Origin of the sequence: Neorhizobium lilium (genome assembly GCF_004053875.1) — a bacterium.
Lineage (GTDB): Bacteria > Pseudomonadota > Alphaproteobacteria > Rhizobiales > Rhizobiaceae > Neorhizobium > Neorhizobium lilii.
Genome location: NZ_SBIP01000002.1, coordinates 1019029 through 1131575, shown reverse-complemented (window position 1 = coordinate 1131575; position 112547 = coordinate 1019029). Strand labels below are relative to the sequence as shown.

At 61.3% G+C, this 112547-nt stretch carries 114 protein-coding genes (2 of these 114 only partly in view); 67 read left to right on the top strand and 47 right to left on the bottom strand.

The features are described 5' to 3' along the window. Positions 1-1000: the 5' portion of a peptide ABC transporter substrate-binding protein gene (locus tag EPK99_RS11650; protein WP_128443186.1), read on the bottom strand. 710 nt of this gene lie to the left of the window's left edge; only the first 1000 of its 1710 coding nucleotides appear in the window; the start codon lies at positions 998-1000; the stop codon falls past the left edge of the window. 333 nt (positions 1001-1333) lie between these two features. Here EPK99_RS11650 and EPK99_RS11645 point away from each other — a divergent pair, with 333 nt between their 5' ends. From EPK99_RS11645 to EPK99_RS11590, 12 genes are all read left to right on the top strand, one after another. After that, a complete protein-coding gene (locus EPK99_RS11645) occupies positions 1334-2497 on the top strand; it encodes a M20 aminoacylase family protein (protein ID WP_128443185.1) in 1164 nt (387 codons plus the stop codon). Positions 2498-2550: 53 nt separating this feature from the next. Further along, positions 2551-4398 (top strand): ABC transporter ATP-binding protein, encoded by a 1848-nt coding sequence (locus EPK99_RS11640; protein ID WP_128443184.1) that lies wholly within the window; start codon positions 2551-2553, stop codon positions 4396-4398. Between the two features lie 115 nt (positions 4399-4513). Further along, positions 4514-4708 (top strand): hypothetical protein, encoded by a 195-nt coding sequence (locus tag EPK99_RS11635; RefSeq protein ID WP_128443183.1) that lies wholly within the window; start codon positions 4514-4516, stop codon positions 4706-4708. Positions 4709-4755: 47 nt separating this feature from the next. Next, positions 4756-5274: a Fic/DOC family protein gene (locus tag EPK99_RS11630; protein ID WP_245582391.1), complete on the top strand. Its 519-nt coding sequence runs from the start codon at positions 4756-4758 to the stop codon at positions 5272-5274. A gap of 86 nt (positions 5275-5360) precedes the next feature. Beyond that, complete coding sequence (locus tag EPK99_RS11625) at positions 5361-6314, top strand: sugar-binding transcriptional regulator (RefSeq protein WP_128443181.1); 954 nt, start codon at positions 5361-5363, stop codon at positions 6312-6314. A gap of 144 nt (positions 6315-6458) precedes the next feature. Beyond that, positions 6459-7772, top strand: a complete 1314-nt coding sequence (locus EPK99_RS11620) for an ABC transporter substrate-binding protein (protein ID WP_128443180.1) — start codon at positions 6459-6461, stop codon at positions 7770-7772. Positions 7773-7907: 135 nt separating this feature from the next. Next, complete coding sequence (locus EPK99_RS11615) at positions 7908-8780, top strand: carbohydrate ABC transporter permease (RefSeq protein ID WP_128443179.1); 873 nt, start codon at positions 7908-7910, stop codon at positions 8778-8780. Positions 8781-8791: 11 nt separating this feature from the next. Continuing rightward, positions 8792-9616: a carbohydrate ABC transporter permease gene (locus EPK99_RS11610; protein WP_128443178.1), complete on the top strand. Its 825-nt coding sequence runs from the start codon at positions 8792-8794 to the stop codon at positions 9614-9616. 12 nt (positions 9617-9628) lie between these two features. Beyond that, the gene (locus tag EPK99_RS11605) at positions 9629-10648 is read left to right on the top strand and encodes an ABC transporter ATP-binding protein (protein WP_128443177.1); all 1020 of its coding nucleotides are present in this window, start codon (positions 9629-9631) and stop codon (positions 10646-10648) included. 20 nt (positions 10649-10668) lie between these two features. Beyond that, the gene (locus tag EPK99_RS11600) at positions 10669-12150 is read left to right on the top strand and encodes a mannitol dehydrogenase family protein (protein WP_128443176.1); all 1482 of its coding nucleotides are present in this window, start codon (positions 10669-10671) and stop codon (positions 12148-12150) included. A gap of 12 nt (positions 12151-12162) precedes the next feature. After that, the gene (locus tag EPK99_RS11595; RefSeq protein ID WP_425374186.1) at positions 12163-12879 is read left to right on the top strand and encodes an HAD family hydrolase; all 717 of its coding nucleotides are present in this window, start codon (positions 12163-12165) and stop codon (positions 12877-12879) included. A 44-nt stretch (positions 12880-12923) separates the two neighbouring features. Continuing rightward, positions 12924-14495 (top strand): FGGY-family carbohydrate kinase, encoded by a 1572-nt coding sequence (locus EPK99_RS11590; RefSeq protein ID WP_128443174.1) that lies wholly within the window; start codon positions 12924-12926, stop codon positions 14493-14495. A gap of 16 nt (positions 14496-14511) precedes the next feature. Here the strand turns inward: EPK99_RS11590 and EPK99_RS11585 are convergent, their stop codons facing one another. Continuing rightward, positions 14512-15585, bottom strand: a complete 1074-nt coding sequence (locus EPK99_RS11585) for an NAD(P)/FAD-dependent oxidoreductase (protein WP_164901754.1) — start codon at positions 15583-15585, stop codon at positions 14512-14514. 74 nt (positions 15586-15659) lie between these two features. Here EPK99_RS11585 and EPK99_RS25305 point away from each other — a divergent pair, with 74 nt between their 5' ends. The 3 genes from EPK99_RS25305 (at position 15660) to EPK99_RS11575 (ending at position 17553) form a co-directional block, all read left to right on the top strand. Then, on the top strand, positions 15660-15800 hold the full coding sequence (locus EPK99_RS25305) for a hypothetical protein (RefSeq protein ID WP_164901753.1): 141 nt from the start codon (positions 15660-15662) through the stop codon (positions 15798-15800). A gap of 173 nt (positions 15801-15973) precedes the next feature. Continuing rightward, positions 15974-16693, top strand: a complete 720-nt coding sequence (locus tag EPK99_RS11580; RefSeq protein WP_128443172.1) for a hypothetical protein — start codon at positions 15974-15976, stop codon at positions 16691-16693. Between the two features lie 128 nt (positions 16694-16821). Continuing rightward, positions 16822-17553: a sulfate transporter family protein gene (locus EPK99_RS11575; protein ID WP_128443171.1), complete on the top strand. Its 732-nt coding sequence runs from the start codon at positions 16822-16824 to the stop codon at positions 17551-17553. Positions 17554-17563: 10 nt separating this feature from the next. On the opposite strand, the gene nth is transcribed toward EPK99_RS11575, so the two are convergent. Beyond that, positions 17564-18349: an endonuclease III gene (gene nth / locus EPK99_RS11570; protein ID WP_128443170.1), complete on the bottom strand. Its 786-nt coding sequence runs from the start codon at positions 18347-18349 to the stop codon at positions 17564-17566. A gap of 21 nt (positions 18350-18370) precedes the next feature. On the opposite strand from nth, the gene EPK99_RS11565 reads away from it, so the two are divergent. The 3 genes from EPK99_RS11565 (at position 18371) to EPK99_RS11555 (ending at position 20282) form a co-directional block, all read left to right on the top strand. Then, positions 18371-18868: a DUF2244 domain-containing protein gene (locus EPK99_RS11565; RefSeq protein WP_128443169.1), complete on the top strand. Its 498-nt coding sequence runs from the start codon at positions 18371-18373 to the stop codon at positions 18866-18868. Between the two features lie 75 nt (positions 18869-18943). Next, positions 18944-19843 (top strand): methylated-DNA--[protein]-cysteine S-methyltransferase, encoded by a 900-nt coding sequence (locus tag EPK99_RS11560; RefSeq protein WP_128443168.1) that lies wholly within the window; start codon positions 18944-18946, stop codon positions 19841-19843. Positions 19844-20030: 187 nt separating this feature from the next. Beyond that, the gene (locus tag EPK99_RS11555) at positions 20031-20282 is read left to right on the top strand and encodes a PilZ domain-containing protein (RefSeq protein ID WP_128443167.1); all 252 of its coding nucleotides are present in this window, start codon (positions 20031-20033) and stop codon (positions 20280-20282) included. A gap of 8 nt (positions 20283-20290) precedes the next feature. On the opposite strand, the gene EPK99_RS11550 is transcribed toward EPK99_RS11555, so the two are convergent. Then, a complete protein-coding gene (locus EPK99_RS11550; RefSeq protein WP_128443166.1) occupies positions 20291-21289 on the bottom strand; it encodes a sugar-binding transcriptional regulator in 999 nt (332 codons plus the stop codon). A 195-nt stretch (positions 21290-21484) separates the two neighbouring features. Between EPK99_RS11550 and tal the strand changes: the two genes are divergently transcribed. Further along, a complete protein-coding gene (gene tal / locus EPK99_RS11545; RefSeq protein WP_128443165.1) occupies positions 21485-22450 on the top strand; it encodes a transaldolase in 966 nt (321 codons plus the stop codon). 110 nt (positions 22451-22560) lie between these two features. Here the strand turns inward: tal and EPK99_RS11540 are convergent, their stop codons facing one another. Both EPK99_RS11540 and EPK99_RS11535 read right to left on the bottom strand, forming a co-directional pair. Further along, on the bottom strand, positions 22561-23856 hold the full coding sequence (locus EPK99_RS11540) for an MFS transporter (protein ID WP_128443164.1): 1296 nt from the start codon (positions 23854-23856) through the stop codon (positions 22561-22563). A gap of 73 nt (positions 23857-23929) precedes the next feature. After that, positions 23930-24331 carry a MarR family winged helix-turn-helix transcriptional regulator gene (locus EPK99_RS11535; RefSeq protein WP_128443163.1) on the bottom strand — a complete coding sequence of 134 codons (402 nt, stop codon included), beginning with the start codon at positions 24329-24331 and terminating at the stop codon, positions 23930-23932. A 205-nt stretch (positions 24332-24536) separates the two neighbouring features. Between EPK99_RS11535 and EPK99_RS11530 the strand changes: the two genes are divergently transcribed. The 4 genes from EPK99_RS11530 (at position 24537) to EPK99_RS11515 (ending at position 27469) form a co-directional block, all read left to right on the top strand. Next, positions 24537-25913 carry a hypothetical protein gene (locus tag EPK99_RS11530; protein WP_128443162.1) on the top strand — a complete coding sequence of 459 codons (1377 nt, stop codon included), beginning with the start codon at positions 24537-24539 and terminating at the stop codon, positions 25911-25913. Beyond that, a complete protein-coding gene (locus EPK99_RS11525; protein WP_245582390.1) occupies positions 25891-26580 on the top strand; it encodes a hypothetical protein in 690 nt (229 codons plus the stop codon). The genes EPK99_RS11530 and EPK99_RS11525 overlap by 23 nt, the downstream gene beginning before the upstream one ends. A gap of 155 nt (positions 26581-26735) precedes the next feature. Then, positions 26736-27098, top strand: a complete 363-nt coding sequence (locus EPK99_RS11520; RefSeq protein WP_128443161.1) for a type II toxin-antitoxin system RelE/ParE family toxin — start codon at positions 26736-26738, stop codon at positions 27096-27098. A 2-nt stretch (positions 27099-27100) separates the two neighbouring features. Further along, the gene (locus tag EPK99_RS11515) at positions 27101-27469 is read left to right on the top strand and encodes a helix-turn-helix domain-containing protein (protein ID WP_128443160.1); all 369 of its coding nucleotides are present in this window, start codon (positions 27101-27103) and stop codon (positions 27467-27469) included. Between the two features lie 176 nt (positions 27470-27645). On the opposite strand, the gene lysS is transcribed toward EPK99_RS11515, so the two are convergent. The 4 genes from lysS to EPK99_RS11495 form a co-directional block, all read right to left on the bottom strand. After that, positions 27646-29145 (bottom strand): lysine--tRNA ligase, encoded by a 1500-nt coding sequence (gene lysS / locus EPK99_RS11510; RefSeq protein WP_128443159.1) that lies wholly within the window; start codon positions 29143-29145, stop codon positions 27646-27648. A gap of 202 nt (positions 29146-29347) precedes the next feature. Further along, positions 29348-30805, bottom strand: a complete 1458-nt coding sequence (gene gltX, locus EPK99_RS11505; RefSeq protein WP_128443158.1) for a glutamate--tRNA ligase — start codon at positions 30803-30805, stop codon at positions 29348-29350. A gap of 231 nt (positions 30806-31036) precedes the next feature. Then, positions 31037-31798, bottom strand: a complete 762-nt coding sequence (locus tag EPK99_RS11500) for a TerC family protein (protein WP_128443157.1) — start codon at positions 31796-31798, stop codon at positions 31037-31039. 105 nt (positions 31799-31903) lie between these two features. Then, positions 31904-32599 carry a TetR/AcrR family transcriptional regulator gene (locus EPK99_RS11495; protein WP_128443156.1) on the bottom strand — a complete coding sequence of 232 codons (696 nt, stop codon included), beginning with the start codon at positions 32597-32599 and terminating at the stop codon, positions 31904-31906. 128 nt (positions 32600-32727) lie between these two features. Here EPK99_RS11495 and EPK99_RS11490 point away from each other — a divergent pair, with 128 nt between their 5' ends. From EPK99_RS11490 to xylA, 5 genes are all read left to right on the top strand, one after another. Beyond that, entirely contained in the window at positions 32728-33909 is a 1182-nt protein-coding gene (locus tag EPK99_RS11490; protein WP_128443155.1) for an HlyD family secretion protein, read from the top strand. Positions 33910-33933: 24 nt separating this feature from the next. Further along, the gene (locus EPK99_RS11485; protein ID WP_128443154.1) at positions 33934-35535 is read left to right on the top strand and encodes a DHA2 family efflux MFS transporter permease subunit; all 1602 of its coding nucleotides are present in this window, start codon (positions 33934-33936) and stop codon (positions 35533-35535) included. 171 nt (positions 35536-35706) lie between these two features. Then, the gene (locus EPK99_RS11480) at positions 35707-36732 is read left to right on the top strand and encodes a LacI family DNA-binding transcriptional regulator (RefSeq protein ID WP_128443153.1); all 1026 of its coding nucleotides are present in this window, start codon (positions 35707-35709) and stop codon (positions 36730-36732) included. Positions 36733-36810: 78 nt separating this feature from the next. After that, a complete protein-coding gene (xylB, locus tag EPK99_RS11475) occupies positions 36811-38265 on the top strand; it encodes a xylulokinase (protein ID WP_128443403.1) in 1455 nt (484 codons plus the stop codon). 319 nt (positions 38266-38584) lie between these two features. Further along, positions 38585-39895 (top strand): xylose isomerase, encoded by a 1311-nt coding sequence (gene xylA / locus EPK99_RS11465; protein ID WP_128443152.1) that lies wholly within the window; start codon positions 38585-38587, stop codon positions 39893-39895. Positions 39896-39940: 45 nt separating this feature from the next. Here xylA and EPK99_RS11460 read toward each other — a convergent pair whose 3' ends face one another. From EPK99_RS11460 to EPK99_RS11450, 3 genes are all read right to left on the bottom strand, one after another. Continuing rightward, positions 39941-40525, bottom strand: a complete 585-nt coding sequence (locus tag EPK99_RS11460) for a hypothetical protein (protein WP_128443151.1) — start codon at positions 40523-40525, stop codon at positions 39941-39943. Positions 40526-40539: 14 nt separating this feature from the next. After that, entirely contained in the window at positions 40540-41715 is a 1176-nt protein-coding gene (locus EPK99_RS11455) for a zinc-dependent alcohol dehydrogenase (protein WP_128443150.1), read from the bottom strand. A gap of 177 nt (positions 41716-41892) precedes the next feature. After that, positions 41893-42759 (bottom strand): aldo/keto reductase family oxidoreductase, encoded by an 867-nt coding sequence (locus EPK99_RS11450; RefSeq protein ID WP_128443149.1) that lies wholly within the window; start codon positions 42757-42759, stop codon positions 41893-41895. A gap of 110 nt (positions 42760-42869) precedes the next feature. Here EPK99_RS11450 and EPK99_RS11445 point away from each other — a divergent pair, with 110 nt between their 5' ends. Then, on the top strand, positions 42870-43766 hold the full coding sequence (locus EPK99_RS11445; RefSeq protein ID WP_128443148.1) for a LysR family transcriptional regulator: 897 nt from the start codon (positions 42870-42872) through the stop codon (positions 43764-43766). A 26-nt stretch (positions 43767-43792) separates the two neighbouring features. On the opposite strand, the gene EPK99_RS11440 is transcribed toward EPK99_RS11445, so the two are convergent. Then, positions 43793-44128 (bottom strand): EthD domain-containing protein, encoded by a 336-nt coding sequence (locus tag EPK99_RS11440; RefSeq protein WP_128443147.1) that lies wholly within the window; start codon positions 44126-44128, stop codon positions 43793-43795. Positions 44129-44242: 114 nt separating this feature from the next. On the opposite strand from EPK99_RS11440, the gene EPK99_RS11435 reads away from it, so the two are divergent. The 11 genes from EPK99_RS11435 to EPK99_RS11385 all read left to right on the top strand — a co-directional run bounded on the left by EPK99_RS11435 (position 44243) and on the right by EPK99_RS11385 (position 57714). Further along, positions 44243-45208 (top strand): AraC family transcriptional regulator, encoded by a 966-nt coding sequence (locus EPK99_RS11435; RefSeq protein WP_128443146.1) that lies wholly within the window; start codon positions 44243-44245, stop codon positions 45206-45208. Positions 45209-45382: 174 nt separating this feature from the next. Beyond that, positions 45383-46915: a sugar ABC transporter ATP-binding protein gene (locus EPK99_RS11430; protein ID WP_128443145.1), complete on the top strand. Its 1533-nt coding sequence runs from the start codon at positions 45383-45385 to the stop codon at positions 46913-46915. Between the two features lie 178 nt (positions 46916-47093). Next, on the top strand, positions 47094-48095 hold the full coding sequence (locus tag EPK99_RS11425) for an ABC transporter permease (protein WP_128443144.1): 1002 nt from the start codon (positions 47094-47096) through the stop codon (positions 48093-48095). An 83-nt stretch (positions 48096-48178) separates the two neighbouring features. After that, positions 48179-49144: a substrate-binding domain-containing protein gene (locus tag EPK99_RS11420; RefSeq protein ID WP_128443143.1), complete on the top strand. Its 966-nt coding sequence runs from the start codon at positions 48179-48181 to the stop codon at positions 49142-49144. A gap of 141 nt (positions 49145-49285) precedes the next feature. Further along, the gene (locus EPK99_RS11415; RefSeq protein ID WP_128443142.1) at positions 49286-50341 is read left to right on the top strand and encodes a sugar phosphate isomerase/epimerase family protein; all 1056 of its coding nucleotides are present in this window, start codon (positions 49286-49288) and stop codon (positions 50339-50341) included. Positions 50342-50500: 159 nt separating this feature from the next. Then, a complete protein-coding gene (locus EPK99_RS11410; protein WP_128443141.1) occupies positions 50501-51688 on the top strand; it encodes a Gfo/Idh/MocA family protein in 1188 nt (395 codons plus the stop codon). 113 nt (positions 51689-51801) lie between these two features. Then, positions 51802-52554: an EAL domain-containing protein gene (locus EPK99_RS11405; protein ID WP_128443140.1), complete on the top strand. Its 753-nt coding sequence runs from the start codon at positions 51802-51804 to the stop codon at positions 52552-52554. A 329-nt stretch (positions 52555-52883) separates the two neighbouring features. Continuing rightward, complete coding sequence (locus EPK99_RS11400) at positions 52884-53924, top strand: methionine ABC transporter ATP-binding protein (RefSeq protein WP_128443139.1); 1041 nt, start codon at positions 52884-52886, stop codon at positions 53922-53924. Continuing rightward, a complete protein-coding gene (locus EPK99_RS11395; RefSeq protein WP_128443138.1) occupies positions 53914-54582 on the top strand; it encodes a methionine ABC transporter permease in 669 nt (222 codons plus the stop codon). The genes EPK99_RS11400 and EPK99_RS11395 overlap by 11 nt, the downstream gene beginning before the upstream one ends. Before the next feature lie 56 nt (positions 54583-54638). Beyond that, positions 54639-55415: a MetQ/NlpA family ABC transporter substrate-binding protein gene (locus tag EPK99_RS11390; protein ID WP_128443137.1), complete on the top strand. Its 777-nt coding sequence runs from the start codon at positions 54639-54641 to the stop codon at positions 55413-55415. Positions 55416-55521: 106 nt separating this feature from the next. Continuing rightward, positions 55522-57714, top strand: a complete 2193-nt coding sequence (locus tag EPK99_RS11385; RefSeq protein ID WP_128443136.1) for a bifunctional diguanylate cyclase/phosphodiesterase — start codon at positions 55522-55524, stop codon at positions 57712-57714. Between the two features lie 47 nt (positions 57715-57761). Here EPK99_RS11385 and EPK99_RS11380 read toward each other — a convergent pair whose 3' ends face one another. The 9 genes from EPK99_RS11380 to EPK99_RS11340 all read right to left on the bottom strand — a co-directional run bounded on the left by EPK99_RS11380 (position 57762) and on the right by EPK99_RS11340 (position 62742). Beyond that, positions 57762-58226 (bottom strand): hypothetical protein, encoded by a 465-nt coding sequence (locus tag EPK99_RS11380; protein WP_128443135.1) that lies wholly within the window; start codon positions 58224-58226, stop codon positions 57762-57764. 220 nt (positions 58227-58446) lie between these two features. Further along, positions 58447-58704: a hypothetical protein gene (locus tag EPK99_RS11375; RefSeq protein WP_128443134.1), complete on the bottom strand. Its 258-nt coding sequence runs from the start codon at positions 58702-58704 to the stop codon at positions 58447-58449. 99 nt (positions 58705-58803) lie between these two features. After that, positions 58804-59064: a hypothetical protein gene (locus EPK99_RS11370; protein ID WP_128443133.1), complete on the bottom strand. Its 261-nt coding sequence runs from the start codon at positions 59062-59064 to the stop codon at positions 58804-58806. 41 nt (positions 59065-59105) lie between these two features. Continuing rightward, entirely contained in the window at positions 59106-59312 is a 207-nt protein-coding gene (locus EPK99_RS11365) for a hypothetical protein (RefSeq protein WP_128443132.1), read from the bottom strand. A gap of 215 nt (positions 59313-59527) precedes the next feature. Further along, a complete protein-coding gene (locus tag EPK99_RS11360) occupies positions 59528-59884 on the bottom strand; it encodes a VanZ family protein (RefSeq protein WP_342633739.1) in 357 nt (118 codons plus the stop codon). An 89-nt stretch (positions 59885-59973) separates the two neighbouring features. After that, positions 59974-60213 carry a hypothetical protein gene (locus EPK99_RS11355; RefSeq protein ID WP_128443130.1) on the bottom strand — a complete coding sequence of 80 codons (240 nt, stop codon included), beginning with the start codon at positions 60211-60213 and terminating at the stop codon, positions 59974-59976. A gap of 28 nt (positions 60214-60241) precedes the next feature. Next, positions 60242-61186, bottom strand: a complete 945-nt coding sequence (gene trhO, locus EPK99_RS11350) for an oxygen-dependent tRNA uridine(34) hydroxylase TrhO (protein ID WP_128443129.1) — start codon at positions 61184-61186, stop codon at positions 60242-60244. A gap of 76 nt (positions 61187-61262) precedes the next feature. After that, positions 61263-62270 carry a CHAD domain-containing protein gene (locus EPK99_RS11345; RefSeq protein WP_128443128.1) on the bottom strand — a complete coding sequence of 336 codons (1008 nt, stop codon included), beginning with the start codon at positions 62268-62270 and terminating at the stop codon, positions 61263-61265. After that, positions 62245-62742: a CYTH domain-containing protein gene (locus EPK99_RS11340; protein WP_128443127.1), complete on the bottom strand. Its 498-nt coding sequence runs from the start codon at positions 62740-62742 to the stop codon at positions 62245-62247. The genes EPK99_RS11345 and EPK99_RS11340 overlap by 26 nt, the downstream gene beginning before the upstream one ends. Positions 62743-62894: 152 nt before the next feature. On the opposite strand from EPK99_RS11340, the gene EPK99_RS11335 reads away from it, so the two are divergent. From EPK99_RS11335 to EPK99_RS11305, 7 genes are all read left to right on the top strand, one after another. After that, on the top strand, positions 62895-63533 hold the full coding sequence (locus tag EPK99_RS11335) for a 2-dehydro-3-deoxy-phosphogluconate aldolase (protein WP_128443126.1): 639 nt from the start codon (positions 62895-62897) through the stop codon (positions 63531-63533). Positions 63534-63685: 152 nt separating this feature from the next. Further along, positions 63686-64399, top strand: a complete 714-nt coding sequence (locus EPK99_RS11330) for a tellurite resistance TerB family protein (protein WP_128443125.1) — start codon at positions 63686-63688, stop codon at positions 64397-64399. Positions 64400-64552: 153 nt separating this feature from the next. Next, positions 64553-65578, top strand: coding sequence for an ABC transporter substrate-binding protein (locus tag EPK99_RS11325; RefSeq protein ID WP_128443124.1), 1026 nt, complete (start codon positions 64553-64555; stop codon positions 65576-65578). Positions 65579-65592: 14 nt separating this feature from the next. Continuing rightward, positions 65593-66615: a FecCD family ABC transporter permease gene (locus tag EPK99_RS11320; RefSeq protein WP_425374185.1), complete on the top strand. Its 1023-nt coding sequence runs from the start codon at positions 65593-65595 to the stop codon at positions 66613-66615. Beyond that, a complete protein-coding gene (locus tag EPK99_RS11315) occupies positions 66612-67373 on the top strand; it encodes an ABC transporter ATP-binding protein (RefSeq protein ID WP_128443122.1) in 762 nt (253 codons plus the stop codon). Before EPK99_RS11320 ends, EPK99_RS11315 begins: the two co-directional genes overlap by 4 nt. Positions 67374-67465: 92 nt before the next feature. After that, positions 67466-68161, top strand: coding sequence for a GNAT family N-acetyltransferase (locus EPK99_RS11310; protein ID WP_128443121.1), 696 nt, complete (start codon positions 67466-67468; stop codon positions 68159-68161). Next, positions 68158-68364 (top strand): hypothetical protein, encoded by a 207-nt coding sequence (locus EPK99_RS11305; RefSeq protein WP_128443120.1) that lies wholly within the window; start codon positions 68158-68160, stop codon positions 68362-68364. Before EPK99_RS11310 ends, EPK99_RS11305 begins: the two co-directional genes overlap by 4 nt. Positions 68365-68373: 9 nt before the next feature. On the opposite strand, the gene EPK99_RS11300 is transcribed toward EPK99_RS11305, so the two are convergent. From EPK99_RS11300 to EPK99_RS11280, 5 genes are all read right to left on the bottom strand, one after another. Further along, complete coding sequence (locus tag EPK99_RS11300; RefSeq protein WP_128443119.1) at positions 68374-69405, bottom strand: nickel/cobalt transporter; 1032 nt, start codon at positions 69403-69405, stop codon at positions 68374-68376. After that, positions 69399-70043 (bottom strand): DUF1007 family protein, encoded by a 645-nt coding sequence (locus tag EPK99_RS11295; protein ID WP_128443118.1) that lies wholly within the window; start codon positions 70041-70043, stop codon positions 69399-69401. Before EPK99_RS11295 ends, EPK99_RS11300 begins: the two co-directional genes overlap by 7 nt. Before the next feature lie 85 nt (positions 70044-70128). Next, positions 70129-71040 (bottom strand): LysR family transcriptional regulator, encoded by a 912-nt coding sequence (locus tag EPK99_RS11290; RefSeq protein ID WP_128443117.1) that lies wholly within the window; start codon positions 71038-71040, stop codon positions 70129-70131. 28 nt (positions 71041-71068) lie between these two features. Further along, positions 71069-71392 (bottom strand): type II toxin-antitoxin system PemK/MazF family toxin, encoded by a 324-nt coding sequence (locus EPK99_RS11285; RefSeq protein ID WP_128443116.1) that lies wholly within the window; start codon positions 71390-71392, stop codon positions 71069-71071. Then, positions 71389-71607 carry an antitoxin MazE-like protein gene (locus EPK99_RS11280; RefSeq protein WP_128443115.1) on the bottom strand — a complete coding sequence of 73 codons (219 nt, stop codon included), beginning with the start codon at positions 71605-71607 and terminating at the stop codon, positions 71389-71391. The genes EPK99_RS11285 and EPK99_RS11280 overlap by 4 nt, the downstream gene beginning before the upstream one ends. Before the next feature lie 554 nt (positions 71608-72161). Between EPK99_RS11280 and odc2 the strand changes: the two genes are divergently transcribed. The 3 genes from odc2 to EPK99_RS11265 all read left to right on the top strand — a co-directional run bounded on the left by odc2 (position 72162) and on the right by EPK99_RS11265 (position 74904). After that, entirely contained in the window at positions 72162-73295 is a 1134-nt protein-coding gene (odc2, locus tag EPK99_RS11275) for an ornithine/lysine decarboxylase (protein ID WP_128443114.1), read from the top strand. 103 nt (positions 73296-73398) lie between these two features. Then, on the top strand, positions 73399-73968 hold the full coding sequence (locus EPK99_RS11270; protein ID WP_128443113.1) for a GNAT family N-acetyltransferase: 570 nt from the start codon (positions 73399-73401) through the stop codon (positions 73966-73968). A 243-nt stretch (positions 73969-74211) separates the two neighbouring features. After that, entirely contained in the window at positions 74212-74904 is a 693-nt protein-coding gene (locus EPK99_RS11265) for an OmpW/AlkL family protein (RefSeq protein WP_128443112.1), read from the top strand. 334 nt (positions 74905-75238) lie between these two features. Here EPK99_RS11265 and EPK99_RS11260 read toward each other — a convergent pair whose 3' ends face one another. Both EPK99_RS11260 and EPK99_RS11255 read right to left on the bottom strand, forming a co-directional pair. After that, entirely contained in the window at positions 75239-75889 is a 651-nt protein-coding gene (locus EPK99_RS11260; protein ID WP_205909094.1) for a glutathione S-transferase family protein, read from the bottom strand. Positions 75890-75978: 89 nt separating this feature from the next. Beyond that, entirely contained in the window at positions 75979-76962 is a 984-nt protein-coding gene (locus tag EPK99_RS11255; protein WP_128443110.1) for an AraC family transcriptional regulator, read from the bottom strand. Positions 76963-77102: 140 nt separating this feature from the next. On the opposite strand from EPK99_RS11255, the gene EPK99_RS11250 reads away from it, so the two are divergent. From EPK99_RS11250 to EPK99_RS11240, 3 genes are all read left to right on the top strand, one after another. Further along, positions 77103-77996: an SDR family oxidoreductase gene (locus tag EPK99_RS11250; protein WP_128443109.1), complete on the top strand. Its 894-nt coding sequence runs from the start codon at positions 77103-77105 to the stop codon at positions 77994-77996. Positions 77997-78093: 97 nt separating this feature from the next. Beyond that, a complete protein-coding gene (locus EPK99_RS11245; RefSeq protein WP_128443108.1) occupies positions 78094-79344 on the top strand; it encodes a sensor domain-containing diguanylate cyclase in 1251 nt (416 codons plus the stop codon). 99 nt (positions 79345-79443) lie between these two features. Beyond that, on the top strand, positions 79444-79977 hold the full coding sequence (locus tag EPK99_RS11240) for a DUF4142 domain-containing protein (protein ID WP_128443107.1): 534 nt from the start codon (positions 79444-79446) through the stop codon (positions 79975-79977). 801 nt (positions 79978-80778) lie between these two features. On the opposite strand, the gene EPK99_RS11235 is transcribed toward EPK99_RS11240, so the two are convergent. From EPK99_RS11235 to EPK99_RS11215, 5 genes are all read right to left on the bottom strand, one after another. Beyond that, positions 80779-81765 carry a WD40 repeat domain-containing protein gene (locus tag EPK99_RS11235; RefSeq protein ID WP_128443106.1) on the bottom strand — a complete coding sequence of 329 codons (987 nt, stop codon included), beginning with the start codon at positions 81763-81765 and terminating at the stop codon, positions 80779-80781. 180 nt (positions 81766-81945) lie between these two features. Next, positions 81946-83076, bottom strand: a complete 1131-nt coding sequence (locus tag EPK99_RS11230) for a CobW family GTP-binding protein (RefSeq protein ID WP_128443105.1) — start codon at positions 83074-83076, stop codon at positions 81946-81948. A 106-nt stretch (positions 83077-83182) separates the two neighbouring features. After that, complete coding sequence (locus EPK99_RS11225) at positions 83183-83581, bottom strand: type II toxin-antitoxin system VapC family toxin (protein WP_128443104.1); 399 nt, start codon at positions 83579-83581, stop codon at positions 83183-83185. Continuing rightward, positions 83578-83841 carry a type II toxin-antitoxin system Phd/YefM family antitoxin gene (locus tag EPK99_RS11220; protein WP_128443103.1) on the bottom strand — a complete coding sequence of 88 codons (264 nt, stop codon included), beginning with the start codon at positions 83839-83841 and terminating at the stop codon, positions 83578-83580. Before EPK99_RS11220 ends, EPK99_RS11225 begins: the two co-directional genes overlap by 4 nt. A gap of 69 nt (positions 83842-83910) precedes the next feature. Beyond that, positions 83911-84702 (bottom strand): creatininase family protein, encoded by a 792-nt coding sequence (locus tag EPK99_RS11215; protein ID WP_128443102.1) that lies wholly within the window; start codon positions 84700-84702, stop codon positions 83911-83913. Positions 84703-84783: 81 nt separating this feature from the next. On the opposite strand from EPK99_RS11215, the gene EPK99_RS11210 reads away from it, so the two are divergent. Both EPK99_RS11210 and EPK99_RS11205 read left to right on the top strand, forming a co-directional pair. Next, positions 84784-85278 (top strand): MarR family winged helix-turn-helix transcriptional regulator, encoded by a 495-nt coding sequence (locus EPK99_RS11210; RefSeq protein WP_128443101.1) that lies wholly within the window; start codon positions 84784-84786, stop codon positions 85276-85278. A 107-nt stretch (positions 85279-85385) separates the two neighbouring features. Further along, on the top strand, positions 85386-86408 hold the full coding sequence (locus EPK99_RS11205; protein ID WP_128443100.1) for a LacI family DNA-binding transcriptional regulator: 1023 nt from the start codon (positions 85386-85388) through the stop codon (positions 86406-86408). 6 nt (positions 86409-86414) lie between these two features. Here the strand turns inward: EPK99_RS11205 and EPK99_RS11200 are convergent, their stop codons facing one another. Both EPK99_RS11200 and EPK99_RS11195 read right to left on the bottom strand, forming a co-directional pair. Next, positions 86415-87188 carry a gamma-glutamyl-gamma-aminobutyrate hydrolase family protein gene (locus tag EPK99_RS11200; protein WP_128443099.1) on the bottom strand — a complete coding sequence of 258 codons (774 nt, stop codon included), beginning with the start codon at positions 87186-87188 and terminating at the stop codon, positions 86415-86417. Positions 87189-87361: 173 nt separating this feature from the next. Continuing rightward, positions 87362-87598, bottom strand: coding sequence for a hypothetical protein (locus EPK99_RS11195; protein WP_128443402.1), 237 nt, complete (start codon positions 87596-87598; stop codon positions 87362-87364). Between the two features lie 323 nt (positions 87599-87921). On the opposite strand from EPK99_RS11195, the gene EPK99_RS11190 reads away from it, so the two are divergent. Beyond that, positions 87922-89028 (top strand): TRAP transporter substrate-binding protein, encoded by a 1107-nt coding sequence (locus tag EPK99_RS11190; protein WP_128443098.1) that lies wholly within the window; start codon positions 87922-87924, stop codon positions 89026-89028. 400 nt (positions 89029-89428) lie between these two features. On the opposite strand, the gene EPK99_RS11185 is transcribed toward EPK99_RS11190, so the two are convergent. Both EPK99_RS11185 and EPK99_RS11180 read right to left on the bottom strand, forming a co-directional pair. Next, positions 89429-90949: a TRAP transporter large permease gene (locus EPK99_RS11185; protein WP_128443097.1), complete on the bottom strand. Its 1521-nt coding sequence runs from the start codon at positions 90947-90949 to the stop codon at positions 89429-89431. 30 nt (positions 90950-90979) lie between these two features. Continuing rightward, a complete protein-coding gene (locus tag EPK99_RS11180; RefSeq protein ID WP_128443096.1) occupies positions 90980-91519 on the bottom strand; it encodes a TRAP transporter small permease subunit in 540 nt (179 codons plus the stop codon). Between the two features lie 314 nt (positions 91520-91833). Between EPK99_RS11180 and EPK99_RS11175 the strand changes: the two genes are divergently transcribed. From EPK99_RS11175 to EPK99_RS11150, 6 genes are all read left to right on the top strand, one after another. After that, a complete protein-coding gene (locus EPK99_RS11175) occupies positions 91834-94104 on the top strand; it encodes a putative bifunctional diguanylate cyclase/phosphodiesterase (RefSeq protein WP_128443095.1) in 2271 nt (756 codons plus the stop codon). Between the two features lie 192 nt (positions 94105-94296). After that, positions 94297-94521 carry an aa3-type cytochrome c oxidase subunit IV gene (locus tag EPK99_RS11170; protein WP_128443094.1) on the top strand — a complete coding sequence of 75 codons (225 nt, stop codon included), beginning with the start codon at positions 94297-94299 and terminating at the stop codon, positions 94519-94521. Positions 94522-94582: 61 nt separating this feature from the next. Beyond that, complete coding sequence (locus EPK99_RS11165) at positions 94583-94813, top strand: AbrB/MazE/SpoVT family DNA-binding domain-containing protein (RefSeq protein ID WP_128443093.1); 231 nt, start codon at positions 94583-94585, stop codon at positions 94811-94813. After that, on the top strand, positions 94803-95207 hold the full coding sequence (locus EPK99_RS11160) for a PIN domain-containing protein (protein ID WP_128443092.1): 405 nt from the start codon (positions 94803-94805) through the stop codon (positions 95205-95207). Before EPK99_RS11165 ends, EPK99_RS11160 begins: the two co-directional genes overlap by 11 nt. Further along, entirely contained in the window at positions 95204-96163 is a 960-nt protein-coding gene (locus EPK99_RS11155; RefSeq protein ID WP_128443091.1) for an acetylxylan esterase, read from the top strand. The genes EPK99_RS11160 and EPK99_RS11155 overlap by 4 nt, the downstream gene beginning before the upstream one ends. Further along, on the top strand, positions 96163-96891 hold the full coding sequence (locus EPK99_RS11150; protein WP_128443090.1) for an esterase family protein: 729 nt from the start codon (positions 96163-96165) through the stop codon (positions 96889-96891). The genes EPK99_RS11155 and EPK99_RS11150 overlap by 1 nt, the downstream gene beginning before the upstream one ends. On the opposite strand, the gene EPK99_RS11145 is transcribed toward EPK99_RS11150, so the two are convergent. From EPK99_RS11145 to rpsU, 3 genes are all read right to left on the bottom strand, one after another. After that, the gene (locus EPK99_RS11145; protein WP_128443089.1) at positions 96882-97976 is read right to left on the bottom strand and encodes an NAD(P)/FAD-dependent oxidoreductase; all 1095 of its coding nucleotides are present in this window, start codon (positions 97974-97976) and stop codon (positions 96882-96884) included. The genes EPK99_RS11150 and EPK99_RS11145 overlap by 10 nt on opposite strands. Positions 97977-98103: 127 nt before the next feature. Further along, a complete protein-coding gene (locus EPK99_RS11140; protein WP_128443088.1) occupies positions 98104-98994 on the bottom strand; it encodes a tetratricopeptide repeat protein in 891 nt (296 codons plus the stop codon). A gap of 122 nt (positions 98995-99116) precedes the next feature. After that, the gene (rpsU, locus tag EPK99_RS11135; protein WP_128443087.1) at positions 99117-99365 is read right to left on the bottom strand and encodes a 30S ribosomal protein S21; all 249 of its coding nucleotides are present in this window, start codon (positions 99363-99365) and stop codon (positions 99117-99119) included. Between the two features lie 373 nt (positions 99366-99738). Between rpsU and EPK99_RS11130 the strand changes: the two genes are divergently transcribed. From EPK99_RS11130 to EPK99_RS11110, 5 genes are all read left to right on the top strand, one after another. After that, positions 99739-100359 (top strand): hypothetical protein, encoded by a 621-nt coding sequence (locus EPK99_RS11130; protein WP_128443086.1) that lies wholly within the window; start codon positions 99739-99741, stop codon positions 100357-100359. Between the two features lie 262 nt (positions 100360-100621). Beyond that, entirely contained in the window at positions 100622-101875 is a 1254-nt protein-coding gene (locus EPK99_RS11125) for a sarcosine oxidase subunit beta family protein (RefSeq protein ID WP_128443085.1), read from the top strand. A gap of 244 nt (positions 101876-102119) precedes the next feature. Beyond that, positions 102120-102476: a sarcosine oxidase subunit delta gene (locus EPK99_RS11120; protein WP_128443084.1), complete on the top strand. Its 357-nt coding sequence runs from the start codon at positions 102120-102122 to the stop codon at positions 102474-102476. Further along, positions 102473-105451: a sarcosine oxidase subunit alpha gene (locus EPK99_RS11115; protein WP_128443083.1), complete on the top strand. Its 2979-nt coding sequence runs from the start codon at positions 102473-102475 to the stop codon at positions 105449-105451. The genes EPK99_RS11120 and EPK99_RS11115 overlap by 4 nt, the downstream gene beginning before the upstream one ends. Then, positions 105444-106013, top strand: coding sequence for a sarcosine oxidase subunit gamma (locus EPK99_RS11110; RefSeq protein ID WP_128443082.1), 570 nt, complete (start codon positions 105444-105446; stop codon positions 106011-106013). The genes EPK99_RS11115 and EPK99_RS11110 overlap by 8 nt, the downstream gene beginning before the upstream one ends. On the opposite strand, the gene EPK99_RS11105 is transcribed toward EPK99_RS11110, so the two are convergent. The 5 genes from EPK99_RS11105 to glgC form a co-directional block, all read right to left on the bottom strand. After that, positions 106010-106492, bottom strand: a complete 483-nt coding sequence (locus EPK99_RS11105; protein ID WP_128443081.1) for a MaoC family dehydratase — start codon at positions 106490-106492, stop codon at positions 106010-106012. The genes EPK99_RS11110 and EPK99_RS11105 overlap by 4 nt on opposite strands. Before the next feature lie 73 nt (positions 106493-106565). Then, on the bottom strand, positions 106566-108527 hold the full coding sequence (gene glgX / locus EPK99_RS11100; RefSeq protein WP_128443080.1) for a glycogen debranching protein GlgX: 1962 nt from the start codon (positions 108525-108527) through the stop codon (positions 106566-106568). Positions 108528-108733: 206 nt separating this feature from the next. Continuing rightward, a complete protein-coding gene (locus tag EPK99_RS11095; RefSeq protein ID WP_128443079.1) occupies positions 108734-110368 on the bottom strand; it encodes an alpha-D-glucose phosphate-specific phosphoglucomutase in 1635 nt (544 codons plus the stop codon). After that, positions 110368-111813, bottom strand: a complete 1446-nt coding sequence (gene glgA, locus EPK99_RS11090; RefSeq protein WP_128443078.1) for a glycogen synthase GlgA — start codon at positions 111811-111813, stop codon at positions 110368-110370. Before glgA ends, EPK99_RS11095 begins: the two co-directional genes overlap by 1 nt. A gap of 22 nt (positions 111814-111835) precedes the next feature. Next, positions 111836-112547, bottom strand: the 3' portion of a protein-coding gene (gene glgC, locus EPK99_RS11085; RefSeq protein WP_128443077.1) for a glucose-1-phosphate adenylyltransferase. Its footprint extends 551 nt past the window's final position; only the last 712 of its 1263 coding nucleotides appear in the window; the start codon falls outside the window, past its right edge; it ends in the stop codon at positions 111836-111838.

Below are 112547 nucleotides of genomic sequence, written 5' to 3'. Positions count from 1 at the left end.
CGATAACGTCGCGGTCGATGGCGAGCGTGAGCGCGCGGCGAACGGCCGGGTCGGATAGGGCAGGATGCGGACCGCCTTCCTTGGTGGCGCGCTTGTCGCCCAGCTTGGGATCAGGGTTGAAGTGGTTGAGGTTGATACGCTCGACCTGAGTGCCGAAGGCAGTTTCGAGCGTGCCCTTGCCGGCCTTCAGCATGGTGGCGAGCACTTCCGGCTCCACCTGCATGTTCCAGCCATAATCGTATTCGCCGGTTTCGAGAACGGCGCGGGCCGCCGAAGCTGCATCGCCGCCGCCCTTGAGCGTCACGCTGGCAAAGGCCGGCTTGGCCGGATCGCGGTAGTTCTTGTTAGCGGTAAAGGTGATCACGTCGTTCGGCTTGAATTCCTTCACCATGAAAGGCCCAGTGCCGATCGGTCCGAAATTGGCCGAGGTGCAGCCCGGAGCGGCGGCGCCTACGCATTTCTCAAACTGCTTTTTCTGGATGATCGGCGACTGCGCGCCGACAAAGGCGCTGTACGGATAAGGTTTCGGTTCGGCGAAGGTGATCTTGACCGTATGCGGATCCGGCGCCTCGACCGATTTTACGCCTTCGAAATAGGCGCTCTGAGCGCAACCGCCGTCCGGCGCCTTGCAATACTGCCAGGTGAAGATGGCATCATCAGCGGTAAAGGCCGTGCCGTCCGACCATTTGAGATCGGGCTTCAGCTTCCAGGTCATGCTGAGCAGGTCTTTCGCTACGCCGCCGTTTTCGACCGTGGGAATCTCGGTCACCAGCATCGGCACCAGCGCGCCTTTTTCGTCATAACGGGCAAGCGGTTCGATGACCATGGAGGAGGCATAGACCTCCTTCGTTCCCCCCGATAGATACGGATTCATCGTCGATACGGCCTGCCAGAACAGGATCTTCAAGTCGCCATCCGTTCCTCGCTGGGCATGGGCCGCCGATCCCGCGAATGCGAGTGCGGCCGCTGTGCCAACCAGGAGGAGTCTCAATTTCTTCATGCTGCTATTCCCCTTTATGTGTGCTTTTGGCTAGTGCTGAAGCCTGCACCCTATGTCGGTGCTTCGCCTTCAGTCATGTGGGTCAAAAAGTCGTCAAGCCACTGACGCCACAGTGCAATTCTCGCTTCGCCCTCCATATGAATTTAAATGCGAAAGAGAATGATCATGTCGCGCAAAGGCTGGATGATCAAAATTTAGGCCATCTAAGCATAGGCCTATTTCGCGTGCAAGGGCGAAATTTGCAGCTTGCAAAAGCCTGCCGCACCGTCGCAATATCCCGTCCGATATCCACTCGCGACCAGAGTGGAAACAGTAAAAAAATGAGGTCAGATTATGCCGGTCATCAATCGCGTCGCGGAAATGCAGGATCAGGTCGCCGAATGGCGCCGCCACCTGCATGAAAACCCGGAGCTGCTTTACGACGTTCACCACACGTCCGCCTTCGTGGCCGAAAAGCTGAAGTCCTTCGGCTGCGATGTGGTGGAAACCGGCATCGGCAGGACGGGCGTCGTTGCGATCATCAAGGGCAGTCAGGGAGAAGGCTCGGTGATCGGATTTCGCGCCGACATGGATGCGCTGCCTATCCTGGAGACCTCGGGCAAGCCCTGGGCTTCGAAGACGCCGGGCAAGGCGCATTCCTGCGGTCATGACGGCCATACCGCCATGCTGCTCGGTGCCGCTCAGTATCTGGCCGAGACCCGCAATTTCAAGGGCTCCGTCGCGGTGATCTTCCAGCCGGCGGAGGAGGGCGGTGCCGGCGCGCTTGCCATGATCAACGACGGGTTCATGGAAAAATTCGGAATCACCCAGGTGTTCGGCATGCACAACGAGCCACGCCTGCCGGTCGGCAGCTTCGCAATTCGCAAGGGCTCGATCATGGCGGCGGCCGATACGTTCGAGATCACCATCAACGGGCGAGGCAGCCACGCCGCCCAGCCGCATCTTTCAATCGACCCGGTGCTGGCCGCCAGCCATGTGGTCGTGGCGCTGCAATCCATCGTGTCGCGCGAAACGGACCCGCTGAAATCGCTGGTGGTAACGGTTGCCTCCATCCATGGCGGCGAGGCCAGCAATGTCATTCCGGCCTTCGTGAAACTGGCCGGAACGGTACGCACGCTTCTGCCCGAAATGCGCGATTTTGCCGAAAAGCGGCTGGCTGAAGTGGCGCAGGCGACGGCCGCAGCCCATGGTGCCACCGCGGATGTCATTTATCGGCGGGGCTATCCGGTGACCTTCAACCACGAGGATGAAACGGAATTCGCGGTCGAGATCGCGTCCAGGGTTGCAGGGCCGAGGGCCGTCAATGCCGGCATGGCACCGCATATGGGCGCCGAAGATTTCTCCTATATGCTGGAGAAGCGGCCGGGCGCCTTCATCTTCATCGGCAATGGCGATACGGCCAGCCTGCACAACGCGGCTTACGACTTCAACGACGAGGCTATCCCCTTCGGCGTCAGTTATTGGGTAACGCTTGCCGAAACCGCACTTGCTGCCTGAACCGGCCCGCCTGACTTCGGCCGGCTGCCTGGAAAACGCATAAGGAAACGATCATGCTGCTAAGTGGAACCGCGATGGAACAGGGCGGAGGATCGGTGACCCCGGTTCTTTCCGTCCGCAACCTTTCGACCTCCTTCCGCGTCAACGACGAATGGAAGACCGTCGTCCGCAATATCTCGTTCGATGTCGCGCCGCGCGAGACCGTAGCGATCGTGGGCGAATCCGGCTCCGGCAAAAGCGTCACCTCGCTATCGATCATGCGGCTGCTGCCGAAGAATTCGAGCAAGATCGAGGGACAGATCTTCCTCAACGGCCGCGAGCTTCTGTCGCTGCCGGAAGAGCAGATGCGGCAGGTGCGCGGCAACGACATCTCGATGATCTTCCAGGAGCCGATGACCTCGCTCAATCCGATCTTCCCGATCGGCAAGCAGATTTCCGAGGCGCTGACGGTCCACAAGAACATATCCAAGGCCGAAGCCAAGGCAGAGGTGATCCGCCTGCTCGAGAAGGTACGGATTCCCAATGCCAAAGGCCGTTTCGACGAATATCCGCATCAATTCTCTGGCGGCATGCGCCAGCGCGTGATGATCGCCATGGCGCTGGCTTCCAGGCCGAAGTTGCTGATCGCTGACGAGCCGACGACGGCATTGGACGTGACCATCCAGGGCCAGATCCTTGACCTGATCAAGGTCCTGCAGGAAGAGGAGGGCATGTCCGTGCTCTTCATCACCCACGACATGGGCGTGGTGGCGGAAGTGGCGGACCGGACCATCGTCATGTACCGCGGCGACGCCGTGGAAACGGGCGAGACCAGCGATATCTTCTACCGCGGCCAGCATCCCTATACCCGGGCTTTGCTCTCGGCCGTTCCGCGACTGGGCTCGATGGGCGACCGCAAGCTGCCGCTGCGGTTCCCGATCATCGACGTGAAGACCGGCGAGCAGCAGCCGATAGCCGATGTGCTGGACACGGTGGGCAAGGGCAAGACGCCGATCCTCGACGTCAGGGACCTGACCACCCGCTTCGACATTCATTCCGGTCTGTTCGGCCGCAAGACCGGCGCGGTGCATGCGGTGGAGAAAGTATCCTTCGACCTTTTCGCCGGGGAGACCCTGTCGCTGGTCGGCGAATCCGGTTGCGGCAAATCCACCACCGGGCGTTCGGTGACGCGCCTGATCACGCCTACCAGCGGCAGCGTGCAACTCGACGGCTACGACGTGATGAGCCTCGACCAGTCGATGCTGCGCAAGATGCGCCGCTCTGTGCAGATGGTCTTCCAGGACCCCTTCGCCTCGCTCAATCCTCGCATGAGCATTGGTTCGGCCGTCATGGAACCGTTCATCGAACACGGGCTCGGCACCAAGGCGCAGGCGCGCCAGAAGGCGGCCGGGCTTCTGGAACAGGTGGGTCTCTCGGCCGACATGATGAAGCGTTTTCCACACGAGTTTTCGGGCGGCCAGCGGCAGCGCATCGCTATTGCCCGCGCCCTGATGCTCGACCCCAAGGTGATCGTGGCCGACGAGGCGGTCTCTGCGCTCGACGTGTCGATCAAGGCGCAGGTCTGCAACCTGCTGCTCGACCTGCAGCAAAGCCTGAACCTGGCCTTCCTGTTCATTTCCCATGATATGGCGGTGGTGGAGCGGGTGAGCCACCGCGTGGCGGTGATGTATCTGGGCGAAATCGTCGAGATCGGACCGCGCGCCGCGGTGTTCGAGAACCCGCAGCATTCCTACACCAAGAAGCTGATGTCGGCGGTGCCGGTGCCGGATCCCTCACGCCGCCGCGTCAAGCGCAACATGTCTACCGATGAGATCAAGAGCCCGATCCGCCCGGTCGATTACGTGCCGCCGAAGCGCGAATATCGCGAGGTTTCCACGGGACATCTGGTGCAGCTGGATTAGGGTCTTATCGCTCCGGCAAGGGCGGTTTGATTTGCTGACGGCCAGGATTTCTGGTATCTATTGAGGATGCTGCAGTCCGGGCCTTTTGTTGTCTTGGTGTGAGGAAAACTTCTGCATGACCGATAAGGACACGATCCGTCAGCGCACTCTCGAGGCCGCGCATCTGCAACTCATCGAGGGCAATCCGCTCGATGCCGACCAGATGGCGATGTTCGAAATGTTTGACCGCGAGGGCTGGTCGCAGGAGCGTCAAAGAGACTACATTCTTGAGCGGGCTAAAGCCGCGGCTGCGCTTCACGCAGCGGAATGAGCGGCGACCCATACGTTTATCCCGGCACTCGCGTGCTGAGGAACAAATTGGGCATAACGGATGCCGCAGCCTTCGATTATCACGAACGTGAAATCGTCGCTATGCGCGCCCGTCACGGGATCCCGACCGGCAATTTCGATCTCAAGCATTTGCGTGCGATCCACCGGCATCTGTTCCAGGATGTCTACGACTGGGCCGGAGACGTCCGCACCGTCGAGATATCCAAAGGCGGCAGCCAGTTCCAGTTTCGCCAGTATATCGAGACCGGAATGGCCGACGTGCATCGCCGTCTTGCGGGGTCGGATTTTATGCGCGGGCTGGATCGACCCGCCTTTGCGGCAAAAGTTGCAGCGATCATTGGCGACGTCAACTATGTCCACCCGTTCCGCGAAGGCAACGGCCGTACGCAGCTGCAATATCTCAAGCAATTGTCCGTCAAGGCCGGCCATCCGCTCGATCTCACGAAGATCGATGCCGTGAAGTGGATCGACGCATCGATACAGGCAAACCAGACCAGCTACGACCTGATGGCGGATGTAATCGAAAGCGCGTTGCGTCAATCCTGAGCTTTTTCCATTCGTTGAAGCAAACTCCAACCGTTTGACAGACCGTCGAAAAACATGGCAGCAAATCTGCGAGGAGATTTTCTGCGATGGCGAAGCGGTCCGATACCCAAGGTCGACTGGACGATGCGGCAAGAGCCGGCTGGCTCTACTATGTCGCCGGCAGGACGCAGGACGAAATCGCCGCCGCCATGGGCATTTCCCGCCAGACAGCGCAACGGCTTGTTTCGCTGGCGGTGGCGGAACGGCTGATCAAGGTTCGGCTCGACCACCCCATTTCCGTCTGCCTCGAGCTGGGAGAACGCCTGCGCGAGAAATTCGATCTTCAGCATGCCGAGGTGGTGCCGAGCGATCCGCTCGGTGCGTCGTCCACCGTCGGAATCGCCGAAGCGGGTGCCGCGGAAATCGAACGCTGGCTGAAGCGGCCAGACCCGATCATCATCGCCGTCGGCACCGGCCGTACGTTGAAGGCCGCAGTGGACCAGTTGCCGCCGATGGAATGTCCGCAGCATCGGATCGTTTCGCTTACGGGTAATATCGGGCCGGATGGGTCGGCCGCCTTCTACAACGTGATCTTTTCCATGGCAGATGCCATCAAGGCCCGGCATTTCCCCATGCCTCTTCCTGTTCTGTGTTCATCGGTCGAGGAGCGGGCGACGCTGCACGACCAGGCTCTGGTGCGTTCCACGCTCGCGCTCGGCGCGCAGGCCGACGCGACCTTTGTGGGGATCGGCGAACTCGGCGTGGACGGACCGCTCTGTGTCGATGGGTTCCTTGCACGGGACGAGATGCTGCGGCTGATCGAGCGGGGAGCGACCGGCGAGATCTGCGGCTGGATTTACGACCGGCAGGGTCGTCTCCTGGACAATGACGTCAACGAGCGGGTGGCAAGCGTGCCAATCCCCTCGCGGGAAACCTCGCGCGTCATCGGGCTTGCCCAGGGCAAGCGCAAATGGCCTGCGATCAAGGCCGCACTTACAGGCCGGTTGCTGAACGGCATCATCACCGACGAAAGCACCGCTGCCCATCTCCTGGGCGATTGAGCAGATTTTTCGCATCTGAAACAATGGTTTATGATTTTTCGTTGCGTTGCAGCGATGAATTTCCGTTGACTTGCGCCAGGTAATGTTGAGTAATTGCCCATGAGCAAAGCGAATGCTCGCATTTGATCTTCTCGGGAGGAAGATATGACATTGAAGACGATTCTGCTGGGCGCGTGCTCAGTAATGATGTTTGGCGGCATGGCTTCGGCGGAAACGCTGACGATTGCGACCGTCAACAACGGCGACATGGTCCGCATGCAGGGCCTCAGTTCCGAATTCACCAAGGCCAATCCGGATATCCAGATCAACTGGGTGACGCTCGAGGAAAACGTGCTGCGTGAGCGCGTCACGACCGACATCGCCACCAAGGGCGGCCAGTACGACATCCTGACCATCGGCAATTACGAAGTGCCGATTTGGGCCAAGCAGGGCTGGCTGGCGGAGCTCAACAAGCTCGGCGACAAGTACGACGTGAACGACCTGCTGCCTGCCATCAAGGGCGGCCTGACCGTCAATGGCAAGCTGTATGCGGCGCCGTTCTACGGCGAATCTGCGATGATCATGTATCGCAAGGATCTGCTCGACAAGGCAGGCCTGAAGATGCCGGAAAGCCCCACCTGGGACTTCATCGGCGATGCGGCCCGCAAGATGACCGACCGCAAGGCCGGCATCAACGGCATATGCCTGCGCGGCAAGGCCGGCTGGGGCGAGAACATGGCCTTCGTCACGGCGCTTGCGAATTCCTACGGCGGCCGCTGGTTCGACGAAAAGTGGAACCCGCAATTCGACCAGCCGGAATGGAAGCAGGCGTTGCAGTTCTATGTCGACGTTATGAAGGATGCAGGCCCGTCCGGCGCCTCGTCCAACGGCTTCAACGAAAACCTGACGCTCTTCCAGCAGGGCAAGTGCGGCATGTGGATGGACGCCACGGTTGCGGCTTCCTTCGTTTCCGACCCGAAGAACTCCACGGTTGCCGACAAGGTCGGCTACGCGATCTTCCCGAGCAAGGAAGGCGTCAAAAATCACGGCAACTGGCTGTGGTCGTGGAACCTCGCCGTTCCGGCCTCTTCCAAGAAGGCTGACTCGGCGCAGAAGTTCATCTCCTGGGCAACGAGCAAGGAATACATCCAGCTCGTCCAGTCCAAGGAAGGCTGGGCCGCCGTTCCTCCGGGCACACGCACCTCGCTCTACAACAACGAAGAGTACAAGAAGGCTGCTGCCTTCGCCGTGCCGACGCTCGCAGCCATGCAGGCGGCCGATATCACCAAGCCGTCCGTGAAGCCGGTTCCCTATACCGGTGGCCAGTTCGTCGCGATCCCTGAATTCCAGGCGATCGGTACCAATGTCGGCCAGCTCTTCTCGGCCGTCATTGCCGGCCAGTCTACTGTTGACGATGCGCTTGCGCAGGCTCAGCGCGCAACCCAGCGCGAAATGAAGCGTGCGGGTTATCCCAAGTAAGCAGCCTCTCGCGATCCGCCGTCCGGCCTGAAACCGGGCGGCGTTCTATCCTCAAGACGACAATCAAGAAAAATCCGGCGCGCGCGGGGTCTCTGCAGTTGCGAGATGCGCGGTCGCTTCAGGGAGGGTGTCGTTATGGCGACGCAAAATACCAAAACCTTGGCGCGGCTCATGATGGCGCCGTCGGTCCTGCTTCTGCTGGTCTGGATGATCGTTCCACTGGCAATGACCCTGTGGTTCTCCTTCCAGAACTACAATCTGCTGGACCCTTCCAGCGACGGCTTTGCCGGCTTCTTCAACTACGAGTTCTTTTATACCGATCCGGCCTTCTTTCAGTCCATCTGGAATACGCTCGTTATCGTCGGAGGTGTGCTTCTCATCACCGTGGTCGGCGGTATTGCAATCGGGCTGCTGCTCGACCAGCCGATCTTCGGCCAGGGCATTGTCCGCATCCTGGTGATCTCGCCCTTCTTCGTCATGCCTCCGGTCGCCGCGTTGATCTGGAAGAACCTGATCATGCACCCGGGTTACGGTGTGTTTGCCGATATCGCCAACCTCCTGGGGCTTCAGCCCGTGGACTGGTTTGCGCAATATCCACTGTTTTCCATCGTCATCATCGTCGCCTGGCAATGGCTGCCGTTCGCCACGCTCATTCTCCTGACCGCCCTTCAATCGCTGGACAGCGAGCAGAAGGAGGCAGCGGAAATGGATGGCGCCAATTTCTTCAATCGCTTCATCTACCTAGTCCTGCCGCATCTTGCCCGCTCGATCACCGTTGTCATCCTGATCCAGACGATCTTCCTGCTCGGCGTCTATGCGGAAATCCTCGTCACCACCAATGGCGGTCCCGGTTACGCCTCGACCAATATCGCCTTCCTGATCTACCGTACGGCGCTGCTCGGCTACGATGTCGGCGGTGCATCGGCAGGCGGCATTATCGCAGTCATATTGGCCAATATCGTCGCCATCTTCCTGATGCGCGCCGTCGGCAAGAACCTGGACCGGTAGGAGATAAGATCATGGCTCGTTCCGTCACCACAGGCCGCAAGATCACCGCAACCATCGTTGCATGGGTCGTCGCGCTGATCATCTTCTTTCCGATCCTCTACACGATCATCACCAGCCTGAAGACAGAGCCGGAGGCGATTGCCGGCTTCAACCTGATCCCGTCCGGCACGTTCGAGAACTACATCAACGTCCAGACGCAGAGCGACTATCTAAAGCCGTTCATGAACTCGGTCATCCTTTCGGTCGGCTCCACGATCCTGGCGCTCATCATCGCCATTCCCGGCGCCTGGGCCATGGCCTTTTCGCCGACCAAGCGGACCAAGGACGTCCTGATGTGGATGCTCTCCACGAAGATGATGCCGGCCGTCGCGGTGCTGGTGCCGATCTACCTTCTGTTCCGCGATTTCGGCCTTCTAGACAGCCGCATCGGCCTTACCGTCATGCTGACGCTGATCAACCTGCCTATCGTGGTTTGGATGCTCTATACCTATTTCCGTGAAATTCCGGGCGAGATCCTCGAAGCTTCGCGGATGGACGGGGCAGGGCTCTGGCAGGAGATCGTCTATGTGCTGACGCCGATGGCGGTGCCGGGGATTGCATCGACGCTGCTCCTCAACATCATTCTTGCCTGGAACGAGTCCTTCTGGAGCATCCGGCTGACCACGACCAATGCGGCGCCGCTGACCGCCTTCATCGCCTCCTTCTCCAGCCCGCAAGGCCTGTTCTGGGCAAAGCTGTCGGCGGCATCGACCATGGCGATCGCGCCCATCCTCATCCTTGGCTGGTTCAGCCAGAAGCAACTCGTCCGCGGCCTGACATTCGGCGCAGTAAAGTAAGGACTTATCGTCATGGGCAGCATCACACTCAGACACGTGTCGAAGACCTTCGGCGAAGCCAAGGTCATTCCCGATATCAACCTTGAAATCAACGATGGCGAGTTCGTCGTCTTCGTCGGTCCGTCCGGCTGCGGAAAGTCTACCCTGCTGCGTCTCATCGCCGGGCTGGAAGATGTGAGCGGCGGCCAGATCCTGATCAACGGCAAGGAAGTGACCGCGGCGGCACCCGCTGCCCGCGGGCTCGCCATGGTGTTCCAGTCCTATGCGCTCTATCCGCATATGACGGTGCGCAACAATATCGGCTTTCCGCTGAAGATGGCGAAGATGGACAAGGCTGCGATCGACAAGAAGGTCGAGGCGGCCGCCAATGTGCTGAACCTCACCGATTACCTGGAGCGGCGTCCCTCGCAGCTTTCCGGCGGACAGCGCCAGCGCGTTGCGATCGGCCGCGCCATCGTGCGCGAACCCTCGGCCTTCCTGTTCGACGAACCGCTATCCAACCTTGATGCGGCACTGCGCGGCACGATGCGGCTCGAGATCAGCGACCTGCACAACCAGTTGAAGACGACCATGGTCTACGTGACCCACGACCAGATCGAAGCCATGACCATGGCCGACAAGATCGTCGTGCTCAACCGCGGCAATATCGAGCAGGTCGGCTCGCCGCTGGAGCTCTACAAGTCGCCGCGCAACCTCTTCGTCGCCGGCTTCATCGGTTCGCCCCGCATGAACTTCATCGAGGGCGCCTATGCGCAGTCGAGAAATGCCAAAACGGTCGGGGTGCGGCCGGAACATCTCATCCTTTCAAAGGAGAGCGGCCTCTGGACCGGCACCGTGACGGTTGCCGAACATCTGGGCGCCGACACCTTCCTACATGCCAATGTCGATGGCTTTGGCCCGATCACGGCCCGCGTCGATGGCGAGTTCGGCGTCAAGCATGGCGACCGCGTCTACATGACGCCCGACGAGAGCAAGCTGCACCGCTTCGACGACAAGGGCCTTGCGCTCGGCAATGCCGTAGTCGCCGCCTGAGCGAATACTGGAGTAAGACAATGACTGTGAAGCTTTCGCTGGCGACCCTGAAGGATGCCGCCGCAACCGCCGCCGTGCCGGCCTATGACCCGAAGAGCCTAACGGCCGGCATCGTGCATTTCGGCGTCGGCAACTTCCATCGTGCCCATCAGGCCGTCTATCTGGACGACCTGTTCAACACGGGCAAGGGGCATGACTGGGCGATCATCGGTGCCGGCGTATTGCCGTCGGATGCCGCTATGCGCGAAAAGCTGAAAGCTCAGGATTTTCTAACCACAGTCGTCGAACAGGACAACAACAAGACCGCTGCCCGCATTACCGCGCCGATGATCGACATCATCGACCCGGACGACAAGGCGGCACTGGTAGAGAAGCTTGCCGATCCCGCCATCCGCATCGTCTCCATGACGATCACCGAGGGCGGCTATTTCATCGATGCGAGCGGTCATTTCAACCCCAGCCATCCGGCGATGGTCGAGGACGCCAACAATCCGGACGCTCCGAAAACCGTATTCGGCCTGATCATTGCAGGCCTGAAGCTGCGGCGCGAACGCGGCGTGACGCCGTTCACCGTGATGTCCTGCGACAACATTCCGGGCAACGGCCATGTCACGGAAAATACGGTCGTGGGGCTCGCCAAGCTGTCCGATCCGGCTTTTGCCCAGTGGATCCACGACAATGTCGCCTTCCCGAATTCCATGGTGGACCGCATTACGCCGGCCACAGGCCAACGCGAGGTCGATATCCTGCGCAATGATTTCGGCATAGACGACAACTGGCCGGTCTTCTGCGAAGAGTTCAAGCAGTGGGTGATGGAGGATAACTTTCCGTCCGGCCGCCCGCCGCTGGAAGAGGTCGGCGTGCAGTTCGTCTCCGACGTTGCACCCTACGAGCTGATGAAGATCCGCATCCTTAATGGCGGCCATGCGACCATCGCCTATCCTGGCGAGCTTCTGGACATCCATTTCGTCCACGAAGCCATGGAGCACCCGCTGATCCGCGCCTTCCTCGCCAAGCTGGAGAAGGAGGAGATCATCCCGATCGTGCCGCCGGTGCCGGATACCAACCTAGACGACTATTTCGACCTGATCGAGCGGCGGTTCCGCAACCCCAAGATCGGCGACACCATTCCGCGCCTCGCACAGGACGGGTCGAACCGGCAGCCGAAATTCATCCTGCCCTCGACGCGCGACCGGCTGGCACAGGGCAAGGACATCACCGGTCTGGCACTCGTGTCCGCCCTCTGGTGCCGTTATTTCGCCGGCACCTCCGACAGCGGGCGGACGATCGTGTTCAACGATGCGAGCGCAGAGAAGCTGCAGGCCGCGGCGCTGAAGGCGAAGGAGGATCCTGATGCCTTCCTGGTGTTCGACGAGATTTTCGGCGAAGTCTCCAGGTCGGACCTCTTCCGTCAGCGCTTCGGCCATGCCCTGAAGACGCTCTGGAGCGAAGGGACGGCGCGGACGCTGGAGCTTTATCTGGCGGATCAGCTCGTCAAGTAACGGATGACGGACGTGACGCAGACGGCGACGCCCCTGGTTATTTTCGATTGCGACGGCGTTCTGGTCGATAGCGAACCCGTATCCGTGAGAGTGCTGGTGGATGCGCTTGGCCGCAAGGGAGTGGCCATGGAGGAAGCGGAAGCCTATCGCCGATTTCTCGGCCGCAGCCTTGCGACCGTTACCACGGCGATGCGCGACGAGTTCGGCATCGAGGCGGATGCGACCTTTCTCGAAGAGATGCGCCACGATCTCTATCGGCGCTTCCGCAGCGAACTGCAGCCGGTGAAGGACGTTGCAGATGCGCTTGACGGACTTGCCGTGCGCCGCTGCGTCGCCTCGTCCAGCCAGCCTGAACGCATCCGGCTGTCGCTGACGCTGACGGGCCTTATCGACAAGTTCGAGCCGCATATTTTCTCGGCCAGCATGGTTGCGCGGGGAAAGCCCGCGCCCGACCTGTTTCTCCACGCTGCGGCGCAGATGGGCGCCGATCCGAAAGACTGCGTGGTGGTGGAGGACAGCCCGGCGGGGATAGAGGCCGCACATCGGGCCGGCATGACCGTATTCGCCTTTACCGGCGCCTCCCATGCCTCCACGCCGGGATATAGGGAGCAGGTTTCGGCGCTTGCCCCGGATGCCGAGTTTGACGCGATGGCGGATTTGATCCACCTTGTCCAAGAACATTTCGAGGGCCGCGGCAGCGCGATCTCCGGGGATAGTCCTGGCGTCTGACGGGATGCGGAAGCGGGGCGAAGGGCGAGGGGAAACAAAGCTGAATGCGTGACCATCTCGTTGCGGTCGATGTCGGAACGGGCAGCGCCCGGGCAGGCGTGTTCGACCGCGAGGGGCGGCTTCTCGCGAAGGCGAAGCGCCCGATTGCCATGTTCCGGCCGAAGGAGAACCACGCCGAGCATGATTCCGAGGATATCTGGTCAGCGGTTTGCGCATCAGCGCGCGAGGCTTTGGCCGATGCGGGGATCGCTGCAGCGCAGGTCGCGGCCATCGGTTTCGACGCGACATGTTCCCTCGTGGCGCGGGATGCCGAGGGGGCCCAACTTTCCGTCTCCACAACAGGCCGGCAGAACCACGATACGATTGTCTGGCTGGACCACAGGGCGATCCGCGAAGCGGACCAGTTGTCGTCGACACAGCACCCTGTGCTGGCATTCTCCGGCGGTTCCTTGTCGCCTGAAATGGAGATGCCCAAGCTCGCCTGGCTGAAGAAGCACCTGCCGCAAAGCTGGGAGCGGGCCGGCTACTTCTTCGATCTGGCGGATTTCCTCACCTGGAAGGCCACCGGGTCGGCGGCGCGTTCGCGCTGCACCCTGACGGCGAAGTGGAACTATCTCGCCCACGAGGAAAACGGCTGGAGCGCGGATTTTCTGCGCATGGCCGGGCTTGACGATCTGCTGGAGAAAGGCGGCCTGCCCCTGGAGACGGTGGCTGCAGGCACGAGCATCGGCCGGCTGTCGCAGCAAGCGGCAGAGGCGCTCGGCCTCGACAGCGAGGTTGAGGTGGCGCCGGGCCTGATCGACGCTTATGCCGGAGCCTTCGGTGTCCTCGGCGGCGCTTCGGAGCTGGAGGCGAGTGTTGCGCTGATCGGCGGTACGTCGAGCTGCATCGTCGCGTTTGCGCGCGAGCCCAAGGCCGGCCGCAGCCTCTGGGGGCCGTATTACGAAGCCGTGCTGCCCGAACACTGGCTGGTGGAGGGCGGGCAATCGGCAACCGGGGCGCTGCTCGACCACATGGTGCGGATGCACGCGGCCGGCGGCGAACCGACAGCGGAACTGCATGCGAAAGTGATTGCGCGGGTGGAGGCGCTGCGCGTCCTGGAGGGAGCGGATCTTGCGCCGGAGATCAATATCCTGCCGGATTTCCACGGCAATCGCTCGCCGCTCGCCGATCCGCACGCGACCGGCGTTATCAGCGGCCTGACCCTCGACACCTCCTTCGACGGACTGTGCCGGCTTTATTGGCGATGCTGTGTGTCGGTGGCGCTCGGCATACGCCACATTCTGGAGACCATGGCCGGGTACGGCTACACATTCAGCACGCTGCATGTGACGGGCGGGCATGTGAACAATCCGCTCCTCATCGAACTCTATGCCGACGTCACCGGCTGCCGGGTGCTGGTGCCCGAAACGCGAGACGCCGTACTTCTGGGTACGGCCATGACGGCTGCTGTGGCCGGCGGCGTCCATACCGATCTCGCAGCGGCCGGCCGCGCAATGGATGGCGGAGCAACCGAACGCCTTCCGGATACCACGCGCGCCCCGCAATATGACCGGGATTACCGTCGCTTCCTCGCCATGCTGCGGCATCGCGAGGAATTGCGGGCGATGGAGTAGGCAGCGTCTGCTGCCGTCAGTTCGGCAGAAACGCCATCAGGCCTGTCTCATGACCATCCAGAATCTCTTGCGCGGCGAGACGACCCAGCAGCGGCGCCAGAATGACACCGGGATGACCCACGGCAACATAAAGACCTTCTATCTGCGGCAGGAAACCTGCGCGCGGCATGCGGTCCGCGAAGATCGGCCGATGCCCGACCCGAGCGTCAAGGATGGCTACGTCGTCCGGAACACCCAGCTCTTCGCGCAGGACCGACAACATCGTCTCGGCCATTCTCTGCGGCAGGTCGTCAGTGCCGTCAGGTACAAAGGATTTGGCAATGAAGAGCGTGTTGTCGCGCGCCTGGCGGATTTCGATGCGGGGTGCACATACGATGCGGCTGACGACGGGGATGCTGCAGGCGTAGCGCAACAGCGCCGCCGGCGAAGTTTCAAGGCCGATGTCGATGCCGAGGCCTGCCGCAAGCTTGTTGACGCCGGCACCTGCGGCCAGCACGACGATATCTGCCGGAATGGACCCGGAGGAGGTCAGCAAGGCTGTTGCGCGCCCATTGGCAGTTTCGACGGCAAGAACATTTTCCGCAAACCGTATCGAGGCTCCGGCCCCGACGGCGGCAGCGGCAAGAGTTTTTGCCAGTTGCGCCGGATCAAGCGCGAGGTCGCGTGGCGAGTAGACCGCATGCTCCGGCGGATGGCGGAGGCAAGGCTCCCATTCCCGAAGGACGTCGCGCTTCACCAGCTCGACCTCCTCGCCGGCCCGATGGTGGAGGTCGAAAAGCTGTTCGGTCTCTTCCGGCGTGGTTTCCCAGATCAACGAGCCCCGCCTGGCGCTGGAGAAGGCCTCCGGCAGAACGGTTTCGAGACGGCGATACTCGTCGATTGCCTTCCGCCACAGCGTGTAGTTCGAGTTGTCCGGGGTTCCGTTGATCACGTTGACCCAGCCGAAGGCGCGACCGGTGACGCCATGTCCCGGTTCGGGGCCTTCCTCGACCAGTACGACGTTTGCGCCGCGAAGGGCCAGGTTATAGGCGATGGCGCAGCCTATGATGCCCGCGCCGACAACAGCGATTTGAGGTGACTTTGATGGCACGGGAATCCCGGAAAGTTTGAGCGACACCGCGCTCATTAAACATGGTCTGCGACAGCCGGATGATGGAGCGCCAGATGGGGTGCTACCGGCTCGCCTGCCATTGTAAGCTAGCGGCCCACCGCCATTTCCTGTCTCACCTGAGGATCGTCGCCAAGGAACTGCAGCTCCACCGTGGCGCCGACCGCATCGAAGTGGCGCCTCAGGATACTGCGTAAGATGCTTGCTGTGCCGGAACGGGATAGCAGTGAAAGATTGGTTCCGCTTACTTAAGCGATCGTTTACAATATAAATTGCTACTTTAGTTATTGCTGAAACAAAAATACCTTATGGGCGTTTTTTTCCTGCACGACAACAGGAGGAACTCATGAATAGAACTGGGAGCTTTATCATGACGAGTGTCACCGTTCTTGCCCTTGCAGGGCAGGGTGCGATGGCCAGGGATATCGGCGTCTCCGTGGGCGGCGAGCGTGGACTTAATGCAGGTGTCGGCGTTAGCCGGGACGGGCTTGGTCTCGGCGCATCCGTCGGCGGAAGCAGAGGAGTGAATGCAGGGGTCGGTGTCGGAGGGACGTCTTCCGGCGGCCTCGGCGCAGGTGTCGGCACCTCGGTCGGCGGCGCCCAAGGCGTGAACGCAGGCGTCGGTGCATCGGTCGGCGGCAGCCGGGGTATCGATGCCGGGGTCGGCGCTTCAGTCGGCGGTAGCCAGGGTGTCAATGCCGGTGTTGGCGCATCGGCGGGAGGAGGACGCGGCGTCAATGCAGGCGTCTCGGCTTCTGTCGGCGGCAGCGGCGGGATCGGAGCCGGCGCTGGTGTGGGCATTGGCGGCGGCACGGGTGTTGGTGTGGGTGTCGGTGTCGGCAGCGGCACGGGAAGCAACAATCCGGGCACTGGAACGGGCATAGGCGGAGGTACTGGCCCCGGCGTGGGTACTGGTACTGGCACTTCACCCGGCAAGGGGCTGACCCATACCCAGATGCAGGCGCTGCAGGACATGTCGTCGAGCGAGCGCCAGAAGATGCTGAAGCGCTGCAACTCGATCAGTGCCTCCAGCGACGATGAAGGGCTGGTCAGCCTCTGCCGTTTGCTGCGCATGTCGGCTTCACGGTGATACGCCGGCCAACATAAAAACATGATCGATGCCCTTCGCCACCCGTGGCGGAGGGTTTTCCATTTTTAGCCCCGGCTTGCTCGGCTGAGGTTACACACCTACATTTGTGAGGTTCACTGGAGACGCCGATGATCCTCGACGCCGCAAGACTATCCCTTCTCAACCTCTTTGCTCCTGAAACCCGCAATGTCTTCTGGAAGACGCTTGGCCTGACCCTGGCGGTGCTGCTTGCGCTCTGGTTTGGCCTGAGGGAGGTCTTCTTCCTTTATGTCTGGCCGTGGTTTGCGTCCTTCCTTCCAAGCCTGCCGGACTGGACAGGCTGGCTCGCCTTGATCGCAGCGATCATCGCAGGCATCGGGCTTGCATTGGCTCTGGCGCTTCTGATCGCACCGGTGACGGCGCTGATCGCCGGCCTCTTTCTGGACGATGTGGCCGAAGTGGTGGAGAAGCGGGATTATCCGACGGAGCCGGCGGGCAAGGCCATGCCGCTCGGGCAGGCCATCCTCGGTTCCATCCAGTTTCTCGGCGTCGTCATTCTCGGTAATATGGCGGCGCTGATCATGCTGTTCATTCCCGGCGTCAACCTGATCGCCTTCTTCCTGGTGAACGGCTATCTGCTGGGACGCGAGTTTTTCGAATTCGCCGCCATGCGGTTCAGGACGCCGGCCGAGGCGCGAGACTTTCGCGCCAAGCATGCCTCCACCGTGTTCATGGCGGGCCTGCTGATCGCCGGCTTCCTGGCGATCCCGATCGTCAACCTGCTGACGCCGCTGTTTGCTGCCGGGCTGATGGTGCATCTGCACAAGAGCCTGAGCCGGCGAGATCCCGCCTACACCCTCACGGCAGCGAAGCGGGCCTGAAGAACGGCGGCTATGCCTCCAGCGTGGTTTCGCCGACCGTCTGGGGCGGAAGCTCCACCAGTGGTGCCGGCACGTCGCAGCTTTTCTCGGGCGCGCGACAGAGGTCGGCGATGATGCAGCGCTCGCATTCGGGACGGCGTGCCTTGCAGGTGTAGCGACCATGCAGGATCAGCCAGTGGTGGGCGTGGAAGAGATAGGGCTCGGGAATGACCCTGAGGAACTGTTCCTCCACCTCGTCGGGTGTTTTGCCGGGCGCCATCAGGCAGCGGTTGCCGATGCGGAAAACATGCGTATCGACCGCGAGTGTTGGTATGCCGAACGCCATGGACATGACGACATTGGCGGTCTTGCGCCCGACGCCCGGCAGCCGCACCAGTTCCTCGCGCGTTTTCGGCACCTGGCTGCCGAATTCTTCGATCAGCATGCGCGACAGGGCGATGACGTTCTTGGCCTTGTTGCGGTAGAGCCCGATGGTCTTGATGTGGCGGGTGACCCCTTCTTCACCCAGCTCCAGCATTTTTTCCGGCGTATCGGCCAGCTGGAAGAGCGCGCGCGTCGCCTTGTTGACACCGGCATCTGTCGCCTGGGCCGACAGCGCAACGGCGACCACCAGCGTGAAAGGATTGACGTGCTCCAGCTCGCCCTTCGGTTCCGGTCGCTGCACGGAGAAGCGCCGGAAGATCTCCTCCATCTCCTCGCGCGAATAGGCGGATTTGAAGTGTTTCGGCCGCCGCGCCGTGCCCGGATTTGACTTTTTCGGGGAGCTGGTTTTGGATTTGGGTTTCGCAGTGGCCATATGCCTCTATAGGCATTCCGCATGAGGGAAAGCAACGTGGACCTTTCCGAAGAGCAACCCGTTTTCGCCGCCGAACTGACGCCCTATCGCTCTCTCGGCAAGACCGGGTTCCGTGTCGTGCTTTGCCTCTGCGGCGCGATCTGCCTTCTCTACGGAGGCTTCTTTCTCATCACCGGCGCCTATCCCGTCGGCTTCTTCTTCGGGCTCGATTTTCTCGGCCTCTACATTGCGCTGAAGATGAGCTACCGCTCGGGGCGGGCGCGGGAGGAGGTCACGGTGACGCGCACCAACCTCTCCATCCGCAAGTTCTCGCCGGCGGGCCGCATGGTGGAGCACCGCTTCAATCCGTTCTGGGCGCGGTTCCGCGTCAAGCGGCACGAGGAATTCGGCATAACCTCCATGTATGTGACGGGGGAGGGCCGGTTTACCGATGTCGGCTCCTTCCTCAACCCGGATGATCGCGAGAGCTTTGCGAAGGCCTTTCGCGGTGCGCTCGCGACGGTGAAGCAGCGGATTTGAGAGCTCGGATCGCCGCAAGAAACGGGTGGCCTGCGGATGGGGAAGGGTGCAAGGATGCGGCATAAGGAGAGCATGATGAACGCCCTTGCCCCACGCCCCGATTTTGCCGCACTTGCCGAACCCGCCATCGATGTGACGCCCGAAGGGGCCGATTACGAGACGGTGCGCCAGGTCATCGAAATGATCACGCTCGATTACCGGGATCAGCCTTCGCTGGAGGCGATAGCCGCTAAACTCGGCCAGTCGCCGACGCAGTTGCAGAAGCTGTTTACCCGCTGGGCGGGCTTGTCGCCCAAGGCCTTCCTGCAGGCGGTAACGCTGGATCATGCGAAGCGGTTGCTGGGGCGCGAAGGGTTGCCGCTATTGGAAACGTCCTACGAGTTGGGGCTCTCGGGGCCGGGGCGGCTGCACGACCTGTTCGTCACTCACGAGGCCATGTCGCCGGGCGAGTGGAAGGCAAAGGGCGGCGGGCTGACCATACGCTACGGTTTCCATCCATCGCCCTTCGGGATTGCTCTGATCATGGCGACCGATCGTGGTCTGGCCGGCCTTGCCTTTGCTGATGCAGGCGGTGAGCGCGAGGCCTTTGAGGACATGGCCCGGCGCTGGCCGAACGCCCAATATGTGGAAGACCAGGAGGCCACCCAGCTTTACGTCCGGCGCGTGTTCGACCGGTCGCACTGGTCTTCGGACCGGCCGTTGCAGGTTGTGCTGATCGGCACCGATTTTCAGGTGCGCGTCTGGCAGAGCCTGCTCAAAATCCCGTTCGGCAAGGCTGTGACCTATTCTCATGTCGCCTGCGATATCGGCCAGCCGACGGCCAGCCGGGCTGTGGGGGCTGCAATCGGCGCCAACCCCATTTCATTCGTGGTTCCCTGCCATAGAGCGCTTGGCAAGAGCGGGGCGCTGACCGGCTATCACTGGGGCCTGACCCGCAAGCGGGCGATCCTGGGTTGGGAAGCGGGGAATGCTTGAAGGATTTCTCCAAGACCTGCCGGAAACGAATTCCTGCCATCCGCTCTCACAAGATACAGCGGATCCCAATAATGGCATAGGTCAAGTTACCCCGGAAAGTCGTGGATTGCTTCCGCCAATTTCCCGTCGGCGGCACTTTGGGTATATCGAGCTATAGCACAAGCAGTTGCCCGAAGAGAGCGGTCGGATGGAGCAGCGCAAGCACCAAAGATCCAAGGCTTTTCTAGGAGGCAGGGTCGTCTTCAACGGCAGCAATTCCTCCTTCGACTGCATCGTCAAGCAAATCTCGGTCGGCGGCGCGCTGGTCAAGGTCGAGAACGCCTTGTCCGTGCCCGAGAGCTTCAGCCTTGTCTTGTCCGATGGGCGGCGCTTCGACTGCGAGGTGCGCTGGCGGCGGATCAACAGCCTTGGTGTGAAATTCCTGACCGACGGCCTCTGAGGAGATCGTCATACAAGTCGCGCATTCGCCGATTCTTCCAGCCGCAGCAGTTCGCGGGCGGCGGTTTCGTCGGTGATCAGCGTATTGCAGCCGATGCGGCGAATGGTGGCGCGGATGGCAATGGCCCGGTGGGCGCCGCCCGACGACAGCACGATGTGCCTTGCCTTTTTCAACGTGTCGAGATCCACCGACATGACCCGCTCGTTGAGCGCATGGTCCACCGAGCGACCGTTTTCATCGAGGAAATTGAACATGGTGTCGCAGACGCAGCCGGCAGCGATCAGCCGCTGAAGCTCTGCCTTGGCGATGAAACCTTCCGACAGCGAGGTCGAGTGCGGGCCGATGTCGCCACAGCTCACCACCGCCAGGTCGAGGTTTTCGGCCAGATCGTAGATCGTCTTCAGGCCGCATTTCTCAATCAGCGCCCGCTTGGTTTCGACCGTATCGACCATGAGCGGCGCCAGGAACATGTAGCACTCGGCATTTAGTTGGCTCGCCAGCCGCCAGGTATAATCGATCGGGTTGGTCTGGTGCACGGCGACGATGCCGCCCAGCAGCGAGACGACCTTGCAGTTTTCCCGCCGCGGCGGGCGGAAACCGGCCAGTGAGGCTGTCATGGTGCGGCCCCAGCCGACGCCGATCGTCATGTCGTTCTGGATCACCTCCGAGAGGAACTGTCCTAGTGCAAGGCCGACCGCCGTCGCCAGCGCTTCGGCGCTGCTGTCACGCGGTGCCGGGATGACCACCGCCTCATCCAGACCGAATGCCTTTTCGAGCCCGGTCGCCAGTTCGATACAGGTATCGACACCTTCGCTGATCCAGATCTGCACTTCCGAACGCTTCATCGCCTCGTCCAGCAGGCGGATGACGGTGGATCGGCTAACGCCCAGCCGCTCGGCCACGTCCTTCTGGGTCAGGCCCTGATTGTAGTAAAGCCAGGCGGCGCGCAGCCGTAGCGAGGCGGCTTCGGAAAAGGCGGTATGGGTTTCGCGTCGGAGCTTGGCCAAGGATTCAGTCCTTCAAGACGGTCGGAAGCGACAAGCCTCATTCCCAGGTCCATGATAGGGTTACCTGGACATATGTCAAATCTGAATGACAAAAGTCTTGACTTCTTTACCCTGAGAGAGCTCTATCCTACCTAGAGCCTGGGGACCTAATTGGCGCCGCGGGCGTTAGGGGATCAACAGCTGAGGAATTATCGGATGACGTCGAAACTAGAGCAGCTCCGTACCATGACCACTGTTGTCGCCGACACAGGCGACATCGAAGCAGTGACCCGCCTGAAGCCTGTGGATTGCACCACCAACCCGACGATCGTGCTGAAGGCGCTGGGCAGCCCGGCCTTTGCCGAAAAGGTGAAGGAAGCCGTGGCTTGGGGCCGCAAGAAGGGTGGTCATGACGATGCCGTGGTTGGCGCCGTTGCCGACCGCATGGCAATCGACGTGGGCGCGGCACTTGCCGAAATCGTGCCCGGCCGCGTTTCGACGGAAGTCGATGCCGACCTGTCCTTCGACACGCAGGCCTCGATCGCCAAGGCGCACCAGATCATCGCCGCCTACAAGGAGCGCGGCATCGAGCGCGAACGCATCCTGATCAAGCTTGCCTCCACCTGGGAGGGCATTCGCGCCGCCGAGATCCTTCAGAAGGAAGGCATCGACTGCAACCTGACGCTCCTCTTCAGCCAGGCCCAGGCGATTGCCTGCGCCGAAGCCAAGGTGTTTCTGATCTCGCCTTTCGTCGGCCGCATCCTCGACTGGTACAAGAAGTTCACCGGCGAGGAATATACGTCGGAAACGGATCCGGGCGTCGTTTCGGTTCGTGAGATCTACAACTACTACAAGGCCAACGGCATCAGCACGATCGTCATGGGGGCCTCGTTCCGCAATATCGGCGAGATCGAAGCTCTGGCCGGCTGCGACCGTCTGACGATCAGCCCCAACCTGCTGGACGAACTCGACAAGGACATGGGCAAGCTGGATCGCAAGCTGACGCCGGATACCTTCAATGCCGAGCCCATGCGCTCGCTGGACGAGAAGCAGTTCCGCTGGATGCTGAACGAAGACCAGATGGCGACGGAAAAGCTGTCCGACGGTATCCGCGCCTTCGCCAAGGATCTGGTTGCCCTGCGTACCATGGTCAAGAAGGAACTGACGCAGGCCGCCGCCTGATCTGAGACATCAAGGCCCGCATCGCGCGGGTCTGACACATTGAAAGGCCGGAACATCGTCACTGATGTTCCGGCCTTTTTGTTATTGCGGTGATCTCATCCAGTCGGCATTCAGGCCGGCTGCGGCGCGAGCCGGGTGGAACCGGGCTTCTTCAGCAGAAGCACCGAGACTGCGGCGAGCATGCACATGACGCCTGCGATCTGGAGGGCCGGCATATAGGTGTTGAAGCTGCTCTTGAAGTAGCCGGCGCCGAAAGCTGCGGTCGCGGCACCCAGCTGATGGCCGGTGAAGACCCAGCCGAAGACCACGCCGGCCTTTTCGCGGCCGAACTTGTCGGCAGCGAGCTTCACGGTGGGTGGCACGGTCGCGATCCAATCCAGTCCGTAGAAGACCGCGAAGGCCGACAACTCATAAAAGCTGAAGCCGGAGAAGGACAGGTAGACGAGCGAAAGACCGCGAAGGCCGTAATACCAGAAGAGAAGAACGCGGTTGTCGTAGCGGTCGGACAGCCAGCCGGACATGATCGTGCCGAAGAAATCGAAAATGCCGAGCACCGCGAGAGTGCCGGCCGCACCGACCGGCGTGATGCCGAAATCGCCGCAGATCGATATCCAGTGGGTCTGGATCAGGCCATTGGTCGATAGGCCGCAGACGAAAAACGTGCCGAACAGAACCCAGAACGTGCCGCTGGAGGAGACGCTTTTCAACGTCATGATAGGAGAGGCAAGGGTGGCAAGAAGCTTGTGGTCCTGCTTCGGCGGCCGTGCGACGGTCGCATCGCCATAGGCCGGCAGGCCGACATCGGACGGGTGGTCGCGCATCAGCGCGAGGACAAGCAGCATGGCGGCGGTGATGGCGGCTGCCGTCAGGGTCAGCGCCGCACGCCAACCATAGGTTTCGCTGAGCTGTGCCAGAATCGGCAGGAAGACGAGCTGCCCGGTCGCATTGCTGGCGCTCAGCATGCCGACGACGAGACCACGGCGCTTGGAAAACCAGCGCGAGGCGACTGTCGCGCCAAGCACCATGGCGGTCATGCCCGTGCCGACGCCGATGACGATGCCCCAAAGCGCGACGAGCTGCCAGACCTCGGTCATGAACAGCGAGACGACGATGCCGCAGAGAATGAGGATCAAAGCGGTCGCCACCACCTGGCGCACGCCGAAATGGTTCATGAAGGCGGCCGCAAAGGGACCGAGCAGGCCGAACAGCACGAGGCGAACCGCCATGGCGGAGGAGATATCGGCGATGTCCCAGCCGAATTCCTGGTGCAGCGGCTGGATCATCACGCCGGCCGAACCCATGGCGCCGGCCGTTGCCAGCATGGTGAGGAAAGTGGTGAACGCCACCACCCAGCCGTAGTGGAGGTTTCTCTTTGCCATCCAGCGGGCGGCGTAGGTGGAGATCATGTCGTTGGTCCCTTTTAAATAACGCCGCACCGGCAGAGTGGTATTGTGGGTATATGCCCGCTTGTTTTTGAAATCAGAGCGCGACCAGCAGTTCCTGCAGCTGCCTGGTCTTCTCGGCCCCAAGACGCGCCTCGATCTCGTCTTGAACGCCGTCCCAAAGCGGCGCGCCGCGCTTGAGCAGGAGTTTTCCTTCTTCGCTCAGAGAGATTAGCGCTTCACGCTGATCCTCGCCATGGCTGATGGCGACAAGTCCCATGCGCTCCAGCACTTTCGTATTTCGGCCGACCGTTGAACGGTCGAGCTCCACCTGGGCGGCAAGTTCGGTCAAAGAGATCGGCTGCAGGCGATGGATGTTCCGCAGCAGGCTGAACTGACCGATATTGACCCCAAGCGGCGCCAGAGCCTCGTCGTAATAGGACGAAAGCTTTCTGGAGGCTTTGCGCAGGAGGATGCAGTGACAGGTATCGCTTGGCATGGGTGCGGGTATATACCCGCACCATCGGTTTTACAAGGGCTTCTAGCCTTCACTCGGCTACGGCCGGCATTTCTCATTTTTGAACAGAGAAGTGTCTGTTTGCTCGGGCTCGATTAAAGCTTCCTCAAGAAGATCGAGCGAAGATTGCACCGTATTCTATGACTTGTTTTGCGTAATTGGGGTGGCGAATGCCGAAGCTCGGTAGATGAAAATCCGGCTGTCGAAGAAATTCCTGCTGATCACCGGCAGTGTTCTCGTGCTCTGCGCCGGTAGCGGCGCGGCTGCGGTGTTCGTTGGCGCCGACAAACTGCTCGGTCCCTCCTATATCGAGACGAACGGGCTGGCGTGCACGACGCTTCAGACCGACAGGATTAAGCGCGATCATCGCAGCTGGATCCGCAAATATGTGGTGAGCGACAAGCCGGGTGACGGCATGGCCCGCATCCAGACCGCGCTGCGCGTGGCACGGGCCGTCCAGGAAAAGGAAAAGGCGGATCTCGTTCAGGTGGCGATCCTCGACAAGGCCGGCCCGACCGAGCGTGCCGACATGCGCGGACGGGTGATCGGCGCCCAGGTGGTCTATATTCCCGACTTGTCGAAGGCGCCCGACGGCGCGCAGGCGCAAACCTATTCCGCCTATTATGTCGATGGTCCGCCAACGGCCAAGGGTGAGTATTTCGGGCTGCGGATCGATCTGCCGCTGGAAGATGTGGAGGCGCTTTCCGCCAAGCTGACGGATAAGGCCGATTGCGTCGATCCGGTGGTTGCGGTGCCGGAGGGTGAGCACGGCGCGCCCGCCGCCCATGGCGACAAGAAGAAGCCGAAGCCCAAGGGCGGCGAACACGGTGCATCGAGCGAGCACGGGGAAGCAGCCGGCCATGGGGAGCCATCCGCACACGGCGAAGCACCGGTTGCCACTGACCATGATGGGACGGAACAGGTCGCATCCAAGGAGAGCGGCGGCTTCATGAGTTCCGTGACCTCGATGATCTTCGGCTCCAAGGAGGCGGCCCCCGCTGCAGTTCATGGGACCGAGAGCGAAGCTCATCCGGCCGAAGACGAGGCCAAACCGGCGGACGCCCATGCAGTTCCAGTGACCGAACCCGTAACACGCGCAGAGCAGCACGAGGCTACCAAGCCTGCAGCGGCTGAAGGTGATCATCAGCCTGCGGCATCGGCGGGACCGACCGGGCAACCTGCTACCAAGGCGGAAATATCTGCCTCAAAGGGCGAAGCGACTGCTGTCGACGCGCCGAAGGAGGAAGGCGGCTTTCTGTCCTCCGTCACCGGCATGCTCTTCGGTAGTGGTGGTGCGGAGAAACCCGCGGAACCGCAGAAGGAAGCATCGGTAGAGGTAAAGCCCTCCGACCCTGTGCCGGTGCCACGTACGTCTGCAGAAGGCGGCAAGCGCTGGTCTTCGCAGACGCAAGCCGATGCGGTTCACGGCAGCGATGCGCCTCAAGCGCCGGCCGAAGCTGCGCCCAAGCCGACCGACGGCTCTACGGCAGCCGATGCAGCCGGTGCTGCCTGGCTGGCCAAGTTCCGCCAGCAGCAGGCCGGTGCCGCTCAACCAGGCCATTGAGGGCCACACTGTGTGTGATGACCTTTCCATGGTTGGAAGTGAATTTCTGGATGCTGCGCGCCTGAGAGCCGGCTTCCTGGTGGTAGAGGAAGTTGCCGCACTTGCCGGATCGGGCGTTGCGATATTCGATCCCTTTTCGACCCTGATATCTGCTGGCGTGGCTTTATCCACCGGCGTGACGATCTGGCCCGGTGTCACACTTCAAATTCGCGAGGGCGGGTGCATCATTATCGGCAGTGACGTGCAGCTTTATCCGGGGACACGGATAGTTTCTGCAGGCGGAAAGGTCGTCGTAGGACCTCAGGCGGAAATCGGTGAGGAAGGTGGATTCACGATCAAGGCCGAAGGGCCGGTTTGCGAAATCTCGATCGGACAAGGCGCCAGACTGCTCGGCGGCGGTTCAATGACGCTCAACAACCGGGTTGGAGATGGCGCACAAGTTCTCGGCCCTATCCGCATGCAGAATTGCCAGCTGGGGTCTGGAGGCACTTATAATGAACCAGATCCCGACAAGCGTGGCGCCGTGCTGAAGGGAAGCGGTGTCGCCCGTCAGATCGATGTCCCCACTGGCATGGTCATCCAGGCATTCGGACTGTTCTCGAATTCATCGATGCTCCCACAGTCCCATTTCCATCCGAAGCCGCAAGATTTAAGCGTTCAGGGCTGAATGGAACCGTTCTCTTCCCGCAGCGGCGGACGGGGTGAAGACTGTGCATTGAAGTAGGTCACGACGGTTCAATCAATCCGTGGTTGCGTAACGTACAGCGTTGCGCAAGGCGCGGCTTATAGGGTTGACGTTATATAATGTGAAAGCTATATCCAATGACGTGGAATGTGGTGTTTGATGATGCCTTCGCTGAGGAGTTCAAGGCGTTCGGTAAAGAGGTGAAGATCGAACTGCGAGCAATGATCTTGCTTCTCGAGGATCGCGGACCTGAGCTTGGACGACCACGAGCTGATACTCTTAATGGTTCGGACTATGCAAACATGAAAGAACTTCGGTTTGATGCGGCCGATGGAGTTTGGAGGGCCGCATTTGCATTCGATCCGGAGAGAAAAGCCGTGATCCTTGTGGCCGGAGACAAGTCGGGTACGAATGAAAAGAAGTTTTATAAGAAACTGATCAACACTGCTGATAAACGTTACAAGGCGCACTTAAAAGAGTTTGAGAGGAAGGAGAAATAGTGATGGCTAAATCAGCAAAAGACGTTTTTGCCGAAACGATGACTCCCGAGATGATAGCGGCCTCCGACCTGCGGGCCAAGGAATTGCTCGAAGAATACGACACGCTCCAAAAGTTGCGAAAAGCGCTCGACATGACGCAGGAGCATATCGGACGGAAGATGGGCAAGAAGCAGGTTTCGGTTGCGCAGATTGAAAAGCGTTCTGATTTTCTTCTTTCAACGCTCCGGGATTACGTGGAGGCTCTCGGTGGAGAGCTCGAGCTGGTCGTCAAGTTCAAGGACCATGCTCCTGTTCGCTTGGCAGGGATCGGCGAAAAGATTTTTTCGGAAGTTCCACGAAGGCAAAGCCGCTCCCGCCGTATTGCAGCCTAGGGCCTGACACTGGCACATGGTGAGAATTGCTGCGGACAGCGACCCGTTCCGTTTTCTGCAAGCCGCCGCTCCCTGCGCCGACATTACACGTAAAAATTGACCGCGGGCATCCCCACATTCATTTCTGTGCTGATGGTGTCAGCTTGGCAGGGGATGATCTTCTTATCGAAGTCTTCTCAATCCTGCCTGTTGCGGCGAGCCGGGAAGAGGATGACGTCGCGGATGGACGGGGCATCGGTCAACAGCATGACGAGGCGGTCGACGCCGATGCCGAGACCGCCGGCGGGCGGCATGCCCTGGTCCATGGCGTCCAGGAATTCGTCGTCCAGCTGCTTGTCCTTCTCCCCGCGGGCATGCGCCTGTTCCAGCTGCTCCACCATGCGGCGGCGCTGTTCTTCCGGGTCGTTGAGCTCGGAGAAGGCATTGCCGAGTTCCCAGGCGTTGCAATAGGTCTCGAAGCGTTCGACCAGGCGCGGTTCACCCGGCACTTCCTTGGCGAAGGGTGAAATGTCCTTGGGGAAATGCGTGACGTGGCTCGGCTGGATCAGCGTGCCCTCGACCTTCTCCTCGAAGATGAAGGCGAGGCATTCGCCCCAGGTCCAGTCCTTCTCGACCTCGAAGCCGGCTGCCTTGGCGGCGGTCCGGGCTTCCTCATCCGTCTTCATGGCGAGGAAGTCGATGCCGGTCGCTTCCTTGACGGCGTCCGGCATGGGCACACGCTTGAACGGCCCCTTGAAGGACAGTTCCTTGTCGCCGAACTTCACATCGGTCGAGCCGTGCAGGGTCATGGCGAGGCGGGCGAACAGACGCTCCACCAGGTCCATGATGTCCTCGTAATCCGCATAAGCCCAATAGCACTCCATCATGGTGAACTCTGGATTGTGGCGGGTGGAGACACCTTCGTTACGGAAATTGCGGTTGATCTCGAAGACCTTGTCGGTCAGGCCAGATACCAGCGTACGCTTCAGGAAGAGCTCCGGCGCGATGCGCAGGTACATGTCGAGCTTCAGCGTGTTGTGGTGGGTCTTGAAGGGCTCCGCCGTGGCGCCGCCATAGACCGAATGCAGCATGGGGGTCTCGACCTCCATGAAGCCGTCGTCTTCCATGAAACGGCGGATGCCGGAGACGATGCGCGAGCGCTGCTGGAAGCGGAGCTTGGAGTCCTCGTTGGTCATGATGTCGAGATGGCGCTTGCGGTAGCGCAGCTCGACATCGGACAGGCCGTGCCACTTTTCCGGCATGGGCAGGAGCGACTTGGTCAACATGATGATAGTTTGCGCATTGATCGTCAGTTCGCCGCGCTTGGTGCGGCGAACGACGCCGGTAACGCCGATGATATCGCCGATATCCACCAGGGGCAGCAGGTCGCGCGCTTCCTGCGGCGTCGTGTCCTTGTGAGAAAAGATCTGCAGCTTGCCCGAGGCGTCATGGATATCCATGAACATGCCTGAATTGCGCGAGGAATAGACCCGCCCGGCAACGGTGACGACATCCTGCGTCTCGACGTCCGCCTCGAGGTTCTTGTACTTCTCCGCCAGTTCCGCATTCGTCATGGTGCGGTGGAAATGGGCCGGATAAACGTCGCCCACCTTCTCGCGAAGAATAGCGAGCTTCTGGGCGCGCACTTGCGTGACGTCGGAGGAGAGGGCGGTTTCGGTGGTCGTGTTGTCGGTCATTGTCTCAAATCCTGTGGCGGATAACCGCGGCGGGCTTCGCTTCCGTATCCCTCATTCCTGTGCTTGTCACAGGAATCCAATGCGCCCAAGTCTTTGGGCGTGGAATACTTAATTCATTCTCTCACGGCGCCGACGCGCCGTAGCTGGATTCCTGTGACAAGCACAGGAATGAGGGAGGCAACGCCGTGCCGACCCCATGTACTTACTTCCCGTCGCCTACCATCGAGGCCACCACAGTTGTCGCGATCTTCAGGCGCTGGCGCACGACGGAGCGTCCAAGCAGCGCCATCGAATCGAACAGCGGCAGCGAGCGCGACGAGCCGGACATGGCGATGAAGAGCGGCGGCGTCACCACGCGCAGCTTCTTTCCCAGCTTGTCGGCAATCGCACGCAGTTCGGCGTCGATCGACTCGACGTTGAATTCGATCATCTTTTCGAAATCGGCCTGAACCGTCTGCAGGATTTCGAGCGTTTCTGCCGGGCTCGTCTTCAGGCCGGCGAAGGAGGCGGGCGTCAGGCCCACATCGCTCGACAGCAGGAAGCCGGCAAGGTTGGGCAGTTCGCCAAGCTTCGACACGCGGCTCTGCGACAGCTTGAGGCCTTCCGTCAGGCGGCTGTTTTCGGATGCCCATTCCAGCGTCCGGGCAATGAAGTCTTCCGCTGACAGCTTTTCGCGGATCCAGCGGCCGTTCAGCCAGTCGAGTTTCTGGATGTCGAAGATGGCGCCGGCCTTGGAGAGGTTTTCCGGATCGAACTTGTCCGTCAACTCTTCCATGGTGAGCAGTTCTTCGCCCTCGGCGATCTGGATGAAGAACAGGCCGAGGAAGTTCATCAGCGCTTCCGGCAGATAACCGAGCGCCGAGTAATAGGAGATGGAGGTCGGGTTCTTGCGCTTGGACAGCTTGGATTTGTCGGCATTGCGCATCAGCGAGAGGTGCATGAACACCGGCGCTTCCCAGCCGAAATAGCGGTAGAGCAGGATGTGCTTGGGCACCGATGCGAGCCATTCCTCGCCGCGGGCGACGTGGGTGATCTTCATCAAATGGTCGTCGATGACGTTTGCCATGTGATAGGTCGGCATGCCGTCGCCCTTGATCAGCACCTGCATGTCGACCGAATCCCACGGGATCGAGACATCGCCATAGACGCCGTCGGTAAAGTCGCAAGAGCCTTCGGTCGGGATCTTCATGCGGACGACCGAGCTTTCGCCGGCGGCCATCTTGGAGGTGACTTCCTCGGCTGTCAGATGCAGGCAGAGACCATCGTATTTCGGCGGTTTGCCGGCAGCGCGCTGCGCCTCGCGCATGTCCTCCAGGCGCTGCGGCGTGCAGAAGCAGCGGAAGCCATGGCCCTTGTCCAGCAGATCCTGGGCATAGGGCTGGTACATGTCCTTGCGGTCCGACTGGCGGTAGGGGCCGTAGGGGCCGCCGACATCGGGACCTTCCGCCCAGGTGAGGCCCGTCCATTTCAGCGCGTCCAGCACCTTCTGCTCGAATTCGAGCGTCGAGCGCGTGGCATCGGTATCCTCGATGCGCAGGATGAACTCACCCCCATGCTTTTTGGCGAAGAGGTAGTTGAAGAGCGCGATATAGGCGGTGCCGACATGCGGCTCGCCGGTGGGCGAGGGGGCAATACGGACGCGGGGTGTCGGGTTGATCATGAATATTGCTCGATCTGCGGCGCGGGGCGCGCCAAGCCTGCTTGGCGGGATCACGGATGAGGCAGGCCTTAGCGCATATTCGGCGCAAAGCGTCAAGAAATTTGACGTTTGATGCAGAGCGGACCCTTCACGCCGGCGAAGATGGCCGGCGTGAAGGTGTGACGTGGAGCCCGTTCAACGGTCGCCGCTCGGCTCCTGTACTCCCGCTGCTCGTATTTCCGGCTCCGTCACTTAATGCCTGGTCTGGCCACCGGTCTTCTTCTGGCGGGCGTTGCGGACCACCATGTTCAACGTTTCCACGCCAGCCGAGAAAGCCATTGCCGCGTAGATATAGCCCTTTGGCACATGGACGCCGAAGCCTTCGACGATCAGCGTGCCGCCGATCATCAGCAGGAAGGCGAGCGCCAGCATGACGATGGTCGGGTTGCGCTCGATGAAGTTGGCGAGTGGCGTTGCAGCGATCAGCATGACGGTGACTGCGGCGACCACGGCAACGATCATGATCGGCAGATGCGGCGTCATGCCGACTGCAGTGATGATGCTGTCGATCGAGAAGACGAGGTCGAGGATCAGGATCTGGCCGATTGCAGCCGCGAAGCTCATTTGGACGACTTTGCTGCCGCCTCCGACGAGATCTTCCTTGTGATCCTCCGTGTCCACGGAATGATGAATTTCCTTGGTCGCCTTATAGACGAGGAACAGGCCGCCGGCGATGAGGATCAAATCCTTCCAGGAGAAGTCGTGGCCGAAGGCGGTGAACAGCGGGTTTGTCAACTGGACGATCCAGGCCACGGTGCCGAGCAGGCCGAGACGCATGACGAGCGCCAGACCGATGCCGATCTTTCGCGCCTTTTCCCGGCTTTCGGGAGGCAGTTTATTGGTAAGGATGGAGATGAAGATCAGGTTGTCGATGCCGAGCACCACTTCCATGACCACAAGTGTAACAAGCGCTACCCAGGCCGCCGGGTCTGCTAAAAGCGCCGTAATCTCCATCCATGTCTCCTTTTTCTCAGTTCAAGGGCAAAATTTCCCCTCGGATGTAAGAATGACAAGCCTGAAGACAAGATGAAATTGTAGCGCAGACCGTTTGAATCGGGTCTAAAGAGGCGCCCTGGCGATCACAGATTCGTCATGTCGGCTGTAGGCGGCCATGAAAACGCGGATGGCGCCGCGGATGACACGCACCATCTCCTCCTGAGAAGGGGGTTCGGGCATAGTGCCGAACAGGCGAAACTTGAAAAAGCTTCCGCTGGCGAGATCGAGATACTGCCCCGTCGCCAAATCGATATCGTCGATCACGAGGCTACCCTTTGCCACTTGACGCACGAGATATTCGTGCAGCACGGTCCTCAGGTTCTGCGGCCCACGGAAGAAGCGGCTGCACAGATCCGGCATGCGCTCGCGTACACCCAGCACCATGCGCATGGCGGTAATGCTCTTTTCATCCGTCAAACGCTCGAGAAAGCGTATGCCGAATGTGTAGAGACTGGTTTCCATATCGTCATCCTTGGCCAGGATGATCCGCAAGGCTGCCAGGAAGGCTTCGCGCTCTGCCTCGACCATGGCAGCAAACAGGTCTTCCTTATCCTTGAAGTATACATATATCGTACCCTTGGAGACGCCAGCCTCACGGGTGATGTCGTTCATGCTGGCGGCGTCGAAGCCCATCCGCAGAAACACGCGCTTGGCGCCATCGATGATCTGGCCCCGCTTGGCAGGGTCCTCGCCGGCGGCAAAGCGCCCGCAAGGGGCCGTCGCCTCCGCTGCCGCATTCTTTTTTAACGCTTTCGCCATCGATTTTCTCGTTCGAACTTTTTTCGAACCGATCGGTTCGATGTACCTTGATATGTGATATGGAAGCGTCTATGTCAATGCCGTCGAACTGAACGGTTCGGTGCAATGCCTTTTCATGGTGATTTCAAATGACGGCTCCCCAGAATGCGGGCGCGCTGCGCGCAGTGACGAACGAAGATGCGAAAGTGGCTGATGGCGAAGCCCGCAAGCCGGCGCCTGCAACGGAGCAGCCGGCTGCTGCGGCTCCCGTCGCGCCCGAGCCTGCTAAAAAGAAGAAGCGTGGCTTCATTCTGCCTGTCGTCGTGCTGGCTGTACTGGCCGGCGGCGGATGGTATGGCTATCAGTGGTGGACCACGGGCCGTTTCATGGTGTCCACAGACGATGCCTATATCGAAGGCGACATCGCGACCATCTCGCCCAAGGTCACCGGATATGTCGCAAAGGTGAACGTCATCGCCAACCAGCAGGTCAAGACCGGCGACGTTCTAGCCACGCTCGACAATGGCGACTACCAGAACGCTCTCGACCAGGCCAATGCGCAGATCGAGACGCAGAAACTCTCTCTTAACCGCATCGATGCTCAGATCGAAGGCGGCAAGGCAAGCCTTGCCCAGGCGCAGGCATCGAAGGTTGCGCTCGAAGCTGCCGTTCGCGGCGCTGAAATCACCCAGAAGCGTCAGGGGGAACTGGCGACCAAGTCGGTCGGCACCGCTGCCGAACTGGATGCCGCCAATGTCGCGCTCGATCAGGCCAAGGCCAACCTTCTTGGCGGCGATGCCAGCATCAAGTCCGCGGAGGCCAATATCACCATCCTCGAGGCGCAGCGCAAGGAAGCGGAAGGCACGATCCGCACGCTCGAACTGCAGCGCGACAAGGCTGCGCGCGACCTCTCCTTCACCGTGTTGAAGGCGCCCTATGACGGTATCGTCGGCAATCGCTCCGTCCAGGAAGGCGACCTCGTATCGCCGGGCCAGCGCCTGATGGCCATCGTGCCGGTGCGCCAGCTCTATATCGACGCCAACTTCAAGGAAACGCAGATCCAGCATCTGGTTCCCGGTTCCAAGGTGAAGGTGCAGGTCGATGCCTATGACGATCACCCGATCGAGGGCACGGTGGAATCCATCTCGCCGGCTTCAGGATCGGTCTTCTCTCTCCTGCCGCCGGAAAACGCGACGGGCAATTTCACCAAGATCATCCAGCGCGTTCCGGTTCGCATCGCCCTGCCGCAGGACGCTCTGGACAGCGGTCGCCTGAGGGCGGGCCTCAGCGTCGTCGTCGACGTTGATACCCGCACGGCGCCGAACAAGTAGCCCGATTCGGGCGGAGGTGGTCTGATGGCCGGAAGCACAACAGCGACGGCAGGTGCCATGCCTGCTGCGCCTTCCAAGGCGGACGACACCATGGACCCGAGAAAGCTGATCGCTTTCTTTGCCATGGTGCTCGGCATGTTCATGTCGATCCTGGACATTCAGATCGTGTCGGCTTCGCTTGCCGAAATCCAGGCGGGGCTCTCCGCAGGCTCGGATGAAATCGGTTGGGTCCAGACGGCCTATCTGATCGCCGAAGTGATCATGATCCCGCTGTCGGGCACGCTGGCGCGCATCGTCTCGACCCGCTACCTCTTCGCATTTTCGGCAGCAGGCTTCACGGCCGCCAGTGCGCTGGCGGCGACGGCCACGAATATCGATCAGATGATCGTCTACCGCGCCATCCAGGGCTTCATCGGCGGCGGCATGATCCCATCGGTGTTTGCTGCGGCCTTCACGATCTTCCCGCCGTCCAAGCGCGCCATCGTATCGCCGATCATCGGCCTCATCGCTACGCTCGCGCCGACTATCGGCCCGACGGTGGGCGGCTATCTCTCCAACGCCTTTTCCTGGCACTGGCTGTTTCTGGTCAACATCATTCCGGGCATCATCGTCACCATCGTCACCTGGAACTTCATCGACTTCGACAAGCCGGAACTGTCATTGTTCAAGAAGTTCGACTGGTGGGGCCTCCTGTCGATGGGCGTCTTCCTCGGTGCGCTGGAATATGTGCTGGAAGAGGGCAATTCAAACGACTGGTTCAACGACAACATGATCGTCATCGGCGCGATCGCCTCGGTGACCGGATGCGTGATCTTTTTCTATCGGGCTCTCACGGTCGCCTTCCCGGTCGTAGACCTCACCGCCTTTACCAACCGCAACTTTGCCTTCGGATCGATTTTCTCCTTCGTCATGGGCATCGGTCTTTACGGCCTGACTTATATCTACCCGGTCTATCTCGGCCGCATCCGGGGCTATGACAGCCAGATGATCGGCGAGACCATGTTCGTGTCGGGCCTGGCCATGTTCTTCACGGCGCCCATCGCCGGCAAGCTTTCCACCAAGCTCGACCTTCGGCTGATGATGGTGATCGGTTTCGCGAGCTTTGCCTCCGGCACCTATATCATGACGGATATTACCCAGGACTGGGATTTCTACGAACTGCTCCTGCCGCAGATCCTGCGCGGCTTCGGGTTGATGATGTGCATGGTGCCGATCAACAATATCGCGCTCGGCACGCTCTCGCCGGCGCGCATCCGCGGCGCCTCGGGCCTCTTCAACCTGACGCGCAATCTCGGCGGCGCCGTGGGACTCGCCGTCATCAGTACGCTGCTGTCCAACCGCCAGGACGTTCACTACGAACGGCTGCGCGAAAACCTGGATTGGGGCAATGGAATTGCCGTCAACCAGCTCAATAATATGACCTCCAATCTCAACGCGATGGGGCTCGACGGCGCCACGGGCGCGGTCAAACAGCTCGTCCAGCTGGTTACGAAACAGGCCGTCGTCATGTCGTTCAGCGACGTCTTCATGCTGCTGACCGTCCTCTTCACGGCCATGATCCTGGGTGTCGCGCTGATCGACAAGCCTGCCCCACAGGGCGGCGGAGGCGGTGGCGGGGGGCACTGATCACGACCGGACTCTTCTTCAAAGATCCACCGCCGGAAGGGGTCGTCGCGAAAGCGGCGGCCCTTTTCTTTTGTCCCGTCTCTTCTGTCTTAAAGCTAATATTCTGCGCCTCGGGAATTTCTGATTTACGTACCTCAAAAACTGGTTTACGACGCTGGTCGGGAGGATTTCATGAAGCCAACGGTTCATGACATAGCGCGTAGCGCGGGCGTCAGCCTTGCCACCGTGGACCGTGTGCTGAATGGCCGGCCGGGCGTCCGGCGCGTCACCCGCCAGCGAGTGGAGGGCGCAATTGCCGAACTTGGCTATGTGCGTGACGTGGCTGCCGCGAACCTCGCCAAAAGCCGCACCTATGCCTTCACCTTCATCCTGCCGGCCAATGACAATTCCTTCATGATTGGGCTCGGAGACGAGGTGCGTGGCGCAATCGCACGTTCCAGCCTGGAACGCATGGCCGTCCGTATCGTCAATGTGCCGCCCTTCGATCCGGCTGCCCTTGTCGCAGCGCTCGACACGGTTGTGCTGGAGCGCCCGGCCGGTGTCGCCTTCGTCGCCATCGACACGCCGGACGTGCGCGCGGCTGTTCAGCGGGTGGCGGCCGCTGGCATTCCTATCGTCACGCTTGTTTCCGACCTGCCGGAGGCGGCGCGCGACCATTATGTCGGCATCGACAATATTGCTGCCGGACGCACGGCCGGCAGCCTGATGGGCCGCTTTCTCGGCGGCGGTGACGCGACGGTGGCGGTGCTTTCCGGCTCCATGCTTGTGCGTGACCATCGCGAGCGGCTGGAGGGTTTTGCGACGGTGGTGCGGGAGCAGTTTCCGGGTCTGGCGATCCTGCCCGTGCTGGAGGGCCGCGACGATCCGGCGCTTGCCGAAGCCCTGGTCATGCAGGTGCTGGAAGACAACCCGCAGATTGCCGGCATATACAGCCTCGGCGCCGGCAATCGGGGCCTGATCCAGGCACTGCGCAAGGTGTCGATGACGAGGCGCGCCATGGTCATTGCCCATGAATTGACAGCCTATACCAGAGCCGCCCTGGCCGATGGCACGATCGACGCTGTGCTGAACCAGGACGCCGGGCACGAGGTTCGCAGCGCCATCCGGGTGCTGAAGGCCAAGGCGGACGGTCTGCCGGTGATCGCCGCGCAGGAGCGTATTCGTATCGACATCTTCCTGAAGGACAATCTGCCCTGAGCGCCGACCCTTCCCGCACAGCGTGAAGCGCCGCAAGCAACAACGCCGCGAAGACGGCACATGAATAGGAGAAACACCATGTATCTCGGTCTCGATCTCGGCACGTCCGGCGTCAAAGCCATGCTGATCGACGGCGAGCAGGGGATCGTCGGTTCCGCGAGCGGATCGCTCGACGTGTCCCGGCCGCATTCCGGCTGGTCCGAGCAGGAGCCGGCGCACTGGATCCGGGCGACCGAAGAGGCGATCGCAGGCCTCAAGGCGCAGTTTCCCCAGCAGCTTGCCGCCGTGAAGGGTATCGGCCTGTCCGGCCAGATGCACGGCGCAACGCTGCTGGATGCGCAGGACAAGGTGCTGCGGCCCTGCATTCTGTGGAACGATACGCGCTCCTATCAGGAAGCGGCGGCTCTCGATGCCGACCCGCGCTTTCGGCAGATCACCGGCAATATCGTCTTCCCCGGCTTTACCGCTCCCAAGCTCGCCTGGGTGAAGAACAACGAGCCGGAGATCTTCGCCCAAGTCGCCAAGGTTCTCCTGCCCAAGGATTACCTGCGCCTGTGGCTGACAGGCGAACATATGTCGGAAATGTCGGATTCGGCCGGTACGTCCTGGCTCGACACCGGCGCCCGCCGGTGGTCGTCCGAGCTTCTCGCCGCCACGGATCTTTCTGAGGAACAGATGCCTGATCTGGTTGAAGGCACGGACCAGGCGGGCAAGCTGCGTGCCGAACTGCGCTCCGCCTGGGGCATCGGCGGCGAGGTAGTGGTTGCCGGTGGGGCAGGGGACAATGCGGCCTCTGCCTGCGGCATGGGCACGGTTGCGGAGGGACAGGCTTTCGTGTCGCTCGGCACGTCCGGCGTGCTCTTCGCGGCCAACGCCTCCTACCTGCCGAAGCCGGAAAGCGCCGTGCATGCCTTCTGCCATGCGCTGCCGAAGACCTGGCACCAGATGGGCGTCATCCTGTCGGCCACCGACGCACTCAACTGGTATTCGCACATCGCCGGCAAGTCACCCGCCGAGCTTACCACGGAACTGGGCGATGCGCTGAAGGCGCCCTCCGGCGTGACCTTCCTTCCCTATCTCTCGGGGGAGCGGACGCCGCATAATGACGCGGTCATCCGCGGTGCATTCATCGGGCTCGAGCACGAGAGCAGCCGCGCCGTGCTGACCCAGGCGGTGCTCGAAGGCGTGACCTTCGCCATCCGCGACAATCTCGAAGCGCTGAAATCTGCAGGCACCTCGATTTCGCGCGTCACGGCGATCGGCGGCGGTTCCCGTTCGCGTTACTGGCTCGCCTCCATCGCAACGTCACTTGGTGTGCCGGTGGATATTCCGGCGGATGGAGATTTCGGTGCCGCCTTCGGCGCTGCCCGTCTCGGACTGATTGCAGCTACCGGCGCCGATCCGGTTGTCGTGTGTTCGGCACCGGTGACGGAAGCGACGATCGAACCGGTCGCCGAATTGTCGGATGCTTATGAGGTCGCGTATGAGCGGTATCGGGCGGCCTATCCGGCCATCAGATCGCTGGTGCATTGAACGGATGGACTGATGAGGAGGCTGTTACGCGGTAACCCAGCGTCACCCCCCTCTGTCCTGCCGGACATCTCCCCCTCAAGGGGGGAGATCGAAGGATGAGCAACCATCGCTCCCTGTCGAGCCATTCAGTTCGAGGTGCGCAGAAGAAGAGGTTCGTTTGGCGGGTGGGCAGGCCCCCAGCCGATCTCCCCACCTGAGGGGGAGATGCCCGGCAGGGCAGAGGGGGGCTGGCCCCCGCGACGATTATGAAATCACACCGCTGCCCGCTCAACGGCAGGTGGCGTCATACCAACCAACATTCCAACAGGAGGAACACCCAATGTCGACAGGCTTTTTCGGCGATATCAGCAAGATCAAATACGAAGGACCGGACAGCACCAATCCGCTGGCGTTCCGCTTTTACAATCCCGACGAGATCGTCGGCGGCAAGCGCATGGAAGACCATTTGCGCTTTGCGGTCGCCTATTGGCACAGCTTCACCTGGCCGGGCGGCGACCCGTTCGGCGGCCAGACCTTCCAGCGCCCGTGGTTCGACGACAGCATGCAGGCGGCAAAGCTGAAGGCCGACGTCGCCTTCGAATTCTTCCAGCTGCTCGGCTCGCCCTTCTACTGCTTCCATGACGCGGACGTGCGCCCGGAAGGCAACAGCTTTGCGGAGAACACGAAGAACCTCAACGAGATCGTCGATCACTTCGAGAAGAAGCAGGCCGAGACCGGCGTAAAGCTGCTCTGGGGCACGGCTAACCTCTTCTCGCACCGCCGCTACATGTCGGGTGCCGCCACCAATCCGGACCCCGATGTCTTCGCTTTTGCCGCAGCGACGGTAAAGACCTGCCTCGACGCCACCAAGCGCCTCGGCGGATCGAACTACGTGCTATGGGGCGGCCGCGAGGGCTATGAAACCCTGCTCAACACGGATTTCACCCGCGAACTCGACCAGATGGGTCGCTTCCTCAACCTGGTGGTGGAGTACAAGTACAAGATCGGCTTCGAAGGCACGATCCTGATCGAGCCGAAGCCGCAGGAGCCGACCAAGCACCAGTACGATTACGACGTCTCGACCGTCTATGCCTTCCTGCAGAAGCACGGGCTGGACAAGGAAGTGAAGGTCAATATCGAGCAGGGCCACGCGATCCTGGCCGGCCATTCGTTCGAGCACGAAATTGCCATGGCGAACTCGTTCGGCATATTCGGCTCGATCGACATGAACCGCAACGACTACCAGTCGGGCTGGGATACGGACCAGTTCCCCAACAACGTGCCGGAAATGGCGCTGGCCTATTATCACGTTCTGGCTGGCGGCGGCTTTACCAATGGTGGCACCAATTTCGACAGCAAGCTGCGCCGGCAGTCGCTCGATCCGGCCGACCTGCTGATTGGTCACATCGGCGGCATGGATTGCTGCGCCCGCGGCCTGAAGGCTGCGGCGAAGATGCTGGACGACGGTGCGCTGAAGAGCCCGCTGGATGCCCGCTACGAGAAGTGGGACAGCCCGGAAGCGCAGAAGATGCTGCGCGGCGAGTACAAGCTGGATGAGATCGCGGCCATGGTGGAGCGCGAGAACGTCAATCCGGAGCCCAGGTCCGGCCGCCAGGAATATCTCGAAAACGTCGTCAACCGTTACGTCTGACGAGGGTATGGCAGGGGAGTTTCATCTCCGCCTGCCATATTTCGATTAGTTGACGTTGGCTGCGGGCTGCGTCGAGCTGTTGCCCGTTGCCGCATCGGCCGGGCGCAGGTCTGCCAGCTGCTTGCGTCCCAGACCCCGCGAGGCTTCGACCCCCTTGGGGAACCCGGTCCGGTCACCATAGCTGCGGGCCTGGCCGCGGCCCCGCGTGTGCCGTACCGTGGTTGCACCGAGGGCGATGATGTCCAGCAGCGTGATGCCGGCCACGATGGCAAGCGCCACGCCCACATTCTCCCGCTTGCGATTATCCGGGCGCATGGCCGTCATCAGGGTCGCGATATCCAGCGCATCGCCGGCAACGCGGCTTGCAAGCCCCACCTGCTTGTCGACGGACAGGGTCATCATGCCGGCGCCGATCTCGCGGGCACCGTAGGCCCGGATCAGGTTTTCCTTGCCGCGCATGCCGAGTGCCGTGGTGATCTTCTCGGCCGCGAAGATCTCAACCAGGCCAAGCCCGAGGCTGAACCAGCCGAGATTACGGGCCAGACGGTCGGAGGCATTGAGGGAACTCGGGCCGGAATGCAGGATCTTCGGATCGCCTTCGGGGCGTGTTTTATTGGTCAGATAGGACATGAGTGAACCTCGCTTTACGGTTTCAGGACGACCTTGATGCAGCTGTCCTGCTTGTCGCGGAACACCTTGTACATCTCGGGTCCTTCTTCGAGCCCGACAGTGTGGGTGATGACGAAGGATGGGTCGATCTGGCCTTCCTCGATGCGGCGCAGGAGATCGTCCGTCCAGCGCTTGACGTGGGTCTGGCCCATGCGGAAGCTGAGGCCCTTGTTCATGGCCATGCCGAGCGGGATCTTGTCGACAAGACCGCTATAGACGCCGGGGATGGAAATGATACCGCCAGGGCGGCAGACATAGATCATCTCGCGGATGACGTGCGGACGGTCGTTTTCCACCATCATCATCTGTTTGGCGCGGTCCATCAGCGTGTCCGGCTGGCTCATCGAGACGTGGCTTTCGAGGCCGACGGCATCGATGCACTTTTCCGGACCCTTGCCGTTGGTCAGCTCGTTCAGCCGCTCGACGACGCTTTCTTCCTCGAAATTTATGGTGATCGCGCCACCGGCCTGCGCCATGGAAAGGCGCTCGGCAACGCAATCGATCGCAACTACCTGCTTTGCCCCGAGCAGAACGGCGCTGCGGATCGCCATCTGGCCGACGGGGCCACAGCCCCAGATGACGACCGTATCGGTCGGCTCGATGTCGCAGTGAACGGCGGCCTGCCAGCCGGTCGGCAGAATGTCGCCGAGGAACAGCGCCTGCTCGTCGGTCATGCTGTCCGGCACCCTGATATGGGTGGCGTCGGCAAACGGCACGCGCAGATATTCCGCCTGGCCGCCCGGATAGCCGCCGGTCAGGTGGGTGTAGCCGAACAGGCCGGCTGTGGCGTGGCCGAAAACCTTGTCGGACATCTGCTTGTTGCGGTTGGAGCGCTCGCAGACGGAGAAATTGCCGCGCTTGCACTGGTCGCATTCGCCGCAATTGATGGTGAAGGGCACCACGATGCGGTCGCCCTTCTTGAGGCTGCCGTTCATCTCCGAGCCGGTCTCGATGACCTCGCCCATCATCTCATGGCCCATGATGTCGCCTGGCATCATCGCGGGTATGAAATTGTGGAAGAGGTGCAGGTCCGAACCGCAAATGGCGCAGCTCGATACCTTTATGATCGCGTCACGGGGGTGTTCGATCTCGGGGTCCGTCACGGTATCGCACCGGATGTCTTCCTTGCCGTGCCAAACCAAAGCTCGCATGATCGTCTCCAATGTCTGTTCGTCTCGGGGCTGAGCGGCCACACGTGGCAATCACGAGAGCCGGTTCCTGTGGGTGTCGAACCGGACCGATGCCTAAAGGTTTCCTCCTGAACAAACTTTCGGCGCAGGCCCGCTGAGATCCTGCGCCGATTGAATCGATAAATATGCGGCCAGCGTTCAGGCGGCGATGGCGTTCAGCTCCACCAGCACTTCCTCCGGCAACTCAAGTTCGGCCGCCGCCAGGTTCTCTTCGAGATGGGACGGCGAGGATGTGCCGGGAATGAGCAGGATGTTCGGCGAGCGCTTCAGCAGCCAGGCAAGCGCCACCTGCATGGGAGTTGCGCCGAGCTTTGCCGCCACGTCCGACAGCGTGGACGACTGCAAGGGCGTGAAGCCGCCGAGCGGGAAGAAGGGCACATAGGCGATGCCGTCCCTGGCCAGATCGTCGATCAGCGCGTCGTCCGCGCGCTGGGCGATATTGTACATGTTCTGCACGCAGACGATCTCGACGATCTGGCGGGCTGTCGCGATCTGTTGGGGCGTGGCATTGCTGATACCGATATGGCGGATGAGACCCTGGCGCTGGAGCTCGGCCAGGGCGTGGATCTGTTCCTCGATCGGACCTTCCTTAGGTCCGTGCAGGCCATAGATCACCCGCAGATTGACCACCTGGATCTGCTCCAGTCCAAGGTTGCGCAAGTTGTCGTGGATGGCGGAGGTCAGCTCTTGCGGGGAAAACGCAGCAGGCCAGGAGCCGTCGGGCCCGCGTTTGGCACCGACTTTGGTGACGATGGTGAGATCGTCCGGATAGGGGTGAAGCGCCTCGTGGATGATCTGGTTGGTGATGTGCGGGCCGTAGAAGTCGCTGGTATCGATATGGTCGACGCCGGCCTCGATCGCCTGACGCAGCACCGCGATCGCCTGGTCGCGATCCTTCGGCGGACCGAAGACGCCCTTGCCGGCAAGCTGCATGGCGCCATAACCGAGGCGTTTGACCATGCGGTCGCCGAGGCGGTAGGTGCCGGATTTTTCGATATTGGACATGATGAGCTCCTTCTGGATCAAATCTCGAATGACGATGACGGCAAGATAGGGCTTGGTGTCGCTTTGGATAATCCCGTACAATCAGTACGGCTTGTGCGGAAAACAGATCAATGGCAGTCGACCTCGGTGACCTTGGAGCTTTCGTTGCAGTGGCAAGAGCAAAAGGCTTTCGGGAAGCGGCCCGCGTCAGTGGCTCCAGTGCCTCCGCCTTGAGTGAGGCGGTGCGGCGGCTGGAGACACAGCTTGGGCTGCGATTGCTCAACCGCACGACGCGCAGCGTGGTTCCGACCGAAGCGGGCGCAGGGCTTCTTGCCCGGCTCGGGCCGGCGCTGACGGAAATGGAAGCGGCGCTCGACGTCGTCAACGGGTTTCGCGAAAAGCCAGCCGGTTCGCTGAAGCTCAACGTTCCGGTGAGTGTGGCGCGCCTCGTGCTTCCGAAGATTGTTGCGCCCTTCCTCAAAGCCTATCCCGATATCGTCCTGGAGATCATCGCGGAAGACAGCTTTGTCGATGTGCTCGCAGCCGGCTGCGATGCGGGCATCCGCTATGACGAGCGGCTGGACCAGGACATGGTAGCCATTCCGATCGGGCCGCGTACCCAGCAGTTCGCAACCGCCGCGTCACCCGCCTATCTCGACTCCCATGGCCGGCCGGAGCATCCCCGCGACCTCTTGGAGCACCGCTGCCTGCGCGGCCGCTTTGCGAGCGGCGCCATGCCGGTCTGGGAGTTCGAAAAAGAAGGCGAAGTGGTCCGTATCGATCCCAAGGGACCGCTTGTGGTACGGCCCGGCGGCGCGCTCGAGCTTGCAATCGAGGCGGCGGTACAGGGGCTCGGCATCATCCATCTGTTCGAGGAATGGCTGCAACCCAGCCTCGACAGCGGCGCGCTGGAACCGGTGCTTGAGCCCTGGTGGGAGAGCTTTCCCGGTCCATTCCTCTATTATCCCGGGCGCCGGCTGGTGCCCGCGCCGCTACGCGCCTTCATCGATTTCGTCAAGGCGGGGTGAGGTGCGATGTCGCGCCTCTATTGGCGTCACCCGACCACGACCGTCTCTTCGCAAATCATTCTTCCGACCGAGTTCAGGTCGATGAAGTTGGGATGGTCGGGATCGACCTTTGTCTTGAAGTTCTCGCAGGAATAGAGCGCGTTGAGGTCATCGAGATTGTCGAACCAGGCTTCGACTACGGCATCATAGCTCGGAGCAGGAAATTCAGGCGCCGTAACGGGATAAGAGACAACGAAGCGGCGCACGAGTTTGGCTTCGGGAATCGCGAAAAGGAGAGGCGCATGCACGTCGCGACGATAATTCTTGAATTCCTGGAGGCTCATTCCCTCGCGGCGCCTGAAGCTTAAGATGATCTTGATCATGAACATGTTCCTGATTGGGTCGATCCGTAGTGTCGACGCAGAAAGGCATAGCAAGAGGGTGCGGGATGAACTATGCTTGAAAATCCCAAATTCTTTCGTGATTGTCCCCTTTCGATGGATACTCTCTCTGCCGTTCTGTCGCGTCTAAAGCCCCAGACCTATGTCGCAGGGGGACTGGATATGGGCGGCGAGTGGTCGGTTCAGTTCAACAGCCACTGCGGGGTAAAGTATTTCGCACTGGTGTCCGGGACAGCGTCGATTGCAGTTGAGGGTGAGGCAGACCCCATATGTCTGAAAGCAGGAGATTGTGTCCTGCTGCCACGCGGCAAGCGGTTCGTGATCGCGAAGGATCCGGCATTCAAACCTCTCGCTTTTGAGACGGTGGCGGGATCGGAGTGGATTGGCGGTATCGCCCGCGTGAACGGCGGCGGCGATACGATGATGCTCGGTGGCCACTTTGCGCTTTCCGACGCTCATTCGGACATGCTGCTCGGCACCATGCCGCCCGTCGTCCGGCTGCGGGATGAAAGTGAAAAAGCGGGGTTGCACTGGGCTCTCGATCGCATGAGACATGAACTTTCCAGTGCCCAGCCTGGCAGTTCCCTCGTCGTGCAACACCTTGCCCATCTGATGCTCGTTCAGGCCTTGAGGCTATACCTTTCGCTTGGAGCCGCATCCGGAACAGGTTTGCTGTTCGCTTCGGGGGATCCGAGAATTGGTCCTGCCATCGACGCGATCCACAGGGATCCCGGCAGACGTTGGACATTGCCCGTGCTTGCAGCCATAGCGGGAATGTCCCGTTCGAAATTCGCCCTCAGGTTCAAGGCGGTGGCGGGCACCTCGCCAATCGAATACCTGACAAGCTGGCGCATGCTGCTGGCCAGCGATCGGCTGACCAGCGGCAAGGAGCGGATCAGCGATATTGCAGTGTCGCTAGGCTACGAGTCGGAGGCTGCATTCAGCACCGCGTTCAAGCGGGTCACAGGATACTCTCCGCGTAAATATGTGGGCCGATCCGTCGGCGCGGACCATCTATTACTGTCCTCGACCAGCTCGCCTCTTCCCGCCCGGGCGACGTAAGTTCGGATGGCCGACGCTTTGCGCGCAAATCTGCTTTACGTACCTCAGAATCTTCGCTAGCCTTGAAAAAAGGGAGGAAGTTCAGGTGCATTCGACCGCTTGCGAGGAGGCTGGCGTTCGGGTGACGATTCTGGTGGGAATCGCATCCGCGTCCATTCAGTGCGGGATACGTCCATGACCGTGGATGCGTCCGAGCCGTTGCCGTTGCTGCATGCGACCGGCCTTTCCAAGACATTCGGCATTGTCGAGGTCCTCAAGGACATCGATCTTACGGTTCGCTCCGGCGAAGTTCATGCCATTATCGGCGAAAACGGCGCCGGCAAATCGACGCTGATGAAGATCCTGGCCGGCAACCACCAGCCGACGCGCGGCGAGATCCGCATGGGCGGCGAGGCGGTTACCTTCAGCGGCCCCGTTGATGCCGAAGGCCGCGGCATCGTATTGGTGCACCAGGAAATCCTGCTTGCGCCCGATTTGACCGTTGCCCAGAACATCTATCTCGGCCGCGAACTGCGGCGGGGCTTCACCATAGACGACCGCGCCATGAACGAGGGGGCAGCCCGCGCCATCGGCGATCTCGGCGGCGATCTCGACCCGCGCACGATCGTCTCGCGCCTGTCGATCGCGCAGCGCCAGCTCGTGCAGATCGCGCGCGTTCTGCTGGTGCCGCACCGTATCGTCATCTTCGATGAGCCGACCGCATCGCTTACCCCGCACGAGACCGATGCGCTGCTCAAGGTCATCCGCCAGATCCGCGCCAAGGGCGTCGGCGTTCTCTACATTTCCCATCGTCTGCCGGAGGTGAAGGAGATCGCCAACCGGGTGACCGTGCTGCGCGACGGCCGGCTGGTCGCCTCGCATGATGCCTCCGAACTGCAGCCTTCCGACATGGCGCGGCTGATGGTGGGGCGCGACGTCGCCAAGCTCTACCCGGACCGCCACGCGGCGGAGGCCCGCGAAGCGGTTCTCGAGGTCGAAAGCTTTACCGTGCCCGGTTATGGCCGCGACGCCAGCTTCCGTCTCCACAAGGGCGAGATCCTGGGGTTTGCAGGCCTGATCGGTGCCGGCCGCACCGAGCTTATGGAGGGTCTGGTGGGCCTTCGGCCGGGCAAGGGAAGTGTGCGGCTCAACGGCAAGCCGGTGCATTTCACCGATGTGCATGCGAGCCTGAAGGCGGGCGTCGCCTATCTTTCCGAAGACCGGAAGGGCAAGGGGCTGCTGCTTTCCAAGGATCTGCGCATCAACCTGACACTGGCTTCGCTGACCAAATTCAGCGGGGCTCTGCAGATCGATGCCAAACGGGAGTCGGACGCGCTCGACAAGGCGATCAAGGATTTCGACATCCGTACGGGCACGAAGACGATTCTTGCCGGGCAGCTTTCGGGCGGCAACCAGCAGAAGCTACTGCTTGCCAAGATGATGCTGCTCGACCCGCAGGTGGTGATCATCGACGAGCCGACGCGCGGCATCGATATCGGCAACAAGCAACAGATCTACACATTCATCGCCGGCTTGGCGGAGGAGGGGCGCTCGATCATCGTCGTGTCCTCCGAAATGCCGGAGCTGATCGGCATATGCGACCGCATCCTGGTGATGCGCTCCGGGCAGATCGTCGGCGAAGTCACGGGAGACCACATGAACGAAAACGAGATCGTCGCGCTGGCGACCGGGGTGAATGCCGGGCGCGGCGCGGGGGAGGCGGCATGAGAAAAATCCCCTCCCCACCCTCCCCACAAGGGGGAGGGCTTAACCCAGCCGCTCCTTCGCAATCCGATTTCGGTAGGCGGGTGCCGCGCGCTTTCTCCTCCCTTGTGGGGGAGATGGCCGGCAGGCCAGAGGGGGTGCTGCCCCTGGCACCAGAATTGGCGATGGGGGAGGCAGCCTTATGACGCTTGCCGCCACGGAACCGGCCAAGGCGCCGAAAACCTCGCGGGATTGGGATATGGCGGCGATTGCGCCGTTCATCGCGCTCGCCCTGCTGCTGCTGCTTGGCTATTTCGCCAATCCGAGCTTCATCTCGCTCGCCAATCTCACCAATGTCATTACCCGCAGCGCCTTCATCGCCATCATCGCGCTTGGGGCAACCTATGTGATCTCGGCGGGTGGGCTCGACCTTTCGGTCGGCTCCATGGTGGCCTTCGTGGCAAGCCTGATGATCTTGTTCCTCAATTCGGGAGCGGTCGCAGATCCGGTTCTGCTGCTGGTATCGGCCATGCTGGTGGCGATCCTGCTGGGGGCCGCCTGCGGGCTTTTCAACGGGCTGATCACGACGCTCGGCCGCATCGAGCCGTTCATCGCCACGCTCGGCACGATGGGTATCTATCGCGGGCTAACCACCTGGCTTTCCCAGGGCGGCGCGATCACGCTCAAGGACCGCGAGTTGCAGGCACTCTACCGTCCGGTCTATTTCGGTTCAGTCGCCGGCATTCCGATCCCCATCGTCATCATCTTCGTGACGGCGGCCATCGCCGCCTTCGTGCTCTACCGCACGCGCTACGGGCGCCACCTGATCGCCGTCGGCTCAAGCGAGGACGTGGCGCGCTATTCGGGCATTTCGGTCAATCGCGTGCGGACCATCGCCTATGTGGTGCAGGGGATGTGCGTGGGCGTCGCCGTCATTCTTTACGTGCCGCGGCTCGGCTCCACGTCTGCCACCACAGGCATATTGTGGGAGCTTCAGGCGATCACGGCGGTGGTCGTCGGCGGCACGGCGCTGCGCGGCGGGGTTGGTCGGATCTGGGGCACGGTCTGCGGCGCCTTCATTCTGGAAATCGTCGGCAATATCATGATCCTGTCGAACTTCGTCAGCGAATATCTGATCGGCGCAATCCAGGGCGCCATCATCATCATCGCCATGCTGGTGCAGCGGTCGCTGATGCGGAAGTGAGGCTGCATCGAGGAAGAATTGGCCAGGCAAAAGGGGTGCGCCTGGCTTTGGAGGAACAAGCCCCGCAACATGGGAGAGAGAACATGAAGAGAAGAACATTTGGCCTCGGTGCGGCGGGATTCGTCGCCGCCGCTGCCGCCAGCCCCAGCCTAGGTCTGGCTCAGGAAGGCAAGAAGGTCACGATCGGCGTTTCCATTCCGGCCGCTGACCACGGCTGGACCTCCGGCGTGGTCTTCCACGCGGAGCGTGTCGCGAAGCTGCTGATGGCCGAGCACAAGGGCCTCAACGTCATCGTCAAGACATCGCCGGATGCGGCAAGCCAGGCCAATGCCGTGCAGGACCTTGCCGTGCAGGGGCTCGATGCGCTGGTCATCCTGCCGTCCGATCCGGATCCGCTGGTCAACGCCATTCAGCAGGTGAAGGATTCCGGCGCCTTCGTGGCGCTGGTGGACCGCGCGCCTTCGGTCAACGACAACACGATCCGCAACCTCTACGTGGCGGGCAACAACCCAGCACTTGGCGAAGTCGCCGGCCAGTACATCGCCAAGACCACGCCGGATGCGCAGGTGGTGATTATCCGCGGCCTGCCGATCCCCATCGACCAGCAGCGCCAGGACGGTTTCGACAAGGGTATTGCCGGCTCCAAGGTGAAGGTTCTCGATCGCCAGTACGGCAACTGGAACCGCGACGATGCCTTCCGGGTGATGCAGGACTTCCTGACGAAATACCCCAAGATCGACGTGGTCTGGTGTCAGGACGACGACATGGCGGTCGGCGTGCTGGAGGCGATCAGCCAGGCCAAGCGCACGGACATCAAGTATGTGGTCGGCGGTGCCGGCTCCAAGGACATGATCAAGAAGGTCATGGACGGCGACAAGATGATCCCGGTCGACGTGCTCTATCCGCCGGCTATGGTGGCGACCGCCATGCAGCTGACGGCGGCCAGCTTCTACGACCAGGTGCCGGTCAGCGGCACCTATATCCTGGATGCGACGCTGGTGACCAAGGAGAATGCCAAGAGCTTCTACTTCCCGGACTCGCCGTTCTGAGGATGGCGCCCGCTTAGAAGACCCCCCTCATCCGGTCCTTCGGACCATCCTCTCCCCCGCGGGGAGAGGTCGCCAAGCGCGAGCGGAGGCGGGTGAGGGGGCTACACATCACGACTGCAGGTATTTTTACGGAGAAACATCATGAAAACCATCAAAGGCCCCGGCATTTTCCTCGGCCAGTTTGCGGGCGATGCGGCGCCGTTCAATTCCTGGGACGGGATCACCAAATGGGCGGCCGACAAGGGCTATATCGGCGTGCAGGTGCCGACCTGGGCAGGCCAGTTGATCGATCTCCACAAGGCGTCCACCTCCAAGGACTATTGCGACGAGCTTGCGGGCGTGGCGCGCCAGAACGGTGTCGAGATCACCGAGCTTTCGACCCATCTTCAGGGACAGCTGGTTGCCGTGCATCCGGCCTATGACGAAGTGTTTGACGGGTTTGCCGCCCCGGAAGTGCGGGGGAACCCGAAGGCTCGGCAGGAATGGGCGGTCGACCAGGTCAAGATGGCGCTGACGGCCTCGCGGCATCTGGGCCTCAGCGCACACGCGACCTTTTCGGGCGCGCTGGTCTGGCCCTATCTCTATCCCTTTCCGCAGCGCCCGGCCGGCCTGGTCGAAACCGCATTCGACGAGCTTGCCCGCCGCTGGACGCCGATCCTCGACCATGCGGATGAAAATGGCATCGACGTCGCCTACGAGATCCATCCGAGCGAAGACCTGCATGACGGCGTGACCTTCGAGATGTTCCTGGAGCGGGTGAAGAACCATCCGCGCGCCAACATGCTCTACGACCCGTCGCATTACGTGCTGCAATGCCTGGATTATCTCGACAACATCGACATTTACCATGAGCGGATCAAGATGTTCCACGTCAAGGATGCGGAGTTCAATCCGACCGGGCGGCAAGGCGTCTATGGCGGATACCAGAACTGGCTCAACCGCGCCGGCCGCTTCCGCTCGCCTGGCGACGGGCAGGTGGATTTCGGAGCGATCTTTTCCAAGATGGCCGCCTATGACTTCGACGGATGGGCCGTGGTGGAATGGGAATGCGCGCTGAAGAATTCCGAGGACGGTGCGCGCGAGGGTGCCGAATTCGTCAAGGCGCACATGATCCGCGTGACCGACAAGGCCTTCGACGATTTCGCCGGGGCGGGTACGGACGAGGCCGCCAACCGGCGCTTGCTGGGGATCCAGTAGACACCCCTCCCCACCCTCCCCACAAGGGGGAGGGCTTAACCTGCGGCGCCTTCAATGACGACTTGAGACGGTGCGGAGGGTTTTCTCCCCCCTTGTGGGGGAGATGGCCGGCAGGCCAGAGGGGGTTCTTTCGCATAAATTCACGGAGAAAACACGATCATGACCATCGAAGCCAAGGACGGACAGACACGCGAGCCCCGCATCAGGCTCGGCATGGTGGGCGGCGGGGCCGGTGCCTTTATCGGCGCGGTGCATCGCATGGCGGCACGGCTGGACGACCAGTTCGAGCTGGTGGCCGGCGCGCTGTCGTCCACGCCCGAAAAGGCGATCGTTTCGGGCCGTGACCTGGGGCTCGATCCGGCCCGCACCTATGGCTCCTACAAGGAGATGGCGATCCGCGAGGCACGGCTGAAGGACGGCATCGAAGCGGTGTCGATCGTCACCCCCAACCACGTGCATTACGAGGCGGCGAAGGAATTTCTCAAACGCGGCATCCATGTGATCTGCGACAAGCCGCTCACCTCCAACCTTGCGGACGCGAAGAAGCTGAAGAAGCTGGCGGACGAGAGCGATACGCTGTTCATCCTCACCCACAACTATACCGGTTATCCCATGGTGCGACAGGCGCGGGAAATGGTCGCCAATGGCGAGCTTGGCGACATCCGCATCGTGCAGGCGGAATACCCGCAGGACTGGTTGACGGAAGCGGTCGAGGAAACCGGCGCCAAGCAGGCGGTGTGGCGCACGGATCCCGCCCAGTCGGGGGCAGGCGGCTCCACCGGCGATATCGGCACGCATGCCTACAATCTCGCCTCCTTCGTGACCGGGCTGGAGCTGGACAGCCTGGCGGCGGATCTCGACAGTTTCGTGGCCGGCCGTAGGCTCGACGACAATGCGCATGTCATGCTGCGTTTCAAGGCCAGGGGCTCAGAGAAGGCGGCAAAGGGCATGCTCTGGTGCAGCCAGGTGGCGCCCGGCCACGAGAACGGGCTGAAGCTGCGCGTCTACGGCACCAAGGGCGGCATAGAATGGGTGCAGGCGGACCCCAACTATCTCTGGTTCACGCCGTTCGGCGAGCAGAAGCGGTTGATTACCCGCAACGGCGCCGGTTCAGGCTCTGCGGCGGGCCGCGTCAGCCGCGTTCCGTCCGGTCATCCGGAAGGCTATCTGGAAGCCTTTGCGACGATCTATACAGAAGCCGCACATGCCATCAACGCCGGGAAAAAGGGCGTCGCGGTCGATAAGGCGGTGATCTACCCGACCGTGGACGATGGCGTGAAAGGCGTCGCATTTGTCGAGGCCTGCGTGGCATCATCGAAGAAGAACGGCGCCTGGGTGAAGGTGTGAGACTTGCCTAATTCGAGGTGTTGGAGAACCGTAATCCCCAAAATAACCTAATACATGTTCCGCTTCCTTAAGGAATGATCTTCTAAAACAGCAACTCACAATTGGAGATGGTGATGAAGGTGGGTTGCCAGGGTTGCCGGGACGGTGCGGGATTTGACATTCCTTTCTCGATGGCTTTTCAGCCGATCGTCGATCTGGAAAGCCGGACGGTGTTCGCCCATGAGGCTCTCGTGCGCGGCCTGGGTGGGGAAGGTGCCGGAACCATTCTTTCACAGGTGAACGATGGCAATAAATACGCCTTCGATCAGCAGTGCCGTGCCAAGGCCATCGAACTGGCAAGGGATCTCGGCGGCGGTGCCACGGACACCAAGCTTTCGATCAACTTCATCCCCAACGCCGTCTACGAGCCCCGCGCCTGCATCCGGCTTACGTTGGCAACGGCCACGCGGGTGGGTTTCCCACTCAACCGCATCATCTTCGAATTCACCGAAGTGGAAAAGATCGACACCGACCATCTTCTCAACATCCTGCGAACCTACAAGGATATCGGCTTCCTGACCGCGATAGACGATTTCGGCGCCGGTCACTCGGGGCTCAATCTTCTTGCAAGCTTCCAGCCGGATATCGTCAAGCTGGATATGGGGCTTATCCGGGGGATCGATACCGACCGTTCACGGCGCGTGGTGGTCAAGCATACGCTCGCCATGCTGCTCGATTTCGGCATCAAGCCGATCTGCGAAGGGGTGGAAACGATAGACGAGCTGAAGGCTTTGCAGGATATCGGCGTAACCCTGGTTCAAGGCTATCTGTTTGGACGCCCCGCCTTCGAAAGCCTGCTCCCGCCCGATCTGCAAATGGTCGCGTGACGGCAGGATTGGACGAATTTTTTCGCATCCAGCGTTCTACAGCACGTTCTTGCCTCGGCTTGGCGAGGGTTGTAATGCGATAAGCCCCTCTATTGGGGTGCAAGTCTGCCATGCACGGCAGCGGTTGGAAGAGGTCAAGTCCAGTGATAGAGCGGCGGTCAAGATTTCGAATGTGTCGCTGACGACACCGGAGCTTGGCTTTTCAGACTGGTTGCGTCGCCGCGGCCCATAACGGACTTTTCATGACATCGACAAACCCGACATCTCTTCCAGAGCAAGTCCCTCCATCCGGGTCTGCCGCATCGCCTTCGATTGCGGAACATGCGCCCATGGTGGCCTTCGAAGCCGTTACCAAGCGGTTCGGCGGCAGTGGCGGCCAGCCCGGCTTCACCGCCCTGGATGGAATTGATTTCTCCGTCCCGCGTGGTGCCATTACCGGCATTATCGGACGCTCCGGTGCGGGCAAATCGACGCTGATCCGGCTTGTGAACGGCCTCGAACGGGTAAGCTCGGGCCGGGTGCTTGTCGATGGCGTCGAAGTGGGCGGCCTGTCGGAAACGGCCTTGCGCGACCTGCGCCGCCGGGTCGGCATGATCTTTCAGCACTTCAACCTTCTCTCGTCTCGCACCGCTTTCGACAATGTGGCGCTGCCGCTGGAGATCGCAGGCCTCGACGCGCGGGCGATCCGGGAAAAGGTAGCGCCGCTGCTCGATCTGGTCGGGCTTGGCGACAAGGCGAACAGCTATCCTTCGGAACTTTCGGGCGGGCAGAAGCAGCGGGTCGGCATTGCAAGGGCGCTGGCCACGTCGCCGAAGCTGCTGCTGTCCGACGAGGCGACCTCCGCACTCGATCCGGAAACCACCCATTCGATCCTGGAGCTGTTGAAGCGGATCAATGCCGAACTTGGCCTCACCGTGCTTCTGATCACCCATGAGATGGAGGTGGTGAAGACGATTGCCACCGATGTCGCTGTGATCGACAGGGGCAGGATCGTGGAGGCTGGCCGCACCTTCGATATCTTCACCATGCCCAGGCACGAGACGACGCGAGCGCTTCTGTCCTCGTCGCTCGGCGTGAAACTGCCGGAATGGGTGCGCTCGGGTCTTCAGCCCCAGCCACTTGCGGGCGGCCGCGTCATGGTGCGGCTGATCTTCTTCGGCGAGACCGCCTTCCAGCCGCTCACTGCCCGGCTGGTGAGCGAAATAGGCCCCGGCGTCAACATCATGGCCGGAACGATCGATGAGATCGCCGGCGAGCCCTTCGGTTCGCTTGTCGTCTCCTATGCCTCGGATCCGGCGGTGCTGGAACGCGCCGCCCGCTTCTATGCGGAAACCGGCCTGACCACGGAGGTGCTTGGCTATGTCGCCTGATATGCTCTTCAACCTTCTCTGGAAGGCCATGGGCCAGACCCTGCAGATGGTGGGCATCGCCGGCATTCTCGGCTCGCTGATCGGCCTGCCGATCGGCGTCTTTTTGGCCACCAGCGGCAGGGGCGAGCTTTTCCCGGCGCCCATGGCCAATCGCATCATCGGCCTTGTCGTGAATGCGGCGCGTTCCACGCCGTTCATCATTCTGGTCGTCGCAATTATTCCCTTTACCCGCTTCGTCACCGGCACTTCTATCGGCACCTATGCGGCGATCGTGCCACTGACCATCGCCACCATTCCCTTCTTCGCGCGGCTGGTGGAATCCGCAATCCGGGAGATCGACAAGGGGTTGATCGAGGCGGCGCGGGCCATGGGCGCCACGCCCTTCCAGATCGTCTGGAAAGTGCTTCTGCCGGAAGCGCGCCCCAGTCTCGTGCTGGGTCTCACCATGACGCTGGTCAGCCTCATCGGCTTTTCCGCCATGGTCGGCGCAGTCGGCGGCGGCGGCCTCGGCGATCTCGGCATCCGCTACGGCTACCAGCGCTTCATGCCGGACGTGATGCTGACCGTGGTCGTGGTGCTGATCGTGCTCGTCCAGGCGGTGCAGAGCGCCGGCGACGTTCTGGCGCGGCGGTTCGACAAGCGTAACCGCAAGACCTGACATTACCCAAACCAGCCTCCGAAGACTGGCCTTATAACAAACCAAAGGAGACACCCATGAAGAAATTCATTCTCGCAGCGGCAATCGCAGCCCTTGCAGCCAGTTCGGCGTTTGCCGAAACCATCAAGGTCGGCGTCACGCCTGGCGAGCACGCGCAGATCATGGAAAAGGTAAAGGAGATCGCCGCCAAGAAGGGCCTCGAGATCGATATCCTTGAGTTCTCCGACTATGTCGTGCCCAATCAGGCGCTTGCCGATGGCGATCTCAACGCCAACTCCTTCCAGCACCAGCCCTATCTGGACAACCAGGTCGCGGATCGCAAATTCGACCTCGTCAGCGTCGGAACCACCATCACCACCCCGATGGGCGTCTATTCCAAGAAGGTGAAGAGCCTGGACGAGCTGAAAAGCGGCGCCCATATCGCGATCCCGAACGACCCGACCAATGGCGGTCGCGCGCTTCTGGTGCTCGCCAGCAAAGGCCTGATCAAGGTCGATCCCGCCAAGGGGCTGAAGGTTACTCCGAACGACGTCACCGAGAACCCGAAGAACATCCAGTTCTCCGAACTGGACGCGGCCCAGCTGCCGCGTTCGCTGGACGACGTGGACGCCGCCGTCATCAACACCAATTACGCCATGGAAGCCGGCCTGCATCCGAAGAAGGACGCGATCGCGATCGAAGGCGAAAAGTCGCCCTATGCCAACGTCATCGCCGTGCGTCGCGCCGACAAGGATGCGCCCTGGGTCAAGACGCTGGTCGAATCCTACCATGACGACAGCATCCGGAACTTCATCAACACGCAGTTCAAAGGCGCCCTGATTCCGTCCTGGTAAACCTCGAAATCCTTGCTGGGCCAGTCTCTTCGAGGTTTGGCCCAGCGGTTTTAACGGTATTTGAACACATACTCGCGAAAGATGTGGCGGTCCTGCGAGGAAGAGAATGCGACTTTCACCGCCACGTTTACGCCATCGCCTTGAGGTCGGTCGGCGGTTGACCGGTATGGCGATGCTGGCTGCCTTCGCGCTGGTCGTCGTTCTCGTCACCATCTTCATTCTCACCGCCATCAGCCGCATTGCCGATTACTCGAACCGGCTGGACGACGACCGTTCGCGGCAGACCACGGCCGGCGCTCTGCGCACCTTCGAGAGCCAGCTTCATGCGACGCTGAACGACTATGCGGCCTGGGACGATGCAGCGCAGTTCGTTTATGCCTCCGATGGCCAGGAATGGGTGAAGAGCAATTACGGCGACATGACCGCCAATAGCGATCTCTTCGATATCGCAGTCGTCATGGATATTCATCACAATGTGCTGATGGTCTATCAGGACGGGCAACCTGTCGGATGGAGCCCGCAAGACTATTTCGACGGTTCGCTCTGGACTTTGTTCGACAAGGCCGCCTCTGCAGGGCCGGACGCCGTGCCGGAGGCGACGGGTTTCATTCGAACGGGCAAGGGCGTGGCGGCCATAGGCGCGGCCCTTATCCGAAAGAAATCAGGCGAATTGGACAAGCTGCGCGACCAGCGCCGTTTTTTGGTTTTCGCACGTCACCTGGATGACAAGAAGGTGACCGGCTTGGCGGAAACCTATGTGGTGGAGGGACTGCGTTTTACGGCGTCTGATCAGCCATCGCCGAACACGGTGGATATACGCAACGCCCATGGGCAATTGCTGGCGAGGCTTGGCTGGCAGTCGCGCCTGCCGGGAGATCTCAGCTATCACCAGGTGCGCCCGCTCGTCTATTACGCGCTGGTCATGGTGGGGCTGTTCTTTCTGCTGCTTCTCGTCAGCGGCTCGAACACGCTGAAGCGGGTCAAGGCGGACGAGGCGGCGGCCCGCCAGCTTGCCATGCGCGACAGGTTGAGCGGTCTCCTCAACCGCGCCGGCTTCTTTGCCGCTTTGGACGAACTGGTGGAGGAGGGCCATCGGCGAGAACTGCATGTCCTGCTTCTCTATCTCGACCTCGATGGCTTCAAGGAAGTCAACGACGCTTATGGGCATGGCACCGGCGACCAGCTGATCCGCGGCGTTGCAGCGGGCTTGAAGTCGCTGGTCGGTCCCGATGCGGTGCTGGCGCGCGTGGGTGGCGACGAGTTTGCCGTGGCGCTGCTGACCTTCGAGGCACTTGTGGCAGCCGATACGCTGTCGGACCGAATCCTTGGCTTCTTCGAAGAGCCCTTCGTGATCGGCGAGCGGGTGGCGACCATCGGCACCAGCATCGGGATTGCCATCTCCCCGCGTGGCCGGGTGGCCGGAGAGGAACTGGTCCGGCGGGCTGACATGGCCATGTACCGCGCCAAGGAAACCGGGCGAGGCCGTGCCGATCACTACCGGCCGGAAATGGATGCGGAGCGCGAAGAACGCAACAAGCTGGAGATCGATCTGCGGATTGCGATCGAGCGGGGGGAACTGCATGTGGTTTATCAGCCGGTTGTCGATGCCGAAGGCTGGCTGCTGATCGGGGTCGAGGCTTTGGCCCGCTGGAACCGCAAGGACCATGGTCCGGTGCCGCCGGAAGTCTTCATCCCAATCGCGGAATCGACAGGCCTCATCGACCAGCTCGGCCTTTTCGTGCTGCACCATGCCTGCGAGACGCTGCGGCGATGGCCGGGCCTGAAGCTGGCCGTCAATATTTCGCCCGGCCAGTTCCGCGATCCCGCCTTCGCCAGACATGTGTGTTCTGTGTTCCGCGAAACGGGTACGGATCCGGCTCGCATCACGCTTGAGATGACCGAGGGCTATTTCATTCAAAACCCGGAGCGGGCGCGCATGGCGTTGACGACGCTCCGGCAGCTGGGCGTCCAGATCGCGCTCGACGATTTCGGTGCAGGTTTCTCCAGCGTCGGCTATCTGCGGCAGTTCGGCTTCGATCGGATGAAGATCGACAAGTCGCTGGTGATTGCGCTGGACGATGGCGGACGCGCCGTCGATCTGCTGCAGGCGACGGTCGCTTTGGCGCGCTCACTGGATATTCCGGTGACGGCCGAAGGTGTGGAAACGCGCCAGCAGGCGATCCAACTGAAGCTGACCGGGTGCGACGAGCTGCAGGGCTATTTCTTCGGCAAGCCGATGTCGGCGGAAGACATCGATACGATCTACCGTGGCAACCGCCGTATGGATGGCGCCGCGTAGTTCGGCAAGGGGCCGCAGATTGTCGCGCGAACCTCGAATAAGGCGCTCTATCCGCGGTGTCCGGTAAATCTGTTATAGGCTCTGTAGAAGTTCGCCATGGGGATGCCGAGTTCCAAAGCGATGACACGGCGCGTCTTGCCCTCGGCTTCCATGGACTTGGCCTTGTCCAGCCATATCGGAGGCACGAGCCGAGGCGATGCGCGTCTATCGACCGGGATATCGCGGCAGACGCGTTGTACGGACGTCTTGCTCAACCCGACCTTTTCGGCGATGTCGCCAAGCCGCATGCTCCTGTAGCGCAATGCTCTCGCCAGTTTGATCTTCTCGCGCATGATCTTGTCGTCGATCTGTACGATCGAGCGGCGGAGATCCTCGGCCTCGGAAACCAGCGCGGCTATGGCAGCCGCTATAGCAGGCGTCTGCTCCAATGAATACAGGCGCTCAAGGTCATCCTCGATGCGCTGCAATCGCGTGGAAACCGCTTCTTTCGGTCCATTGCTTTCCATAGGCACGTCCATCCTCCTGATGGTCTGCGGTTCGCGCTATTGTCAACTTTGCGAGCGGATATGGGTTGAAACCGTGGAAACTCAAGAGTAGCCAGCCGAGGCGATAGTCGCATCATGGACTTTAGATGAAACATCCACGTCTTTAGGTGGAATATCCAAATAACCAGCGACACACGCTTGTGCGCCAAAATCGGCACACACGCTCCAACGCCGAATGCCGATTGGCCTAGAGCGAGGACGAGGAATAGCTGGACTGCGCGGCGTCCTCGGTGTCGTCGCCCACTCCAAGGATCTCCAGCAGTGCTGCGCGCTCCGGACCGAAAGGCTTGATATTCAGGAATTCGCGGACGGGCGTACGTGTTTCGTGTCCGCCGGATGGTTCGTTCGCCTTGTGAAGAACATAGGGTTCCTGGGTTTCGTCGGCCGTGGCCAGAAACCAGCGATCACCATTGGAACTGGAAGCGAATTGTTTGATGTCATGCATGGGATGATCCTTTTTTGGTCGGCGACCAAACGGCGGCCCGGCTGCCGAGTTGCATCCGCCGGAAAAAATAGTTCTGGGTCATCGCCCGGGTGGACGTCTTTAATCTGCGAGAAGTGGAGAGGATCTCCGCTCCAGCGGATAGTCGCTTGCGTCATAAAGCCTGCGGATCTGGTTGGCGTCGAAGCGGGCTTCATCCACCTCCAGGATCGATCCACGGAGCAACTGGGCCGGCATATCCTCAATGGCGAAGCGCAAGGCTTCTGCCGCCGAGTCGAACCGCTGGTAGCGGATACGGCTGCGCATTCTGTGGGTCTTGCACGGATAAAGGCCGGCACCGGCACCGTAATTGAATATAGCCATTATTTATCTCCCGCCTTGATCAGGCTCATGGATAATGAGGGTCAGGATGGAGCACGGAAGAAAACTGCGGACGGAGAAGCTCCGGTGCGCCGCTTTTCCAGACGCTCCTGCAATTCATCACGTCTCGCCTCCTGCTTGCGAAGCGACTGTCCGCTGCGGAAGTCCTGAAGCTTGCCTGCATCGGAGGCCTTATCTGGGTCAGGACGCTTGAACAAATCTTCAGCGGCACTGCGGGCGGTTTGAACCATGGTGTCATCCTCGTCATGGGGCTGCGGCAAACAAGATACGGCGCAGCGTCTCCGGCCGAACGGGCGGGAGTTGAAACGTTCCGATTTCGAGGTAAGCCAAACATCCGGGCGGGCCGGGAGGATCAGGTCGCCAAAAGGCTGAACGCTTCATACGTATATAAGGATACTGTCCGCCCTTTTCAAGCCGGCCAGCGATCAGGCGAAAGGGGCAGGGCTCATGCCCCGCGTTTGACGCCGACCTGTGCCGGGCGCCCGGGCCTGACCTGGTTGATGAGCCATGCCACGACCGCTCCGAACGCTGCGCCCGCCGCTTTGACCGCGGCATCGTCCATATGGGCGTGACGGGTCGGCGAGAGCAACTGAAGCGCCTCGATGGCCAGGGCGCCGAAGATGAGCAGGACGCTGCAAAGTACGAAGTGCCTCGGATAGGCCATGACGAAAAGCAGCGTCATCAGTGCAAAAGCAAGCGCCCGGTCGAGATCTACCGGCAAGTAATCATGCGGGCGCCAGCCGATCGGCGAAACGGTAACGAAGACAATGGCAAGAAGCGAGAGCCAGGCTACAATCTTCAACGGGCGAGGTTTCATCATCCCGCCATGATAGACCAATGCTGCGGGGCAGCAACAAGACCTTGCCCGGATGGTTTACGGCGCGGGCAGTGTTACCGCCGGGCAAGCCTGCGGCTTAGGAGAAGTGCAATTGCAATGAGCGCCGTGATCAGGAGAGCGGTTTCGAGGAAGCTGATCCGATCTGCCACAAACTGCTGCCGGTTGCTGATCGTACCAAGCGAATCGACCACGCAGCCATCCTGCGCCTGGCCTTGCGGCACGTCATGACACCAATCCAGCGCGATCTGGTAGGCCGCAAAGAAGGGACTGCCGGGCTTCGGTATGTTCTGCATGGCTGCCAATCCTCCAAACCCTGAAGCGCTAGCTGCCGATATGCTTGTCGCCGCGCTTTTTGGCGAGCGCGATCTGGCGTTGCCGTTCGCGATAGCGCTCGCGGTCGTCTTCCGTGCGCGTTTCGTAGCAATGCGAACAGGACACGCCTTCCTCATAATGGGGAGAGGTGATCTCCTCAGCCGTGATCGGGCTGCGGCAGGCATGGCAGAGCTTGTGGCTGCCCTCCTTCAGGCCGTGCTCGACCGACACGCGCTCGTCGAACACGAAGCAGGCGCCTTCCCACAGGCTTTGCTCGGCCGGCACGTCCTCCAGGTATTTGAGAATGCCGCCCTTGAGGTGATAGACGTCCTCGAAACCATGCTCCTTCATGAAGGCCGTGGCCTTTTCGCAGCGGATGCCGCCGGTGCAGTACATGGCGATCTTCGGCTTGTTGTGCAGGCCGGGATTGTTGCGGACCCAGTCCGGAAACTCTCGGAAGGTCTTGGTCTTGGGATCGACGGCGCCCTTGAAGATGCCGATCGCGGTTTCGTAATCGTTGCGCGTGTCGATCACGATCGTCTCGGGATCGGAGATCAGCGCGTTCCAGTCCTTCGGGTCCACATAGGTGCCGACGATGCGCCGGGGGTCGATGTCCTCGACGCCCATGGTGACGATTTCCTTCTTGAGCTTCACCTTCATGCGCACGAAGGGCATCTTCGATGCACGACTTTCCTTGTGCTCCAGATTGGCGAATTCGGGCTGGGCGCGCAGATGGGAAAGCAGGGCAGAGATTGCCGCGTCGGAGCCGGCGACGGTTCCGTTGATGCCTTCGCGGGCGAGCAGCAGCGTGCCCTTGATGCCGTTCTCGTCGCAGAAGACCTGCAGCGGATCGCGGAACGACTGGTAACGGTCGAAGCGGGCGAAATGATACAGCGCCGCCACGAGCCAGGCGCCCGCCGTTTCAGGCTTCGGTTGGGTCAGATTTTCTGTCATCGCGCTCAAATACAGCCGGATGGCGCTCTACGCAACGGACCAGCGGCGGTGACGGCATGGTTTATTTGACCGTCTCCTATTCGGCAGCCAAGTCAGCCACGGAGGCTGCCTCAGCGTGCCCCTGCGTCCGCGGTTCGCGCGGGCGGTAGGGTTTCCGCTTCTTTTCGGCCTTTGGATGCCGCGCCGCATCTTTCCAGAGCCGCTCGATGATAGCGCCTTCCAGGTCGGCCTGGTCGCCGAACACCTTTTCGGCCAGCGGCAGCGCCTCCTGCCTCAGGCTCTGCTGACGGGCGATGATGGCGCCGAGAATTCGGGCCAGGGTCTCGCTGCTGCCGAACAATTCCGGGCTTTCATTGACGAGTTGCGTCAGGACAGAGAGATCGTGCTCGTGCCCCAGCAGATCGACCAGTTGTTTTGCCTCTTCCTGCTTTGCCCGCATGGCCGAGGGCCAGATGCCGCCGAGCAGCGCCAGGTGCATCCAGTAGGTCTGGCCGGACTTGCGCAACTCGTGAAATGCCTCGGCATGGGCGTTCCCGTGGCATTCCTCAAGAGCCGCCAACGCCCGCAGCCGCTGCGTCTTCCAGGCCTTGGCCAGCATGCGGGCGGTCTTGCGTCCGCCATCGTCCAGCTTCAGCTCGTCGAGTGCGTCGATCGCCTCGCGACAGCTTGCAGCAGCGGCTTTCATCCTGGCCGGCAGGTCGTGTTCTTCGGCGGCTATGCGGTCCCGCCGGTCCGACAGCGTGCGCGACGCAAAAGTCAGCGCGGCAACCTCCTCGGGCGACCCGGCTCCAGTGGTCAAATAATCGACCGTTTCCACCAGCGCGGTCGCATCGCGCACAGCCGACAGCGTCTGGGCCATGTCACGGATACGGGTGTTTTCGCGATTGCGGAAAGCCTTGGCCTCGGGCTGGATCAGCCGGTAGAGCGCCCGAACACGCTTGAACTTCTTGCGGGCGTCGTGAGCCGCCTCGTGCGGGCCTTGCGGTTGTTCCTCCAGAAGTTCGATCGCCTTGGACAGCTGGCTTTTGACGGCGGAACGGAACTCGGCGGTGAAGGGCCTATCCGGCCGTAGTCGATAGGCCATGAACCAGCTCCCCGTTCAAGTCTTCGGTTGCCATGACAAGGTTGGAATAACGCCGGTCGCCGGTAACTTCCCGGCCGATCCAGTCAGGCAGAGCAGGCATGGCGTCCTCGTGCTCCATCTCCACCTCTGCCACGACGAGCCCTTGATAGGCGCCGCCATAGACGTCCACCTCCCAGATATAGCCCTCGTGCTCGATCTTGTGGCGCGTCTTCTCCAGGACGACGCCGATCGCTGCGCGGGCCATATCCTGCGCATCGCCGAGCGGAATATCGTATTCGTACTCGTCGCGGGACAGAAGCTTGCGGCCGATCTTGATCGTCAGCCGGGCGCTTTTTCCGTCGAAAATCCGCACCCGTATGGAACGGTCTTCGCCGCCGGCGATATAGGCCTGCAGAAACACGGAAGAGGATGCGATTTCCGAGCGCCAGCCGTCACTCTTTACCAGAAACTTGCGCTCTATCTCTTTAGCCATGCCGATCCTGCCGTTGAACTATGGCCGGAGCCTAGCGCAAATGACTGGTGGGGCCAACTGTTCCGCTACTGCGGCCGGTTTTTTCTCGACAGGACGGCCCTCCGGCGCTATCTCAGCGGCAGATTTCAATCGTTTAAGCGGAGACGATCGCCATGGCCGGCAAGAGCGAAAAGCTGCTTTCCATTCTGAAACTGCAGCCGGTTGTGCCGGTGTTGATCGTAGACGATGCGAAGTCGGCGGTCGGGCTTGCCAGAGCGCTTGTGGCGGGCGGGCTGCGCGCCATCGAGATCACCATGCGCACGCCGGCAGCCCTCGATGCCGTCAAGGCGGTGGCCGAGGACGTGGAGGGCGCCAATGTGGGCGCCGGCACCATCCTCAATGCGCGCGACTTCGATGCGGCGGTAAAAGCCGGTTCCACCTTCATCGTCAGCCCCGGCTCGACGCCCGGCGTGCTCGATGCGGCCAAGGGGTCCGACGTTCCGCTGCTGCCGGGTGCTGCGAGTGCCAGCGAAGTGATGGCGCTACGGGAAGCAGGCTTCGACGTGATGAAATTCTTCCCCGCGGAACAGGCGGGCGGAGCGGCCTTCCTCAAGGCGCTGTCTTCGCCGCTGGCCGGCACGCTGTTCTGCCCCACCGGCGGCATCTCCCTGAAGAACGCCAGGGACTATCTGTCGCTGCCGAACGTTGTCTGCGTCGGTGGCTCCTGGGTCGCGCCCAAGGAGATGGTGTCTGCCGGCGACTGGGCCGGTATCACCAAGCTCGCTTCGGAAGCATTCACGCTCGATAAGTAGAGCGCGAGCCGGCATGCGCATGGCTGCAAGGCCACGGGCGCGCATGCCTGACAATCTCGTTATCGGCGCGTTATCGGCGGGCGGAAAAATTGCTTTCCCGCCTTGCGCTTCCTATCTCCCGCTTCAACCAAGGCAAGTTTAGGGAGATATCCATGTTCGACGCCAAGAAGCTTCTCGACCAATTCCTCGGCTCGCAGATCCCGGGCCTTTCGGGATCGGTCAGAGATCGCGCCGGGCAGGCTGGCCAGCTTGCCAAGGACAATCCCATGAAGACGGGGGCTATCGTCGCAGCGCTTCTCGGCACCAAGACGGGCCGCGATATTGCCGGCAATGTGGCAACCGTCGGCGGCATTGCCGCCATCGCCGGTCTCGGTTATCTCGCCTACAAGAACTACCAGTCGGGGCAATCGCCCCAGACGGCACCCCAGCCAAGCCCGCAGGCGGTGACGCAAGTGCTGGCACCGCCGACGGACTCGCCCTTCCACCCGCAGTCTCCGGCGTTGACCAATGATTTCGCGCTGACCCTGGTGCGGGCGATGATCGCGGCGGCCAAGGCCGATGGCCATATCGACGAGGCCGAGCGGGCCAATATCATGGACAAGGTGCATGCTGTCGATCTCGGCGCGGAGGCTGAAGCCTTCATTGCAGAAGAACTGGCCAATCCGATCGATATCGATGGCCTCGTCGCGGCGGCCCGCACCGAAGAACAGAAGGTCGAAGTCTATGCCGCCTCGCGGCTGACGATCGATCCAGATACCCGCACCGAACGCGGCTATCTGGATATGCTGGCCGGGCGGCTCGGCCTTGCGGACGGACTGATCGAGCATATCGACGCCACGGTCACTGCCGCCAAGGTCAAGGTGTAGGAACGCCTTTTTCTTCGCTGCCGGGAGGGATTTCTCTCCCGGCAATTCGTGGCAAATCTATCCTGTGAAAAGTTGATAGAAACAGTCTTGTTTCGCGCCTTCCCGACAGCTATACGGCGCCAGACGCCCGCCAAAGCCAGTCAGGAATTCACCATGTCCGCAGCAAAATCGCTCCTGCTTCTCTCCGCTCTTTGCGCCACGCTCGGTTTTGCCGCCGCGCCCGCGCTTGCGGCTCCCACCCAATATCCGCTGACGATCGACAATTGCGGGAGCAAGGTCACGTTCGAGAAGGCGCCGCAGCGCGCGGTCGCTCTTGGGCAGAACAGCGCGGAAATCCTGCTGCTTCTCGGACTTCAGGACAAGATGGCCGGCACTGCCTTCTGGCCGAGCAAGGTGTTGCCGCAACTCGCGGAAGCCAATGCCAAGGTCAAGCTGCTGACCGTCGAGTTCCCGACCTTCGAATCCATCCTGGCGGAAAATCCGGATATCGTCGCCGCCGCCCTGCCGAGCCTGCTGGGTCCGTCCAGCAAGGTCGCAAAGCGGGAGGATTTCGATAAGGTCGGCGTTCCCAGCTATCTTTCGCCGAGCACCTGCCTCAGCACCGACAAGGTGAAGGACCAGTACGGCAGCCGGTCCGCACTTTGGAACATGGATCTGCTCTACAAGGAGATCGGCGAGCTTGCGCAGATCTTCGACGTTGCCGACCGCGGCGATGCGCTGATCGCCGACTTCAAGGCCCGCGAGGCGGCGCTCAAGGCACGTGTTGCAAAGGACGACAAGGATCTCTCCTTCGTCTTCTGGTTTTCCAGCCCCAGCCCGTCGGCCGATGCCTATCTGGGCGGCAAGAACGGCGCGTCCGGTTATATTGCCGATGTGCTGGGTGGGCATAATGCCATCACGGCGGAAGCCGAATGGCCGACCCTCGGCTGGGAAAGCATCATTGCCGCCAACCCGGACGTGATCGTGGTCGCAAGCCTCGACCGCAATCGCTGGGAGCTCGATAAGCCGGAAGCCAAGATCAAGTTCCTCACCACCGATACGGCCGTGAGTCAGATCACCGCAGTCAGGGAAAAGCACATCGTCGTCATGGACGGCCAGGCGATGAACCCGACGATCCGCACCATTTACGGCGCCGAGCAGGTGGCTGAGCAACTGAAGGCGCTCGGTCTCATCAAGTGACGCAATCGTCCCGCATGATCCGGCACATCGCAGGGACTGCGGCCCTGCTGCTTTTCTCGCTTTGCGTCGTGGCGCTGGCGATCGGGATCAGCGTTGGGATCGGCGACCTGCCGATTCCGCTCGGGACGACCTGGTTTGCCGTTACCAACAAACTGGGATGGACGGCTGTTCCTCTCAACCGCATCCACGAGACGGTGATCTGGGACTATCGGCTGAGCCGGGCTCTGGTCGCCGCTTTCTGCGGCGCCGGCCTCGCTTTGTCGGGCGCGATCATGCAGTCGCTGCTGCGCAATCCGCTGGCGGAACCCTATGTGCTCGGCATTTCGGCGGGCGCTTCCACGGGCGCGGTCGCCATCGTCATCCTGGGTGTGGGGGCGGGTGTGGTATCCCTTTCGGCCGGCGCCTTTGCCGGTGCGTTTGCCGCCTTCTTCTTCGTCGCGCTCCTGTCGAACGGCACACGCGGCGGCGCCGACCGCACCATCCTGGCAGGTGTCGCCGCCTCCCAACTGTTCAACGCGACCACATCCTATATCGTCACCACCTCCGGCAATGCGCAGCAGGCGCGCGATGTCATGTTCTGGCTGCTCGGCAGCTTCGGCGGCGTGCGCTGGCCGGAATTCGCTCTCGTCTCGGTCGTGCTGGGCATCGGGCTTCTGGTCTGTCTCTGCTATGCGCGGGTGCTGGATGCCTTCGCCTTCGGCGACGAGGCGGCATCGGCGCTCGGCGTCAATGTCGGGAGAGCCCGCATCATCCTGTTTGCCGTGACGGCGATGATGACGGCGACGATCGTCAGCATGGTCGGCTCGATCGGCTTCGTCGGGCTCGTCGTGCCGCATGCGGCGCGCTTCCTGGTCGGACCTCTGCATATCCGGCTGCTGCCCGCTTGCGCGATTGCCGGCGCGATCTTCATGGTCGCCGCAGACATTGCCTCGCGCGCGATCATTCCCCAGCAGGTGCTGCCGATCGGGGTCGTGACGGCGCTTGTCGGCGTGCCCTTTTTCTCCATCATCCTCTATCGTTTCCAGCGACCATCATGAGCATCAAGGCTGACAATCTGATCTGGAAGATCGGCCGGACGACCGTGCTGGATGGGGTCTCGCTCGAGGCACAGCCCGGCAAGATGCTGGGGCTGCTGGGGCCGAACGGTTCCGGCAAGACCTCGCTGCTGCGTCTGCTGGCCGGGCTGAAACGCCCGCATTCGGGCCGGATTACGCTGGATAACAGTGACCTGAGCACGATGGCCCGCTCTGCCATTGCCCGTCGGGTCGCCTTCGTGGAGCAGCATGCCTCCACCAATGCCAATCTCAAAGTGATCGACGTGGTAAAGCTTGGGCGGTTTCCGCACCGCTCGATGTTTTCCGACTGGACCGTTGCCGATGACGAGGCGGTCGAGAGCGCTCTGTCCCGAGCGGGCATGACGGGGAAACGCAATCAGGGCTGGAACAGCCTGTCCGGCGGCGAAAAACAGCGCGCTCATATCGCCAGAGCGCTTGCGCAGTCGCCACAGGAACTCATCCTGGACGAGCCCACCAATCACCTGGATATCCAGCACCAGATCGGCCTGATGCGGCTTGTTGCCGAGCTTCCGGTCACCAGCATCATCGCCATGCACGACCTCAACCACGCCGCCATGTTCTGCGACCAGCTCGTGGTTTTGGAGCGCGGCAAGGTCGTTGCATCCGGGACGCCGGACAAGGTGCTGACGCAAGATCTGCTGCGGGACGTGTTTGTCGTCGATGCCCGGGTGGAAACTTCACCGCACCATTCACGCCCGCATATCCATTACCTGCGCTGACTGTCGAGACGGCTCCATTGTTGTGGAGCCGCTGAGCCGTTGCCTTTGGCGCGACGCTGGCCTAAGCCTCTGAAGTCATTCTCGAGGGTATCATGCGCGATCTGAACAACTACAAAGCCGCCGCTCCGGCCCCCGTTACGCTTGCCGGGCGCTTCGTGACACTCGAACCCTATGATGCGCCGGCGCATCTGGCAGAGCTTTGGGGCGCGCTTGGCGGGGCGCAAGGCATCAACGAACTGCTTCGGTATTTCCCGAACGAGGAATATGCCTCGTCCGCGCAATTCGGCGCCTGGATCGATCATGCCAGGGTCGCGTCTAGCTTCGTGACGCTGGTCGCCCGCGACAATGCCGATGGCAAGGTGGTGGGTATGGCAAGCTTCATGCGGCCGGACCCCAAGAACGGCGTGGTCGAGGTCGGCTCTGTCGCCCATGGCGCCTCGATGAAGCGCTCGCCGCTATCGACCGAGCTTCACTATCTGATGGCACGCCACGTGTTCGAGGACCTCGGCTATCGCCGCTACGAGTGGAAGTGCCATAACGAGAACGAGCCGAGCAAGAAGACGGCAAGGCGCTACGGCTTTTCCTTCGAGGGCGTCTTCCGCCAGCACATGATTTCCAAGGGCAGTAACCGCGATACGGCCTGGTTCTCGATGATCGACAGCGAATGGCCGGTGATCGGAAAAGCCTTCGAGGCCTGGCTTTCGCCGGAGAATTTCGATGCGGATGGGCAGCAGAAGCGGCGGCTGGAAGATATCCGTGCCGAAATCTCGCAAAGCGTGGCCGCATGACGCCGGAAGCCAAATCCCAGGCCATCGCGGCGGCGGCCATTCTGCTCGTGGCAGGCCTCGTGATCTACTTTCTACCGGCGCTCGTGCTTTGGATCGCACAGTTTTCGCCAACGCTTGCGGTCGTGGTCGGGGCAGCGCTCCTGCTCGGCTTCTTCGCCATCTTCTGGCTGCGCGCCCGCTATCAGCGGCGCAAGGAGCGGTAGAGCAGAGTTCTACGCTTGCAAGGCAGCTCCGAGCAAGGAGAGGCCGACCAGAAGCACGAAGACCGCGCCGCCGATCTCGATCGCATGGCTGAGCATCCGGCCCGTGCGCGAGCCCTTGCCCGCAATCCGGACGGCGATATCCTTGGCGGTAACGGCAAGCGTCGCGAGAATGGTGACGGTGATGGCTGTTCCAAGCGACATCGCGAAGACGGACAGGATGCCGCCCAGATAAAGGCCGTTCAGAAGCGCGAAGCTCATCACCAGTATGGCGCCCGAGCAAGGACGCAGCCCCACCGCAATGATCGCGGACCAGGCTTCGCGCAGGTTGAACTCCTTAGCCCGAAGGGTTTCGGGATCGGGCATGTGGCTGACGCCGCAGACCTCGCAATAGCCGTCGTCGTCCTGCTCGTGATCGGTGACCTCTATCGCCTGGAAGCTGAGGCCCGTGGGCCCACGACCTGCGCCGGCGCTCGCTGCCATGGGCATGGACATTACCGGGATGCGCAGGGCTCTCAATTTCCTGACCAGCAGCCAGGCGCCAAAGAGGGCGACCATGGCGAAGCTTGCGATCTCCATGGCCTGTGTCGCCTCCGTCATGGTGATGCCGGAGCCGCGCAAAACCACATAGGCAGTGCCCACAAGGGCAATGGCGATGACGCCCTGCAGCAGGGCCGAAAGGAAAGAGATGACGACGCCGCGCTTCAGTTCGATCTCGTTGGCGATCATATAGGAGGAGATCACCGCCTTGCCGTGCCCGGGGCCGGCGGCGTGGAAGACGCCATAAGCGAAAGAAAGGCCGATCAGTCCCGACAGCGCCCAAGGGTCCTGGCGCATCGCCTTCAGCGCTCCGGTCAGTGCACGGTAGAAGGCTTGCTGGTGCATGTTGATCCAGGCGAAGAAGGGTCCAAGCGGACCGCCGACGGAAAAGGCGGGCTCGGCCGAGCCGACACCCAGCGGCGACTGCGCATAGGCCGCGCCGGCGATAGCCGTGAGGATGAGCGCCGTAACCGGCAGCAGGAGCATGCGTCTTAGCTTCAGCATGTCACTTCCAGCCGGGTTGCGAAAAGCTTGGTCATGTCCGTGCCTGTGGGATCGTTGAAGAAGGCGTCCGTCAGGGTGGAGCTGTTCTGCGAGATCACCTCGTCCGGATCAGGCCGCACCACCTTGTGCTGGCATTTGGAGAAGCTAGCGCCCTTCAGCACCAGGTCGCTATCTGTCGGGAAGTCGATGGAGGTGTAGAGCGACGGATCATAGATGCCGAAGGTCAGCCGGCCTTTCAGCGGCACCGGTTTCTGCGGCTTGACGGAGAACAGCACCAGCAACTGGTTGTCCTTCAGCGAGACATGGATGACATCCGGCTTGTTGATCGGCATGTTGGCGCCGTTCAGCGTGATGGTCGTGAAGTAGTGGAAGTCGGCCAGCGATTTGCGCATGGTCTCGCCAAGCGCCGCCAACTCGCTCGGATCGAGCTTCAGATTGGTGTTCTTGTCGAAATCGAGAAGCACGCTGGAGGAAAAGACCTCATCGAACCGCCAGACATTCTGCAGTTCGGCGATATTTCCGTCATCGCCGGCGACGATTTCGAGCCGGGCCTCCGCGAAGATATGCGGATGGGCGAGGGCGGGCAGGGGGAGGGTCAAGGCGCCAAGCGCAGCTATCGTGGCAAGTCCATATCGCATGTGCAGGCGGTCCCGGTTCGTGAGCTTGATTGAAAGGCAAATGGGACGGAATTTCGGCTCAACCAGGCGGCGAGCTTGCCTTCGGTCATGACTCCGCGGGCGCCTGCTGCTGCTTGCGAAACCATTGGGCGAGAAAATCCACGAAGCTCCTGACCTTGGCCGGAAGGTAGCGGCGGTGGGGATAGACGGCGTAGATGCCACGATCCTTGATGATATATTCATCGAACAGCATCACCAGTTCGCCTGACTGGATCGAGGCGGCGGCAATGAAATCCGGAATGATCGCAACGCCCAGGCCGGCGCGCGCGGCGCGCAGCGTGGCCTGGGGGCTGTTGACCTCGATCGGTCCGCTGACGGCGACCGAGATCATCGAGCCGTCGCTGTCCACAAAACGCATATTGTTGTGCCAGCGGGAATTGGTGTCGATGATGAAGGGGGTGCGGTTCAATGTCTGCGGGTGGTCGAGCGGCCCGTATTTTGCGACCACTTCGGGAGTTGCAACCGCATAGACCCGGAAGTCGGACAGCTTCTTGGCGATCATCCCGGAGTCTTCCAGCTTGGTGATTCGGATTGCGAGGTCGAAATTCTCCTCGATCAGATCGACGAAGCGGTCTTCCGCAACGATCTCCAGCGAGACGTCCGGATGCGCCTTGACGAAATCGATCATCGACTGGCCGACATCGGCATCGATGAAAGTACGCGGCGCGGAGATGCGGAGCTTGCCCTTCAGGTCCGTATTGTTCTCGCGCACGAGGTCGGCGAGACTGTCGATCTCCTTCAGAATGTCGGCGGCGGTACGGTAATAGGTATGACCGGCCTCGGTCAGCGAGAATTGGCGTGTGGTGCGGTTGAGGAGAAGGGCGCCGAGATCGTCTTCCAGTTCCCGCACGTATTTGGACAGAAGCGCCTTGGACCGGCCGGTGCGCCGAGCGGCTGCCGAAAAGCCCTCCGCCTCGACCACGTCGATGAAGGCACGCATGCGGGTCAGTGTGTCCATTTATGCTCCGTCTGCCAATCGCTCAACTCTACAAGCCGAGCGCGAATGCCAGTGCTATGTTGAGGCGGTGAAGGTCAGCGTCGTTCAGTCGGCCGATGACAGAACCGATGCGGTGACGTGCCATGGTCAGGGGCTTATCGGCCATGATCTGCGAGAAAATCCGCAGGCCATTCGTTTCGCTGGGTTCAACATCTACCCTGTAATCCGCATCAGAGATCAATGTCGTTGTGAATTGACAGAAACTCATTGAAGCATGCTCATCAATGAGTTCGTCGGCGAGAATGATGACAGCGGGGCGAGGCTTGCCATAGTCGCCGGGCGCGGCGAGGATTACAATATCGCCACGTCTCATTCGTTTTCCAGAAGACCATCCGCTCCATAGTCGGAGACTGCTTCGATGAAGGCGATTGCCTCAGCTTCCGCCGCCGCATCGGTCGATCTATGCGAAGCCCTTATCCGCTTCTGAACCTCGGGGTGGCGGGCATCAGGCACCAGCAAGCGCACCTCCCGAACCGGCAGCCCCGTGAGCTTGTCCCTTAACACCTTGTGATGCGCAGTCGCCGACATCGCGAAATCTTTCCGAACGGGTGATAGAACACCAGTATAGGCAACTGGCGATTTCGTGCAAATGGCGCTGCCAGGGCTGCACTCCATTATTTTCGGCAAGCTCAAAAAACCGCTTGATTATGACGGCGAATATTCTTATCTCCTGGTCAGCCCAAAGTCGCACGTGCCCGTGGGTGTCCGCCGACCCTCTATTTGGTGAGGTCATCGGTAAGGTACCTGGAACTAACCCCTCCAGTCGCTATTCCGGCCATCCGGGAAATGCGAGGACATCTGAAGCAACGACGGTGCGGGCCTTTTTGTTCTCTCCCGGCTTTCCAACAGCCGGGGTTACTGAAGAGGCACACCATCATTGCCGGAAGTGCGGTAGGGACCTCCCTCCAATCCATGGCAGACAAAGCCGGATTTTCGTTCTTGGCAGAGCGTTGATCCACTTACCGCGCGTTTGAGCGTGTCAGGGAATCGGTGTCTCCACCGACTGGTTCCTGGCGCATGTTCATCCGTCCTTTGTCCTCCGGTTCGCAAGCCGGAGCCTTGAGATTTGGAAGGGACTGACCATGACCACTGCTCGCATCCTCGACTTCATCAAGACCCAGCGTCCCGAAGGTCCTTACCTCGTGGTCGATCTCGACGTCGTGCGCGACAATTTCAAGGCTTTCCGTCATGCCCTGCCGGACAGCGCGATCTACTACGCCGTCAAGGCCAATCCGGAGCCGGCAATCCTGAAGCTTCTCGCTTCGATGGGTTCCAACTTCGACTGCGCTTCGGTGGCCGAGATCCAGATGGCCCTCGATGCCGGCGCGTCCGCAGACCGCATCTCGTTTGGCAACACGATCAAGAAGGAACGCGACATTGCCCGCGCCTTCGCACTCGGTGTCGGTCTCTATGCCGTCGACAGCCATGAGGAAGTCGAGAAGATTTCCCGCGCTGCTCCGGGTGCAAAGGTGTTCTGCCGCGTGCTGACCGATGGCGAAGGCGCCGAATGGCCGCTGTCGCGCAAGTTCGGCTGCGTGCCGCAGATGGCTGTCGATGTGCTCGTCTACGCTCACCAGCTGGGCCTGGAATCCTATGGCGTGTCCTTCCATGTCGGCTCGCAGATGACCAAGGTCGATGCGTGGGATTCGGCTCTCGCCGATGCCAAGCGCGTCTTCGGCCAGCTGGCAAAGCAGGGCATCGTGCTGCAGATGGTCAACATGGGCGGCGGTTTCCCGACCAAGTACCTGCGCGACGTGCCGTCCGCTGAAGCTTACGGTCAGGCGATCTTCGCTTCGCTGCGCAAGCACTTCGGGAACAACCTGCCGAAGACGATCATCGAGCCGGGTCGCGGCATGGTCGGCAATGCCGGCGTCATCAAGACGGAAGTCGTTCTGATTTCGAAGAAGTCGGACAACGACAACCATCGCTGGGTCTTCCTCGACATCGGCAAGTTCGGCGGTCTGGCCGAAACCATGGACGAGGCCATTCGCTACCCGATCCGCACCGAGCGCGATCAGGACGAGATGGAACCCTGCGTTCTTGCCGGTCCGACCTGCGATTCGGCCGACGTGATGTACGAGAAGAACATGTATCCGCTGCCGATCTCCCTCTCGATCGGCGACGAAGTTCTGATCGAAGGCACCGGCGCCTATACGACCACCTATTCGGCCGTCGCCTTCAACGGCTTCGAGCCGCTCAAGGCCTACGTCATCTAAGGGTGACGCATCTGCCTTCGCCGACCCCGTAGCCAGCCGGGGCGGCAAATTCACAATGATCCGCAGTACCGCCTTGAACGGTTTTGGGTAACGGGAGGCCAGGATGGCCACTGTTCTTGATTCTGTCCGCGCATTTTTTGCGCCTGTCACTACCTACACCATCGACGCCGAAACACCGGCCGACGTGGTGGCCCGCGAAACCTTGCTCGACCGCGCCATGGGGCCGGATCGCCGCAAGAAGTCGTCGGAGAAGATCCGCCGCAACCGGCTTCCGGCCGAAGGCCTGGCGCTTGTCGCCCGCGATGCCCATGGCCACGCCATCGGCACGGTTCGCCTGTGGAATGTCGAAGCCGGCATTTCCATGGACGGCACGCCGGTCGATGCGCTTCTGCTCGGGCCGCTTGCGGTGGACTCGTCTTTCGAGGGCAAGGGCATCGGCGGCGCGCTGATGCGCGCTGCCATCATGGAAGCGACCCATCGCGGCCATGGCGCCGTGCTTCTTGTCGGCGATGCCGCATATTATGAGCGCTTCGGCTTTTCGGCGCGCAAGACGCAGCATCTCGTCATGCCCGGCCCCTTCCAGCGCGCACGCTTTCTGGCGCTCGAACTGAAGGCAGGCTGGCTCGACGGCGCGGTCGGCATGATCGTGGCGAGCGGACGCAAGCTCGGCTGAGCAATCACGGCAGATCCCATTGCGGCGGGCAGTATTGGATGTATTCCAAGTGCCTGCCGCATTCCTGCGTCTGAATTGCTCTCGTCGCCCCTGCCACTTCAGGGCGGAAGTGTGGTTTCCATGCGACATATTCGCCCCATCCGCGTAGCCGTGCACTCTCGTTTGATCCTGGTCAATCACGGTTCCGACCACCGGCATACCTCTCAACGCGTGGTTTCAATGCGTATTTCAAGGAGAGGTTTTATGATGACGAACAGCGCGCGGTATCTCAGGTGGATTGCCGGTGCGGGTGCGGTTTTTTTCGCCTGCGGAGCGATGGCGGCGGATCTCAAACCCGCAGCGTCGGCGCCGGCAGTGGCCAAGGATGCCGACGCTGGATCAAGCCCCTGGCAGATCCGCGTGCGCGGCTTGGGCGTGATCACCAATGACAGCGGTTCCGTCACGGGCGTGCCGGGCTCCGACCTTTCCTATTCGGACACGGTCGTTCCCGAGCTCGATATCAGCTACTACTTCACCGACAATATCGCTGCCGAACTCATTCTCGGCACCACTTATGCCAATATCAAGGAAGACGGCGTCTTGGGCATACCGGTCGGCAAGACATGGCTGCTGCCGCCGACGGTGACCTTGCAGTACCACTTTACCGATTTCGGCGCCTTCAAGCCCTATGTCGGTGCCGGCGTGAACTACTCGCTGTTCTACAACCAGTCCGAAAAGGCTGGTTTCCATAACCTTGACCTCGACAACCATTTCGGAATCGCTCTGCAGGCTGGCTTCGACTACATGATCGACCAGCATTGGGGCGTGAATTTCGACGTCAAGAAGATCTTCCTGAAGACCAGCTGGTCTGCGGACCACGATGTGCTCGGCCCGCTTTCTGGCAAGGCGAAGCTCGATCCCTGGCTGATCGGCACCGGCGTGACCTATCGGTTCTAGGACCAATCGACATTCAGGTTTCGGGCGTGGCGCGCGCGGATTTCGTTTCTGAACAGGAGGGAAGGCCGCAGTGGAGCCTATCCTCCACAAGGCCTTTCCGACGTCTTCAGGGACAAAATCCGCCGCGTCCCGAAGGGATATGGTGAAAATCGCCCATTTCCGCGTCGTGAACCCTTGATGGATATAAGATCCATCATCGGGTTCGCTCCTCGAACTGAACGATTTCCCCTCATACCACGCTCCAAATCCTGAATGTCGATTGGTCCTAGTTTAAACAGGCGGACCATGAGGAGCGGCGTGGCTCCGGCTGCGCCGTTTTCATGAACCGGAGAGATCACGAAGGTTTGGAGAAAGCGTATTCGCCGCCCTTGGCAAGTGCCGCCTGATAGGCCGGTCTTCCATGGATGCGGTCAAGCCATGCCACAGTCGCGGGCCGACCTTCGGCCAGGCCGGCGCGGGCTCGTGCCGCCTCCAGCGGAAAGCTCATCATGATGTCGGCTGCGCTCATGGTGTCGCCGGCAAACCACTGGCGTCGCGCCAGTTCTTGTTCCACGTAATCGAGATGCACGTCGATCATCGGCTGCACGCGTTTGGCGGCGAGCCTTCCCAGCAAGGGTACACGGCTTGCGACCAGCTTGGCGAACAGCGCCGGCATGACCGAGCCTTCCGCATAATGCAGGAACTGCCGATACCGCAAAGCACCGAGCGGATCGGCGGGCGGGCCCAGGCGACCGCCAGCCTTCTCCACCAGATATTCGCAGATCGCTCCCGTCTCCACCAAGATAATGGGATCTCCGTCTGGCCCATCCGTATCCTCCAGAATGGGCGACTTGCCGAGCGGGTGAACCCGTTTCAGCTCGGGCGGCGCGAACATCGTCTGCGGGTCTCTGCGGTAGAAACGGATGTCGTAGGGAAGCTGCAATTCCTCCAGCATCCAGAGAATACGCTGCGACCGGCTGTTGTTGAGGTGGTGGACAATAATCAAAGACAAGACTCCTGCGGAGGGCTGCCGGACATCCCCGGCGCATCGGGTTCCATGGGATGAGGACGGGGGTACATCCGTCATTCCAACGTCTATGCGGCGTTAATCAGACCTTCATTATGTTTAGGCGCGACATTCCCCGGCATGGGTGGAACCGCGAAGACCGGCGGTTGGTTGTGGGCATATTGGCGCGGCGATGAACCCATGATCTTCTTGAAGGCCGTGCTGAAAGCCGCTTCGGACTCATAACCCAGCGAGGGCGCTATCACCGAAATCGGCTCCCTGCCGTTCTGGAGCCGGTCGGCCGCCAGCAGCATGCGCCATTGGGCAGTATATTCCATGGCCGGCGCGCCTACCGTCTGCCGGAACTTTTCAGCGAAGCTGGAGCGCGACATGCCCGCAGCCGCCGCCAGTTCCCTGAGGGACCAGCGATGCGCCGGATCGCCATGAATGGCATTGATCGCCTTGCTCACCTGCCGGTCCGCAAGGCCAGCCAGCCAGCCGATACCGGTTCCAGCCGAATCGGCGAGATGGAGCCGCAGCGCCTGCACCAGCATCATATGCGCCAGATGGTCTATGACGAGGACGCTGCCGGGCTGCGGATCGGTCAGCTCCTGCATCATCCTTTCGATCGCGAAGCGCAGGCTCGCTTGGCCGATCTGGTCGCGGACATGAATGAATGGCGGCAAGGCGCGCAGAAGAATGCTGGCATGGTTGCCCGCAAGGCCGAAGCGATTGCTGGCGAGCAGGAAATCGCCGCCACCATTGTGAACGGCAATGTTTCCGTTTCTCGGCGCGCTAAACACAGACACCGCATCCGTCGGCGGCAGCGCCAGGTCACTTGCCAGGCGAAAAGGCCGAGCGTGCGGTAACAGGAAGCAATCTCCCGCCTGCAGGAAGATCGGCTTCTCGGACCCCTCCAGCGACATCCAGCATTGGCCGGACACGACGGCGCCGGTCTTGATGCACTGCTGCTGGTCCGGAAACTGAATCGACCAATCGCCGCCGGCATCGAGTCCGGCTGACAGATAGTTGCGCGGCTTCAACAGAGCCAGCACGCTGGAAAGTGGATCCATCTGCTTTTCCCGGACGATTGCGAAGATATTCTGGACCATACGGCATAGATCGTCTTAGGGCAAACCTGTATCTCCATCAGTAGCGGCCGAAGCCAGGATTGGTCGGAGCCACCACCGCCATGATGTCGAAGGAGAGGTTCATGCGTGTTTTCGTAACCGGCGCCACAGGTTTCGTCGGTTCTGCCGTCGTGCAGGAACTGATACGGACAGGCCACCAGGTTGTGGGCCTTGCCCGCTCGGATGCGTCCGCCGCCGCGTTGGGCGCGGTCGGCGTCGAGGTGGTGAGGGGAGGCCTGGAAGATGCGGACAGCCTGAAGGCCGGCGCTGCCGCCTGCGACGGCCTCATCCATTGCGGCTTCAACCACGACTTCTCCAAATTCGCTGAAAATTGCGAGATGGACCGTCGCGCCATCGAGACCATGGCAGGCGTGCTTGCCGGCAGCGACCGCCCGCTGATCGTGACGTCCGGCACCGGCCTGATTGCGCCCGGCCAGATCGCCGACGAGGACACCTTGCCTCCGCAAACCTCCTCCATTCCCCGCCGCTCCGAACAGGCGGCCATGGCGGCCTTTGCGACGGGCGTCAATGCCTCGATCGTGCGGCTTCCGCCCTCGGTGCACGGCATCGGCGATCATGGCTTCGTGCCGATCCTGATCGGCATGGCGCGGGACAAAGGCCGGGTGGCCTATACCGGCGAAGGCATGAACCATTGGCCGGCTGTGCATCGGTTCGATGCCGCAAAGGTCTACCGGCTCGTGCTGGAAAAGGGCCGGGAGGCGGCAGGGCGCCGGTTCCACGCCACGGACGAGGACGGTATTCCCTTTCGTCAAATTGCCGAGGCGATCGGCAAGGGTTTGACCCTACCCGTCGCGGGTGTCTCAGGGGAAGAGGCTGCGGCCTATTACGGCTGGTTCTCCCATTTCGCGGCAATCGACAACCGCGTGTCGAGCAGGAAGACACGCGAATTTCTCGGCTGGCAGCCCTCCCAACCTGGACTTCTGCAGGAACTCGCCGAGCCGCATTACTTCCAATAGTGAGAGACATGAGCGTTTCCTGTGCGGCGAATTGTACATTCAATTCTAATTAATGATGTGCAATATTCCCGCTCTACGAAGGCGAGGGTAATGGAAAATGGTGCAGGCGCGGACTTTCGGAAGGTCGTCAGCCGAGCTGCAACAGGAAACGGCGCGGCTGGCAGCGCTGGACCATCTGGACATTCTCGATACTCCCCGTGACGAGAGTTTTGAACGCTATGTGCGGCTGATCAAAGAGATCTTCACCGTAGACATCGCGATCGTGTCCTTCATGGATGCGCACCGGCAATGGTACAAGGCCTGCTCCGGATTGGGGGGCGACGAGGTGGCGCGGGAAGATACCTTCTGCCGTTATGTCGTCGATAGCGGAGAGGCAATCATCGTCCCGGACACCACCAAGGACAGCCGTTTTTCCGGTCATCCTGCCGTGACGGGGCCGGAGCAAATTCGCTTTTATGCGGGAATGCCGCTGAAGACCCCGCAGGGCTACGTGGTCGGCACGCTTTGCGCCATCGACCGCCGCACGCGATCCTTCAGCGCGCGGGATGCGGCGATCCTGAAAGAGCTCGCGGAGCTCGTAATGGACCGTGTCGAGCTGATGGAATCGGCAGCCACCGACAGTCTCACCGGCGCCCTGACACGGCGCGGCTTCAAGAAAGAAGCAGATCAGATGATTTCTCTCGCGCTGAGGCATCATCATGATCTCGCCTGTATCGTACTCGATATCGACCACTTCAAGGCGGTGAACGATACCCATGGCCATGCGGCCGGCGATGCCGTGCTGAATGCAGTGGCCGCCAAATGCAGAACGGCCTTGAGAGCCGGCGATCTTCTTGGACGTCTCGGCGGCGAGGAGTTTGCCATCCTGCTTCCGCATGTCGATCGCGAGGGCGCCATGGCCGTCGCTGAAAAGCTCAGGGCAGCCGTGGCGAGCGAACCGGTCAATGGGCAGCACGATCCGATCTGTGTGACGGCAAGTTTCGGCCTGTCTTCGCTCTCGATCGTCGTCAAGGATATCGAAACCCTGCTGGCTCAGGCGGATGCCGCCATGTATCAGGCCAAGCACGACGGCCGCAACCGCTGCATCGTCTGGGGCTCGCTTCAGGGGGATCACATCACGGGAGCACGACGGCGCGTTCTCAAGGCAGGCTCCATCATCTTCAACAGCCGGCGTTCGGTTGTCGATTGCACCGTCAGGTCGCTCGGCAGCGACAGTGCCGGACTGGTCGTGACCAATTCGGTTGGCCTGCCATCCGAATTTCTCCTCGCAATCAAGGGCGATGGCTTTGAAACGGAATGCCGTGTGATTGCACAGGATACCCAGAACCTGGAAGTCGCCTTCCGCTGACACGATCAAGACATTTGGATGAAATTTCGGGCAGTTGGCTCCCGCCATGGAACCCATCCAAAGGTTTCCAGTTCGGCTCTCATAACAAAGGAGAGTTCAATGAACAAATTTGTCTTGGCAGCTGCGATCCTCATCGCGGGATCTTCAACCTCGGTCATGGCACAGTCCGCAGCAGAGTCCACTGGCGTGAACTCGCTGATGGGCGTTGCGCCAAAAACGGAGGATTTCGTTGCGGAAGCGGCAAGCAGCGACATGTTCGAGGTCGAGTCCAGCAAGTTGGCCCTCGAACGATCCGACCCGGCGACGAAGACCTTTGCGCAGCAGATGATCACCGATCATACAAAGACCTCGACCGAGCTGAAGCAGATGGTCGAGGCCGGTAAGGTGAAGGCACCCGTGCCGACCGTCATGACCTCCAACTTCCAGAGCATGCTCGACAAGCTGAAGGGCCTGCAGGGCGACGATTTCAACAAGCAATATCATGCCGACCAGCAGGATGTGCATGAGGATGCCGTCGATCTGTTCAAGCGCTATGGCGATGAAGGCGAGAATGCCGACCTGAAGGCCTGGGCCGCCCAGACCCGGCCGGCTCTCGAGCATCATCTTCAGATGGCGACCGACATGAACAAGTAAGTAGCGCCTGAAGGCGTTGCGAGAGCGGCCGCGGCATGATGCTGCGGCCGTTCTGCGTTAACGGATTTATTTTTCCACATGGCGGGGAAGTTTGTCGTGGCTTAGCAAGGAAATCAGCAAGGATTTCCGGGACTGCTTAGAAAATATCGGCCATTTCATCCACTCGTTCGCTACTGGTCCTATCCTGATCGGGTCATCGAGCAGGGAGCCGGGTCGCGAACCGGACGCCTACGGGATAAAAAATCCGGCGCTTGATGACGGTCGTCACGGTGGGGAAGCGTCGTCAGGACGCGGACCTCAAATGAAAGCGCAAGGGTGTCGTAATTTGGACCCTCCGGCACCTTAGAGCGGTTCAGGGCTAAATGGAATCGTTCTGCCGGAGAGATTTTCCGTCAGGATCAAGGCTTTTGGCGAAGGGCATACCTCTTGGTACGGCCGAGACGAAAGCCGAAGATTATGGCGGAAAAGCACCCGGCCCTTCGGGTTGGCTGAAGCGGGTCATCGTTCGGCGGGCAATCGATTCACTGGATCGATTGCTTGTCCGCCTCACTGTCGAGCGGCTTGGCCGTATGCGACGGCTACGATTTGGCGCCGCTCTCCTCGCATCTGTTCCCACTTGAGCCAACAGAACTGTTTCCATTTAACCCTGAAGCGCTCTAACTTTCCGGAAAACCTGATCGATCGGGCAGGCAGCACAGCCTGACATACACACACTACCTAATACAAGCTGCCTGCCCATCCCATCAGGATCAGGCCGCGGTGGAGATTTCTCCGCCGCGACCGTTATGCTGTGCGGGACTTTCAGGCAGCGATATCGATCACGCCGCAATCGCCGGCTCCCGACCCGAAGGCCAGCAGCTTGCCGTTACTGCTCCAGCTCAGGCCTGTAATGGCGCCTTTGCCGGGACGGCGCAGAAGCGCCTCCTTGCCGTCGGCAATCCGCACGCCAAGGATCATGCCGTCGATGAAGCCGATCGCCAGAACCTCTTCCGCCGGGTGGAAAGCAACCTGGGTCACCATGATATCGGCGCGGGTGCCGAGTTCCTGCGGAGCCTTGCCCATTGGGCCGTCCTTCGATGAAAACGGCCAGACGATCGCGGCCGGTGCGCCGGAAGAGGCGAGCCATTTGCCCTTGGGCGACCAGGAGAGCGACTTCACCTTTGCGGGGTAACCCGTCATGCGCATATGGCGGTTTTCACCGGCCTTGCCGTCGAGCTTCCAGCCGTGCAGCGCGTTTTCCTGCATGGTGGTGACGAGGAAGCGACCATCGGGCGAGAAGGTGACGCCGTTATGCGCCCCCTTCCAGTCCAGATCGGCTGCCGGTGCATTGGTCGCGACCCAGTGAAGCGAAACGCCATTGTAACGGGCGGCGGCGATCCGCAAGCCCTTGGGCGCGAACGCCAGCCCTTCGACCGTACGTTCTTCCGGGAATTCCCTGACCGCGCCGTCGCTCGTGCGCACGAAGCTTGACTTGCCGTGAGCCCAGGCGACCGCGTTCTGCGGGCCGCCGGCCACGACGCTGATCCACTTGCGCGGCACGTCGGCTACGAGCGTGGTGCTGCCCTCTTGCCCTATGCGGAGGACCTTGCCGTCTTCGCCGCCGGAGATCAGCGTCGCGCTGAACGGGTCGCGGATGCAGGTCAGAAGGCCCTGATGCGCCTCGGTGACCTTTTCGCCGCCATCGAGGCGGTGGATGGTGCCGGCGGCAGTGGCGAAGAAGGGGACGTCGCCGAGGAAGTGCACGGCGACGACATGGCCTTCGAGATCAAGCGGAGCGACTGTCGGCATCAGGCTGATATTCTTTTCAAATGATAAATTGGTCTTGCAACAAAACCCCCTCTGGCCTACCTGCCATCTCCCCCACAAGGGGGGAGAAAAGTTGCCGCAACCTGCTGCCTCGATGGAGAGTTCGACGGGTCGGCTGGCTTAAGCCCTCCCCTTATGGGGAGGTGGGGAGGGGTTTTAGCGTCAAGCCGGGGTTTTTTCGGTCGCCTCGCAGGCCCTGAAGCTCTTTTCGATCTTGTCGACGTCGAGATCGCGGCCGATGAAGACGAGGCGGCTTTCGCGCTTCTCGCCGTCCTTCCACGGGCGCTGATGGTCGCCCTCGACGATCATGTGGACACCCTGAACCACGTAGCGTTCCGCATCTCCCTTGAAGGCGATGATGCCCTTCAACCGCAGGATCTTGGGGCCGTCCGTCTGGGTGATCTTCTGGATCCAGGGGAAGAAGCGTTCCGGGTTCATCTCTCCGCCGCGCAGCGAAATCGACTTCACCGTGATGTCATGGATGGGCGACATCGGGCCATGCTCGTGCCCATGATGGTCGTGATGTCCGTGGTCATGGTGATCATGATCGTGGTGATGATGTGCGTGATCGTGCCCATGGTCGTGACCGCAATCGGGGCCGCAGACATGGTCGTCGTGACCGTGATCGAGGAAATGCGGATCGTTTTCGAGAGCGCGTTCCAGGTTGAAGGCGCCCTGGTCCAGCACGCGGGCCAGATCGATGCCGGAACGGCTCGTCTTATAGACGCGGGCGGTGGGGTTGATGGCGCGCACCACGTCTTCGATCTGCGCCAGTTCTTCCGGCGTCACCAGGTCGGTCTTGTTGATGAGGACGACATCGGCGAAAGCGATCTGGTCCTCGGCTTCGCGGCTGTCCTTCAGGCGCAGCGGCAGGTGCTTGGCATCGACCAGCGCCACCACCGCGTCGAGTTCGGTCTTGGCGCGGACATCGTCGTCCATGAAGAAGGTCTGGGCGACCGGCACCGGATCGGCCAGGCCAGTCGTCTCGACGATGATGCCGTCGAAGCGGCCCGGGCGGCGCATCAGGCCTTCCACGACGCGGATCAGGTCGCCGCGCACCGTGCAGCAGACGCAGCCATTGTTCATCTCATAGATTTCTTCGTCCGACTCGACGATCAGGTCGTTGTCGATGCCGATCTCGCCGAACTCGTTGACGATGACGGCGTATTTCTTGCCGTGGCTTTCCGACAGAATGCGGTTGAGCAGCGTCGTCTTGCCGGCGCCGAGATAGCCGGTCAGCACGGTAACGGGAACGGGTTTCGGTGTCGCTGTTTCGAGCTTTGCATCAGCCATGGGGAAAACCTCGGGACGTGGAGCGCCTTGGAGCGCGGAAGCGTGTCGGCTTCATATAAGGACAAGCCAGGACGAGTTCAAAGGGTTTTGATGTTATAAGATCACATCAGCGGGATGAGGCTGGGATAGCCGATTTCACATCGGTCTGCGAAAAGTCGTTGCCGATATAGAGGAGAGGGCAATCGAATTCCTTTGCGGTGGCGTAGGCAAAGCAGTCGCCAAAGTTGAGGGAAGCTTTGTGAAATCCCTTGCCCCAGTTCCAATAGACATTTGAGATGAACCGAGCGCGGTCTTCAGTGACTGGTATGACCTTGTCGATAGATGCGGCGATGATTTCATCCAGCGCATCTTCGCGTCCGCCGCGTACAGCAACGATGCGTGCCTCAACCAATGTGCCGGCCGATATGATCACAGTGGGTTCAAATATCAGAATTTCAGAGCAGAGGCTTGCCATCGGTTCGCGTTTGACGATTGCGATCAACGCCGACGTATCGACGACAATCATCCTGGTAGACCGTCCTTGTCATACAAAAAATCCTGGCTGTGTGCAGCGTCGGTCTCGAACTCCGGCGACCATGCCTGTTTGCTGTCGCGAATTTTGTCGAAAACCTTGCGCCGCTCCGACGGAAGCAACGGAGTGCGCGCAATACGCACCAGTTCCAGCAGGGGATCGCCATCGCGCGTCAGAACGACTTTTTCGCCGCTCTCGGCTCGCTTCACCAATTCTGTGAGCTTACCTTCGGCTTCTGCAACGGATATTCGCATGTTCGCCTTCCTTTTTCTGGCGATAACCCAAGGCAATATGTGGCATCGGGCAGCTCGAAACAAGCGAGCTTATGTCAGCGCAGAAACATCAAACCGGGCCACGTCCTCAAGCAGTTCGATGATCCCTCTTACCGCATGGGAGACCAGTTGTTCGCCCCGTTCGGCCGTTGCCGCTGCTGCGTTGCCTGCCACGCCCTGTTCGTTCAGATCGGACATCTTCCAGCCGAAAGCGTGCGGGCCATAAGCGCGCAGGTGCCTGAAGCGGCGGCCGAACTCGCTCTGGCGGGAGGGGAAGTTCTCCGCCTTGGCCATATCGACGCGGCCGGGCCAGAGCGCCAGCATGACGGAGGTCTCGATGTCGCCGCCATGGATGTCGATCGCCTTCGCTTCCGGCTCCATCCAGCCCTCCGGCTGCCCGAACCGCGTCCAACTGGTGGCGATGACCAACATGCCGAAACGCACCCGCGCTTCCGTTGCCACGATGGTCAGCAGGGGCGAATTGCCGCCATGCGCGTTGAGCAGCACCAGCTTGCGGATGCCTTTTTCGTTCAGGTCGGCGGCGATTTTCAGCCAGCGGCTCACGGCTTCATCGAAGGTGAGCGTCCTTGTGCCCTCGACATCCATGTGTTCGATCGAGTAGCCGACCGGCTCGACGGGAAGGAAGGTCACCGGCAGCTCCGGGGGCAAAGCCGCGACGATCCGGGCCACAAGCCCTTCTGCAATCAGCGTGTCCGTCTCGAAGGGAAGATGCGGTCCATGCTGCTCATGGGCGCCGAACGGCAGGACCGCGATCCACTCCTGTCTTTCCAGGGATGGCAGCGTCGGGTCATTGTCATGATAATAAGGCAAGGGATTCGGCACTGGCGGCAATTTCCGGCTTTGGGTAGTGATAGCGGAGCGAAGCTATCCTGCTTTGTGGCGGCGGGCAAAACGGTTGGAGCGATGAGCAAGAAAAAGGGCGAGAAAAAACTCAAGCTGGGCAAGAAAAAGGAGAGCGGCAGCCTGTCGGCGGTCGATCTCGGACCAGTGATCACCCAGACGGCGCGCTCATTGCGCACCGCGCTCAGCCGCAGTCTTGCGGAAAGCGGGCTGTATGCCGGTCAGGACGGTGTCATCCAGATGCTTGCCGAAGAAGACGGCATGACGCCTGGGCAGCTCGCCGTGCGGCTTGGCGTCAAGGCACCCACCATGACGCGCACAATCGGCCGGATGGAGGCGCAAGGCTTCCTGGAGCGGCGGGCAGATGGTGCCGACGGCCGGCTTACCAAGGTTCATCTGACCGAAGCCGGGCGCCAGAGCGTCGAGCAGATCGGCCGTTCCGTTTCCCAATGCGGAGCGCTGGCGGCCCAGGGCCTTTCCGACAAGGAGGTGCGCACCCTGCTCAAGCTGCTGAAGGCGGTCGACCAGAATCTGCATTCTGCGCAGGAAGAAGGCTGAACACCGTAGCCTTCAATCTGCTTGTCACACTATTGTCGCATCGGATTAAATTGTTTATTTAAATTTTTAATTCGGCGCAGAAAGCGTCGCGCGGACATGGGGGGAACATGGCGCAGAAGATCAAGCTATCAACGATTGCGGAAAGTCTGGGCCTTTCGACTGCGACCATTTCGCTTGCCCTGCGGGACAGCCCGCTCGTTGCCAATGATACGCGCGAGAAGATCAAGGAACAGGCGCGGGCGCTCGGCTATATCTACAATCGTCGCGCCGCCAGCCTGCGCACCTCGCGCTCCGGCATTATCGGCGTCGTCGTGCACGACATCATGAACCCCTTCTACGGCGAAATCCTCAAGGCGATCGAAACCGAACTCGACCGTAGCCGGCACACGTTCATCCTGTCCAACCACTATGATTCCGTCGAGAAGCAACGCACCTTCATCGAGACCCTGCTGCAGCTCGGCGGCGATGGCGTCATCATGTCGCCGGCCATCGGGACCCCCATTGAGGATGTGCGCCTGGCGGAACAGAACGGCATGCCGGCCATTCTCGTCGCCCGCTCGATGGAGGGGGTGGATCTGCCGACCTATCGCGGCGACGACAGCTACGGCATTTCGCTGGCGACCAATCATCTGATCGGCCTCGGCCACCGCGCGATTGCCATGATCGGCGGCACGGACCAGACCTCTACCGGGCGCGACCGCTACCAGGGCTATGTGGACGCGCTGCACAGGGCCAATATCGAAGTGGATGCGAACCTGCGCATTCCCGGTCCCCGCACCATGCAGGGCGGCTTCGAGGCGGCGGTGTACTTTCTGTCGCTTCCGCAAAAGCCGACGGCTGCCGTCTGCTGGAACGATCTGGTGGCCATCGGCCTGATGAACGGCGTGGCGCGTGCAGGTCTCGTACCCGGCGTCGATATTTCCGTCACCGGCTACGACGATCTCGAACAGGCTTCGATCTCGACGCCGTCGCTCACCACCGTCTCCAACGGTCAGGCGGAGGTGGGGCGGCTTGCCGCCCGGGCGCTGCTGGATCGGCTGGAGGGAAGCCATGAGCCGGACGGCATCCACCTGATCAAGCCCGAAATGCGCATTCGTCAATCGACCGGGCTCTACCGTCCGCGAGCCTGAAAAGCCTTACGCGGCCGCACTGGCTCGAATCTTGCTGGCGGCATAGGCGCGCACCGCATCGCCGAACGCATGGAAGAGGGCGCGTGACACGCTGTCCGTCTCCGCCCAATATTCCGGATGCCACTGGACGCCAACTGCAAAATTCCGGGCATCGACAACGGAGACGGCTTCGATCGTGCCGTCCTGCGCCTGAGCTTCCACCTTCAAACGCGGCGCGGTCTCGGCGATCGCCTGGCGGTGCAGCGAGTTGACCTGAATTTCGCCGGCAAGACCCAGATAGCGGGCGATGCAGGAGCCCTCGTCCACGAAAACGGGTTGACGGATCGCGTACATGTCGTCGCGCTCCTTCACATCCGGCTTGCGGTGGTCCCATATACCCGGCTGTTCCTGGATCTCGGAAGCGAGCGTGCCGCCCAGCGCCACGTTCAACTCCTGTATGCCGCGGCAGATGGCCAGAAGCGGAACGCCGCGGTCGATCGCCCGCCGTATGAGCGGCAGCGAGGTCGCATCGCGGGCCGGATCGAAGGGGCCGTCCTTCTCGGTGGCTTGCCTGCCGTAGAGCGAGGGGTGCACATTTGTGGCCGAGCCGGTGATCAAGACGCCATCCACGCGGTCTAGCACTGCGTCGATGTCCATGCCTTGCTCGAAGGCGGGCACGATGAAGGCATTGACCTCCGCCACATTCATCGCCGCCTTCAGATACTGGTTGGGCGAGGCGTGCCAGACGGCGCCGTCGATCTCGCGGATATCGGCGGGAAGGGCGATGAAGGGCTTGGGCATGCGGGTCTCCGGAAGCATCGGCGAAGCCACTTTGTGACGCTGCGGGCGGTCCCAAGTCAAGCATGCTGTTGCGGCATCACGGCCGGTCGGGAGGGACGGTCATCGGAAACGCGGGACGTTAGCTTTGGACTTGTCTCTTTAGGTTGACCCCAGGCTCACGTCACAAGGAAGTTTCACGAAGCCGAGAATTTGACAGTGACGCCACGCTGCCGAAAATAGGCCTGCATTAGCTTTCTGCCAGAACGGTTGTTCTGCACGAGCCTTGCGGGGTCGAACACGGCCTCTTTCAAGCCCTCCCGCGTCAACGCTGCCTTAAGAGCCGCAATATTCTCATCAATATCGGCATTGTTCGCTTGGAGCGATTCATAGATGTGGTTTGTAGCATCCGCTACGGTTGGTGCGCTCACCACTATACTCCTGTTGTCGTTGTCGGCCGGCACGTAACACATTTCCCGGCTTGTTCCTACGGGACGTTCTGTCTTCAACAGCATGATCACCTCCAAAGGAAGCGGCCTGCAAGGACATGCACACTCATCGTCCGCAGTTTCCGAGCGCGGTGAGGTCCGCAGTCGGCGACAGCCTCCCGACCAAAGTCTAAGCCACAATGGCGGTCTCTCCTTTCGAAGAGGCACAGCCGGTGCTTGCAAGCCGTGGGGCAACATGTTTTCCTCAACACGCCGGGGGAGTGGGAACCAAGAGGACCCTGCGGTTTGTCTTCAATGGGAGGTTTTGCATGGATCGTCGTACATTCTTCAGAAAAGCCGCCGTCACAGGGGCGGGCGCGGCTGCGGCCACGGCGCTTGCAGCGCCGGCCATTGCCCAGGCAAACCCGAAGATCAGCTGGCGGCTGACCTCGTCCTTTCCGAAGTCGCTCGACACGATCTATGGCGGCGCCGAGGATATTTCAAAGCATGTCGCTGCCGCGACCGACGGCAATTTCACGATCCAGCCCTTCGCGGCGGCGGAAATCGTCCCGGCCATGCAGGCGGCCGATGCCGTCAGCAACGCGACGGTCGAAATGTGCCACACCTGCTCCTATTATTTCGTCGGCAAGGATCCGACTTTTGCGATCGGCACGGCCATTCCGTTCGGGCTCAATGCGCGGCTCAACAATGCCTGGTTCTACCAGGGCAATGGCAATAAGCTGATGAACGAGTTCTACGCCACGCAGAAGATCTACGGCCTGCCGGCCGGCAATACCGGCGCCCAGATGGGCGGCTGGTTTCGCAAGGAAATCAACACTGTCGACGACTTCAAGGGCGTGAAGATGCGCATTGCCGGGATTGCCGGCCGGGTGCTGGAAAAGCTTGGCGCCGTGCCGCAGCAGATTGCCGGCGGCGACATCTATCCGGCGCTCGAAAAAGGCACGATCGACGCGGCCGAATGGGTCGGACCTTACGACGACTACAAGCTCGGCTTCTACAAGGTCGCCAAGTATTATTACTACCCGGCCTTCTGGGAAGGCGGCCCGGTGATCCATGCCTTCGTCAATCTCGACAAGTGGAACAGCCTGCCGCCAGCCTATCAGGCGGCGCTAACCGATGCCTGCGCCTTTGCCAATACCAACATGATGGCCAAGTACGACACGAAGAACCCGACGGCGATCAAGCAGATCGTATCCCAGGGCACGACGCTGCGGCCCTTCAGCCAGGATATCCTCGAAGCCTGCTACAACGCCTCCCTGGAGGTCTACAAGGAGATTTCTGCCAAGAACGAATGGTTCAAGAAGATCTATGAGGATCAGGTCGCCTTCAAGAAAGAAGCCTATCTCTGGATGCAGCTGTCCGAATATACCTACGACACATTCATGATGATCCAGCAGCGTAACGGGAAGCTCTGAGCTTTATCAGGATTTATCTATAGAAATCCCGGATCGAAAGATCCGGGATTTTTGTATAGGGGAAATTTTATGTTTGCCGCGGATTGCACCTTCTCGACAACGCCACGTGATTTTCTATGATTGCGGCGTTCGAGAGCAGAAGCAGAGCGCTCCGCGGCCAGCCGGAGCATCGGTGAAGACAGGCTTCACCGACTTAGGCAAAAGCCTTGCCATCGAACCGGAGGGTGATGCGATGTGGAAACCATTGAGCATTACGCTGACGTCTAGGAAAAACCGGACAAGCTGGTCAATAGCTGTCCGGTTCAGATTCCTAGGCTAAGCAAACGGAGGGCAGAGCGCCAACTCTGCCTTCCACCCCGAATATACTCTTTGGTCGTCATCCTGACAAGAGAAGCGGCGGTCAGGGATTGATCTTCGGAGGCTCGCCGAAATTCGGCATGCCCGGCAGCCCCGGGGCCGGCTGGCTCGGCTGTCCGGGTTGCGCCGGCGCGCCATCCATCGGCGGCAGCCCGAAATTCGGCATCTGGTTGTTGCCGCTGCTGTTGCCGAAGCCCGGTATCTCGATCTTGATCGTGTTCAAGTCCACGTCCGGCGCCTTGTCCAGCCAGTAGGTCACGGATTGCGGCCAGAAAATGATGATCGCCACCAGGATTAGTTGCATGAAGAGCCAGGGAATGGCGCCGAGATAGATGTCCTTGGTCTTCACCGTTTTCGGCGCGATGGAGCGCAGATAGAAGAGGGCGAAGCCAAAGGGCGGGTGCATGAAGCTCGTCTGCATGTTGACGCAGAGCAGCACGCCGAACCAGATCAGGTCAATGCCGAGCGCGCTTGCCACTGGAGCCAGCATGGGCAGCACGATGAAGGCGATCTCGAAGAAATCCAGGAAGAAGGCCAGGAAGAAGATGAAGATGTTGACGAAGATCAGGAAGCCGACCACGCCGCCCGGCACGTGCTTCAGCAGATATTCGATCCACAATCCGCCATCCATGCCCTGAAAGACGAGGCTGAAGCATGTGGCGCCGACCAGAATGAAGACCACCATGGAGGTGATCGTCATGGTCGAGTGCATGCCCTGCTTGATCAGATCCCAGGTGAGGCGTCGGTGGAGAGCAGCGAGCGCCATGGCTCCGACGACGCCGAGAGCACCGGCTTCCGTCGGCGTGGCAAGGCCCATGAAGATGGTGCCGAGCACGAGGAAGATCAGCACGATCGACGGCACCATGCCCCAGAGCACCCGCATCACCAGCGCCATGTTCATCTCGCCGCGCGCTTCGAGCGGCAGGGGCGGAACGTCCTTCGGCCGGAAGATCGACAGGGCGAGGATGTAAAGCAGGAAGATGACCACCTGCAGGATCGAAGGCCCGATAGCGCCCAGATACATGTCGCCGACGGAGCGGCCGAGCTGGTCGGCCAGAACGATCAGCACAAGCGACGGGGGAATGACCTGGGTAATCGTGCCGGAGGCGGCGATTACACCGGTGGCCAGCCGCGGGCTGTAGCCGTATTTCAGCATGATCGGCAGGGAAATCACACCCATGGTGATGACCGAGGCTGCCACCGTGCCGGTGATGGCGCCTAGAATTGCGCCGACCAGGATCACCGCATAGGCAAGGCCGCCCGGAATGGCGCCAAACAGCTTGCCGGTGCCTTCGAGAAGATCCTCGGCAAGGCCGCAGCGTTCCAGTACCGCACCCATGAAGGTGAAGAACGGGATGGCGAGCAGCAGGTCATTGGAAACGATGCCGAAAATTCGGAACGGCAGGGCCTGCAGGAAGGCATATTCGAAATGGCCAGTGAAAATGCCGAGAAGGCCGAAGAAGAGGCCGACGGCGGAAAGCGAGAAGGCGACCGGGAAGCCGTAGAGCATGAAGATGATCATGCCCAGGAACATTGCCGGCGGCATTATGCCATATTCGAACATGAGCGACTGATCCCCCGATCGTCTTGATGTTTATTGCAGCGGCTTTTCGTAGGTGGTGTCGACCTGGAGGACGCCCGTCAGCGCGGCAACGCGCTTGATGAGTTCGGACAGGCCCTGCAGCGCCAGCAGCACGAAGCCCGAGACGATGATGAGCTTTACCGGCCAGCGGATGAGCCCGCCGGCATTGGACGAGACCTCGCCTTGCGCAAAGGACGCCGTGAAGAAGGGCCAGGAGAGCCAGGCAAGGTAGATGCAGGCTGGAATGAGAAAGATCAGAAGCCCGATGGCATCGATCCACAGCCGCGCCCGGTCGGATACGGCGCCATAGATCAGATCGACCCGTACATGTTCGTTCAGCCGCAGCGTATGGGATGCACCCAGAAGAACGATGAAGGCGAACAGATACCACTGGATTTCCAGCCAGCCGTTCGAACTATAGTTGAAAGCATAGCGGATACAGGCATTGCCGGCGCTGATCAGACAGCACGCGAGCACTAGATATCCGGCAAATTTTCCTACGACTTCGCTAATGCGGTCGATGAAACCGCTGAGTTTCAACAGAGCTGACATCGGTCCCCCGAGTGGGAACGGGTCTCGTTTCTCCCGCCCGTCCTGTTGGCGATGTAAACCAAGGCCTTGAAAAAGGAAAGTCCATAAACGGCGACGGGACCGGCCGCAGCCTTGTAGTACAGGGATTCCCACAGAAGGTAAGGACCTGTGCTATCCGAAAAGGCAGCTGTTCTTTCTCGAGATTCCAGTCATTCTGTTTCGGTACACCAGAGACATCCCGATCTTTCCTAAAACGGAAGCGGATGGTTCTATGCGATGTAAATTTTTAAAAGGTTTGCTTCAATGTCGCCGCGTATCGCAGGAATTGGAACCCGATGAAGCAAGCGGATGCGAAAGCGGGGGCGACGGATGTATACCTGTCCTTCGTCACGTCGCTTTTCGGTAACCGGGGCGCTCTTATTGCCGGGATGGCGATTTACCTCCTGTCCTGCGTGTTCATCTATGTCGATACGGGATCGCGCTTCTTTCTGTTCCTGATCGCCGCCTTCATCTTCGTCTTTTTCTTTCGGCTCTACTGGTTTCACCGCTTCGACCAGGTGGATCGCTCACGTCTTACCCTGCCGGAGATCCGTGCCTGGGAAACGCGCTATGTCTATGGCGCGGCACTGACGGCCGTGCTGCTCGGCATCAGCAGCGGCTATGCCGTGGCGGTGCTGCGGGAGACGACGGCGGTGTTCATCTCGATTGCCGTCACCATGGGGGCGGTGGTGTCGGTGATCGGCCGCAATTACGGGTCCGGCCGCGCAGTGGCGATCCAGACTGTCGGCTGCTGCCTTCCCGTCATGGTCGGCTGTTTTTTTAGCGGCAATATTGCCCTGATAGGGATGTCGCTGATGCTCATCCCCTTTGGGTTCACCACCCAATCCATGGCGAAAGGCGTGCGGGAATTCCTGTCGGAGAACATGCTTGCCGCCCGGCAGATGGTGAAGCTCTCCGGGCAGCTCGATCTTGCCTTGAGCACTACGGCACACGCGTTGATCATACTGGATGCCGAAGGCCGGGTGCAGGCGATCAACCGTCGCGCCTATGATTTGTTGAGCCTTGACGAGAAGAGGGATCTGAAGGGCTCGCTATTTCTGCCGGCATTGCGGGAGAGTGTTTTTCCGCCATCGCCTGCAACCCTCGACCGGATCGAGCGGCTGGCCGGCGGCGCCTCGGGGAAAATGATCCTCGCCTTCGGCACGGAACGGTCTCTGGAATTTTCGGTGAGCCATCAGGCCGATGGTGGCGTGGTGATGATCTTCGAGGACGTCACCGACCGGGTTTCCGCGGAGGAAAGGATACTTCACCTCGTCCGGTACGATGCTCTGACCGGTCTGCCGAATCGCGATTACTTCGGCACGCTCGCAGCGCAAAGATTGAGCGCCGCCGACCCCGAACTGCTGGCAGGCCTCGCCATCCTCGATATAGACGGCTTCAGACATGTCAACGACATGCAGAGCCATGCGGTCGGGGACGGCCTGCTTGCAGCGATCGCAGCCCGCCTCAAGCGCATGCCGGAAGAAGAATTGTTGATCGGACGCCTGGTTGGCGACGAATTCCTTCTCTTCGTCACCGGCGATCACGAGACGATCGAGCAGCGCATGCGCAGTATTCATCGGGATATCGAAGGTAGCTACGCCGTGAAGGACCGCAAGCTCAGCGTCTTTCTGAACGGCGGCTGCGTGATCCTGCCGGCCGGGGCGTTCGACCTCGATGCCTGGCACATAAAGGCGGATCTCGCGCTCAATGAGGCCAAATCCACAGGCAACGGCGCCTTCACGCTGTTTCGTCCAGAAATGGACGAGCGCTATGTGGACGAGCAGAGCCTGAGGGCAGATCTTCGCCAGGCGCTGGACCAGGGCGATCTGACCTTGGTCTACCAGCCCATGTACCGGCCGGACGGATCGCGGATGGAATGCTGCGAGGCTCTGGTGCGATGGGCGCATCCCGAGCGAGGCTGGGTAGGACCGAATATCTTCGTTCCGCTTGCGGAGAGCATGGGCCTGGTCTCCCACATCACCCGTTTCGTGCTCGACCGCGCCTGCAGCGCCTGCGCATCATGGCCGGCCTTCATGACCGTTTCCGTCAATGTCTCGATCGAAGATCTGCGCAATGACGACCTCGTCGCTTACGTGGCGGAGACGCTTGCGCGCCATGGGCTCGATGCCCGGCGCCTCCATCTCGAAGTGACGGAAAGCTGCTTCATGGACGAGCCGGTCGTGGTCAGGAGCATTCTCGGCCGGCTTCGGGCAAGCGGCGTCACCATCGCCATCGACGATTTCGGCACGGGCTTTTCCAGCCTCAGCTATTTGGACACGTTGCCCGTCGATATGGTCAAGATCGACAGAACCTTCGTGACCAACATCACCGAGGACGAGCGGAAGCTGAAATTGCTGCGCGGCATCGTCCACCTCTCGCGCGAACTCGGCATGATCGTGGTGCTGGAGGGCGTGGAGACGCAGGTGCAAATTGCCCTGATCGCAGAATATGGCTTTGCCGACCTGATCCAGGGTTTCGTGTTTTCCCGGCCGGTCGATGGCGAACAGATCGCCCGCCTTGCAGCGGAACAGGTGTCGCGCCAGTCCCTCGCGGCAGGCCGGTGAGGCAGCGTCGGAATGCAGTTGAAGCGGGGGCGAGACAAGGTGCGCCATTGCGCTTTCCGATTTTTTGTGTCAGCGCTGAAAGCGGTCTTCGGCGTCTGCGCAAGGGATTCTCCGGCAAGGGCTGGAGAGAGCGGATGTGCGGCCGGACGCCCTGATCAGGCGTGTGCCAGGATTTTTGTGAGGAGATGGACTATGGACAATCACCAGAGCGGGCCGGTGGAAACGGGAGCTCAGATGGACTATGCCGAACACGAGAAGACCTATGAAATGTTTCTCGCCGGTGCCAAATGGGGAACGATCCAGCTCGTAGCCCTGATGGTCGCCATGGCGGCAGGTTTCTTTGGCGGCGCCGGTCTTCTTGGCGGCCTCGTCATCTTCCTCGTTCTTGGTGCGGCCGGCGTTTTCCTTCTGCGCTGAGACGGTTGCAGGGGGCGTCGCCGCTAAGATATATTCTAATCTCTACCCAAGGAGGCGGCGCATGCAGGTTTCAAGGTGGGGCGATGGTCTGGCTGTCCGGCTACCTTCTTCTGTGGTCGAAGCCTTGGACTTGAAGGAAGGCGACGAGATCCAGATTCGTGCTGTCGATACACGCGAATTCGAGGTAATGCGCAAGCCCGGCCGGGAAGAGCTTCTCGAACGGTTGCGGAAATTCCGCGGCCGGCTACCCGAGGACTTCGTCTTCGACCGAGATGAGGCGAATGCCCGGTAACTTCTACGACACCAACATTCTTCTCTACCTCGCTTCAGGCGAGGTAGAGAAGGCGGAAGCGGCCGAAAAAGCTGTCAGTCTCGGCGGCACGATCAGCGTTCAGGTCCTGAACGAGTTCGCGCATGTAGCCAGGCGGAAGCTGCAATTTTCATGGGCGGAGACCCGCGATTTCCTGTCGACCGTGCAAGGACTGCTAACAGTCGTACCGTTGACCGTTACTCTTCATGAAAGAGGCCTGGAAATTGCGGAACGCTACGGCTTTTCAATTTATGATTCGATGATACTCGCCGCTTCTCTCGAAAGCGGCTGCGACGTGCTCTTCACCGAAGATCTTCAAGACGGCATGCAGATAGAAGGATTGTCCATAATTAATCCGCTGCGAAAGTCTTCATGACCATCCCGACCAAATATCCTTTCGACTTCGACCCGACCTATGGGTTGACGCTGGAGCAGTTGCGGTGCGTCGAGCCGCCGACGGCGCCGGCGGGTTTCGATGCCTTCTGGAAGGATAAATACGTCCGCGCGCTGACGGTCGATCCGCAGCCTTCGCTGAGAGAGAGCAAGCTCACCCATGCCAGATGGCAGGTGTTCGATATCAGCTACAGGTCCAGCGGCGGCTTTCCGATCGGCGGCTGGCTGCTTTTGCCCAAACGCGGCGAACTGAAGCGCGGTCTCGTCGTCGGCCACGGCTATGGCGGCCGGGATGCGCCGAATTTCGATCTTCCGGTGGAAGACACGGCCATCCTGTTTCCCTGCTTTCGCGGCATGTCACGCAGCGCCCGCCCACCGATATCCTCCGACCCTTCGTTTCATGTCCTGCACGATATCGACAAGCCGGAGCGCTACATCATCGGCGGCTGCGTCGAGGACCTGTGGATCGCCGTTACCGTTCTCTCGCTGCTCTATCCGCGCATTGCCGGGCATATCGGCTATAGCGGCATCAGTTTCGGCGGCGGTATCGGCGGGCTTGCCATCCCTTTCGACCTCCGCATCGACCGGGGGCACTTGTCGTTGCCGACCTTCGGAGCCCAGGACCTGCGGCTGAAATTGCCGAGCATCGGCAGTGCGCAGGCGGTGCAGCGCTACCAGGCAAAGTTCGGCAATGCGCTTCCGACGTTGCGCCTTCACGACGCGGCCGTCGCTGCCGGCAGGATCAGCGTGCCCATGCTGCTGAGCGTCGCCCTGTTCGATCCGGCTGTGGCGCCGCCCTGCCAGTTCGCCATCGCCAATGCGGTGCCATCACAATTTAACGAAAACTTCATCCTCGACGCCGGCCATTTCGATTATCCTGGCAGCGCTTCGCAAAATGCCCTGCTCAACAACAAGCTCCGAAAGTTCTTCAAGGCCTGATGAACCGCGAATATCATCGCTGGTACAGCCATCGGCTCCATCGCGAGATGGAATTGCTCGTCTTTGGCCATTCCGGTGCCAAGGTGCTGATGTTTCCGACGCGGGACGGCCGCTTCTTCGAGTATGAGCAGCTTGGCATCGTAGGGACCCTCAAGGACAAGATCGAGGCCGGACAGCTGCAGCTCTACTGCGTGGAGGGGCTGGCGAACGAGAGCTTCTACGGCTTCGGCAGCCATGCGGCAGCGCGGATCGCGCGGCATGCCGCGTTTGAGGATTACATCCTGAACGAAGTGCTGCCGCTGATGGCGCAGAAGAACGGCCATGATTGCACGATCGTTCAGGGTTGCAGCCTCGGCGCGTTCCAGGCCGCGAGCCTTGCCTTCCGCCACCCGCACCTGTTCCGCAAGCTGGTCGCCTTTTCCGGCCGCTACGACTTGACGCTCAACGTGGAATCCTTCGGCGATCTCTTCAACGGCTATTACGACGACAGCATCTATTTCCGCATGCCGTCGCACTTCCTGCCCAATCTGCAGGATGACTGGCGTCTAGACCGGCTGCGGCAGATGGAGATCGTGCTGACGGTCGGCGACGAGGATCCCTTCCTCGACAACAACCGTCATCTGAGCGCCATCCTGGCGGGTAAGGGCGTGCATCACCAGCTGCATGTCTGGCAGGGACGGGCGCACCGCGCCGGTGCCTGGCGGAAGATGGCGGCGCTCTATATCTGAGTGGGTGCAGAGGATTCTGATTGAGAGAAGCGCGACAGGCGATAAGGTGCCAGCAGCGGCTCCTCGGTTCCTTCCAGAATTTCGGCGGCAGCGAATGCCCCAAGCGCCGGGGCGAGCGTGATGCCGGAATGGGTGACGGCCAGATAAAGCCCGTCGATGCCGGGCACGTTGCCGACGATTGGGAAGCCGTCGCGTGGGGTGGGGCGGTAGCCGACGGTGAAGAAATCCATTTCCAGCTCGGCGCCACCCTTCACGAAGCGCTGCATCTTGGCAAAGAGCTCCTGTGCGGCGCGTTGCGGCTCAGCGCCCGGGTCCATGCCTCCGAAGTCGGTGCCGGCCACCAGCCGCCCTTCCGTCGTCTGGCGCAGATGGAGTTCCGGTGCGAGCAGCAGGCCATTCAGCATAGGCGGCACTGGCTTGGTATGCACCAGAAGCCCGGGCGGTGTCTCCAGCGGAACCTCGATGCCGATTGTCGCTGCAAGCGCCGCAGTCCCGGCGCCGGCGGCCAGCACGACATGCTCGGCCTGGAGTGTCTCACCGTCTGCCAGAACGATATCCATGCTACCCGGCCTTTTGCGAAGGCTGGTGACGTGGATGCCCTCGATCAGATCCAGTCCGCGACGACGCGCATCGGCAATCAAGGCATGTGTCGCAGCAAGCGGCTCCGCCACGCCCTCTTCGCGCACATTCAATGCAAAGGAAGGTACGGCCTCAAGAGCGGGTTCAAGCGTCGCGATCTCTGCGGAGTCGATCCTGCGGATGTCGTAGCCCCAGGCGGTGTGTTGATCGAGATAGGCGAGCAGCCGGTCGTCGGTCATGTCCCAGCAGATGCTGCCCTGCCAGGATAAGGGGATGTCGGGAACTGCGTCGGCCAGTCTGGTCCATTCGCGCATGGAGCAGGTGCGCAGCCTGAAATAGTCGAGGGGATTGCCCCAGCTGGCATTGATCCAGGCGAAGGAATTGGGTGTGGCGACGCCGCCGGGCGTCTCGCTGACGAGGCGCACACGGGCGCCCGCAACCGTCAAATGCCAGGCGATGGATGCACCGATAATGCCGCCGCCGATAACCGTGACCTGTTTGGCCATGCAGCCCATTCTCCTCTCGAACTGGCCTAAAGCCTATTTCAGGAGAGCAGGATCACGCAACACGTATGCAGGTAAATGCACGGCCTTTGCCGGTGGCAGTTTTGGTCTGCCGCCGGTGCTGTCGCTCTCAGGCGTTGCCGCGGGTTCTCGCGGAGCCGTCCTGGGCCGGCTTGTATTGGGGGTCAAGGCGCACGGCATGCGAGAAGGAGCGATAGGCGCGGGCACGGTCGCCGCGTGCTTCGTAAACCAGCGCCTGGTTGGTCCAGGACTCGGCCAGCTTGTCGTTCAGCTCGATCGCGTGGTTGAAGTCGGCGAAGGCATTGTCCAGATCGTTCATCGCCAGGTAGGACACGCCGCGGCCGTTATAGGGCTCGGCCGAATTGGGCGAAAGCGAGATCGCCTTGGCGAAATCGTCGATTGCCTTGCCGTGGTCGCCGCGGGCCTGGTTGATCAGGCCGCGATTGTGCCAGGCACGGCCATCGGTCGTTCCAAGCTCGATGGCGCGGCTGAAGTCGTTGAAGGCTTCGTTCAGGCGACCCGCCTGGCGATAGATATTGCCGCGGCCGATATAGGCGACGTCGTAGTTGGGATTGATCTGCAGGGCGCGGTTGTAGTCATTGGCCGCATCAACGGGCTTGCCCATGTTGCGGTAGACGAGCGCGCGGTTGGCATAAGCCTGGTAGAATTGCGGATTGATCTGGATGGCGCGGCTGAAATCGTCCAACGCGCGTCGGAAGTCGCCGGCGCGGCCATACGCGGTGCCGCGGTTGTTATAGCCCTGCGGATCCTGCGGATTGGACTGGATGACGCTCGACAGGGAGGAGATGTTTTCTTCGCTACCCTGGGCACGGTCCACGGTGATCATGTCGTTGGTCGTGCTGGTCGTGGAGCAGCCGGCAAGCGCAGCGAGGCCGATCAGGGCAAAGGGGAGAAGAGCTTTTCCAACGGGGCGGGAAACGGCTGGGGCTGGGCCGGAAATTCGGCTTCCATCTTTCAGAACGGCAGTCGTGGCGGCCATCAGGCGCGTTTCCTCATGTGGAGCAGGGGAGCGATCTTTGGGGTCCGGATCAAATCAAAAAAGCGGCGGCGCTCGTGTCGCCCCCGCCTATAAGCACATGAAAACGTCCAAAAAACGGCCGATCAACGAGCCGGGCGTGCGGCAACCGCGGGACGGGGCGTTGCCGGCAGAAGGCCTTCGCGCTGCATGCGCTTGCGTGCCAGCTTGCGGACGCGGCGAACTGCCTCGGCCTTTTCGCGGACGCGCTTCTCAGAAGGCTTTTCGTAGAAATCGCGCATCTTCATTTCACGGAAAATGCCTTCGCGCTGCATCTTCTTCTTGAGAGCGCGGAGAGCCTGATCGACGTTGTTGTCGCGGACAAGTACCTGCACGTGAATCCCGTTCCTTCGGTTGGTGCTCGCCTGGATCGGTACGATTCGAGGCGAAATAAAACATCCGCACGGCCTTGGGCCTGAGCGATTTGCGACGCGACATAGCAGGGAGCGCGGTCAAAGTCCAGACGCTTCCTGATGCTGATCCGAAAAAGAAAGACAAGGTGCTGGTCCGGGCTGAGCCAGCTCCAAATGCGGCTCCGGTAAAGGCCGGATATCTCCGTATGATTGCTGGAGAAAATTTATAAACCCAATGGTTGCAATGCCCCCCGACTTGAGGCAGATTAGTTCTGCGCGGGGGCGCCTCCCAATCTGCATGGCAGTCATTTTCACCATGAAGGAAACCGGCCGTGGCCGGTCGAGGGGCGTAAGCATGTTCAAACATCTGTTAACTGCGCTGCTGGCGCTTGGTCTTGCAGGGTGTACGTCGCCGAATGCCGATGTCAAATCGGTTCAGTTCGGTCAGTCGGTGGGTATCGTCAGCGGCGCCAATCTGCGGCTTGTCACCGAGAGATCGAGGGGCGTCGGCTACCCGAAGGTCGTGTGCACCGAGCCGAGCCCCGATTATGCCGCCGCGTTCAACAACACGCGGAAGGTGACCGTCGTTGCGCCGAGCGATGCGGGTGAGCGCAAGTTCGAGGGTGATCTGTCGTCTGCGGAAACCCTGACCGCGGGCGCGGGCCGTGAAGCAGCCGTGCTCGCCTTGAGAGACGGTCTCTATACCGCCTGCCAAAGCTATGCCAACGGGGTGATCGGGCAGGATGCCTATGCCATCATCCTCAGCCAGTATGGCAACCTGCTGGTGGCCCTGGTTGGCAAAAGCGGGGCAGCTGACAAGACGCCCGCCAAGCCCGGTGAAGGTGCCTTCGCCGCGCTTGTCGTCGCCTGCATCAGCAGCCACGATCAGTCTCGATCTCGGTATGGCCAAAATGCGATGCTCAATCCTGTGTTCTGCTCGCGGGTGCTGCAGCGCGCACTGGCCCGCGCTGGCTGAACATGCCTCTGTCTTGGAAGGCTGCTCCTCAAGGTCTGTCTGAAACTTGAGAGTGCATCACGAATGACAAGCCTGGCGGCAGCTCTTTGGCCGCCAATCTTGTGCGTGTCGAAACAATCTTCGGATGCGTCGCAAAACAGCTATTGTGGCGCATATTGATTTGCGATGGGTATGGCTCTACCGAAAGGTATGGCCTTGGGGCCAGCGCAGAGTTTCGACGACGGGCAGGCCGAACGGGCCTGATCAAGGAGCAGAAGGCGCAATGCGCAAATATTCGGTTTTTGCCATCGCTCGCGAGGCCATGCGCGCCCACAAGGGCTGGGACGCACAGTGGATTTCACCGGAACCACGGTCCAGTTACGACGTGATCATCATTGGTGCGGGCGGGCACGGCCTGGGTGCCGCCTATTATCTCGCCAAGGAGCACGGCATCACCAATATCGCGGTGATCGAAAAAGGCTGGCTCGGCGGCGGCAATACCGGGCGCAACACCACCATCATCCGCTCCAACTATCTCTATGAAGAGAGCATGGACATCTACGAGCATTCCCTGAAGCTATGGGAAGGCTTGAGCCAGGATCTCAACTACAATGTCATGTATTCGCCGCGCGGCGTGATGATGCTGTCGCACAACACCCATGACATGCAGAGCTTCAAGCGTCACATCAATGCCAATCGTCTCTATGGCATCGACAACGAATGGCTGACGCCGGAGCAGGCCAGGGCCTTCTGTCCGCCGCTCGATATTGCCAAGACCGCCCGCTATCCGATCAATGGCGCTGCTCTGCAGCGACGCGGCGGTACGGCCCGCCACGATGCGGTGGCCTGGGGCTATGCCCGCGCGGCGTCTGACCGCGGCGTCCACATCATCCAGAATTGCGAAGTAACCGGCATCCGCCGTGGTCCGAACGGCGAGGTCCAGGGCGTCGAGACGTCCAAGGGCTTCATCGGCGCCCGGAAGATCGGCGTTTCGGCTGCCGGTCACTCCTCGGTCGTCATGGAAATGGCAGGCGTGCGGGTGCCGCTGCATTCCAACCCGCTGCAGGCCCTCGTGTCCGAGCCGCTGAAGCCCATTTTCCCCTGCGTCGTCATGTCCAACACGGTGCATGCCTACATCTCGCAGTCCGACAAGGGTGAGCTCGTCATCGGTGCCGGCACGGACCAGTACAATTCCTATTCCCAGACCGGCGGGCTGCAGATCATCACCCACACGCTGGACGCGATCTGCGAGCTTTTCCCGATCTTCCGCCGCGTCAAGATGATGCGCCAGTGGGGCGGCATCACCGACAACACGCCGGATCGTTCGCCGATCCAGGGCGTGACGCCGGTGCCGGGCCTGTTCGTCAATTGCGGCTGGGGCACAGGCGGCTTCAAGGCGACGCCGGGTTCTGCCAATCTGTTTGCACATCTGATCGCCAAGGGCGAGCCGCACCGGCTGGCTGCCGGCCTCAACCTCGACCGGTTCCGCACCGGCCGGCTGATCGACGAAGCGGCAGCCGCCGCCGTGGCGCATTGATGGGTGACGGTTTGGACATGTGCGGGGAGGCGGAATGGGATCCCTCTTCTCCCCAGCGGGGAGAAGGTGGCGGCAGCCGGATGAGGGGGCCTTCACGGCAAGCTCCTCTTTTGCGTTTCGCTCGGGCGCTTGCTCCTTTCGTTACTCACCCCCTCATCCGCCCTTCGGGCACCTTCTCCCCGCTGGGGAGAAGAAGGAGTGTGCCTCTCGCTTTGACACCGATCCTCTGTGCCGGGAGTTTTTCATGCTGCTGATCCATTGCCCCTATTGCGAGGAAGATCGCTCCGAGCTGGAGTTCCGCTGGGCGGGCGAAGCGCATATCGCGCGGCCGGAGAACATATCGGCCATCACCGACGAGGAATTCGCCGAATATTTCTTCCTGCGCAACAACGAAAAAGGCCTTACCTATGAGCGGTGGCGGCATATCCACGGCTGCGGCCGCTTCTTCAATGCGGCCCGCGACACAGTGAGCGACAGGTTCCTGATGACTTACAAGGCAGGGCTTGCCAGGCAGCCCGTCCCAACGGCGGAAGAAGCAGCGGCGATCATAGAAGACAAGACCGTCGAGACCTGGGAAGCAGTGGAAGGAGACGCAAGATGAGCGCCTCCCCCGACAAGACCGGCGCCTTCCGCATCAAGGGCGTAGGCCGCCATACGCCGGCCCGCACGGCGCGCTTCACCTTCGACGGCAAGAGCTATACGGCGCTCGAGGGCGATACGGTTGCATCTGCACTTCTGGCGCACGGGGTGCATCTGCTCGGCCGCTCATTCAAGTATCACCGCCCGCGCGGCATTCTGACCGCTGGCCCGGAAGAGCCGAATGCGCTGCTGGACGTATCGCGCGATAGCGCACGCCGGCAGCCGAACGTGCGCGCCACGGTGCAGGAAGTGTTCGACGGGGCAAAGATCGCCTCGCAGAACCGCTGGCCGTCTCTATCCTTCGATGTCGGCGCCTTCAATGACGTGCTGTCGCCGTTCTTCGCGGCGGGCTTCTACTACAAGACCTTCATGTGGCCGAGGGAAGCCTGGGCCAAGCTCTATGAGCCGATCATTCGCCGTGCAGCCGGCCTCGGCGAGGCGCCGAAGGAAGAAGATCCGGACCATTACGCCAACCGGTTCGCCCATTGCGACGTGCTGATCGCCGGTGCCGGTATTGCGGGCCTCACGGCTGCGCTGTCTGCCGCCTCCACAGGCCAGACGGTGTTCCTGGTAGACGAGCAGCCCGAAGTCGGCGGCGCTCTTCACTTCGACACATCGACCATGATCGACGGCCAGAACGGCTATGACTGGGCGCAAGACGCGGCCGCCAGGCTGAAGGCGATGCCGAATGTGACGGTGCTGAACCGCACCACGGTATTCGGCTATTACAACCATGGCTTCCTGGGACTTGCCGAGCGTGTCACCGACCATGTCGTCCGTCCGGCCAAGGACCTGCCCCGCGAGCGTCTATGGCAGGTGCGCGCCAAGAAGGTTGTCCTCGCCACCGGCGCCATCGAGCGGCACATGGTATTTGCCAACAACGACCGGCCGGGAATCATGCTGGCTTCTGCGGCGCGCAGCTTCCTCAACCATCACGGGGTCTCCGTCGGCCACAATGTCGGCGTCTACACGGCGCATGACAGCGCCTACGAGGCGGCCTTCGATCTGCATCGTGCCGGCGTCACCATTGCCGCGATCGTGGACTGCCGGGCCGATCCGGGCGAGGCTGTAGTGGCGCAGGCCCGCGCGCTCGGCGTCGACGTTCTGACCGGCCATTCGGTCACCGACACATCGGGTCGGCTGCGGATCAGCTCGATGACGGTGGTGCGCAATGGCGGCGGCAATGCCCGCAAGATCAAGGTGGATGCGCTGATTGTCTCGGCAGGCTGGACGCCGTCCGTGCATCTGTTCTCGCAGTCGCGCGGCAAGCTGCGCTTCGACGAGGCGAACCAACGGTTCCTGCCGGACATTTACGCGCAGAACTGCATCTCGGTCGGCGCCTGCAACGGCACCGACGATATCGCCGACCTCGTAGACGAGGCGATTGCCGCGGGCGGGGGATCGGCCGTAGTCTCGGCCGAGAACCGCTTCGAGTGGACTGGCGGGATGATCGGCGCTGCGGAAGGCGCCGGGCCGGATACGGTGGTCAAGGCTTTCGTGGACTTTCAGCATGACGTGACGGCCAAGGATATTCGGCTTGCGGTGCGCGAAGGCATGCACTCGATCGAGCACATCAAGCGTTTTACCACCAATGGCATGGCGTCGGACCAGGGCAAGCTCTCCAACATGCACGGCCTGGCGATTGCCGCCGAAATGCTGGGGCGGCCGATCCCGCAAGTGGGCCTCACCACCTTCCGTGCACCCTATACGCCCGTCACCTACGGAACGCTGATCGCGCATTCCCGCGCCGAGCTGTTCGATCCCACCCGCAAGACGCCGATGCACGCGCTGGAAGCGGCTGCGGGCGCCGAGTTCGAGGATGTCGGCAACTGGAAGCGCGCCTGGTATTTTCCCAAGCGCGGTGAGGATATGCATGTCGCCGTCAACCGCGAATGCCGCACGGTGCGTGACATCGGCGGCGTGTTCGACGCATCGACGCTCGGCAAGATCGAGGTGGTCGGGCCGGATGCGGCGCAGTTCCTCAACCTGCTCTACACGAATGCGTGGGATACGCTGAAGCCCGGCAAGTGCCGCTATGGCATCATGACCCGCGAAGACGGCTTCATCTATGACGACGGCGTCGTCGGGCGTCTGGCGGAAGACCGTTTCCACGTGACGACGACGACTGGCGGCGCGCCGCGTGTGCTGCATCACATGGAAGATTACCTGCAGACCGAGTTCCCGCATCTGAAGGTGTGGCTCACCTCCACCACCGAACAATGGGCGGTGATCGCCGTGCAGGGTCCGAAAGCGCGGGAGATCATCCAGCCCTTCGTGGAAGGCGTCGATCTCTCCAACGAGGCTTTCCCGCATATGAGCGTTGCCGAATGCACGGTGACGGGCGTGCCGGCGCGGCTCTTCCGCGTGTCTTTCACTGGTGAACTGGGCTTCGAGGTCAACGTGCCGGCCGATTTCGGTGCAGCCGTCTGGAAGGCGATCTGGGAGCGGGCGGAAGGCCTCGGCGCCTGCCTCTATGGCACGGAGTCGATGCACGTGCTGCGTGCCGAGAAAGGCTATCTCATCGTCGGCCAGGATACGGACGGCACGGTGACCCCCGATGATGCCGGATATGGCTGGGCGGTGTCGAAGAAGAAGACGGATTTCGTCGGCATTCGCGGGCTGAAGCGGCCGGATCTGGTGCGCGAAGGCCGCAAGCAGCTGGTTGGCCTTCTTACAAGAGACCCCGGCGACGTGCTGGAGGAGGGCGCGCAGATCGTCGCCGATCCGAACCAGCCGAAACCCATGACCATGCTCGGCCATGTCACTTCGTCCTACTGGTCGGAAAACTGCGACCGGTCCATCGCCATCGCGCTGGTGGCCGGCGGCAGGGCCAAGGCGGGCGAAACCCTTTATGTGCCGATGAGTGACAGGACGATTGCCGTCGAAGTGACCGACATGGTGTTCTTCGACAAGGAAGGAGGCCGCATTCATGGTTGATTCTGGGGCCGATCTGGCAAGCCGCACGCTGCCGCTGGCCGGCGCGCATGGCGGTTCATCCGTGGTGCTGCTGGAGCCGGCGGGGCCTGCCGAGCGGATTTCGCTTCGGGCGCGCGCCGAGGATGTCGCGGCACTTTCCAACGCCATCGGGCTGGACCTTCCGGTCAGGCCGAAGACATCCGCCTCCGGCAATGGCCGCACTGCGCTCTGGCTCGGTCCGGACGAATGGCTGGTCATCGGCGAGGCCGGGTTGGTTCAGGCGGCCGCCAGTTCCGGCGCGCTGCATTCGGCGACCGATGTATCCCACCGCAACACGGCCATCCTTGTTTCGGGTCCGGGTGCGGCTGCCGCCATCAATAGCGGCTGCCCGCTCGACCTGTCGCTGGCCGCCTTCCCGGTCGCCGCCTGCACGCGAACCCTGCTGGGCAAGGTGGAGATCGTGCTGCTGCGGACGGCGGAAGATGCCTTCCGTGTCGAAGTCTGGCGGTCCTTTTCGGGCTATGCCTTCGGGCTGCTCGGCGAAGGCGCCAGGGATGCCGCGCTTAACCCTGAACCGCTCTAAACACCTTCAGGGCGATCCTTCGGGTCGAACTGGACGATGGTGATCCAGGAAGCGGTGAGCGCCGGCTTGCGCTCGTTCTCGATCTCGACGGCCACATCATAGGTGGTCATCAGCATGCCGGCCCCGCGGAACCGACAGTCCGCGAGCGTGAAGCGACCGCGCACGCGGCTGCCGCTCCTGACCGGAGACACGAAACGGATACGATCGAAGCCGTAATTGATGCCGACTGTCTGCTCGCGGATCTTCGGTATGCTTTCGAAATTCATCGCCGAGAGCAGCGACAGCGTCAGAAAGCCATGGGCGATGGTTCCGCCAAACGGGCTTTCGGCGGCGCGCACTGGATCGACATGAATAAACTGGTGATCCTGCGTGGCGTCGGCAAAGAGATCGATCATGGTCTGGTCGACGGTAATCCAGTCGGACACGCCCACTTCCTGACCCAGTAGCCCCGGCATTTCCGCCAGCGAAATCTCACGCATGCGACGCTTGTCCCTTTATCGTAGGCGCGACATTACAAAGTTTCGCCGTCCCGGCGATAGTCTTCATTGTCGATCAGCCTTCAAGGCAAAAGCAGACGGAGCGCTGCGGCAGAGCCCCTTGCCATGCGGTGTCCGAGAGCAGTTCGGCCCATGACCCGCCGGGCAGTGTGAACGCTATCTCGGCATGGCTGCGATTGAAGAGGATGGCGAGCCGCGCCTCTCTTTCCGAGTCGCGATCGAGGGTCTTGAGGATCATGCCGATCACCGGATTTCCGGGATTTTCCCAGTCGCTCACCTGCATCGGCTGCCCGGAAGCGGCGATCCATTCCACATCGCCTTCGCCGGTAAAGAAGCGGGGATCGGAAAGGACGGAAAACCGGTTGCGGATGGCTGCGAGCGCGCGGGTGTGCTCCAGCAGGTCCTGATCCAGCTTCCACCAGTCGAGCCAGGTGATCCCGTTGTCCTGAGCATAGGCATTGTTGTTGCCGCCTTGAGACCGGCCGCCCTCGTCGCCCATGGTCAGCATGATCACGCCCTTCGTGGCGAACAGGGTCGAAAGCAGCGCGGCAACGTCCCGGCGGCGGCTTTCGAGGATACCGGTATCGGTGGTCTCGCCCTCTACGCCATTGTTCCAGGAGAGGTTGTCGCCATGGCCGTCGCGGTTGTCTTCGCCGTTTGCCTCATTGTGCTTGTGCTCGTGCGACACGAGATCCATCAGCGTGAAGCCGTCATGGGCGGCCAGAAAATTGACGCTGCGGGTCGCCTGCCGGCCGTTGCGCGCGAAGATGTCGGAGGAGCCGGCAAGGCGTGTGGCGAAAGCGCCTGTCGTCCATTGATCGCCCCGCCAGTAGCGACGGATATCGTCGCGGGCGCGGTCGTTCCACTCCAGGAACGGCTCTGGGAAATTGCCGAGCTGGTAGCCGCCGGGGCCGATGTCCCAAGGTTCGGCGATCAGCAGGCGATCCTTCAGCACGTCGTCGGATATCATCGCCGTCAGCGTTTCGCCCGCGGCTTCGAAGCCGGTCGCGGTGCGGCCGATGATGGGCGCCAGATCGAAGCGGAAGCCGTCCACGCCCGCATGCAGCACGAAATGGCGAAGCGTCTCCAGGATCAGGCGGCGCACTTGCGGGTGATCGCAGGCAACCGTGTTGCCGGTGCCGGTATCGTTGACAAGGTGTCCGGGTTCGCCCGGCACATGGCGATAATAGGTGAGGTTGTCCAGCCCGCGCATGGAAAGCGTTGCGCCATGACGGTCGCTTTCGCCTGTGTGGTTGAAGACGAGGTCGAGGATCACGCCGATGCCGGCGTCGTGCAGTGCCGCCACGGTCTCGCGCAGTTCCCGGATTCCGCCGGGGCAGAGGCGTGGGTCGAGCGCCATGAAGGCGACGGGATTGTAGCCCCACGCATTTGTCAGGCCGAGCGGCGGCAAATGGCGTTCATCGATCCACGCGGTGATCGGCATCAGTTCCACCGCATCGACGCCGATACGCTTCAGGTGGCCGATGACGGCTGGATGAGCAAGTGCCGCGACCGTGCCACGCTGTTCTTCCGGCACATCCGGATGCAGCATGGTGAAGGGCTTGACGCCCACCTCGTAGATCACACCGCCGGGCGGCAGCATGGGCTTGCAGATCCGTGCCCGAACGGTCTCCGTGACGATCGCTTTCGGCACGAGGTCTGCGGTATCCACGCCCAGGGCTGAAAGCACTGGATCATAGACGAAGGGGCGGTCCAGTTCGCGGACATAGGGGTCGACCAGCAGCTTGGACGGATCGAACCACAGACCACGATCCGGGTCGTATGTACCGTGGGCGCGGAAGCCATAGCGCTGGCCGGGCTTGATCGATGGCAGTTCGATTCGGTGGATATGGTCGTCGCCGCACTGCATCGAATAGTCGGCGATCTGCTTCTTTCCGTTGGTATCGAAGAGGCAGAGATCGATCCGCTCGGCGTGAGCGGAGTAGACGGCGAACTCGGCGAGCTTTTCCGAGAGGGTAACGCCGAGAGGTGGATTAGTGGTCGGATTTTGCTTCATTCTCAAGCCTCGAGGCAACGCTTTGCTATTCTGCCTCTTCTCCCCAGCGGGGAGAAGTGCCGGAGCGTAGCGAGGCGATGAGGGGGTCTACAAATGCGCAACTCAAACCGCCTGCGGCAGAGCCGTCCCCCTCATCCGGCCCTTCGGGCCACCTTCTCCCCGCCGGGGAGAAGAGGGAGCAAACGGCAAACGTCAATCCTAAGCGATCACGTAATCACCGTCGGAGCGTCGCGGCCGGAGCGCTTCTTCAGCTCGGAGATCTCGTCGGCCACGGCAATGAGGTCGGCAAGCGCTGACTGCGTTTCCATGCCGTGCTTGGCCGGATCGGGCTCGTAGCGTTCCACATAGACGCGGATGGTGGCACCCGACGTGCCGGTGCCGGACAGGCGGAAGACGACGCGGGAGCCGCCTTCGAAAAGGACGCGGATGCCCTGGTTCTTGCTTTCAGAGCCATCGATCGGATCGTGATAGGCAAAATCGTCAGCGCTTGCGACCTTCAGGGCGCCGAACGACTGGCCGGGCAGAGAGGGCAGCTTTTCCCGCAGAGCGGCGATGAGACCGTTGGCGGCGTCAGAATCCACTTCCTCGTAGTCGTGACGGGAATAATAGTTGCGCCCATATTCGGCCCAGTGCTTGGTGACGATCTCGGCGACGCTTTCGTTGCGGGCGGCCAGGATGTTCAGCCAGAAGAGCACGGCCCATAGCCCGTCCTTCTCGCGCACATGGTTGGAGCCGGTGCCGAAGCTTTCTTCGCCGCAAATTGTCGCCTTGCCGGCGTCGAGCAGGTTGCCGAAGAATTTCCAGCCGGTCGGGGTCTCGTACATGCCGATGCCGAGCTTTTCGGCGACGCGGTCGGCAGCTTCGCTGGTCGGCATGGAGCGGGCGATGCCGGCAATGCCTGCGGCATAGCCGGGTGCCACGGTCGCATTGGCGGCAATGATCGCAAGGCTGTCGGAGGGGGTGACGAACATGCCCTTGCCGACCACCATGTTGCGGTCGCCATCGCCATCAGAAGCGGCGCCGAAATGCGGGCCGCTGGCGCTCATCACGTCGTCATAGAGTTCCTTGGCGTGGACGAGGTTCGGGTCCGGGTGGTGGCCGCCGAAATCCGGCAGCGGGATCGCATTACGGACAGAGCCTTCCGGCGCGCCGAGGCGGTTTTCCAGAAGCTCGCGGGCGTAGGGACCGGTGACGGCGCCCATGGAATCGATCACCACGTTGAAGCCGCTGGCGATCAGCGCCCGGATAGACGAGAAGTCGAACAGGTCCTCCATCAGGTCGGCATAGTCGGCGACCGGATCGATCACTTCGACTTCCATGCCGGCAAGGTTGAAGGAGCCCACCGCGTCGAGGTCGATATCGGCGACGTCGGCAATCTTGTATTCGTCTATCACCTTGGTGCGGGCGAAGATCGCGTCGGTGATCTTTTCCGGCGCGGGGCCGCCATTGCCGATATTGTACTTGATGCCGAAGTCTTCGGTCGGGCCGCCCGGATTGTGGCTGGCCGACAGGATGATGCCGCCGAAGGCCTTGTATTTGCGGATGATGTTGGAGGCGGCAGGCGTCGACAGGATGCCGCCCTGGCCGACCATGACCTTGCCGAAGCCGCTGGCGGCGGCCATCTTGATCGCCTTCTGGATGACCTCGCGATTGTAGTAGCGACCATCGCCGCCGATCACCAGCGTCGCGCCTTCGAAGCCCTCAAGCGAGTCGAAGATCGACTGGATGAAGTTCTCCGCATAATTCTCCTGGGCAAAGACCGGCACCTTCTTGCGAAGGCCGGAGGTTCCGGGCTTCTGGTCCTGGTAGGGGGTCGTCGCGACGGTCTTGATCGGGGTCATCAGGCACCTTTTCTCATCAGCAAATCGGAATAGCGCGAGGCATAGAGCCCGGCGCTCATGTCCCAGGAAACATCGGACTTCATGCCCTGCTTCTGCATGCCCGTCCAGACCTTGGGGTCCTGATAGAGCTTCACGGCACGACGGAGCGCACGGCGCAGGTTGGCAGCGATAATGGGGCTGAAGGAAACGCCGGTGGCGGCCTTGGCGGAAAGTGCGGCGGGGCTGGCGTCGATCACCGTGTCGTTGAGGCCGCCGGTTCGGGCAACGATGGGGATGCAGCCATAGCGCAGCCCGTAAAGCTGGGTCAGGCCGCAGGGCTCGAAGCGGGAGGGAATGACGATGCCGTCGCAGCCGGCCTGCATCAGGTGCGACAGGGGCTCGTCGTAACCCGTCACCAGCGATACGCGTCCGGAATGCTGCTGGGCGGCGGCGTGGAAGGCGTTTTCCAGGGCGCGATCGCCGGACCCCAGCACCGCAAGCCGGGCGCCCGTCTGCACGAGTTCGTCTATCACCTCGGCCAGCATATCCATGCCTTTCTGCCAGGTAAGACGGGAGATGACGCAGAAGAGCGGCCCGCTCCCCTGATAGAGGCCGAAGCGCTCCGCCACGGCCTGCTTGTTGGCGGCGCGGAGCTTCATGCTTCCCATGCCGTAATGGGCCTTGATATGCGGGTCGCTTTCCGGGTTCCAGACATTGGCGTCGATCCCGTTGACAATGCCGGTGAGGTCGGCGGCGCGATAGGCGAGCAGGCCTTCGAGCCCCATGCCGAATTCGGGCGTGAGGATTTCCTCCGCATAGGAGGGGCTGACCGTGGAGATCGCCCAGCTTGCCTGCAGGCCGGCCTTCAGATAGCCGACGCCGCCGAAATATTCGACGCCGTCGATGGAAAAAGCATGCGGCGGCAGGTGCAGACCCCGGAAGATTTCCGCGCCGAACTGCCCCTGGAAGGCGATATTGTGGATGGTGATCAGCGTCGGGATTTCCGGTTCGGTCGCATAGCGCATGTAGACCGGCACAAGCGCGGCCTGCCAGTCGTGGACATGTACGAGGTCGGGCCGCCAGCCCTCCATGCCGCCCTGCGCAATCAGCGCGCCGGCCTTGGAGAGAGCCGCAAAGCGGCGCCAGTTGTCCGGATGGTCCTTGGCCGCTTCGTCCACGTAAGGCCCGCCTTCGCGGTCGAACAGGGCGGGGCAGTCGAGGATCAGGAGGTCGAGGCCCTTGTAATGCGCCTCGAGGATTTCGGCCGGTTCGCCGAGCAGGTTGTCTATGACCATGACGCGCCTGCGATCCTGCACCGCATGCAGGACGGCCGGATAGCCGGGCATGAGCGTCTTCACCGACACGCCGTGATGGGCAAGCGCAAGCGGCAGCGCACCTGCCACATCGGCAAGTCCGCCGGTCTTGACCAGGGGATAGACTTCGGACGCGACCGAAAGAACCTGCATCTGCCCTCCCAACTTCCTGCGGTCACATGCCGAGCTTGTCGATCATCGTCTGCGTGATCAGGCATATGCCGTTCTCGCTGCGGCGGAAGCGCTTGGCGTCGATTATCGGGTCCTCGCCGACCACCAGCCCCTCGGGAATGGTTACACCGTGATCGATGACGACATTGCGAAGCTGCGCGCGCCGCCCGACCCGGACATTCGGCAGAACCACCGCACCTTCGAGGCGCGAGTAGGAATTGGCCCTGACGCCTGTGAACAGCAGGCTGCGGTTGAGGCTGGAACCGGAGATGATGCAGTCGCCCGAGACGAGAGACGAGGTCGCGGAACCCCGCCGATTTTCGTCGTCGTGCACGAACTTGGCCGGCGGGGTGATCTCCGCATAGGTCCAGATCGGCCAGGACTTGTCGTAGATGTCGAGGCCGGGGACGATCTCCGTCAGGTCGATATTGGCCTGCCAGTAGGCGTCGATCGTGCCGGCATCGCGCCAGTAGGGCTCCAGCTCGAAGTCGGACCGGACGCAGGAATTGGCAAAGCGATGCGCCACCGCTTTGCCGTGCTGGACGATATAGGGAATGATGTCCTTGCCGAAGTCGCGGCTGGAGCCATCGGTCGCCGCGTCGCGCTTCAGGGCCTCCACCAGAAATTTGGTGTGGAAGACGTAGATGCCCATCGAGGCCAGCGCGAAATCCGGATTGCCGGGAATGCCCGGCGGATCGGCAGGCTTTTCGATGAAG

Coding starts and splice junctions, on each gene's coding strand:
- EPK99_RS11485 (WP_128443154.1), top strand. CDS start 33,934: ATGGCCGGAAGCACAACAGCGACGGCAGGTGCCATGCCTGCTGCGCCT.
- EPK99_RS11405 (WP_128443140.1), top strand. CDS start 51,802: ATGAAGGTGGGTTGCCAGGGTTGCCGGGACGGTGCGGGATTTGACATT.
- EPK99_RS11355 (WP_128443130.1), bottom strand. CDS start 60,213: ATGCAGAACATACCGAAGCCCGGCAGTCCCTTCTTTGCGGCCTACCAG.
- EPK99_RS11330 (WP_128443125.1), top strand. CDS start 63,686: ATGTTCGACGCCAAGAAGCTTCTCGACCAATTCCTCGGCTCGCAGATC.
- EPK99_RS11140 (WP_128443088.1), bottom strand. CDS start 98,994: ATGGCCGCCACGACTGCCGTTCTGAAAGATGGAAGCCGAATTTCCGGC.
- EPK99_RS11370 (WP_128443133.1), bottom strand. CDS start 59,064: ATGGCTATATTCAATTACGGTGCCGGTGCCGGCCTTTATCCGTGCAAG.
- EPK99_RS11240 (WP_128443107.1), top strand. CDS start 79,444: ATGAACAAATTTGTCTTGGCAGCTGCGATCCTCATCGCGGGATCTTCA.
- EPK99_RS11220 (WP_128443103.1), bottom strand. CDS start 83,841: ATGCGAATATCCGTTGCAGAAGCCGAAGGTAAGCTCACAGAATTGGTG.
- EPK99_RS11460 (WP_128443151.1), bottom strand. CDS start 40,525: ATGTCCTATCTGACCAATAAAACACGCCCCGAAGGCGATCCGAAGATC.
- EPK99_RS11480 (WP_128443153.1), top strand. CDS start 35,707: ATGAAGCCAACGGTTCATGACATAGCGCGTAGCGCGGGCGTCAGCCTT.
- EPK99_RS11305 (WP_128443120.1), top strand. CDS start 68,158: ATGACGCCGGAAGCCAAATCCCAGGCCATCGCGGCGGCGGCCATTCTG.
- EPK99_RS11640 (WP_128443184.1), top strand. CDS start 2,551: ATGCTGCTAAGTGGAACCGCGATGGAACAGGGCGGAGGATCGGTGACC.
- EPK99_RS11190 (WP_128443098.1), top strand. CDS start 87,922: ATGGATCGTCGTACATTCTTCAGAAAAGCCGCCGTCACAGGGGCGGGC.
- EPK99_RS11610 (WP_128443178.1), top strand. CDS start 8,792: ATGGCTCGTTCCGTCACCACAGGCCGCAAGATCACCGCAACCATCGTT.
- EPK99_RS11580 (WP_128443172.1), top strand. CDS start 15,974: ATGACGAGTGTCACCGTTCTTGCCCTTGCAGGGCAGGGTGCGATGGCC.
- trhO (WP_128443129.1), bottom strand. CDS start 61,186: ATGACAGAAAATCTGACCCAACCGAAGCCTGAAACGGCGGGCGCCTGG.
- EPK99_RS11320 (WP_425374185.1), top strand. CDS start 65,593: ATGATCCGGCACATCGCAGGGACTGCGGCCCTGCTGCTTTTCTCGCTT.
- EPK99_RS11155 (WP_128443091.1), top strand. CDS start 95,204: ATGACCATCCCGACCAAATATCCTTTCGACTTCGACCCGACCTATGGG.
- EPK99_RS11290 (WP_128443117.1), bottom strand. CDS start 71,040: ATGGACACACTGACCCGCATGCGTGCCTTCATCGACGTGGTCGAGGCG.
- EPK99_RS11390 (WP_128443137.1), top strand. CDS start 54,639: ATGAAGAAATTCATTCTCGCAGCGGCAATCGCAGCCCTTGCAGCCAGT.
- EPK99_RS11245 (WP_128443108.1), top strand. CDS start 78,094: ATGGTGCAGGCGCGGACTTTCGGAAGGTCGTCAGCCGAGCTGCAACAG.
- EPK99_RS11565 (WP_128443169.1), top strand. CDS start 18,371: ATGAGGGAAAGCAACGTGGACCTTTCCGAAGAGCAACCCGTTTTCGCC.
- EPK99_RS11590 (WP_128443174.1), top strand. CDS start 12,924: ATGCGTGACCATCTCGTTGCGGTCGATGTCGGAACGGGCAGCGCCCGG.
- EPK99_RS11130 (WP_128443086.1), top strand. CDS start 99,739: ATGTTCAAACATCTGTTAACTGCGCTGCTGGCGCTTGGTCTTGCAGGG.
- EPK99_RS11430 (WP_128443145.1), top strand. CDS start 45,383: ATGACCGTGGATGCGTCCGAGCCGTTGCCGTTGCTGCATGCGACCGGC.
- EPK99_RS11395 (WP_128443138.1), top strand. CDS start 53,914: ATGTCGCCTGATATGCTCTTCAACCTTCTCTGGAAGGCCATGGGCCAG.
- EPK99_RS11325 (WP_128443124.1), top strand. CDS start 64,553: ATGTCCGCAGCAAAATCGCTCCTGCTTCTCTCCGCTCTTTGCGCCACG.
- EPK99_RS11625 (WP_128443181.1), top strand. CDS start 5,361: ATGGCGAAGCGGTCCGATACCCAAGGTCGACTGGACGATGCGGCAAGA.
- EPK99_RS11315 (WP_128443122.1), top strand. CDS start 66,612: ATGAGCATCAAGGCTGACAATCTGATCTGGAAGATCGGCCGGACGACC.
- EPK99_RS11175 (WP_128443095.1), top strand. CDS start 91,834: ATGAAGCAAGCGGATGCGAAAGCGGGGGCGACGGATGTATACCTGTCC.
- EPK99_RS11165 (WP_128443093.1), top strand. CDS start 94,583: ATGCAGGTTTCAAGGTGGGGCGATGGTCTGGCTGTCCGGCTACCTTCT.
- EPK99_RS11400 (WP_128443139.1), top strand. CDS start 52,884: ATGGTGGCCTTCGAAGCCGTTACCAAGCGGTTCGGCGGCAGTGGCGGC.
- EPK99_RS11365 (WP_128443132.1), bottom strand. CDS start 59,312: ATGGTTCAAACCGCCCGCAGTGCCGCTGAAGATTTGTTCAAGCGTCCT.
- EPK99_RS11105 (WP_128443081.1), bottom strand. CDS start 106,492: ATGCGTGAGATTTCGCTGGCGGAAATGCCGGGGCTACTGGGTCAGGAA.
- EPK99_RS11150 (WP_128443090.1), top strand. CDS start 96,163: ATGAACCGCGAATATCATCGCTGGTACAGCCATCGGCTCCATCGCGAG.
- EPK99_RS11575 (WP_128443171.1), top strand. CDS start 16,822: ATGATCCTCGACGCCGCAAGACTATCCCTTCTCAACCTCTTTGCTCCT.
- EPK99_RS11125 (WP_128443085.1), top strand. CDS start 100,622: ATGCGCAAATATTCGGTTTTTGCCATCGCTCGCGAGGCCATGCGCGCC.
- EPK99_RS11420 (WP_128443143.1), top strand. CDS start 48,179: ATGAAGAGAAGAACATTTGGCCTCGGTGCGGCGGGATTCGTCGCCGCC.
- EPK99_RS11450 (WP_128443149.1), bottom strand. CDS start 42,759: ATGTCCAATATCGAAAAATCCGGCACCTACCGCCTCGGCGACCGCATG.
- EPK99_RS11490 (WP_128443155.1), top strand. CDS start 32,728: ATGACGGCTCCCCAGAATGCGGGCGCGCTGCGCGCAGTGACGAACGAA.
- EPK99_RS11495 (WP_128443156.1), bottom strand. CDS start 32,599: ATGGCGAAAGCGTTAAAAAAGAATGCGGCAGCGGAGGCGACGGCCCCT.
- gltX (WP_128443158.1), bottom strand. CDS start 30,805: ATGATCAACCCGACACCCCGCGTCCGTATTGCCCCCTCGCCCACCGGC.
- EPK99_RS11295 (WP_128443118.1), bottom strand. CDS start 70,043: ATGCGATATGGACTTGCCACGATAGCTGCGCTTGGCGCCTTGACCCTC.
- EPK99_RS11145 (WP_128443089.1), bottom strand. CDS start 97,976: ATGGCCAAACAGGTCACGGTTATCGGCGGCGGCATTATCGGTGCATCC.
- EPK99_RS11210 (WP_128443101.1), top strand. CDS start 84,784: ATGAGCAAGAAAAAGGGCGAGAAAAAACTCAAGCTGGGCAAGAAAAAG.
- EPK99_RS11385 (WP_128443136.1), top strand. CDS start 55,522: ATGCGACTTTCACCGCCACGTTTACGCCATCGCCTTGAGGTCGGTCGG.
- EPK99_RS11160 (WP_128443092.1), top strand. CDS start 94,803: ATGCCCGGTAACTTCTACGACACCAACATTCTTCTCTACCTCGCTTCA.
- EPK99_RS11335 (WP_128443126.1), top strand. CDS start 62,895: ATGGCCGGCAAGAGCGAAAAGCTGCTTTCCATTCTGAAACTGCAGCCG.
- EPK99_RS11455 (WP_128443150.1), bottom strand. CDS start 41,715: ATGCGAGCTTTGGTTTGGCACGGCAAGGAAGACATCCGGTGCGATACC.
- EPK99_RS11205 (WP_128443100.1), top strand. CDS start 85,386: ATGGCGCAGAAGATCAAGCTATCAACGATTGCGGAAAGTCTGGGCCTT.
- EPK99_RS11300 (WP_128443119.1), bottom strand. CDS start 69,405: ATGCTGAAGCTAAGACGCATGCTCCTGCTGCCGGTTACGGCGCTCATC.
- EPK99_RS11445 (WP_128443148.1), top strand. CDS start 42,870: ATGGCAGTCGACCTCGGTGACCTTGGAGCTTTCGTTGCAGTGGCAAGA.
- EPK99_RS11120 (WP_128443084.1), top strand. CDS start 102,120: ATGCTGCTGATCCATTGCCCCTATTGCGAGGAAGATCGCTCCGAGCTG.
- xylA (WP_128443152.1), top strand. CDS start 38,585: ATGTCGACAGGCTTTTTCGGCGATATCAGCAAGATCAAATACGAAGGA.
- EPK99_RS11340 (WP_128443127.1), bottom strand. CDS start 62,742: ATGGCTAAAGAGATAGAGCGCAAGTTTCTGGTAAAGAGTGACGGCTGG.
- nth (WP_128443170.1), bottom strand. CDS start 18,349: ATGGCCACTGCGAAACCCAAATCCAAAACCAGCTCCCCGAAAAAGTCA.
- EPK99_RS11635 (WP_128443183.1), top strand. CDS start 4,514: ATGACCGATAAGGACACGATCCGTCAGCGCACTCTCGAGGCCGCGCAT.
- EPK99_RS11530 (WP_128443162.1), top strand. CDS start 24,537: ATGAAAATCCGGCTGTCGAAGAAATTCCTGCTGATCACCGGCAGTGTT.
- EPK99_RS11170 (WP_128443094.1), top strand. CDS start 94,297: ATGGACAATCACCAGAGCGGGCCGGTGGAAACGGGAGCTCAGATGGAC.
- xylB (WP_128443403.1), top strand. CDS start 36,811: ATGTATCTCGGTCTCGATCTCGGCACGTCCGGCGTCAAAGCCATGCTG.
- EPK99_RS11230 (WP_128443105.1), bottom strand. CDS start 83,076: ATGGCTGATGCAAAGCTCGAAACAGCGACACCGAAACCCGTTCCCGTT.
- odc2 (WP_128443114.1), top strand. CDS start 72,162: ATGACCACTGCTCGCATCCTCGACTTCATCAAGACCCAGCGTCCCGAA.
- EPK99_RS11345 (WP_128443128.1), bottom strand. CDS start 62,270: ATGGCCTATCGACTACGGCCGGATAGGCCCTTCACCGCCGAGTTCCGT.
- EPK99_RS11440 (WP_128443147.1), bottom strand. CDS start 44,128: ATGATCAAGATCATCTTAAGCTTCAGGCGCCGCGAGGGAATGAGCCTC.
- EPK99_RS11200 (WP_128443099.1), bottom strand. CDS start 87,188: ATGCCCAAGCCCTTCATCGCCCTTCCCGCCGATATCCGCGAGATCGAC.
- EPK99_RS11425 (WP_128443144.1), top strand. CDS start 47,094: ATGACGCTTGCCGCCACGGAACCGGCCAAGGCGCCGAAAACCTCGCGG.
- glgX (WP_128443080.1), bottom strand. CDS start 108,527: ATGAAGCAAAATCCGACCACTAATCCACCTCTCGGCGTTACCCTCTCG.
- EPK99_RS11415 (WP_128443142.1), top strand. CDS start 49,286: ATGAAAACCATCAAAGGCCCCGGCATTTTCCTCGGCCAGTTTGCGGGC.
- EPK99_RS11115 (WP_128443083.1), top strand. CDS start 102,473: ATGAGCGCCTCCCCCGACAAGACCGGCGCCTTCCGCATCAAGGGCGTA.
- EPK99_RS11095 (WP_128443079.1), bottom strand. CDS start 110,368: ATGACCCCGATCAAGACCGTCGCGACGACCCCCTACCAGGACCAGAAG.
- lysS (WP_128443159.1), bottom strand. CDS start 29,145: ATGACCGACAACACGACCACCGAAACCGCCCTCTCCTCCGACGTCACG.
- EPK99_RS11310 (WP_128443121.1), top strand. CDS start 67,466: ATGCGCGATCTGAACAACTACAAAGCCGCCGCTCCGGCCCCCGTTACG.
- glgA (WP_128443078.1), bottom strand. CDS start 111,813: ATGCAGGTTCTTTCGGTCGCGTCCGAAGTCTATCCCCTGGTCAAGACC.
- EPK99_RS11110 (WP_128443082.1), top strand. CDS start 105,444: ATGGTTGATTCTGGGGCCGATCTGGCAAGCCGCACGCTGCCGCTGGCC.
- EPK99_RS11280 (WP_128443115.1), bottom strand. CDS start 71,607: ATGTCGGCGACTGCGCATCACAAGGTGTTAAGGGACAAGCTCACGGGG.
- EPK99_RS11410 (WP_128443141.1), top strand. CDS start 50,501: ATGACCATCGAAGCCAAGGACGGACAGACACGCGAGCCCCGCATCAGG.
- EPK99_RS11560 (WP_128443168.1), top strand. CDS start 18,944: ATGAACGCCCTTGCCCCACGCCCCGATTTTGCCGCACTTGCCGAACCC.
- EPK99_RS11520 (WP_128443161.1), top strand. CDS start 26,736: ATGACGTGGAATGTGGTGTTTGATGATGCCTTCGCTGAGGAGTTCAAG.
- EPK99_RS11515 (WP_128443160.1), top strand. CDS start 27,101: ATGGCTAAATCAGCAAAAGACGTTTTTGCCGAAACGATGACTCCCGAG.
- EPK99_RS11620 (WP_128443180.1), top strand. CDS start 6,459: ATGACATTGAAGACGATTCTGCTGGGCGCGTGCTCAGTAATGATGTTT.
- EPK99_RS11250 (WP_128443109.1), top strand. CDS start 77,103: ATGCGTGTTTTCGTAACCGGCGCCACAGGTTTCGTCGGTTCTGCCGTC.
- EPK99_RS25305 (WP_164901753.1), top strand. CDS start 15,660: ATGGGGTGCTACCGGCTCGCCTGCCATTGTAAGCTAGCGGCCCACCGC.
- EPK99_RS11255 (WP_128443110.1), bottom strand. CDS start 76,962: ATGGATCCACTTTCCAGCGTGCTGGCTCTGTTGAAGCCGCGCAACTAT.
- EPK99_RS11285 (WP_128443116.1), bottom strand. CDS start 71,392: ATGAGACGTGGCGATATTGTAATCCTCGCCGCGCCCGGCGACTATGGC.
- EPK99_RS11225 (WP_128443104.1), bottom strand. CDS start 83,581: ATGATTGTCGTCGATACGTCGGCGTTGATCGCAATCGTCAAACGCGAA.
- EPK99_RS11540 (WP_128443164.1), bottom strand. CDS start 23,856: ATGATCTCCACCTACGCCGCCCGCTGGATGGCAAAGAGAAACCTCCAC.
- EPK99_RS11270 (WP_128443113.1), top strand. CDS start 73,399: ATGGCCACTGTTCTTGATTCTGTCCGCGCATTTTTTGCGCCTGTCACT.
- EPK99_RS11615 (WP_128443179.1), top strand. CDS start 7,908: ATGGCGACGCAAAATACCAAAACCTTGGCGCGGCTCATGATGGCGCCG.
- tal (WP_128443165.1), top strand. CDS start 21,485: ATGACGTCGAAACTAGAGCAGCTCCGTACCATGACCACTGTTGTCGCC.
- EPK99_RS11375 (WP_128443134.1), bottom strand. CDS start 58,704: ATGCATGACATCAAACAATTCGCTTCCAGTTCCAATGGTGATCGCTGG.
- EPK99_RS11435 (WP_128443146.1), top strand. CDS start 44,243: ATGGATACTCTCTCTGCCGTTCTGTCGCGTCTAAAGCCCCAGACCTAT.
- EPK99_RS11645 (WP_128443185.1), top strand. CDS start 1,334: ATGCCGGTCATCAATCGCGTCGCGGAAATGCAGGATCAGGTCGCCGAA.
- EPK99_RS11500 (WP_128443157.1), bottom strand. CDS start 31,798: ATGGAGATTACGGCGCTTTTAGCAGACCCGGCGGCCTGGGTAGCGCTT.
- EPK99_RS11555 (WP_128443167.1), top strand. CDS start 20,031: ATGGAGCAGCGCAAGCACCAAAGATCCAAGGCTTTTCTAGGAGGCAGG.
- EPK99_RS11185 (WP_128443097.1), bottom strand. CDS start 90,949: ATGTTCGAATATGGCATAATGCCGCCGGCAATGTTCCTGGGCATGATC.
- EPK99_RS11535 (WP_128443163.1), bottom strand. CDS start 24,331: ATGCCAAGCGATACCTGTCACTGCATCCTCCTGCGCAAAGCCTCCAGA.
- EPK99_RS11180 (WP_128443096.1), bottom strand. CDS start 91,519: ATGTCAGCTCTGTTGAAACTCAGCGGTTTCATCGACCGCATTAGCGAA.
- EPK99_RS11605 (WP_128443177.1), top strand. CDS start 9,629: ATGGGCAGCATCACACTCAGACACGTGTCGAAGACCTTCGGCGAAGCC.
- EPK99_RS11600 (WP_128443176.1), top strand. CDS start 10,669: ATGACTGTGAAGCTTTCGCTGGCGACCCTGAAGGATGCCGCCGCAACC.
- EPK99_RS11265 (WP_128443112.1), top strand. CDS start 74,212: ATGATGACGAACAGCGCGCGGTATCTCAGGTGGATTGCCGGTGCGGGT.
- EPK99_RS11235 (WP_128443106.1), bottom strand. CDS start 81,765: ATGCCGACAGTCGCTCCGCTTGATCTCGAAGGCCATGTCGTCGCCGTG.